This is a genomic window from Sphingopyxis sp. GC21 (assembly GCF_025727575.1).
GTDB lineage: Bacteria > Pseudomonadota > Alphaproteobacteria > Sphingomonadales > Sphingomonadaceae > Sphingopyxis > Sphingopyxis terrae_A.
The window spans coordinates 1,136,355-1,248,758 of record NZ_CP095845.1; the positions used below are offsets into that span (position 1 = coordinate 1,136,355).

Sequence of the window (112,404 nt, forward strand, 5' to 3'; positions counted from 1 at the left end):
CGTCATAGGCGGCCATATCGGCGCGCATGATCCGCGCGGTGTAGCGGGCGATGTCGAGGCCGGTGCGGAACTTGTTCTGGGCGCGCATGCGCGCGACGCTCTCGCCGCTGATGCCGTCCCAGGTGCCATCATAGTCGCGGATGAGGCGGCCAGCCTGTGCCATGTCTTCCTGATAACCCATCGTCATATCCTTGTGAGAGGTGATGGGTGGATGGTGGCGAAAGTGCCGCCGAAAGTGAAAAGCTTTGTCAATAATATTTGTGAAATATGGCCATCAGGTGTAAATCAGCATGTAAATCAGTAAAGAAAGTTACAATTATGGCGGAGCGGCGGGTGTTTGCAGGGCCGGCGGTGCGCAAGGTCCGGCGCGAAGCGGCGATGACGCAGGCGGCGATGGCCGAGGCGCTCGATATTTCGCCGAGCTATCTCAACCTGATCGAGCATGGTCAGCGGCCGTTGTCGGCGACGGTGATCGTGCGCCTGGCCGAGCGTTTCGGCTTCGATGCCGCAAAATTGGGCGCCGAGGACGTGCTCGGCGGGCTTGCAGGCCTGCGGCGGCGGCTTGCCGATCCGCGTTTCGCCGATCTCGGCATCGGCGCGCAGGAGGTCGATGAATGGCTGCAGACTGCGCCCACGACCGCCGCGGCCTTTGCACGGCTGTTCGACGCGGCGCCAGAGGGGCGCGCGGACGTGGAGGGCGATGCCCCCGAAGTGGCCGCGGTGCGCCGCGCCATCGAGAAATGGCGCAACCATTTCCCCGACCTCGACGCTCGCGCCGAGGAACTGGCCGATGAATTGCGCCTTGCGGGCGGTGACCTTTACGGCACGATTTCGGAGCGGCTGCGTACGCGCCACCAGCTCGGCATCCGCATCCTGCCCGCCGATGTCATGCCCGACCGGCTCCGCTGGCTCGACTGGCATGCGCGGCAATTGATGCTGAACGAACTGCTGCGCCCGGCAAGCCGGACCTTTCAGGCGGCGGCGACGCTGGCGCAGATCGAGGCGAAGGACGAGATCGATGCGCTGATTGCCGGCGCGGAATTTGCCGAAGCGGCAGCGGCGCGGCTGTTCGAGCGGCACCTGATCCAATATTTCGCGAGCGCGCTGATGATGCCCTATGGCCGCTTCCTGCGCGCCTGTGATGCGACGGGTTACGATCTGCTGTTGCTGCAGCGCCGCTTCGGGGCGAGCTTCGAGCAGGTGGCGCATCGGTTGACGACGCTGCAGCGCGTGGGTGCGCGCGGGCTGCCCTTCTTCATGCTGCGCATCGACCGCGCGGGGCAGGGGAGCAAGCGCTATGCCGGCGCGAGCCAGTCGCCGCTCGTCGACGGCGATGCGCGCTGTCCCTTGTGGGGCGTCCACGAAGCGTTCGCGCGCCCCGGCGAAGTGGTCGCCGATCTCGTCGAACTGGAAGACGGATCGCGCTGGTTCACGCAGAGCCGCAACGTGGCGGCGCCCGGCGCGACGGGGGGCGGGACGCCGGCGCGGTTCGCGGTGTGCGTCGGCGTCGATGCCAAGGTTGCGGCGCCGCTGATCGCCGCGCGCGGTCTGGACCTGATGCGCAGCGCCGCGACGCCGATCGGCCTTGGTTGTCGTCGCTGCACGCGGACCGGCTGCGTCCAGCGATCGGCGCCGCCGATCGGTCGCCCGCTGCGCTTTCGCGATGGCGAACGCGGCGTGAGCGCCTTCGATTTCGCGGGCGATTGAGTTTCCGTCCCAAAACGGGGCAGCGCATATACCCGCTTTTAAGAAAGTCTATGTAGCGCCGGAGGTTGGCATCGGGGGGATGCCAAGGACCTGTTGGGACCGCGCGTTATGTTGGTTCGGATAAAGCCCGAAGAGGCTCAGATCGGGATGTTCGTCCACGGCTTTGAAGGCTCGTGGTTCGATCACCCATTTTGGCGTCGGCATTTTCGCGTCGAAACGATGGAACAATTGCTGCGTATCCGCGCCTCCGCAATCGACGCGCTGATCATCGACAAGAGCCGCAGCGACATCGATGAAGCGACAGACGCGCCGTGGCCCGAGTCGGTCGCGGCGAAACTTCCTGCGCGTCCCCAGCCATCGCGCGCCGCGGCACGGCCGATCGCCTGGCCCGAGCCCATGGTGCCCCCGCCTCCGCCGCCGCGCGACGAACCGCGCCAGCGCAAGGGCTATGCCGCCGAATGTCGCCGCGCGCGCCGCGCCATCGAACGGTCGCGCGAAGCGGTCAGCGAAATGTTCGAGACGGCTCGGCTGGGCCGCGCGGTCGAGGCCCGGCGGATGGTGCCGCTCGCCAAATCGATCGGCGCGTCGATCGAACGCGATCCCAAGGCGCTGATCAATCTCGTCCGCCTGAAGGAAAAGGACCAATATACCTATCTCCATTCGGTGGCGGTGTGCGCGCTGATGATGAATTTCGCGCGGCATCTGGAACTCGATGAGCGCGTCGTGCAGGATCTGGGCGTCGCCGGACTGCTTCACGATGTCGGCAAGATTGCGATTTCGGACGACATTTTGACCAAGTCGGGGGCGCTGTCGGATCTTGAGCGCGATTCGGTGCGCGGGCATCCGGCGGCTGGCCACCAATTGCTCGCCAATTCGAAGGATGTTCCCGAGGCGGCGCTCGAAGTCTGCCTGCGGCACCATGAGAAGGTCGATGGCGCCGGCTATCCCGATGGCCTGTCGGGCGAGGCATTGTCGCTGTTCGCGCGGATGGGTGCCATCTGCGACGTCTATGACGCGGTGACGTCGGAGCGTCCCTACAAGGATCCGTGGACGCCGTGCGAGGCGCTGACCGAAATGCAGCAATGGCACGGGCATTTCGATAGCCGTCTGCTCGAACAATTCGCCGACAGCCTGGGCATTTATCCGGTCGGGACGCTGGTGCGGCTGTCGTGCGGCGAACTGGGCGTCGTGACGGGCAGCGCGGGCGACTATGCTGAGGATGTCATGGTGCGCATCTTCTTCGACTGCGAGACGCTGACCGAGATCGCGTTCCACGACCGCGCCATCGGGCCATCGGCAGATAATCCGCGTATTGTCGGACGCGACAGCCCGACCTTCTGGCGCTTCGCCGACTGGGACGCGATGCGCCAGCGGATATTGGCAGCGCAGGTCGATTTCCTGCCCGCGGAGGAGAATGGCGCGCGCCTCGCGCCCTAACCGCGTGCCTTGGCCGCGGCACGGACGTCCTGCGAGCGGTCGAGCGGCATGACGAGAATGTCGTCGCCGTCGACGATGACCGCGACGCCTTCCATCCCGACGAGCGACACGCGCTTGCCGCCGGCACGGACAAGATTGCCGTGACTGTCGTGCAGGAACGCGTCGCCGCTGACCGCATTGCCGTCGGCATCCTTGCCGCCAGCCAGAGCGTGGACGGCCTGCCAACTTCCGAGATCCGACCAGCCCATCGCCACGGGAACGACGGCGACGCGGTCGTCCTTTTCCATCACCGCATAGTCGATCGAATCGGAGGGCGCGGCGGCAAAGGCGTCGGCGTCGGCATAGAGCGCGTCGCCGTCATATCGGCCCGCGGCGACGGCGCGGTCGGCGGCTTCGAAGATCGCGCGGCAATGGGTGAGCATCGCATCGCGCATGCGGCCAGCGCGAAACAGGAAAATGCCCGCGTTCCAGCTATAACCGCCTGCAGCCAGCATATGTTCGGCCTCGGCCAGGGGCGGCTTTTCCACGAAGCGGGCGACCGCGAAACCATCGTCGCCGAGCGCGGCGCCGCTGGCGATATAGCCGAAGCCGGTTTCGGGGCGGTCGGGGGCGATGCCGAAGGTGACGAGCCAGTCCTGCTGCGCCAGATGCGCGCCCTTGGCGATGGCGGCGTGGAAGGCGGAAACGTCGGCGATGATATGGTCGCTGGGCATGACGAGCAGCAAGCTGTCGGCGTCGGCGCGCGCCACCGCAAGCGCGATGGCGGCGGCGGTGTTGCGCGGCATCGGTTCGACGAGCAGCGCGGCCTCATGATCGCCCATCTGGTCGCGCACGGTCGCGACATGGCCTGTCCCGCACAGGATCACGGGCGGCGTGAAATGCGCCCCGGCTGGGGTGCGGGCGACGGTCTGCCGGAACAGGCTTTCGGAGCCGGTCAGCGGCAGGAATTGCTTGGCGCGATCACCGCGCGATTCGGGCCAGAGACGGGTACCCGCGCCGCCGCACAGGATGATCGGTTGAATTTCGGTACTCATCCCCTGGCTCTATCCTCTGTCAGTCGCGCGGTCATCCCCGAATAGGGTCCGGCGCGAGTGTAAAATTAACCGACACTTCACGCCTCGACCTTAGGATGTCAGCCCGAAAGGGCCAGGCGCAACATGTTCCGTTTGTTCAAACATTATGTCCCGCACGCGGTCGTCTGGCTCGCGCTGCTGGAATTTGCGGCGCTGTTTGCGTCTGCCAATGCGGCGTGGGCGCTTTATGCGCATATCGCCGGCTTCGATGCCGGTGACTTCAGCGATCGCTGGTTGCCGCTCACCACCTTTGCCGTCGCCAATTCGCTCGCGATGATGGCGACCGGCATGTATGGCGCCGAAGCGCTGCGATCGATGAAATTCGCGACGGCGCGCCTGCTCGCCGCAGTGTCGCTGGGCGTCATTTTCCTTTCGGTGGTCGGCTTTCTTCTGCCGACCGCGACGCTGTGGCGCGTCAACAGCTTTTACGCGATGGGATTGGCGATCGCGGCGCTGTTTCTCATCCGGCTGGCACTGACGCAAAGTGCGGGCGCCGATGCGTTCAAGCGGCGCATCCTCGTGCTGGGCGCCGGCGCGCGCGCGGCGCGGCTGCGCGCGCTGGCCGAGGCGCCGGGAAGCGGCATCGACGTCGTCGGCTTCGTTGCGATGACCGGGAACGAGCGCACGATTGCCGAGGCGGTCCCACGCGAAGCGATCGCCAACCTGTCCGACCATGTCGTTGCGCTGCGCGCGGGCGAGGTCGTGCTCGCGATGGAGGAGCGGCGCAATGCGCTGCCGCTCGCCGATCTGCTGCGCGTCAAGACCACCGGCGTGCATGTCAACGACATCGCCAGCTTCATCGAACGCGAAACGGGCCGCGTCGATCTGGCGACGACAAACCCCAGCGTTCTGATCTTTTCCGACGGTTTTTCGGCGGGGCAACGCATCTCCAAGGTCGGCAAACGGCTGTTCGATATCGTTGCCAGCCTGATCGTGCTGGTGATCGGCCTGCCGCTCGCGCTGATCGCGGCGCTTGCCGTGAAACTCGATAGCAAGGGGCCGGTCCTCTATCGCCAGCCGCGCGTCGGTTTGTTCGGCGAACCTTATAATATCTTGAAGATCCGTTCGATGCGCACCGATGCCGAAGCGGCGGGCAAGGCGGTGTGGGCGGCGGAAAACGACCCCCGCATCACGCGCGTCGGCCACATCATCCGCAAGCTGCGCATCGACGAACTGCCGCAGCTCTGGTGCGTGCTGAAAGGCGAGATGAGCTTCGTTGGCCCGCGCCCCGAACGGCCGAGCTTCGTCGACGAACTCGAACGCCAGCTGCCCTATTATGCCGAACGCCATATGGTGAAGCCCGGCCTGACCGGCTGGGCGCAGATCAACTATCCCTATGGCGCGTCGGTCGAGGATGCGCGGGTGAAGCTGGAATATGATCTTTATTATGCAAAGAATTATTCGCCCTTCCTCGATCTTCTGATCCTGCTCCAGACGGTGCGCGTCGTGCTGTGGCCGGAGGGCGCGCGCTGACGATGACGCTTCTCGCCGGCCTTACGCATTTGCTCGCCGGGCTTGGAACCTTGGGCTTTTCGGGCGCCGCGATCTGGCTGCTCGTGCGGCCGCGCGCGCGCATGGCGGCCTTGCTCACCGCACCGCGCGCCACGATTGCGGCGGCGGCGGCGATGGCCGTGTGGTGCGGCGCCTTGTGGCTCGCGGGGCCGGACAGTGCGGCCGCGCTCGTCGTGCAACCGCTGCGCGATGCGGCGATCCTGCTATGGCTCGGCGCCAGTTTCTGGAGTGCGGCGGCGCCGATGGGGCGGCCGTTGCGGCTGGTTCAGCGACTGCTGCTGACCATCTGTTTCCTGATGTTCGGTATCGGCGCGCTGTCGATCTGGCAGGGCGGCGATGCGGCTGAATCCTGGGCGGCGCCGACGCTTGCGATTTCGGCGATGATCGTCGCGACGGGCGGGTTGATCGTCGTCGATGGCGGCGTGCGCCGCGCGAGCGCCGCGATCCGCACCCCGGTGCTGGCAATCGCCGGCGGCTTCGCGATGCTGTGGACCTATGAGCTCAATATCCAATTCATCGGGGCGCTGACCGGCACCCGCGCGACGACGCTGATCGCGCTGCTTCCCGCGGTCGCGCTGTTGATCCTGCCGCTGTTCGTGCTCGCCGCGATGGACGTCGGGCGCGAGCGTATCCGCCTGTCGCGCAGCGTCGCGGCACGGGGGATGCTGCTGCTTGCGGCGGCCGCCTATCTGGTGCTGATCGGCGTCGTCGGGGCGGTCACGCGGCTGATCGGCGGCGATTATGGAGAGGCGGCGCAGGGGATCTTCCTGATCGCGGCGCTGGGTATCGGCGGGCTGCTGCTGCTGTCGGCGCCGACGCGTGCCTGGCTGTCGGTGATGATCTCCAAGCATTTCTTCGAGCACCGCTATGATTACCGCGCCGAATGGCTGCGCTTCACCGCGACGCTGGGCCAGTTCGGTGAACGCGCGGGCGATGGCGTGGAGGGGGGCGAGGATGGGGGCGATCTCCACCGCCGTGTCGCCAAGGCGCTCGCCGAGCTGACCGGCAGTCCTGGCGCGCTGCTGCTGGTACCCGACGGGCAGGGCGGCTTTCGGGCCGCCGACCGGTGGCGCTGGACCGACGCGGGCGAGGGCGAGGGGCAGGGCGATGCGTCGCTGTCGCCGCGATCGGCCTATATGCTTCAGGAAACGCGGCACATCGTCGATCTCGACGCCGAACGCGCGGGCAAGCGGCAGGGGGCTGAGGATCTGGCGATTCCCGACTGGCTGCTCTCCGACCCGCGGGCGTGGGTGGTGGTGCCCGTGCTGCATTTCCAGCGAATGATTGCGGTCGTGGTGCTCCACCGCCCGCCGGTGTCGCGCGCGCTCGACTGGGAGGATCTCGACGTGCTGCGCATCGCGGGCCAGCAGGCGGCGAGCTATCTGGCCGAAGCGCAGGGGCAGCAGGCGCTGTCGGAAGCCAAGCGCTTCGACGAATTCAACCGCCGCTTCGCCTTCATCATGCACGACATCAAGAATCTGGCGAGCCAATTGTCGCTGCTCGCGCGCAATGCCGAGCGCCATGCCGACAAGCCGGAGTTTCGTGCCGACATGATCGAGACGCTGCGCATTTCGGCGGGGCGCCTGTCCGATCTGCTCGAACGACTGTCGCCGCGCGGCCGCGGACCCGCGGGCGAGCGCGGACGCGTCCTGATCGAGCCGGTGCTAAACGACGTCGCAGCCGAAGTGCGCGCGCGCCGCGCGCTGTTCGTCGGGTGTCAGGCGGGGCTGACGGCGTGGGGCGATGCGGCGTCGATCCGGCAGATCGTCCAGCATCTCGTCACCAATGCCATCGACGCCTCGCCGTCCGATACGTCAGTGCAACTGATCGCAGTCGCCGAACAGGGCCGGGTGCGGATCGATGTCATCGACCAGGGCAGCGGCATGACGCGCGCCTTCATCCGCGACGAACTGTTCAAACCCTTTGTGTCGACCAAGGATGGCGGCTTCGGGCTGGGGGCGTTCGAGGCGATGGGGCTGGCGCAGGCGATGGGCGGGCGGATCGAGGTGACGAGCGAGCCGGGCAAGGGCAGCGATTTTTCGCTGTGGCTGCCGCTCGCCGACGGGCGCGACGCGGTGAATGACGATCAGGACGACAGGAAAGCAGTAAATCAATGAGCGACACCGGCGCGCCCCGCCCGAAACTGCTGGTCGTCGAGGACGATCCGGGGCTGCAGACGCAGCTCAAATGGGCCTATGAAGATTATGAGGTGCTGGTCGCGGGCGACCACGACAGCGCGATCGACCTGCTGCGCGCGGAAGAACCTTCGGTGGTCACGCTCGACCTCGGCCTGCCGCCCGATCCCGACGGAACGCGCGAGGGCTTCCGCATCCTGCAGGCGATCCTCGAGCTGAAGCCCGATACCAAGGTGATCGTCGTTTCGGGGCATGGCGAGCGCTCCAGCGCCCTTGCCGCTATCGCAAGCGGGGCTTGGGATTTTTATCAGAAACCGATCGACATCGACGAACTGGGCCTGATCGTCCGCCGCGCCTTTCACGTCCGCGCGCTCGAGGTCGAAAATGCGCGGCTTGCCGAGGCAGGGACGGGCGACAACCGCGTCCTCGGCGGCATGATTACCGGCGCCCCCGAAATGCAGAAGGTTGCGCGCACGATCGAGCGCGTCGCCAACCTCGACGTGTCGGTGATGCTACTCGGCGCCAGCGGCACGGGCAAGGAATTGCTCGCGCGCGGGCTGCACGAGGCGAGCGGGCGGCGGGACGGCGCTTTCGTCGCGATCAACTGCGCCGCCATCCCCGAAAATCTGCTCGAAAGCGAATTGTTCGGGCATGAAAAGGGCGCGTTCACCGGCGCGGTCAAGACCACCGAGGGCAAGATCGAGCTGGCGCACGGCGGCACGCTGTTCCTCGACGAAGTCGGCGACATTCCGCTCCCGCTGCAGGTGAAGCTGCTGCGTTTCCTGCAGGAACGCACGATCGAGCGCATCGGCGGCCGCAAGCCGATCGCGGTTGATACGCGCATCGTCTGTGCAACGCACCGCGACCTCGACGCGATGATCGCCCAAGGTGCCTTCCGCGATGACCTTTATTACCGGCTCGCCGAAATGGTGGTGAAGATCCCCGCGCTCGCCGAACGGCCGGGCGACGCGGTGCTGCTCGCACGGCATTTCCTGCATAAATATGCGCCCGAAATGAACCCGGCGGTGCGCGGCTTTGCACCCGATGCGTTGCAGGCGATCGATGCGGCCCGCTGGCCGGGCAATGTGCGCGAGCTGGAAAACCGGATCAAGCGCGCGGTCATCATGGCCGACGGCAAGCTGGTGACGAAGGACGATCTCGACATTGCGGGGCGCGGCGACGAGCCCGGGGAAAGCCACCTCAATCTGCGCAGCGCGCGCGAAGCCGCCGACCGCGTGGCGATCCGCCGCGCGATGACGCAAAGCGAGGGGAATATCTCGCTTGCCTCCAAATTGCTCGGGATCAGTCGCCCCACGCTTTACGACCTGCTCAAGCAATATCGGATTCAGGCCTGAATGGCATGGCGCGGGCCTTGGCTGGCCGTGCTGGTCGCGGCGTCGGCGCTCGCCGGCTGCGCCGCGCCGCAGCCGCCGGGTTCGCGCACCGACCTGCAGGAGCGCCGCGCCGAACTGCAACGGGCGGTCGCTGACGATCCGCAATCGTTCGAACCGCGCATCCGGCTGATCCGCATATTGTTCCGGCTCGGCGACGGAGTGGCGGCCGAGGCCGCGGTCAAGGCGACGATCGATGCGGGCGGCAATCGCGCCGTGCTGCGCCCGCTGCTCGCGCGCGCCTATGCGATGCAGGGCGACGGCCGCCGCGCCTTCGAGGAACTCGACGGCGGTCCGATCGCACCCGAAATGATGGGCGAGGCGGCGTGGGTCGCGGGCAACGTCCATCTGGACAATGGCGACCTTGCGTCGGCGCGCGACGCCTATGACCGCGCGGTGCGCGAACTGCCCCGCGATTCAATGCTGTGGGTCGATGTCGCGCGCTTCCGCAATGCCAATGCCGATATCAAGGGCGCCCGCGATGCGGCCGACTATGCGATCGAACTCGATGGAACGAACAGCGCAGCGCTGGCACTCAAGGCCAATCTCGTCCGCACCGAGGAGGGGCTGCGCGCATCGCTGCGCTGGTACGACGCGGCGCTCGCCGCCGATCCCGACAATGCCGGGGCGCTGATCGATCAGGCCGCGACGCTCGGCGATATCGGCCGCTATCGCGACATGCTGGTCGCGTTGCGCCACGCCGCGACGCTGATCCCCGGCGATCCGCGGATCTATTATCTGCAGGCAGTGCTCGCGGCGCGCGCCGACGATTATCAGCTCGCGCGCAGCCTGCTCCAGCGCACACGCGGGCAGATGGACGACGAACCGGGCTTCATGCTGCTAAGCGCCATCGTTGAGCTGCAACTGGGCGGCGAGGCAGTCGGCGCGAGCTGGGCCGAGCGGCTGCTTGCCGAACAGCCCGACAATTTCACCGCGCGGCGCGTGCTGGCCGCGGCGAACTGGGCCGATGGCGACGACGACGGCGCGATGGCGGCGCTGCAACCGATCGTCGATCGCGGCGATGCCGATAGCTGGTCGCTGCTGCTTGCTGCACGCGTCGCTGCCGAAGAAGGCCGAGGCGGCGTATCTGCGGATTATCAGGCGCGCGCCGCCAGCCTGGCGCGCGGCGAGGCTGGACCCTTTGCGGTCGATAACGACTATGGCCTGGTCGCGATGGCGGCCGATGCCGCCCCGCTCGATCCGGCAAAGGCGATCCCGGCGATCGCGGCCGACATGGCAAGCGGCCAATATGCCCGGGCCATCGCGCGCGCGACGCGGCTGCGCGACGCCAATCGCGGCGTCGCCGACGCGCATATCCTGCTCGGCGACGCGGCGCTGGCGGGCGAGCGCTATGATCTTGCCATCGCCGCCTATCGTGCCGCGCGCGACCTCGACGCGGGGGAGCGCACGACGCTGCGGCTCGCCAACGCGCTCTATCGCTCGGGCGATCCGGCGGGATCGGGCGCGGCGATCCTCGCGCTGCGCAATCGCCAGCCATCGAGCCTCGCCGCCGAACGGCTGGCGGGGCATCTGGCGATGGACTTGCGGCATTGGGATCAGGCGATCGCCCATTTTGACCGGGTGCGGCAACGGATCGGCAACCGCGACGTGGTCATCCTGCGCGAACTGGCGCGCGCCTGGGCCGCAAAGGGCGACGACGCCCGCGCACTGCCGATGATCGCGCTCGCCTATCGCCTGCAGCCGCTGAACGCCGACATCATGCGGCTCTATGCCGATCTTCTCGAACGGCGGGGGAAGGATCAGGCGGCAGCCGACCTGCGCGACAAGGCCGATCAGATCGGGCGGTGATGCAGGGGAAGTTGGAGCGGGTAGCGGGAATCGAACCCGCCTAGCTAGCTTGGAAGGCTAGAGCATTACCACTATGCTATACCCGCTTCGCCAAGGTGCGCGCGATTGCCAGTTTGGGGCGGGGTCGTCAAGCGGAACGCGCAGCGGTGATTGAGAACATCGTGGCAACATGCTAGGAATCGGCGTGTGAGCGAGACCGGCGACAGTGAAGCGGACGGCGGCGAGGCGCCGGTTCGCAAAATCATCCATGTCGACATGGACGCCTTTTACGCCTCGGTCGAGCAGCGCGATGATCCGGCGCTGCGCGGCAAGCCCGTCGCGGTCGGCGGATCTTCGCGGCGCGGGGTGGTCGCCGCCGCATCCTATGAAGCGCGCAAATTCGGCGTCCGGTCGGCGATGCCGAGCATCACCGCGAAGCGCCAGTGTCCCGAGCTGATTTTCGTGCCGCCGCGGTTCGACGCCTATCGCGCAATATCGCATCAGATCCGCGCAATCTTTCACGACTACGCCGACGATGTCGAACCGTTGTCGCTCGACGAAGCCTATCTCGACGTGACGCGCGACAAGGCGGAACTGGGCAGCGCGACGGCGACCGCGCGGCTGATCCGGGAACGCATCCGCGCCGAAACCGGCCTGACCGCGTCGGCCGGCGTGTCGTACAACAAGTTCATCGCCAAGCTGGCATCGGATCAGAACAAGCCCGGCGGGATGACGGTGATTCCGCCGGGGAAAGGCGCGACGTTCGTCCAGACGCTGTCGATCCGGCGGTTTCATGGCATCGGCCCCGTGACCGCCGCGAAGATGGAGGGGCTCGGCATCTTTTCGGGCGCCGATCTGGCGGCGCAGGACCGCGCGTGGCTGGCGGCGCATTTCGGCAATAGCGCCGAATGGCTCTATAACCTGGCGCGCGGGGTGGACCATCGCCGCGTCCGGTCGAACCGGCCGCTCAAGTCCCTCGGCGGCGAGCGGACCTTCTTCAACGATCTGGTCAGCGACACCGAAATTCGCGAGGCGCTCGCCCATGTCTGCACCGTGGTATGGGACCGGGCGGCGAAGAAGCGCGCGCGCGGGCGGACGGTGACGCTGAAGCTGCGCTATGCCGACTTCCGCACGATCACGCGCGCAAAGTCGGTGGCAGCGCCGATCGCCGACGGGGCGGCGTTGCTCGCGGCGGGGGAGGCGATCCTTGCCCCCTTGCTGCCGGTCGAGCAGGGGATCCGGCTGCTCGGCGTGACGCTGAGCAAGTTCGAGGGCGAGGAAGAGGAGAGCGACGCGGCCGCTGCGCCCGCAGATTTGCTGAGCCTGCTCTGATGTAGGTCGCCCCAGCCTTCGCGGGGGCGGCGAGATTATTGGGCCGGTGCGAACACCCGTTCCTTGGTCGCGGTGAAGCGGATTGACGGGTTGCGCTGCGTCACATAGCCGACTTCCCACGCATCCTTGGCCATGAAGACCGGCGCGCCGTCACGGTCGGTGGCGGCGGCGCCGCGATTGTCGGCCTGGAACTGCTTGAGCGCGGCGGCGTCATCGCTGGCGATCCAGCGCGCGGTATCCCACGGGCTGGCCTCGAGCTTTGCCTCGACCTTATATTCGGCCTCGAGCCGACTGATCAGCACGTCGAGCTGGAGCTGGCCGACGACGCCCACGATCATGTTGGCCCCGATCGCCGGATAGAAGACCTGGATGATCCCTTCTTCGGCCATGTCGTCGAGCGCCTTGCGGAGCTGTTTGGTCTTGGTCGGATCGACGAGCGCGACGCGGCGTAGGATTTCGGGGGCGAAGTTCGGCAGGCCGGTGATCATCACGTCGCTGCGTTCGGAGAGGGTGTCGCCGACGCGCAGCGTTCCGTGGTTGGGGATGCCGATGATGTCGCCGGGCCAGGCTTCTTCGGCCATTTCGCGGTCCTGCGCGAGGAAAAGCATCGGGCGGCTGATCGCGATCGCCTTGCCGGTGCCGCCCTGCGTCAGTCGCATCCCGCGCTCGAACTTGCCCGAACACAGGCGCATGAAGGCGATGCGGTCGCGGTGCGCGGGGTTCATATTCGCCTGTACCTTGAAGACGAAGCCGGTGACGGCATCGTCGTCGGGGCGTACCGGCGCGGGTTCGGCAGGCTGCGGCTGCGGTCCCGGCGCATGCGCCGCGAGCCCGGCGAGCAGATCGACGACGCCGAATTCCTTGAGCGCGGAGCCGAAATAGACGGGGGTGAGGTCGCCGTTCCGATAGGCGTCAACGTCGAAGGACGCATAGCCCGCGGAGGCGAGCTCGATTTCTTCGTTGAACTGATCGAGCGCACGCGAATCGACCGCCGCCGCCAGCTTCGGATCGTCATGGCCGGTGAGCGCGATCCGTTCGCCCTCGAACGCCCGCGAGGCTTCCTTACCGGGGACCGCGAGCGACGGTTCGACCAGATCATAGAGGCCCGAGAAGGTGCCGCCCATCCCGACCGGCCAGTTCATCGGACAGACGTCGAGCGCCAGCCGGTCGGCGACCTCGTCGAGCAGTTCGAAGGGCGACTGGCCTTCGCGGTCGACCTTGTTGATGAAGGTGATGATCGGCACCGAGCGCAGGCGGCACACCTCGAACAGCTTGAGCGTCTGCGGTTCGATCCCCTTGGCGGCGTCGATCACCATCACCGCGCTATCGACCGCGGTGAGCGTGCGATAGGTGTCCTCGCTGAAATCCTCGTGCCCCGGCGTGTCGAGCAGGTTGAAGACAAGGCCCTGATGTTCGAAGGTCATCACCGACGAGGTCACCGAAATGCCGCGCTGCTGTTCGATCTTCATCCAGTCGGAGCGGGCGCGCCGCGCCTGTCCGCGTGCCTTGACCTCGCCCGCCATATGGATGGCGCCGCCCGCAACGAGCAGCTTTTCGGTCAGCGTCGTCTTGCCCGCGTCGGGGTGCGAGATGATGGCGAAGGTGCGGCGGTCTGGGTGGTTCTGGGACATGGCGCCGGGCGCCTAGCAGGTGGCGGCGTCAGTGGAAAGGGCTGACGCAGCATCGTGTCTTCCCGCAGCAGCGGCGCAGCGGCCCCGCTCGTCGCGTTCGGGAATGACGATCAGGCGTCGGTGAGGTCGAGCAGCGTCCGCGCGTCGAGGCCGATGCGGCGCATCTGCTCGGCGACCGGCGGCCAGACGTTGGTCAGGAAATCTTCGCGCATCAGCGTGCGCAGGCGATCGGTTGCACCCTCGGCGACGAACATGCCGACCCCGCGCTTTACCGTGACCAGACCTTCGTCCTGAAAGGTCTGATAGGCTTTGGCGACGGTCAGCGGGTTGGCGCCTTCCTCGGCAGCGAGCGACCGGACCGACGGGAGCATGTCGCCGTCGCGAAAGGTGCCGTCGAGAATCGCATTGGCGATCACGTCACGAAGCCGTTGATAAACGGGTTTGGTCTGATCGAGCATGCCGCCTTAATGCCATAAGACAGCAGCACAGTCAATTGAAGAAAATTAGTTTCTGCTGATATTAGGCGACACTAAATGTCCCAGGCGCTGACGATTTCGTCATAATCTGGACGCGGGCGTTCCGACAGGTCGGCGCAGGGGGTGCCGATAAAGAAATAGCCGACGATCGCGTCGCCTTCGCGCAGCCCGAATGCGGCGCCGACGTTCGGGCTGAACGCCGCCCAGCCGGTGAGCCAGCTGCCGACATAGCCGTGGGCGTGCGCGGCGTGGAGCAGGTTCATGCCGACTGCTCCCGCCGACATCTGCTGTTCCCACAGCGGGATCTTGCTGCCCGCGACGGGCGCCGAGACGAGGAGCAGCAGCGTCGGCGCCTGATGCGCAAACTGGTCGAGCGCAGAGAGATCCATGCCGGCCGCGCCGGGATTTTCGGCAACCCATGCCTGCTTGAGCAGCGCGGCAAAGGCATCGCGCTGTTCGGGCGCGATCGTGATGATGCGCCAGGGGGCGAGCTTGCCATGATCGGGCGTGCGCAGCGCGAGTTCGATGATCGCGCGCAATTCGTCCGCGTCGGGCCCAGGGGCGACCATGTCGCGCGCCTTGCCCGAGCGGCGCGTGGCGAGGTGGCTTTTCAGCGAAGAGGTGTCGTTGAACATCGCGCGCCATGTGGCGTCTCGCCCGCATCCGCGCAACCCCGCCGCGTCGGGCGCTTTGGTTTCATGCGCAATTAGATTCTTCCCATACGCAATTTTCGCGCTAGGTTGCCCCATTCGCGCGGCAGAAGTCCGCGGCAAAACCATCCGGGAAAAGGGACGCATATAGATGAAAAATATGGCCTTATGGGACGAGGGGGACTGGATCGCGGTTATCGCGCTGGTCATCCTGGGGGTCTTTTTGAGCATCGGCGCTTTGGTCGCCGCCAGCAAGAAACCTGAATTCGCCGGCCATCCCAAGGGCCTCTACATGCTGTTCTTTGCCGAGATGTGGGAACGCTTCTCCTACTACGGCATGCGCGCGCTGCTGATCTTCTACCTGACGCAGCATTGGCTGTTTTCGGACGGCAAATCGAACCTGATCTACGGCGCCTATACCGCGCTCGTCTATATCACCCCCGTGCTCGGCGGATATCTTGCGGATCGCTATCTGGGGCAGCGCAAGGCGGTGCTGTTCGGCGGTGTGCTCCTCGCCTTCGGCCATTTGTTCATGGCCTTCGAGGGCGATCACGGCATCACCGATGCCGCGACGAAGCAGGCCGATCCCGCGATCAACATCTTCTGGCTCGCGCTCGCGCTCATCATCGTCGGCTCGGGTTTCCTCAAGGCCAATATCTCGGTGATGGTCGGCCAGCTCTATCGCCTGACCGACATGCGCCGCGATGCGGCCTACACCATCTTCTACATGGGGATTAACGTCGGCGCGGCGCTCGGCACGATCCTCGTCGGCTATCTCGGCCAGAAGATCGGCTGGGCCTATGGCTTCGGTCTTGCCGGCATCGGCATGGTCGCCGGCCTGATCGTCTTCGTGCTCGGCAAGAATGTCCTGCTCGGCGCCGGCGAGGCACCCGCACCGCTCGCGAAATCCAAGGAGTGGAGCATCTATGGCGTCGGCCTTGTCGCCGTCGGCGTGATGTGGGCGCTCGTCCAGTATCAGGACGTGATCCAGACGTTGCTCGTCATTTCGGGCCTCGGCCTGCTCGGCTGGGTGCTGTTCCAGGCCTTCAAGCTCGAGAAGGAACCGCGCGAACGCATTTTCGCCATTCTGTTCCTGATCGCGCTCAACCCGCTGTTCTGGGGTCTGTTCGAACAGGCCGGCGGCAGCTTCAACCTCTACACCGACCGCTATGTCGACAAGGGCGGCGTTCCCGCTTCGGTGTTCCAGTCGATCAACCCCATCTACATCATCCTCTTCGCGCCGGTCTTTGCGGCGCTGTGGCAGTGGCTGGGCAAGCGCGGGCTCGAACCCTCGGCGCCGGCGAAATTCGCGCTGGCGCTCGCGCAGGTCGGGGCGGGCTTCCTCGTCTTCGTGTGGGGCGCGAGCAGCGTCGGACCCGAAGTCGCGACGCCCGTCCTGTTCGTCTTCCTGCTCTATCTTCTCCACACGACCGGCGAGCTGTGCCTGTCGCCGGTGGGGCTGAGCGCGATGAATCGCCTCGCGCCGTCGTTCATGGCCTCGCTCATCATGGGCGCCTGGTTCTACATGACCGCGGTCGGCAATTTCGTCGCGGGCAAGATCGGGGAAGCGACCGGCGGAGAAAGCGGCAACATGACCAAGGAGGCGACGCTCGCCATCTATCAGGAAATCGGCATCATCACGATCGGCGTCAGCGTCGTCGTGCTGGCGCTGTCGCCTATCGTGAAGAAGTGGATGCACCTCGACACGCTGCGCGACCGCGACGACAGCGTTGCCGGAGCTGGCGAACTTGCCGAACCGCAAGCGGCGGGGACGCATCCCGAACCGAAGGGGGCATAAGCACATGATCAGGGGCGTGAAGGGCAGTCTGCTGGCTGCCGTTTCGCTGGCGTTCGCGGGTTGCGCGGCGTCGGGCACCTCGGCGCAGTCGGCGGGCGACAAGCCCGCCGCGAGCGCCGAAAAGCCGGTGAAGTTCAACAAGGATCCCTATCCGTCGACCTATCACGCCTATGCAGGCCGCCCCACGGCGGTGCGCGGCGTGACGATCTTCGACGGCGAAGGCGGCCGCATCGACAATGGCGTCGCGCTGTTTGCCGACGGCAAGGTGGTGAGCATCGGCGGCCCTGATACGGCGACCCCCGCGGGTTATGACGTCGTCGACGGCAGTGGCAAATATCTCACCCCCGGCGTGATCGATATCCACAGCCACCTCGGCGTCTATCCGAGCCCGTCGGTCGATGCGCATTCGGACGGGAATGAGGCGACCAGCCCGACGACGCCCGAAGTCTGGGCCGAGCATAGCGTCTGGCCGCAGGATCCGGGCTTCAGCCGTGCGCTCGCCAATGGCGGGGTGACGAGCCTCCAGATTCTGCCGGGCAGCGCCAATCTGATCGGCGGCCGCTCGGTCGTGCTCAAAAATGTTCCGGCGCGCACGGTGCAGGGGATGAAATTCCCCGGTGCCCCCTATGGTATGAAGATGGCGTGCGGCGAGAATCCGAAGCGCGTCTATGGCAGCAAGGGGCGCATGCCCTCGACCCGCATGGGCAATTTCGCGGTCGATCGTGCGACCTGGGCCAAGGCCGCAGCCTATAAGAAGAAGCTCGACGAAGGAAAGCCGGTCGATCGCGATCTGGCGATGGAAACGCTCGCCGGCGTGCTGTCGGGCGAAATCCTGGTTCAGAACCATTGCTACCGCGCCGACGAAATGGCGCAGGTCATCGATATGAGCCACGAGTTCGGATATAAGGTGTCGGCGTTCCACCATGCGGTCGAAGCCTACAAGATCGCCGACGTGCTGGCGAAGGAAGGCATTTGTGCCGCCATCTGGGCCGACTGGTGGGGCTTCAAGATGGAAGCCTATGACTCGGTGCCCGAAAATATTGCGCTTGTTTACAAGGCGGGCGCCTGCACGATCGTCCATTCGGACGACGAAAACCAGATTCAGCGCCTGAACCAGGAAGCGGCGAAGGGACTTGCCGCCGGGCGGCGCATGGGGATGCAGATCAGCGACGAACAGGCGTGGACCTGGCTGTCGTACAATCCCGCCAAGGCGCTGGGCATCGCCGACAAGACCGGCAGTCTGAAGCCGGGCAAGATGGCCGACGTCGTGCTGTGGAACGGCAACCCGTTCAGCGTCTATACGCGGCCCGAAAAGGTCTGGATCGACGGCGCGCTGATGTTTGACGCGACCGATCCCAAGCGGCGACCGGTGAGCGATTTCGAGCTGGGGCAGCCCGGCGAGGGAGATGTGAAATGATGCGCGCGCTTCTGCTTTCCGCCGCCGCGCTGATCGCGGCCCCGGTCGCGGCACAGGATGTTGCGATCACCAACGCGCGGCTCGTCATCGGCGACGGCAGCGCCCCGATCGAGGGCGGCACAGTCGTCGTGCGCGGCGGCAAGATCGTCGCCGCCGGCGCGGGCGTTGCGGTCCCCGCAGGGATCGAGCGCGTTGACGCCGGCGGCCATTGGGTAACGCCCGGCATCGTCGCGGCGTTCAGCCGCGTCGGACTGGTCGAGGTCGATGCCGTGCAGGGCAGCAACGACCGCTCGGCGCGTCGTTCGCGCTTTTCGGCGGGTATCGACATCGCGCCCGCGCTCAACCCGATGGGCTCGCCCGTCGCGGTCAACCGCGCCGCCGGCGTCACCCGCGCGATCGTTGCGCCGGGCGACAGCAGCGGGCTGTTCGCGGGCCAAGGGGCGGTCGTCGATCTGGGCGACGACAATGACATGGTGACGCGCCCGCGCGCGCTGCAGTTCATCGAATTCGGCGAGGGCGGATCGTCGAACGCGGGGGGAAGCCGCGCGGCGACCTTCCTGATGTTCCGCGAACAATTGCTGGCGGCGCGCAGCTATGCCCGCAATCCCGCGACGCTTGCCGAATGGGGCAGCGACGCGCTGATCCAGCGCGCCGACGCCGACGCACTGGTCCGCGTGATCAACGGCACGACCCCGCTGTTCGTGCGCGTCGATCGCGCCGCCGACATATTGAACGTGCTGAAACTGAAGGTCGAATTTCCGGTGCTGAAGCTCGTGCTCGTCGGCGCGACCGAGGGCTGGCTCGTCGCCCGGGACATCGCTGCGGCGAAGGTGCCGGTGCTGGTCTCGCCGCTGAGCGACCTCCCCGCGAGCTTCGAACGGCTGGGCGCGACGCAATCGAATGCCGGGCGGCTCGAAGCCGCCGGCGTCGATGTTTCGGTTGGCGTGTTCGACGACGATGACGCGCACAAGATGGGTTATACCACGCAATATGCCGGCAACCTGGTTGCCCTGACGAAGCTGCCGGGCGCCAGCGGGCTGAGCTGGGATCAGGCGTTCGCCGCCATCACCAGCGCCCCTGCGCGGGCGGTCGGCATGGACGGCACGATCGGATCGCTGCGCGCCGGGCGCGTCGGCGACGTCGTGATCTGGGACAATGATCCGCTCGAACTCGGCAGCCGGCCGACCGCGGTGTGGATCGACGGCAAGCGCCAATCGCTCGTGACGCGACAAGACCGCTTGCGCGATCGCTATGCGACGCCGCAAGAAGGCGCATTGCCCAAGGCCTATGACCGGTAAGCGCCAGAGAGGCTGAGCGCGCCGCGAGATGAAGGAGGCGAGCCGATGAACCCCATGTCGCTGTTGATCGCAACCGCGGTGCTGTTTGTCGGCTCGCACCTCCTCCTGTCGCACCCGCTGCGCGACGGGCTGGCCAGCCGGCTCGGCGAGCGAGGGTTCCAAATCGTCTATTCGATCGTGGCCTTCGCCACGTTCATTCCGCTCGTTCAGGCGTGGCGCGCGATGCCGCCCGAACCGCCGCTGTGGATGGTCGACGATCCGCTATGGGCGTTCGCGACCTTGATCGTCCTCTTTGCGAGCATCCTGGTCATGGGGTCATTGATCGGCAATCCGGCGCTGCCGTCGCCGAAGGCGGCGTTCGCCGCCCAGGGGGCGCCGCGCGGGGTTTTCGCGATTACCCGTCATCCGATGATGTGGGGCTTTGCGCTGTGGGCGTTCGCCCACGCGCTCGTCATGCCGACGGGCGCGCAGTTGCTGCTGTCGGCGACGATCGCCTTCCTCGCGCTTGTCGGATCGGCGGGGCAGGATGCGAAGAAGGCGCGGTTGATGGGTGATGCGTGGCGCCACTGGGCGGCGCGGACGAGCTTCGTGCCGTTCGGGCGCCAGGTTGCGGGGGCGGCGCCGTGGGGCGATGCGATCCCGCGCGGCCATGCGCTGTTCGGCGGCATCCTGCTGTGGCTCGCGGCGACCTGGGGGCATGGCGCGCTCGGCTATATGGCGGCGGGCATCTGGCGCTGGATCGGCTGACCGTCATGAATGACGAAGCCCGGATCGCGGACATGGCGCTGCGCCTGCTCGGGCGCGCGTTCAACGAACTCGACGAACAGGAGCAGCGCGTCATCTGCGCCATCGCCGAACGCGCACCGACCAGCCGCAACGCGGGCGAGATCGACGATGAGGAAGCGAGCTTCGGTGACCGGCTGGCCGACCGGGTGGCGGCGGTCGGCGGTTCGTGGGGTTTCATCATCGCCTTCGGCGTCGTGCTCGTCGCGTGGATGCTGCTCAATTCGAGCGTCCTCGCGCGTGCGGGGCTCGTCTTCGATCCCTATCCCTATATCTTCCTCAACCTGATGCTCTCGATGCTCGCGGCGATCCAGGCGCCGGTGATCATGATGAGCCAGAACCGGCAGGCGGCGAAGGACCGGCTGTCGGCCCGGCTCGATTATGAAATCAACCTGCGCGCCGAACTGGAAATCATGCGCCTGCACGAAAAGATCGACCGCATGCGCATCGCCGACCTGGTCGAGAAGGTCGAAGACTTGAGCAAACGGCTCGATCGGAACGGGTAGGGGACGGTGGCGTTGGGGTGATGAGCCAGAACCGGCAGGCGGCGAAGGACCGGCTGTCGGCCCGGCTCGATTATGAAATCAACCTGCGCGCCGAACTGGAAATCATGCGCCTGCACGAAAAGATCGACCGCATGCGCATCGCCGACCTGGTCGAGAAGGTCGAAGACTTGAGCAAACGGCTCGATCGGAACGGGTAGGGGACGGTGGCGTTGGGGTGATGAGCCAGAACCGGCAGGCGGCGAAGGACCGGCTGTCGGCCCGGCTCGATTATGAAATCAACCTGCGCGCCGAACTGGAAATCATGCGCCTGCACGAAAAGATCGACCGCATGCGCATCGCCGACCTGGTCGAGAAGGTCGAAGACTTGAGCAAACGGCTCGATCGGAACGGGTAGGGGACGGTGGCGTTGGGGTGATGGGGTGGACGCCCCCCGGCGGCATCGATGTGCCATAGTGGAGGTGTTATCACACCACTAGAGGAGGCGTCCGTGTTGGAAGTTAGCATAATCGGATTGGATATCGCGAAGAATGTTTTTCATGCGCACGGCGCGGATGCGAGCGGGCGAGCACTGTTCAGCCGCAAGATCGGCCGAGGGAAGTGCTGGAGTTCTTTGCTGGGCACCAGCGTTGTACGGTCGCGCTGGAAGCCTGTGGGGGCGCGCACCATTGGGGGGCGGGAGCTCACACGGTTGGGATACAAGGTGAAGCTGATCCCGCCGGCGTATGTGAAGCCGTTCGTGAAGCGGAACAAGAATGATGCGGCGGATGCGGAGGCGATCTGCGAGGCCGCCCAGCGCCCGAGCATGCGGTTCGTGGCGATCAAGAGCGAAGAGCAGCAGGCGTCAGGCCTGGTGTTCCGGACCCGTGACCTGCTGGTGCGGCAGCGCACCCAGCTGATCAATGCCATCCGAGGTCATCTTACCGAATATGGCTGGGTAGCGCCCAAGGGTCCCTCGCATGTCGCGATGCTCGGCGATCTGCTTGAGGACGAGATGGCCTCGTCGCTACCCGAGGCAGCCAGGGCGATGTTCCGCACGATGCTCGACCTGCTGGAGGAGCTCAACGAGAAGATCGGCGATCTCGACAAGGAGATTGCGCGGCGGGCTCGTGAGGATGCCGTCGCGAGGCGGCTGATGACGATCCCTGGGGTTGGACCGATTACGGCCACTGCATTGGCGGCTCTGGCACCGCCGGCAGAAAGCTTCACCAAGGGCCGGGACTTTGCGGCGTGGCTAGGGCTGGCGCCAAGGCAGATGTCGACGGGCGGCAAGCAGAAGTTGGGCTCGATATCCAAAATGGGCGAGCGCACACTGCGGCGATTGCTCATCATCGGTTGCAGTGCGGTGGTCCTGCAGGCCAGCAAGCGAGGCGCGCCTCAAGGCTCCTGGCTCGAGCAGATGATGGCGAGGAAACCGCGTATGCTGGTCACGGTTGCCCTTGCCAACAAGACAGCGCGGATCATCTGGGCCGTGCTTGTAAAGGGAGAGGATTACAGAGCTCCGGTCGCAGCCGCGGCGTAAGCCAAGGCGGACCAGAGGTCGCCGGAAGGCGTAGTCGGTCGAAGGAGAGTATGGCACAACAGTCGGCGAGACGGGGCCGGAAGAACCAGGGCTTTCCACTGTGCCGCGAGCACGCTGTGGGTGATGTGGTTCCGGTCCGCGAACTCCCATACGGGCCCGCAGCCTCCGATGCTGCATTGCAAGGCCGGACAGATGGCCGCATCCGACTACGTGCACTACCTCCAAAAATCGCTTGCGTCTTTTGGGGCGTCCACAGATGGAAAGCGCCACCCTCCATTTTCGTCATCCCGGCGAAGGCCGGGATCTTTCTGGTGCGCTACCGCGATAGGGTGAGATCCCGGCCTTCGCCGGGATGACGGAGTGTGATCGAAATCCGTTTTTTCCCGTTCGTGTCGAGCGAAGTCGAGACACCCGTCGACACGGCGCCTAGTCCGAGGGGCATCTCGACTTCGCTCGATGCGAACGGGTTGGGGGAAGCATGAGTGTCCGCTTCAGGGTCGTTAGCGGACGTTGCTTCAGAACGTCGCCCCCGCGCAGGCGGGGGCCGCAATCGGCCTTTTTTGCGGCGCTGCGTAAACCGACAGCGGCCCCGCCTTCGCGGGGGGCGACGGGACTTGTTCCGGCCGAAACCCGAAACCCTACAGCCGCACCATCCGCATTCCCTGTTCGCCATAGCGCGGGCCGCTGGTGCCGCCCTTCGGCGCTGCTGCGTCGATCGCCGCAATATCGTCGGCGCTGAGGGTCAGGTCGGCGGCGGCCATGCTGTCTTCCATCGTGGCGCGGCGCTTGGTGCCGGGAATGGGGACGATGTCGTCGCCCTGCGCGAGCAGCCACGCGAGTCCGACCTGCGCCTTAGACACGCGGTGCCGGTCGGCGACTGCGCCGATCGCATCGACGATGCGCAGGTTGGCGGGCAGATTTTCCTCCGAATAGCGCGGGTCGTTGCGGCGCCAGTCATGCTCGGGCAGCTCGTCGCGGCTGCGCACCGCGCCCGCAAGGAACCCGCGGCCGAGCGGCGAATAGGGGACGAAGCCGATGCCGAACTCGCGGCAGACCGGCAGGATTTCATCCTCCACGTCGCGCTCCCAGATCGAATATTCGCTCTGCAAGGCGGTGATCGGTGCGGCCTTGGCGGCGCGGCGCAGCGTCTCGGGGCCGGCTTCGGATAGCGCGATGTGGCGCACCTTGCCTTCCTTGACCAGTTCCATCATCCCGCCGACGGTTTCCTCGATCGGTACCGAGGGGTCGACGCGGTGCTGGTAGAAGAGATCGATCGTGTCGATGCCAAGGCGCTGGAGCGAGCCTTCGCAGGCGCGCCGCGCGTTGTCGGGGCTGCCGTCCACGCCGACGATCTGCTTGCCGTCGAAGCGGAAGCCGAACTTGGTCGCGATGACAAGACCGTCGCGCTTGCCCTTGATGGCTTCGCCGAGCAGTTCTTCATTGGTGAACGGGCCATAGATTTGCGCGGTGTCGAAGAAGGTGACGCCCATGTCGATCGCGCGGTGGATCGTCCGCGTCGCCTCATCCATGTCGGCGGCTTCGCCATAGAGGATATTGCCGCCCTTGATCATCGGCATACAGCCGACGCCGATCGCCGAGACTTCGAGGCCGTGGCCGAGCTTGCGATATTTCATGCTGCTTCTCCTTCTGGTTCGTCGCGAACGCCGTCGGCGGCATATTTGGTCGCGGCGACGTCGGCGATAACATTGCCCAATGTCCGGAATATGTCGGGAAAGGTCTCGACCGCGACGAGCAGCCCCAGCGGCGCGACGGGCACCCCCATCGATACGGCAATCGGCGCGATCGATGTGACATAGCTGATCGATCCGGGCAGGCTGACCGAACTCAGCGCCGCGGCCATCGCGACGGCAAGGCCGACCGCCATCGTCCACGGCGACAGCGTCAGGCCGAACAGCCAGGCAATATAGACGACCACCGCCAGGTTCATCGCCGGGCTGGTAAAGCGGAAGAGCGCCACCGCGAGCGGCAGGACGATATCGGCCTTTTTGGGATCGACGCCCAGATCCTCGGTCGCGCGGAGCATCGCGGGCAGGCTGGCGAGCGAGCTTTGCGTTGACAGCGCGACGGCGAGCGTGGGCACCATCGCCCGGACGAAACGCGCCGGCGCGACGCCGACGACCAGCCAGGCGAGCGCGAGGCCGAGGAGAATACAGCAGACGCCAACGCCGGAGACGATCAGCACATAGTGGAGAAGGCCGCCGAACGCCGCGAGCCCGGCCTTGATTGCCAGCGCATAGCCGAGTGCGAACACCCCGATCGGGGCGAGCGCAAGCACCCAGCCGATGACGACGAGCATCGTGTCGCCCAATGCCTTGAACAGGCCCGACAGGCTGGCGCGCGCGTCGGGGGCGATGCGCGTCATCGCGAAGGCGAAGATGGTGGTGAAGACGATCAGCGGCAGGACAGTCGTCTCCGCCGCCGCGGCGATCGGGTTGGCGGGGATCAGGCCGAGGATGAAATCCGAAAAGGTCGGCGAGGGCGGCGCTTCGGTCGCGCCGCCGAGCCCGCCGCGCAGCGCCGCCGCGGCGCCCTGCGACAGCGGAAACAGGCGGAGCAACAGCGGCGTGACGAGCAGCGACATCAGGCCGGTGAGAAAAATCGATACCATGAAGATGCCGACCGACCGCGCCGCGAGCGTTCCCGCGCGCGCGGCGTCTGCGGTCGCAGTGATGCCGGTGATCAGCAGCGCGACGATTAGCGGGATGATCGTCATCGTCAGCGCCTTCAGCCACAACAGGCCGACGGTTTCGACATAGGGAAGCGACGCCGTGCCCGCTGTCGGGGCGGCCATGTCGAGCAGGATGCCGAGCAGCATGCCTGCAATCAGCGATGACAGGATGATCCATGCCGATTTCAAGTTCAAAACCTCCGGCCTGCTTGCCAAGCAAATATGGGTGACTTAGTGCCGTCCGGACTGCCGGGGTGGGCGAGCGTGAACCCCGAGGATTAGGAAGCGGAGACGGCATGCGCAAGTTTTTCGGAACCGACGGGATCCGGGGCCTGACCAACAAGGTGCCGATGACCGCCGAAGTGGCGATGCGCGTCGGCATGGCGGCGGGCGCGCATTTCCTGCGCGGCGGGCACAAACATCGCGTCGTGATCGGCAAGGATACGCGCTTGTCGGGCTATATGCTCGAAAATGCGCTGGTCGCGGGGTTCACCAGCGTCGGCATGGACGTGGTGCAGGTCGGCCCGATGCCGACGCCTGCAGTGGCGATGCTGACGCAGTCGATGCGCGCCGATCTGGGCGTGATGATCTCTGCCAGCCACAATCCCTTCCACGACAATGGCATCAAACTGTTCGGGCCCGATGGCTACAAGCTGTCCGATGCCGATGAAATGCAGATCGAGGCATTGCTCGAAGCGGCGCCGGCGCTTGCCGAACCCGCGCATATCGGCCGCGCCAAACGGATCGAGGACGCGCGCGGGCGCTATATTCACGCGGTAAAGCAGAGCCTGCCCGGCTCGGTGCGCCTCGACGGGCTGAAGCTGGTGCTCGATTGCGCCAATGGTGCCGCCTACAACAGCGCGCCGACCGTATTCTGGGAACTGGGCGCCGACGTGATCGCGATCGGCGTCGAACCCAACGGCACCAACATCAACGACCGCTGCGGATCGACCGCGCCGGCGCTGCTTCAGGAAACGGTGGTGGCGAGCGGCGCCGACATCGGGGTCGCGCTCGACGGCGACGCCGACCGGTTGATCGTCGTCGACGAAAAGGGCAACATCGTCGACGGCGACCAGATCATGGCGCTGATCGGGGCGAGCTGGGCGCGGCAGGGACGGCTCAAAGGCGGCGGCGTCGTCGCGACGGTGATGTCGAACCTTGGCCTCGAACGCTTTCTCGAGAGCGAGGGGCTGCGGCTCGAGCGGACCAAGGTCGGCGACCGTTATGTCCTCGAACGGATGAAGGCGGGCGGTTTCAACGTCGGCGGCGAACAATCGGGGCACATGATCCTGTCGGACCATGCGACGACGGGCGACGGGACGCTCGCCGCGCTTCAATTGCTTGCCGAACTCGTCCGCGCCGGACGACCGGCGAGCGAGTTGCTCCACCAATTCGACCCGGTCCCGCAGCTTTTGAAGAATGTGCGCTTCGCCGGCGGCAAACCGCTCGACGCGCCGACGGTGCAGGCGGCGATCGCCGAGGGTGAAACCATGCTCGACGGCCGCGGCCGCCTTGTCATCCGGGCCTCGGGCACCGAACCCGTCATCCGCGTCATGGCCGAAGGCGACGATGCGGGTGAGGTTGAACAGGTGGTCGACATGATCTGCGACGCGGTGCGCGCGGCGGCGGCGAATTGACAACCGAATAGTCTCATCCCGTTCGTGCTGAGCTTGTCGAAGCACCATTCTCTTCTCTATGAACCGAGCAGGAAGAACGGCCCCCCTTCGACAAGAGCAGGGCGAACGGCTTTTAAGGAATTTGTACATGCTTGAAATGCGACCCGATTGCGAACGCTGCGGCCGTGATTTGCCCGCGGACATTCACGGCGCCTTCATCTGCTCGTTCGAATGCACCTTTTGCGCGACCTGCGCCGACAAGCTCGACGAACGCTGCCCCAATTGCGGCGGCGACCTGCTCGACCGTCCGCTGCGCGAAGGCGCTGCGCTGGCGAAATTCCCCGCTTCGACGGAGCGAAAGTTCAAGCGTTGACCGCACGCGTTCTGATTATCGCCGGCTCCGATAGCGGCGGCGGTGCGGGCATTCAGGCGGATATCAAGACCGTCACCATGCTCGGCGGCCACGCGATGACCGCGATCACCGCGATCACCGCGCAGAATACGATGGGCGTGCAGGGCGTCCACGCGATCCCGGCCGAGATGGTGCTGATGCAGATCGACAGCGTCGTCGCCGACATCGGCGTCGACGCGGTGAAGATCGGCATGATCGGCAGCGCGGCAACCGCGGCGGCGGTCGCCGAACGGCTTCGCCGGCCCGACATGGCCGGGGCCGCGGTGGTGTTCGACCCGGTCATGGTCGCCACCAGCGGATCGGTGCTTGCCGACGCCGACACAATCCGCGCGTTCGAGGCGCTGCTGGACCGGGCGGCGGTGGCGACGCCCAATCTCGGCGAACTGGCGGCGCTCGGCGGCGAGGCGGCGGTGCTGGCGCATGGCTGCGCGCTGCTCGCCAAGGGCGGGCATGGCGAAGGCGACACCGTGGTCGACCGGCTGATCGAGGCCGATGTGGGCGAAGTGGCGCGCTGGGAAGCCCCGCGTATCGCGACGATGAACACCCACGGTACCGGCTGCACGCTTGCCAGCGCAATCGCGACCGGGCTGGCGCAGGGTATGCCGCTCGAGCCCGCGGTGGCGCGCGCGCGCGACTTCGTGCGGTTGGCGCTGATGGATGCGCCCGGATTGGGCGAGGGGCATGGTCCGATGGGGCAACAGGGGGTGCGGAACGACGGGCTGTTTACCGGCCCTGCACTCAACCAGATCACCCTGCCGGCGACCGATTATGCGGCTTCGGTGGCCTTCTACAAACAAATGGGGCTGACCCAGATCGTCGATAGCAACGCAAAGGGCTATGCCCGCTTCGAGGCTGCGAACGGCGTCACCCTCTCGATTCATGTCGGCGACGGCGACGCGGGCGGGACGACCACCTATCTGGAAAGCGGCGCGCTCGACGCCTGGGTCGCCTATCTCGCGCGGCGCGGGGCGCGCTTCGACCAGATGCCGCGCGACGAGGAATGGGGCTGGCGCGAGGCGCGGTTGACCGATCCCGCGGGCAATCGTCTGTGCCTCTATCAGGCGGGCGAATATCGGCGTTATCCGCCGTGGCGGATATGATCGTCGTCGGCGTCGACGAGGCGGGGCGCGGACCGCTCGCGGGTCCGGTGGTCGCGGCCGCGGTGATCCTGTGCGACGACGGGATCGACGGTCTCGACGACAGCAAGAAATTGAGCGCGAAGCGCCGTGCCGCGCTGGAGATCGAAATCAAGGCGCGTTGCCGCTGGGGCGTCGGCGAAGCGAGCGTGACCGAGATCGACAGCATCAACATTTTGCAGGCGACTTTCCTTGCGATGACGCGCGCGGTCGAGGCACTGGGGGTCGAGCCCGGCGAGGTGCTGGTCGACGGCAATCGCCTGCCCAGATGGCGCTGGCGCGCGCAGGCGATCGTCGACGGCGATGCGCTGCACCCTTGTATTTCGGCGGCGAGCATCATCGCCAAGGAGCATCGCGACCGCTTCATGGCCGACGCGGCGCGCCGCTTTCCCGGTTTTGGCTGGGAGACGAATATGGGCTATGGCACCGCGCAGCATCTGGCGGCGCTGCGGCAATTGGGGCCGACGCCGCTCCACCGCGCGAGCTTTGCGCCGGTCGCACAGCTGACGCTGATCTGACGGACGGGAGAGGGCGATGAGCGGATTTACGGCAGAGCATGTATCCGCGCAGACCGGTCGCCGCTTCCTCGTCACCGGCGCCAATGCCGGCATCGGTTTCGAAGTTGCGCGCATCCTGGCGGCGCGCGGGGCGGCGGTGGTGCTTGCCTGCCGCGACGCAGCGCGCGCCGAGGCGGCAATGGCGCGCATCGCGGACGATGTTCCCGGCGCCGACCTGTCCTTCGTGCGGCTCGATCTCGCCGATCTCGATCAGGTTCGCGAGGCGGCGGCCGTGGTACGCGCCGGGCCGCGCATCGATGTCCTCGTCAACAATGCGGGCGTCATGATCCCGCCGCGGTCGCTGACCGCGCAGGGCTTCGAATTGCAGTTCGGGGTCAATCACCTCGGCACCTTTGCCTTTACCGGCTTGATACATGGTCATGTCGACGACCGGATCGTCGTCACCGCCAGCCTGGCGCACAAGAGCGGAACGATCGACTTCAGCGATCTCGATGCCCGGCGCGGCTATCATGGCTGGTCGCGCTATCAGGCGAGCAAGCTCGCCAATCTGTCCTATATGTTCGAGCTCGATCGCCGGCTGGGCGCGGCGAGGCGGGCGACGCAGGCGATCGGTGCGCATCCGGGTGTCGCGCTCACCGAGCTGACACGCCATCTGCCGTGGCCGCTGCGGTCGATGACGCCGCTGGCCACGCCCTTCTTCAACAGCGCGGCGCAGGGCGCCTGGCCGACCTTGCAGGCGGCAACCGGCGCCCATGTGCAGGGCGGCGACTATCTGGGACCGCAGGGGCTGGGCGAGATCAGCGGCGCGTCGGGACCCGCGCGCGCGACCAAGGCGGCGCGCGACCCGAAGCTGGGGCGCGAATTGTGGGAGCGTTCGGTCGACCTCACCGGGGTCGATCCGGGAATTTGAACACGAATGGCGCTTGGTTGGGCGCCAAATCGAAAAAAATCTGCCGCTGAGTCCTGACGGCCACACCACCAGTGGTTGAGTCCCCGAGTCGCGCGAGACTCCATATGTCGTGGCAGACTCCTTTCGTTCTCGGCGCGTTAACCATTTCGAGAGGCGGAATCCCTAGAATCCTGCGCTTGACGGCGGACTCCGCCGGACTCATCAGGGGCTTCTTTCGGACAAGGACAGGGGCGAAACATGGGTGTTATGGAACGGGTCAAGGCGCCGGCCGCAAAACAGCGGACGCCGAAAGCGGCCCCGCTCGATCTGCCACTGGACAGCATCCTGCAAGGCGACTGCATCGCCATGATGCGCAGCCTGCCGGCGGCATCGGTCGACATGATCTTCGCCGACCCGCCCTATAACCTCCAGCTCGGCGGGGATCTGCATCGTCCCGACGGCAGCCAGGTCGACGCCGTCGACGATGATTGGGACAAGTTCGACAGTCTCGCGGCCTATGACCGTTTCACCCATGCGTGGCTCAAGGAAGCGAAGCGCATCCTGAAACCCAATGGCAGCATCTGGGTGATCGGCAGCTATCACAACATCTTCCGCGTCGGCACCGCGCTTCAGGACAATGGCTATTGGATCCTGAACGATATCGTGTGGCGCAAGGCGAACCCGATGCCCAATTTCAAGGGCACGCGCTTCACCAATGCGCACGAGACGCTGATCTGGGCCTCGATGGGCGAAAAGTCGCGCTACACCTTCAATTATCGCGCGATGAAGACGCTCAACGACGAGCTTCAGATGCGCTCCGACTGGCTCATCCCGATCTGCGGCGGTCAGGAACGGCTCAAGAAGGGCGGCACGAAAGTACACCCGACCCAGAAGCCCGAGGCGCTGTTGTATCGCATCCTGCTCGCCTGCTCGAACCCCGGCGACGTGATCCTCGACCCGTTTTTCGGCACCGGAACCACCGGCGCGGTCGCGAAGCGCCTCGGCCGCCGCTTCATCGGCATCGAACGCGAGGACGGCTATATCGAAGCGGCAAAGGAGCGCATCGAAATGGCGCTGCCGCTCGACGAAAGCACGGTGCGGACAATGATGGCGCCTAAGGCCGCAACGCGCGTCGCCTTCGGCACGCTGGTCGAATGCGGCATGATTGCACCGGGAACGACGCTCACCGATACGAAGCGCCGCTGGAAGGCGGTGGTGCGTGTCGACGGCAGTCTGGAATGCGAGGGGCAACCCGCGGGGTCGATCCACAAGGTCGGCGCGGGCGTGCAGGGCACGCCGAGCTGCAACGGCTGGACATTCTGGCACGTCGATACGGGCAAGGAATTGCGCGTGATCGACACGGTGCGGCAGGACTGGTTGCTCGCGAACGAGGCATAAGCCTCGCCGCCCCCGCGAAGGCGGGGGCCGTGGGCTAGATCGCACTGCCGCGCCGCGGAAGGCCGACTACGGTTCCCGCCTCCGCGGGGGCGACGGGAAAGGGATTGCATGTTCGTTCCACTCACCAAGCCGGACTTCGGTACGACATGGGAGGATGCGCGTGTCTACCTCCGCCCGACCTGCTTCGTCGATCGGCCGCATGAACTTGACAAGCATTGCCTGCGGCTTGCCGACGCGATGATCTGGTTTGCGGCCTGGCATGTCAGCCTGCGCGATAATGACATGATCCGCTCGGCGGTGGTGCCGGTGGCCGAACTCGACGACTGGATTGCCGCGATGCCCAGCCGGCTCGCCGATGCAGCGCGCGCGCAGCGGGCCGCGACGGCACGACCGCGCGGCGCGCTGACGCTGGGCGCGCGGACAGTTCGGCTCGGCGAGCCGCAGATCATGGGCATCCTCAACGTCACGCCCGACAGTTTTTCCGACGGTGGCAAGACAATCGACGAGGCGGCGGCGATCGAGGCCGGTTTCGCCATGGCCTCGGCAGGGGCGGCGATCGTCGATGTCGGCGGGGAATCGACCCGGCCCGGCGCGCCGCCGGTCTGGGAAGGCGACGAGGTCAAGCGCGTGGAAAATGTCGTCGCGGCGCTCGCGCGCGGCGGAACCGCGGTGTCGATCGACACGCGCAAGGCGGCGGTCATGGAGGCGGCGCTCGCCGCCGGGGCGACGATCGTCAACGATATTTCGGCGCTGCGCTACGACGACCGCGCGACGGAGGTCGTGGCGCGCGCAGGCTGCGCCGTCGTGCTGATGCACGCGCCGTCGGCAAAGAGCGATCCGCACGAAGGCGGCACCTACGCGCATGTCCTGTTCGACGTTTACGACATGCTCGCCGAGCGTGTCGCGGACTGCATCGCGGCGGGCATCGACCCCGCAAAGATCATCGTCGATCCGGGCATCGGCTTCGGCAAGGGGGTCGCCGACAATCTGGCGCTGATCAATGGCCTTGCGCTCTTCCACACCCTCGGCTGCCCGCTGCTCTTCGGGGCGAGCCGCAAGCGCCTGATCGGGGCACTGGACAACGAAGCCCCTGCAGACCAGCGCCTTGGCGGCACAGTCGCGCTTCATTATCAGGCTGCGACGCAGGGCGCACAGTTGCTGCGGGTGCATGATGTGGCCGAAAACCGGCAGGCGCTGCGGGTGTGGCGCGGGCTGCGGGATGCGGCGCTGACCGCCTGAGTTCCTCCATCGGTCGCGGGAGAGGAAACCCTGCAGCACTGTCATGCGTCCCCTTCTTGAAGGCCCGCTCCGATTGCGGGCTCCGAAGGAGACTTCCATGCAGCTTCCCCATGGCACCCATGTCGCCGTCGCCGACGGCAACCGCTTCGTTCTGTTTCGCAACGATGGCGATGCAGACCTTATCAACCTTGTCGATGCGGCCAGCCCGGAGGTCGACGCCGGAAACCGTGGCGGCGCGAAGCCCGAACCCCGCGACCTTGACGAGCGTGGACACGCCGCGGGCGTCGCGGCGCTTCTTAACAAGCGCATCCTCGACAACGAAATCGAAAAGCTGCTCGTGATTGCCGATCCGCACACGCTCGGCGTGATGCGCGGGCATTATCACCGCGAACTTGAAAAGCGGCTGGTCGGCGAACTCGCCAAGACGCTGACCAATGCCGATACGGCGCAGATCGAGCAGGCGATCGGCGCGGCTTAGGCCGCGGTGTCGATCCCCAGATCGCTGAGCTTGCGATACAGCGTCGAGCGCCCGATCCCGAGCCGGCGGGCGACTTCGCTCATGCGGCCGCGGTAATGGCCGATGGCGAGGCGGATGACATCGGCTTCGATATCCTCTAGCGGACGAAGATTGCCGTCCGGGAGGTAGAGGGTGATGCCGATCGCCTCGCCGTTGATCGCGACATTGGCGTCTCCGCTCACGCTGCCACCGAGCGCAGCTTCGATCGCCTTGAAGTCGGCACTCGTCAGCACGTCGGTCTTGCTTTCGACCGCCGCGCGGAACAGCACGTCCTGCAACTGACGGACATTGCCCGGCCAGGCATAGGCGGCGAGCAGGCGTAGGGCATCGTCGGTGATGCCGATCGGCCCCATGCCGGGCAGGCCGCCGATGCGCGTGAGCAGATGGCGGGCGAGCGGCCCAACATCGCCGCGCCGTTCGGAAAGCGAGGGCAGGGTGAATTGCGCGGTCGACAGCGCGTAGAACAGGTCTTCGCGGAAGTGTCCTGCCTCGATCAGCTTGTCGAGCGGGCTGGCGCTGGTCGCGATGATGCGGACGTCGACGGTCTGGCGGATCGAGCCACCGATCATCTGCACTTCGCCGCTGTTCAGAAATTCGACGAGTTTTGCCTGCGTGTCGAGCGGGATACATTCGACATGGTCGATGATGATGCTGCCGCCGTCGGCCTGCACCAGCCGGCCGACCTGCCGGTCGAAGGCGCCGGGAAAGGCACCGCGTTCGTGGCCGAACAGTCCCGATCCGATAAGCCCCGGCGATACCGCCGAACAATCGACCATCACCAGCGGGCCGCGCGCACGCGGACTGGCGCTGTGGATCGCGCGGGCAAAGACTTCCTTGCCGGTGCCCGGCTTGCCGTTGATCATCACCGGCACGCGGGCGCGCGCGGCCTTGGCGGCGATCGCCAGCGCGCTACGGAAATTGGGCGACGAACCGATGATTTCTTCGAAGGCGAGCGGCGCGCGCAGCTTTTCGGTGAGCGGGCGCAATTCGCCCTGCGGGCCGGTCTGCGAGACGATGCGGTCGAGCGCGCCGAGCAGCCGGTCGGGCGCGATGGGCTTTTGCACGAAATCGCTCGCGCCAGCGCGCATCGCGGCAACCGCGACTTCGACGCCGTTGCGCATGGTGATGACGATAAGCGGCAGCGCCGGGCGCCAGCGGCGCAGTTCGGCGATGAATTCGGGGATCGGCACGCCCGGCGCGCCCTGATCGACGAGCACGGCGTCGAGCGCCATGCCTTCCTGGGTGCCGAGCTTCGCGAGCGCGGTGTCGGTGTCGGCGGCGACGATGCTGCGCCAGCCGCCCCGCGACACCAGCGCCGAAAGGAATCGCTGCTGCGCCGGTTCGCTGTCGACGATCATCACCATTCGCGTGTCGCGCGCGTTCGCCATCGCTTCCCAATTGCCCCTTTTGTCGGCACGCAGGGTGCCGGTGTCCGCGGTAGCCGCCATGTGTAACCGGGATGGGTAAAGGCCGGATTAAGGCCACCAGGCTTTTGCCCGCCGTGCGCCGCGGCGCAAAACGGGCTATTGAGCATCGGGGGGCGCATGGCTAAGACCGGCGCGATATCCGATTCTGGCGGGCGCCCGGCGCAGCGCCGGCGGGCAGGAAACAAGCGGATACAAGGCAAAGGGGAATGGCCATGGCGGAACAGGATATGAAAACGGCGAACCAGACCTATGAAGGCTTTCTGGGCCTTTTGAAGGTCGGCACGATCGCAACCGTGATCGTCGCCGTCGTCGTCGTCCTTCTGATCTCTTCCTAAGCGGCGCCAGTCATGCGCATCGCCGTGCTGAAAGACCTCGCCGCGGGCGAGACCCGTGTCGCTGCGACCCCGGAAACGGTGAAGAAATTCATCGGCCTGGGCGCTGAAGTCGCCGTCGAGAGCGGAGCAGGGGTTACGGCCTCGATCGCCGACGCCGATTACACCGCTGCGGGGGCGAGCCTGGGCAGCCGCGCCGATGTGCTGAAGGGTGCGAACATCATCCTCGGCATTCAGGGCCCCGATCCCAAGAGCCTGTCGGGCTTTGCCGACGGGGCGTGGCTGGCGGCGGGGCTCAACCCGTTCGGCGAGCGCGCCCGCGTTGACGACTATGCCAAGCTTGGCATCGAGGCGCTGGCGATGGAATTCATGCCGCGCATCACGCGCGCGCAGTCGATGGATATCCTGTCCAGCCAGGCAAATCTCGCGGGCTACAAGGCGGTGCTGATGGCGGCAAACGCCTATGGCCGCGCCTTTCCGATGATGATGACCGCCGCCGGCACCGTCAGCGCGGCCAAGGCGTTCATCATGGGCGTCGGCGTCGCGGGGCTCCAGGCGATCGCGACCGCGCGGCGCCTGGGGGCGCAGGTCAGCGCGACCGACGTGCGCTCCGCGACCAAGGAACAGATCCTCAGCCTCGGCGCCAAGCCGATCTTCGTCGAAAGCGTCGCGGGGATCGAGGGCGAAGGTGCGGGCGGCTATGCCACCGAAATGTCGGACGAATATCAGAAGGCGCAGGCCGAGCTGGTGTCGGGACATATCGCCAAGCAGGATATTGTCATCACCACCGCGCTGATCCCGGGGCGCCCCGCGCCGCGGCTGATTTCGGACGCGCAACTCGCGACGATGCGCACGGGCAGCGTGATCGTCGACATGGCGGCCGAAAGCGGCGGCAATGTCGAAGGCTCGGTGGCCGGCGAAACGAAGCAGATCCACGGTGTCACCGTGATCGGCGCAAAGAATATCGCCGCGCTGATGCCCGCCGACACGAGCGCGCTGTTCAGCCGCAACCTGTTCAATTTCCTGTCGGCCTTCTGGGACAAGGAAGCCGGCAAGCCCGTGCTCGACGAGGAAATCGGCAATGCCGTGCGGCTGACGCAGGGCGGCAAGGTCGTGAACGAGCGGCTGCTGGGGTAGGCGTTTCGCTGGACGCGTCCGGCTGACTTTCTTCTGAAACTTTCGCGCGCCAATGGCGTTGCGAATCGGGGTGCGGCGCGATGTGGCACGGGGCCGTTCGGGCCGTTTCAGCAAGGAGATCAGAGGTGACGAAATCCGGCTTGTTCATGAGTGCCATGGTAGCGGCGTTGGCGCTCGGCGGCTGCAACAAGACTCCCGAGCCGCCCAAGGCCGAAATCGAAAGCGGCGCGATGAACGATGTCGTAACCGCGAGCGCCAATCCGCAGGTCGGCGGTGCCGCGATGGCGCCTGACAAGACGATCCTCGCCAATGCCGCTGCCTCGCCGATACTGAGCCAGTTGACCGCGGCGGTGAATCAGGCTGGGCTGGCCGATACGCTCTCGGGGCCGGGGCCTTTCACGCTGTTTGCGCCCAATGACGCCGCCTTTGCGCAGGTTCCCGCGGTCACGCGCGACGGCTGGGCGCGTCCGGCGCAGACGGTGGTGCTTGCCGGCGTGCTCAAATATCATGTCGTGCCGGGCAAGCTGACCGCCGCCGATCTCGCCGCGAAGATCGATGCGGGCGGCGGCAAGGCGGTGCTCAAGACGCTCGACGGGCAGGATCTGACCGCGACCAAATCGGGCGAGGCGATCATCCTGACGAGTGCGAGCGGCAACAAGGCCGCGGTAACGCAGGCGGACGTTGGACAGGCGAACGGTATCGTCCATGTCATCGACGCAGTGCTGCTGCCAAAGATGTAAATTGTCCTGACGCGTAATTATATTTCACAAAGCGCCCGCCATTTCCGGCCTGGAGATGCGCGGGCGTGACTTTTTGACAGCTTTGGAGTCGACAGGCCTTCGCTCCCACGGCAAGAGGTGCCGACGCGGAATCAGCAGGGGAGCGCGCCGTGGATTTCATTTCCATCTTTTCGATTTTCGTCCTGGCCTGTTTCGTCGGCTATTTCGTCGTCTGGTCGGTGACGCCGGCGCTGCACACGCCGCTGATGAGCGTGACCAACGCGATTTCGTCGGTCATCATCGTCGGCGCGCTGATCGCCAGCGCGGCGGCGGGCTCGGCAAGCTCTAAATGGCTCGGCCTTGCCGCGGTCGTGATGGCGAGCATCAATATTTTCGGCGGCTTTGCGGTCACCGGGCGCATGCTCGCAATGTACAAGAAAAAAGAGCGTTAAGGCGCTGCGAACCAAGGATTTGACGGGCCATGGACGGATGGCCCGACGGGGGAATTAGCATGCACGAAGTAGCACCGATCAATCCCTGGGTGGCGCTGGCCTATCTCGCCTCGGGCATCCTGTTCATCCTCGCGCTGCGCGGCCTGTCGAGCCCGGCATCGTCACGGCGCGGCAACCGTTTCGGCATGATCGGCATGACGATTGCGGTCGTCACGACGCTGATTACCCACGCGCCGTGGAAAAGCGGCGACGCCGCGAACAGTTATGTCGGGATCAATGTCACGGCGATGGCGGAGATATTGGGCGCGATCGCGATCGGCGCCATCATCGGCATCGTCATGGCGCGCCGGATCGCGATGACCGCGATGCCGCAGCTTGTCGCGGCCTTTCACAGCCTCGTCGGGCTTGCCGCAGTCGCGGTGGCCGCGGCCGCCTACCTCAATCCCGGCGCCTTTCATATCGCCGACGAAATGGGTCAGATTTTCGCGGTCAGCCGGATCGAAATGGGGCTCGGCATCGCCATCGGCGCGATCACCTTTTCGGGCTCGGTCATCGCCTTTCTGAAGCTCAACGGCAATATGTCGGGCGCCCCGATCATGCTGCCCGCGCGGCACGTCATCAACCTCGGCACGCTCGCCGCGATCATCGGCCTTGTCGCCTATTTCCTGACCGACCAGTCGCCGTGGGTTTTCTGGACGATCACCGCATTGAGCTTCCTGATCGGTTTCCTGCTGATCATCCCGATTGGCGGCGCCGACATGCCGGTCGTCGTGTCGATGCTCAACAGCTATTCGGGCTGGGCCGCTGCGGCGATGGGCTTCACGCTCGGCAACACCGCGATGATCATCACCGGCGCGCTCGTCGGTTCGTCGGGCGCGATCCTGTCGTACATCATGTGCCGCGCGATGAACCGCAGCTTCATCAGCGTCATTGCCGGCGGCTTCGGCGCCGACGATTCGGGCGGCGGTGCGGGCGGTTCGAAGGAACAGCGCCCGTGGAAGCCTGGCAGCGCCGAAGACGCGGCCTTCCTGATGAGCCAGGCGGAAAATGTCATCATCGTTCCCGGCTACGGCATGGCAGTGGCGCAGGCGCAGCACGCGCTGCGCGAAATGTCGGACATGCTCAAGAAAGAGGGCGTGAACGTCAAATATGCGATCCATCCGGTCGCGGGCCGCATGCCCGGCCATATGAACGTGCTGCTCGCCGAAGCGAATGTTCCCTATGACGAAGTGTTCGAGCTTGAGGACATCAACGGCGAATTCGCGCAATGCGACGTCGCCTTTGTGATCGGCGCCAACGACGTGACCAACCCGGCGGCCAAGACCGACAAGTCGTCGCCGATCTATGGCATGCCGGTGCTCGACGTCGAAAAGGCGAAGACCGTGCTGTTCGTGAAGCGGTCGATGGGCGGGGTCGGCTATGCCGGCGTCGACAACGACGTCTTCTACATGGACCAGACGATGATGCTGCTCGGCGACGCCAAGAAGATGGCCGACGACATCGTCAAGGCGCTGAGCGGCAGCGGGCACTAAGGCCGAACGCGGCAAGCCGGCGCGCGACGGTACCGATCGTCGCGATGCCATAGCCGTCGGGATCGGGTGCGGCCGCGCGAAAGCGGTTCGCGACGCCGTCGAGATCGGCGAGCAAGCGGCTCAGATAGATGTGCGCATCTTCATCGTCGGGGCGCGGGTCGAGCGCGATAGTTTTCATCGCGGCGATCGCCTGCAGCTCGTCCAGCCCGACGTTGCGCCCGGTGCGGCCGTTGGTCCAATAGCCGTCGCCAAGGTGCCGGGCCGCTTCGGCCTCCTGCTCGGCGAGCTGCGCCAGAAAATAGTGCCGGATCGCGTCCATCGCGCCGGTCTGCCGCGTGCGGCGGGCCGCGTCAAAGAAAAGCAGGTGCGATGCCGCGGCGCGCCCGCCGCCTCCAGCCCTGCGGGGCATTGACCCGAATCGTCATCCCGGCGAAGGCCTGGATCTCAACCTCGCGTCGGAAATGGACGGCGAGACCCCGGCCTTCGCCGGGGTAACGATGAAGGGATAGACGTCATCCATGCGCAAAATCGGTTTGATCGGAGGAATGAGCTGGGCATCGACCGAGCTATATTATCGGCACCTCAACAAGGGGCTGCAAAAGCGGGTCGGCACCGGCTGTTCGGCGCCGATCCTGATGGAAAGCCTGAATTATTGCGATCTGTCGCGGCTCTCGACACCCGAGCAATGGGATCATGCGAAGGAGGTGCTGATCGCGTCGGCGCGGCAGCTCGAGGCGGCGGGAGCGACGGCGCTGATGATTGCGGCCAATTCGATGCACAAGGTGGCGGGCGACGTCGCCACGGCGATTTCGATCCCGCTGCTCCATATCGTCGACGAAACGGGCGAAAAGATGCGCGCCGACGGCGTGAAGGCGGCGGCGGTGATCGGCACCCGCAACGTCATGACCGAGCCCTGGTTCCGCCAGCGGCTCGTGCGCCACGGCCTGACGCTCGCCCCCTATGACGCGAGCCGCGCCGAGGAGATCGACCGCATCATCTATGACGAGTTGATGCAGGGCAAGGTGACCGAGGATTCGCGCCGGACGATGCGCACCTTCATCACCGACATCGCCAAGCAGGATATTCAGGCGCTCGTCCTGGCCTGCACCGAGCTGGTGATGCTTGTCGATCCCGACGCGAACCTGCTGCCGGTGTATGATACGGCGCGCATCCATGTCGCCGCAGGTGTCGACTGGATATTGGGCGACGCACCCTGATTGCCGGAGGCGCGCGCCGTTACGCGGCGACGCCGTCCGCCACTTTCATCCACTCGGCCAGCGCCGCGCCCGCGCGCTGCGTGTAGGCGAGCTTGCGGTCCTTCTTGCGGACATCCTCCGCAACCGGCGGGAACAGCCCGAAATTGACGTTCATCGGCTGATAGGATGCGGCGTCGGCGCCGCCGGTGATATGGCCGAGCAGCGCACCGAGCGCCGTTTCGGGCGGCGGCGGCGGTAGCGAACGACCGCCGAGCTCGGCGATCGCAAAGCGCGCGGCGACAAGGCCGATCGCGGCGCTTTCGACATAGCCTTCGCAGCCGGTAATCTGGCCTGCAAAGCGGATATGCGGCGCCGACTTCAGGCGGAGCTGGCCGTCGAGCAGTTCGGGCGAACGGATGAAGCTGTTGCGGTGAAGACCGCCCAGCCGCGCGAACTCGGCCTTTTCGAGCCCCGGAATGGTGCGGAACAGCTCGACCTGCGCGCCATGCTTCAGCTTGGTCTGAAAGCCGACCATATTCCACAAGGTGCCGAGCGCATTGTCCTGGCGGAGCTGGACGACGGCATAGGGCCAGCGCCCGGTGCGCGGATTGTCCAGCCCGACGCCCTTCATCGGTCCGAAGCGTAGCGTTTCGATGCCGCGTTCGGCCATCACCTCAATGGGCATACAGCCCTCGAAATAGGGCGTGTCCTTTTCCCAGTCCTTGAATTCAGTCTTGTCGCCGTCGATCAGCCCCTGGACGAAGGCATAATATTGATCCTTGTCCATCGGGCAGTTGATATAATCCTTGCCGTCGCCGATCGGCCCGACCTTGTCCCAGCGGCTCGCCATCCAAGCGATGTCCATGTCGATACTGTCGCGGTAAACGATGGGCGCGATCGCGTCGAAAAAGGCAAGCGCGTCCTTCCCCGTTGCGACGCCGATGCTCTCCGCGAGGCTGGCGGCGGTGAGCGGTCCCGTCGCGACGATCGTCAGGCCCTCGGTCGGCAGCGTGTCGATGCGTTCGCGCACGATCGTGACATTGGGATGCTCGGCAAGCGCTTTGGTGACGCCGCCCGAAAAGAGATCGCGGTCGACCGCGAGCGCCGATCCGGCGGGAACTTTTGTGGCATCGGCTTCGCGCATGATGATCGAGCCCAGGCTGCGCATCTCGCGGTGGAGCAGGCCGACGGCGTTGCTGTCGCCGTCATCGCTGCGAAAGCTGTTGGAACACACCATTTCGGCGAGCGTGTCGCCCTGATGCGCCGGGGTCATGTCGCCGCCCCCGCGCATTTCGGACAGGCGCACGCGATAGCCCGCTTCGGCAAGCTGCCATGCCGCCTCCGATCCTGCGAGGCCGCCGCCGATGATATGAATGTCGTGAGCCACTATACGCTATCCGTTGACTTGTACCCGATCCGCCGCGCAGTAGGCGCCTTGTGAGGAAGATGCAAAGGGGTGGGCGATGAGCGATGAACGGGGGCGGGATCGCGCGCGGTGGATTTGGTGGCTCGCGCTGGTCGGCGGTGTCAGCTTTTTTGTCGCGGTTCATCAGCATTGGCACGGCCCCGCGATCTGGGCGTGGAAGACGAGCGGGGTTGCGCTGCTCGCCTTGTGGGCCGCCGCGAATGCGCGCGGCACCGACGGCCGCCTGATCGCGCTGGCGCTCGGTTTCGGGGCGCTCGGCGACTATCTGCTCGACGCCAGGGGGTTGATCGTCGGCGCGCTGGCCTTTGCCGCGGGGCATGTCACCGCGATCATCCTATATTGGCGGAACCGGCGCCCGGCACTGTCGGCCCCGCAGCGCTGGCTCGGCTGGCTGACCGTTCCAGCGGCGCTCGTCATCGCCTGGGGGCTGACGCGCGGTGCGCCCGACGGCGCGGCGGCGGTCGGCTATACCGCGCTCGTCGCCGCGATGGCGGCTTCGGCGTGGACGAGCCGTTTTCCGCGCTATCGCACCGGGATCGGCGCGATGCTGTTCCTCGCGAGCGACCTGTTCATCTTTGCCGGGGAGGGCGGTGCGCTTTCGAAGGACGTCACCCTGTGGCTCGTCTGGCCGCTCTACTTTGCGGGACAGGCGCTGATCGCCTGGGGCGCCGTATGGACGCTGGTCAAGGAATAGACGCGGTCACGAGGGCGGCGCCCCATCGCCGATAAGCAGCGCCTCGATATCCGACACCGGACGGTCGGTCATTTCCTTGACATGCTCACCCACGAGGCGGCGCTGCACTTCCTTGTGCCACAGCGGTCGCAACTCGCCCATCGTGCGCGCGGGCGCGACGATGACGAGATCGTCGAATTCGCCCGCGAGCGCCATCGCGTTGACCTTTTCGCTAAGATCGCGCGCAAAGCGATCTTCCTCCTGCTGGTGGAAATCCGTTTCGTGCATCGTGTCCTGAAACGCCCCAGTAGCCGGAGCGCGGCCCGAGCGGCCCGCGGCGTCGGTCTTGATGTCGCTGTCCTTACGATCCTCGCGTTCGCGATGCGATGCGGTGCGCAGGTCGATCTGATGCTCATCGCCGCGATTGCGCAAAAATAATGCCTTGCGACCGTCTGCGACGAGGACGAGCGTGTCGTGGGGAATAGTCATACCATGGCTCCCTTCTCGGAAAAGCCAACGCATGGGTCTGCGGCGAAGTTTCGCCAATCGGGGATATTCCCTAGGCGCGCGAACGGTGCGCGCCGGGCTCATCGCCGTCCCACGCTGCGATCGTGGTGCGGTGGAGCAGGCGGTCGTGACCGTCATAGCCGCCGGTCGCACGGTGGAGTACCGAGCGATTGTCCCACATCAGCAGCATTCCCGCGTCCCATTTGTGGCTGTAGCGAAATTCCTCGCGCCCCTGCCAGTGCAGCAGTTCGACGATCAGCGGCAGTGCTTCGGCGTCGTCCATATCCTCGATCCCGATGATATAGCCCGCGCAGCCGAACAGGCCCTCGCGGCCCGTTTCGGGGTGCCTGCGGATGATCGGGTGCGCCTGCGTCGCCATCGCCGCTTCGCCGGGGCGGATGTCCATGCTGCGGCCCTTGTCGTTCGCGCCATACATGCCGGAGGGGGCGTAGCCGCCGCGCGCGCTGTGGATCGCGCGGCGCCCCTCGATCCGGGCGCGCAGCGCGTCCGGCATCGCGGCGAGAGCCGCATGCTGGTTCGCGAATTCGGTGTTGCCGCCAATCGGCGGGATGGTGATGCCGTAAAGACAGGTTCCGGCTGGCGGCCTTGCCTGAAAGCTCCAATCGCTGTGCCAGTTTTCGGCGAACAGCGGCGCGGTTTCGTCGGCGCGGCGCTTGACCGCGATGACGTGCCGTCGCCCCGGAACCGGCGCGATGAAGGGATCGTCGCCGAAGCCACCGAAATATTGGGTGAACCGCTCCAGATCGTCGTCACCCAGCGACTGGCCGGGAAAGGCGAGGACATGATGGTCGAGCCACGCCGCGCGGATGTCGGCCACGACGCCGGCCGAAAGCGGCTGCGTCAGGTCGATGCCGGTGATCGCGGCGCCGCACGCCTGGCCGCTGGGGGTGATCGTGAAAGCCATGGCGCGATGCTGCGCCGTTCGCCCGCCGCCGTCAATCGGTGTGCGAAACCGGTGCGCCATCGATCAGCGCGACGGCGCGGATCCAGCCGGCGCTCGCGCGCTCGATCTTCACCGGGAAACAGGAAAGCGTCCAGCCGGTCGGGGGCAGGGCGGCAAGGCCCATCAGCTTCTCGATCTGGTAATAGGGCCGGATCCGCCCTGCCTTATGGCCTTCCCAGATGATCGACGGATCGCGCGTTTCGGCCCACCGTTTCGCGGTGTGGCTGAACGGTGCGTCCCAACTCCACGCGTCGGTGCCGACGACCTTCACGCCGCGCTCGGTGAGATACAGCGTCGCCTCGGCACCCATGCCGCAGCCCTGATCGGTGAAATTGTCGGTGCCATAGATCGCGCCCGACTGGACGAGCACGATGTCGAACGGCTGAAGGGTGTGGCCGATCCGCGCCAACTCGGCCTCCACTTCGGCCGCGCTGACGACATGACCGGCGGGACGATCCGAAAAGTCGAGTTTGACGCCGGGCCGGAAAAAGAGGTCGAGCGGCGCCTCGTCGATGCTGGGCGCAGGCGTGGCGCCCGCATCGGTCGTCGAATGGAAATGCCACGGCGCGTCCATATGCGTGCCGTTGTGCGTGCTCAAAGTCAGGCTTTCGACCGCCCAGCCTTCGCCATCGGGAAGGTCCTCCTTCGCGAGTCCCGGAAAGAACATCGCAATCTGCTCCCACGTCGTCTCGTGGGTCATGTAGCTGATTTGCGGGCGCATCACCGGCGGGTCGGAGACGACGTCGTTGGTGATCGGGATCGAAAGGTCGATGAACTGCATGGCCCGCAATCTGCCACCAATAGCCCGCGGCGCCAAGCGAAGGCTTGCGCGCCGTCGGGCGCCCGCTAGAAACGGGGGCAAGCCCGAACCGGGGCAGGGGAGAGTATATGACCGACGCAGCCGCCGTCGCCGATCATGGTGCGGTCTATGAGCCGACCGCGAAGGATATTCGCATGGTCATCGCCGCATCATCGGCGGGCACCATCTTCGAATGGTATGATTTCTTCATCTACGGCACGCTCGCGGCGATCATCGGCAAGGCCTTTTTTCCCAGCGACAACGCCACGCTGGAGGTGCTGCTGGTGTGGGCCGGCTTTGCCGTCGGCTTCGGCTTCCGGCCGCTCGGTGCGGTGCTGTTCGGCTTTCTTGGCGACCGGCTGGGGCGCAAATACACCTTCCTCGTCACCGTCACCCTGATGGGGATCGCCACCGCCGGGGTCGGCATGATCCCCTCGGCCGCAACGATCGGCATCGCGGCGCCGATCATCGTCATTCTGCTGCGCATATTGCAGGGATTGGCGCTCGGCGGGGAATATGGCGGCGCGGCGGTCTATGTCGCCGAACATTCGCCGCCCGAACGGCGCGGTTTCTATACCAGCTTCATCCAGGCGAGCGTCGTCGGGGGTTTCGTGCTCAGCCTGATCGTCGTGCTATCGTGCAAGGCGGCGATGCCCGCCGATGTCTGGGAAAGCTGGGGCTGGCGCGTGCCATTCCTGCTGTCGCTGCTGCTGCTCGCGATTTCGCTGTGGATGCGGCTCAAACTCTCCGAAAGCCCGGTGTTCCAGGCGATGAAGGAAGAGGGGGAGATCGCCAAGAATCCGCTGAAGGAAAGCTTCACCTATCCCGGCAACCCCAAGCGCATCTTCGTTGCGCTGTTCGGGATTGCGGCGGGGCTGACCGTCATCTGGTACACTGCGATGTTCTCCGGCCTCGCTTTCCTGAAAGGCCCGATGAAGGTCGACGATACCGCGGCCGAGGTCATCGTTGGCTTAGCCGCCGCGCTCGGTATGGGATTTTTCATCTGGGCGGGCAAATTGTCGGACCGGATCGGGCGCAAGAAGCCGATCGTCTGGGGCTATGCGGTGACGCTGTTCGTGCTTTTCCCGCTCTTCTGGATGATGGGCTCAGTTGCCAATCCTGCGCTCAAGGAGGCGGCGGCAATGGCGCCAGTCGCCGTGACCGGCAGCCAATGTTCCTACAATCCCTTCGAACAGAAGCAGCAGACGACGGCTTGCGGCCGCACGATTGCCGAACTCACCAAGCTGGGCGTGCCCTATAAGGTGCAGCCGTCGGGAAGCGGCTTCGACAGCGTGAAAATCCATATCGGCGGCCGCGAGGTCGCCAGCGAAGATCCGGCGCTGCTGCGGCCAGCGCTCGAGGCGATGGGCTATGGCTTCGACAAGCAGGTACCGGGGGTCGGCAGCCTCGCGGTGATCCTGCTCGCGCTGCTCGGCCTCAGCGCGCTGTCGGGCTTTACCTATGGCCCCGTCGCCGCCCTGCTCGCCGAGATGTTTCCGCCGCACGTACGCTATTCCTCGCTGTCGATCCCCTATCATATCGGCACCGGCTATTTCGGGGGCTTCCTGCCGTTCATCGCCAGCCTGATCGCCGCGGTGACGGGCAATGCCTATGCGGGCTTGTGGTACACATGGGGCGTCGTGCTCGTCGCGTTCCTGGTCGCCGCCTTCATGCTCAAGGAGCCCGTGCCCGGCGAGTGGGACAAGCGCGCCGCCGACGCCTGAACGGCCATTGGCGGCGGGTTCGTTCCCGGCTAGGGCGAAGCGATGATCGACATTGCTTCGCCGCTCCGGCTCCGTCTCGATTCCGCCGCGCTCGTCCATAACTGGCGCTGGCTGGCCGAACGCAGCGGCCCCGCGGCGTGCGGCGCGGCGGTGAAGGCCGACGGCTATGGCCTCGGCGCTGGCGCCATCGTGCGCCATCTTGCGGCGGCGGGATGCCGGCATTTCTTCGTCGCCACCTGGGCCGAAGCGGCGGCGCTGATGCCCTTGCCTGCGGGCGTGTCGCTATCGGTGCTGCACGGCGTGGGCGTGACCGACATGGTCGCCGCGCGCACGCTGCCCGCGCGTCCTGTGCTCGCGAGCGTCGAACAGGTGGCGCGCTGGCGCGCGGCAGGCGAAGGCCGTCCGTGCGACGTGATGGTCGACACGGGCATGAACCGGCTCGGCCTGCGTGTCGAAGAGGCGCTGGGCGGGGCGCTCGGCGGGCTCGGCATCGTCAATCTGCTCAGCCATCTGGCTTCGGCGGATGAGGACAGCGCGCAAAATGCGCAGCAGCTTGCTGCTTTCCGCGCGGTGCGCAGCGAGATCCCGGCGCAGCGTTACAGCCTCGCGAACAGCGCCGGCATCTGCCTCGGCCCCGACTATGCCTTCGACCTGACCCGTCCCGGGCTTGCGCTCTATGGCGGCTTACCGCGCGGCGAGGCGGCGGGGCAAATCCGGCAGGTCGCTTATCCCGAAACGCGCGTGCTGCAGGTGCGGACTGTCCCGGCGGGCGAAACGGTGGGCTATGGCGCCACCTGGACCGCCCCGCGGTCCACGCGGGTGGCGGTGGCGAACCTCGGCTATGCCGACGGCTATCTGCGCTGCCACGCCGGTACCGGCGGCGCGACATGGGAGGGCCGCGCCCTGCCACTGATCGGCCGCGTCTCGATGGATCTCACCGCCTTCGACGCAAGCGCCGCCGAAGGCATAGGCGAGGGCGACTGGCTGGCGCTTGACTATGACCTGCCGGCAACCGCCGCCGCGAGCGGACTGTCGCAATATGAACTGCTGACGGGGCTGGGCGCGCGGTTTGCGCGCGCGAATGATCATTTTGCCAGGTGCTAGGTGTTGCCGTAAAAAAAGGACGCTCTCACAAAAGAGCGCCCTCAGATTTAGTAAACTTTGGGGTGTTTGGCACGGACTGCGGCCTTGCATTTCATGCAAGGCCGCTGCCGCATCAAATGACTACTACAATCATCAAAATACCTTAGCGGTGAAATTCATGAAGTAGGTGCGGCCGACGAAGTCATATCCGCTGTAAAGCGGAGAATTCCCCAAGCGGTTGAAGACATAAGCCGAAATCTGCGGCGGTTCCTTATCCGTGAAGTTTTTCACGCCTGCCGTTAGAGTGAACTTTTCCAGCTTCCAGCGGATCGACGCCGAATGGGTGAAGTAGTTCGGCGTAGCAAACTGGTAGATGCTGTCGTTGCGATCTTCTCCGACCGCCGCGAAGCTGTCCATTTTACCGACCCAGTTGAGACCGTAATAGAAGCTGACTTTGCCGATGTCATACGTAACATCAAGATCGCCAGTCCACTTCGGATAGTAAATCTCACCATTGTCATCGTCGAGCGGATCGTTAGGATTGATATTACTCGCCTGCTCAAGGTATCGCGTTGCGCTCGCATTCAAACGCAGAGTAGTTTCGCCGATCGGTACGACATAACGCAGGTTGAAGTCGAGGCCCCGAACCTTATTGGTCGCAATGTTGATGAAGGCATTGGTCACCGTGGCGCGGTAGGGATTGGTTCCGGTCGCCGCTTCACGCGTCACCAGCGAGCAGAGCTCACCGCCGTTGGTCCCGGCTGCGAACTGCGGATCATTGTAGCACGACGAGATGATATTGCCCCCGCCGAATTGGGCGACACCATTGTTCACTTCGATATTGAAGTAATCGACCGCCAGCTCGAATTTCCCGACCGAAGCGGGAAGCGGGGGTTGAATAACGGTACCGACGGTCCAGCTCTTCGATGTTTCCGCTTTGATGCCGCTGCCCGCGCCACCCGTCGTCAAAACGCGGACATTTTGGCCAAGAGGCGATCCCGCATTGCCGTCACCATAGTTGCTAGGAAGACCCGCCGCCTGACAGTTCTTGTAAATCGTCGTCGATGGATCGCGGTTGCCATATTGGTAACAGGGATCGACGGTATTCGACAGGAAGCCTGCCGTCGGCGATTGAAATTGTTCTGACAAAGCGGGCGCGCGATACGAGGTGCCGTATGTGCCGCGGAACGACAATGCCGGCAAAGGCGACCAGACTGCGCCGAGCTTGTATGTCCAGCCATCGCCATAGCTGTCATAATCGGTGTAACGCACAGATCCGTTGAGCGACAGCACGTTGAAAAATGGTCGATCAGCGAGAAGAGGAAGGTCGATTTCTCCGAAGACTTCCTTCACGGCGTCTTTGCCCTGCGTGATGCCAGCGGTCGAGAAAGAGTAAAGTTGACCGGTCTGTTGCTCGATGGGCGGCTGGTCGTCGATTTTCTGCCTGCGATATTCGGCACCAAGTGCGATGCCGACATCGCCGCCCGGAAGGGTGAAGAGGCTACCACTTACCTGACCCGAAACCGTCGTTTCCCAGAATTTCGTGGTCCCACCTACCTCCGGAGCAACGAAATCCAGATAACTCTGAGGAATGTCGCCATTGACTACGGCGCCGGTGAGAGCGGGCGCTGCGACGCAGCCGTTGGAGGCGTCACGGCAAACATAACCACCAGCACCGTCCGATACGACATCCATAGCTTGGATCATGCGCGACGTGACGAGCTGTTGGAAAAAATACTGACCCTTGTTGTACGAGGTGCCGAAGTACAGGTCGTATGTCCAGTCTTTGAACGGCAGATTGCCGCGGATGCCGCCGCCGAAGCGGGTGTAATCGACGCGCTGACGGCCACGATAATTACGACTGCTGAACACGCGAACCCCTACGGCACGACCGCCCGACTGGTCGGTTGCACCGATATTGGAAAATTGAAGTTCAGCGGGGATCAGGGGACTTCCGCGCCAATAGTCGATAATGGCCTGAAAGAACGTTGGCTGCGTCGACTCGCGACGAGTAAAAAGACCATCGAAGTAGATTTCGGCGTCACCCAGTGCGTGCAGCTGGAGCGCACCTTCCAGATAGCCGCTGTAGTTGGTAGTCGGCGAAACTAGCGAACGATTAAAATATTTGTCATTGATCGTGTCGCGATTTCCAAGGCCCGAAGATCCACCGCCATTGACGCCTTCCCACCCAGGAACGCTGCCGCCTGCCGCTGGGTTGAAGCGGAAACGGTTGAACGTTCCTAGCGCCGGGTTGCCCGGACCGCCCGCTGCTCCCGCGATGGCGCTGGTACCGATCGTGTTGACTGTCACGCCGTCAACACCGGTGAATCCGGTCGGATAGCACTTGGGTTTGCCCGTACGTGCATCGATATAGTCGCCCGAACCAAAGGGCTGCCCTGGGGCAGAAGCCACATATTCGGTCTGGCAACGTAAATAGTCGTGCGCATCAAATCTGAGAATGTCCCGGTCATAGATTTCGAACGAGCCCGAGATATGAAAGCGATCGCTATTATAGCCACCGATCACGGCCAGACGACGGGTCGTGCCTTGGCCGACTTCTGGAATCGAGACGCCACCATCGAGCGTGAGACCTTTTACCTTGCGGTCGGTGATGATGTTGACCACGCCCGAGATTGCGTCGGAGCCATAAATAGACGACGCGCCGTCCTTCAGGATTTCGATGCGCTCCACAATGGCGTTGGGCAAGACGTTAAGGTCTGCCGAAGCGACGCTGCCGCTGGTGCCGGACGGGGCGAGGCGGCGACCGTTGAGCAGGATCAGCGTGCGAGCCGGGCCGAGGCTGCGGAGTGAAAGGGTGTTGGCGCCCGGGCCGCCGCCGGTGATGAAGCCGGTGAAGGTGTTGTCGATCTGGCGCGCGCCAGCCGTTACCGACGTGCTCTGCAGTACTTCCGAGGTCGAATTGAAGCCTGCCACGGTCGAATCGTCACGGGTCAATACCGTAATCGGCGACGGTGAGTTGAAGCTGTCCCGACGGATGCGCGACCCGGTGACGACGATACCCGAATCCGCTTCGGCGCTCGTTTCATCCGAATCGCAGATACCATTGCTGTTGGCGTCGACGCATTCGGCAGCAGTGTCCTGCGCAAAGGCAGGCTGGCTCACGGAAATTGCTACTGCAAATGCAGCAGCACCCACAAGCAGGTGCGACTTAGTCATAGATAACTCCCCGGTTGCCCGTTCAAAATGCCAAATGAACGGATTGGGCACTAGAAAGACGGAAAGCTGGGCGGGCACAAGCCCCTCAAGGCAATTTTCTTACAGGTTGAAGACGGACGATTGAATCTGTGTCTTTGGCGCAACAGTGGCGCCATGGCGGTCCCTCATCGTGATACTAATTTGCTTATCTTCTTGCGAAAGTTTTGTCTGCATGGGGCTATTTTAAGGGAAAATGATGACGAAATAGAGGTTTCTCTTGAAACTATATTGCGTAACCGCATTTGCGGGTCGCGCGGTCGTCCTTGCGCTACTGCAGCGGGGCGTGCCGAAATCTGCCGTTGATAAATGAAGCAGTCCACGCCGCTGTGGCGGAATCCGTTGCGGCGCCTAGCCGAATCATCACCGCTGACTGCACTTATGTTGCGGCACTTATGTTGCGGCGCGTCATGGATTGATGCTAATGCCGGGCTTTGTCACATCGGCGCCGCGGCAAGCGATCGCGCGCCGCGCCGGAAGAGGAGCCGCCGCAGCATGGCCAAGTCCAAGACGACCGCCGAGGGCGACGTCGTTACGATCAAGAAATATGCGAACCGGCGGCTCTATGACACCGAACGCAGCTGTTACATCACGCTCGACGATCTGGGCGCCATGGTGCGCGAGGGGCGCGAATTTCGGGTCGTCGATGCCAAAAGCGGCGACGATATCACGCACAATGTGCTCACCCAGATCATCATGGACACCGAAACGCGCGGCGAAACGCTGCTGCCGGTCAATTTTCTGCGCCACCTGATCGGCATGTACGGCGACAAGATGCAGTCGATGGTGCCCCAATATCTGGAAGCGTCGATGACCGCGTTCCGCAAGAACCAGCAGGATGTGCGTGCCGCGTTCGAGGGCGCGCTGGGATCGAACCCGCTCGCCGAACTGACGCGCCGCAACATGGAAATGTTCCAGCAGGCGGCGGGCGCCTTGATCCCGGGTGTCGGCGGCGGCAAGGCCAGGGATGCCGAAATTGCCGCGCTCAAGGCCGAAATCGCCGACCTCAAGGCCGAGCTCGCCAAAAAGAAGTGACACATCGGGGCCTCTCCCGCCCCCAGCACAGAAAACAGGACAGATGATCAAGCATGCGCTCAGCGTAACCCGTCAGGCCGACTTCGCGGCCTGGTATCAGGATGTCATTGCCGAAGCCGATCTTGCCGAGGAATCGGGCGTACGCGGCTGCATGGTCATCAAGCCGTGGGGCTATGGCATCTGGGAACGGATTCAAACGGTAATGGACGCCGCGATCAAGGATGCGGGGGTGCAGAACTGCTATTTCCCGCTTTTCATTCCCTTGAGCTTCTTTGAGAAGGAAGCCGACCATGTCGATGGTTTCGCGAAGGAAATGGCGGTCGTCACGCATCACCGACTGATCGGTGACGGCAAGGGCAAGCTGGTCCCCGACCCCGAGGCGAAGCTCGAGGAGCCGCTGATCGTTCGCCCGACCTCGGAAACCGTGATCGGCGCCGCGATGAGCCGCTGGGTGCAGAGCTGGCGCGATCTGCCGCTCAAAGTCAATCAGTGGGCGAACGTCGTGCGCTGGGAAATGCGCACGCGCATGTTCCTGCGCACCAGCGAATTTCTGTGGCAGGAAGGCCATACGGCGCACGCCGACGAGGGCGATGCGACGACCGAGACGCTGCGCGCGCTCGAAATGTACCGCAGTTTTGCCGAGGACGTCCTCGCCATGCCGGTGGTCGCCGGTGAAAAGCCCGAAAACGAGCGTTTTCCGGGCGCCGTCGCGACCTATTCTATCGAGGCGATGATGCAGGACGGCAAGGCGCTGCAGGCCGGCACCTCGCACTATCTCGGCACCGGCTTCGCCGAGGCGGCAAATATCCGCTATCAGGACAAGGATGGCGGCCACAGCCTTTGCCACACGACGAGCTGGGGCGTGTCGACGCGCATGATCGGCGGGGTCATCATGACGCATGGCGACGACGATGGCCTCCGCTGTCCGCCGCGCATCGCGCCGCACCAGATCGTCATCGTGCCGATGCTGCGCGACAATGAAGAGGATGCCGCGATCCTTGATTATTGCCGCGACCTCGAGATGAAGCTGAAGGCGCTCGACGCGTTCCGCGAACCGGTGCGCGTGCTGCTCGACACCGGCGCGAACAAGGCGCAGACCAAGCGCTGGGGCTGGGTCAAGAAGGGCGCGCCGATCATCGTCGAGGTCGGCCCGCGCGACGTCGCGGGCGGCAATGTCGCGGTCATCCGCCGCGACCGATTGTATCAGGAGAGCGGCAAGCTCGACACCGCCTTCGTCGCGAAAGACGCCTTCGTCGCCGACGCCGCGGCCATGCTTCAGGACATCCAGCAGGGGCTTTATGCCGACGCGAAGGCGCGCCTCGACGCCAACATCCGCCGGGACGTCACCGACCTTGCGGCGCATTTCGGCGGTGACGACAAATTCGTCGGCTGGGCCGAGGTGCAATGGTCGCGTCCGACGGGTGCCGCGCTCGAAGGGATCGTTGAGCAGTTGAAAGCGTTGAAGCTGACGATGCGTAACACCCCCCTCGACGCCGCGCCCGCCGACGGCGCCTGCTTCTTCACCGGCGAGCCCGCGGTCGAACGCGTGCTCATCGGGCGGACCTATTAATTGGCAAAGGCGCCGAAGCGGCCGCAGCCGGCGGGTCTGCCCCCGCGCGAGCAGATATTGCGTTTCATCGAGGACAGCCCCGGTGCGGTGGGCAAGCGTGAGATTGCCAAGCATTTCGCGCTGCGCGGTGCCGACAAGATCGCGCTGAAGGCGCTGCTCAAGGACATGACCGACGAAGGCGTCGTCGACATGGCCCCGGGGCGGGCGTTCCACAAGCATGGCGGCCTTCCCAAGGTCACCGTGCTGCGCGTCGCAGCGGTCGAGGGCGATACGGTCTGGGCGGTACCCGACCGCTGGGAAGGGAGCGGCCCGGCGCCGCGCCTTCGCGTGATGGAAAAGGGCCGCAAGAGTGCGCTCGGCGTCGGCGACCGTATCCTTGCCCGCACCGAGGAGCGCGGCACCGGCCATGTCGCGCATCCCATGAAAAAGCTCCAGTCGGGCGGTGAAAGCGTGATCGGCGTGCTCGTTGCCGATACCGGCCCCGGCGGCAAGCCGATGACCTGGCTGCGCCCCGCCGACAAGCGCGCGCGGTTCGACTTCGCCGTGGCGGACATGGGAGATGCGGCAATCGGCGACCTCGTCCGGGCCGAACTGTCGGGACGCGGTCCGGCGACCAAGGCGCGCGTGATCGACCGCATCGGCGACCCTTTCGCGCCGCGCTCGCTCAGCATGATCGCGATTGCGAAGCACGATATCCCGCATGTGTTCGGCGACGAGACGCTCGCCGAGGCCGAGCGCGCAGCGACGCTGCCGCTGACGCCCGAGGGGCGCGAGGATCTGCGCGATCTGCCGATCGTCGCGATCGACCCCGCCGATGCGCGCGACCATGACGACGCGGTGTGGGCGATCCCTGACGAGGATCCCGGCAACAAGGGTGGGTGGAAGGCGATCGTCGCGATCGCCGACGTCAGCTATTATGTCCGCCCCGACGGTGCGCTCGACCGCGAGGCGCGGCGCCGCGGCAACAGCGTCTATTTCCCTGACCGCGTCGTTCCGATGCTGCCCGAAACACTGTCGGCGGGCGTCTGCTCGCTGAAAGCAGGGCAGGACCGCGCGGCGATGGCGTGCCACCTGACCGTCGACAAGCATGGCAAGGTGACGTCATGGCGTTTCACCCGCGCGCTGGTGCGGCTGCGCGCCAACATCGCCTATGAACGCGCGCAGGCGGCCTATGATGCGGACGCGCCCGACGAAGGCTGGGACGCCGACGTGCTGCCGGCGCTCCGCCACCTCTGGGGCTGCTGGACCTTGCTCGCCAAGGCGCGCGCGGCGCGCTCGCCGCTCGACCTCGATCTGCCCGAACGGCAGGTGATTCTCGACGCGCAGGGCAATATCGCCGAAATACGCGTGCGCGAACGGCTCGACGCGCACCGGTTGATCGAGGATTATATGATCGCGGCCAATGTCGCGGCGGCGAAGGCGCTCGAGGCGAAGAAATCGCCGGTGATGTATCGCATCCACGAACCGCCGAGCCGCGAAAAGCTGGTCAGCCTGAAGGAATATCTCGAAAGCTTCGAACAAAGCTTCGCGCTGGGACAGGTGATCACGCCGGCGGTGTTCAACCGCCTGATCGACGGCTTTTCGGGCGACGACCGATTGCCGGAAATCATGGAGGCGATCCTGCGCAGTCAGACACAGGCCTATTATGGCCCCGCCAATGCGGGCCATTTCGGCCTCGCGCTTGGCAGCTACGCGCATTTCACCTCACCGATCCGCCGCTATGCCGATCTGCTCGTCCACCGGGCGCTGGTCGACAGCTATCGTCTCGAAGTGCCCGGCAAGCCCAAGGGCCTGCCCGAGCGCAGCGGGCTCGGCGAGGCCGACCAAAAGGGTTTTTCGCGCATCGGCGAGGCGATCAGCGAGCTCGAACGCCGCGCGATGGAGGCCGAGCGCGAGACCGTCGACCGCTATGTCGCCGCTTATCTCGCCGGCAAGGTCGGCGAAATCGTCCCGGCGCGGATCACGGGGGTGCAGCCGTTCGGCTTCTTCGCGACCGTCGATGGCCTCGGCGGCGACGGGCTGGTGCCGGTCTCCATGCTCGGCAGCGAGCGGTTTTTCTACGACGAAGCCGCGCGGACGCTCGACAGCGAGCATGGCCGGGTCAGCTACAGCGTCGGCCAGCGGCTCGAGCTCAGGCTGATGGAGGCGAACCCGGTCAGCGGCGCGCTGCGTTTCGAGTTGCCCGACACGCCCGAAGGCGGCTTCCGCAATCGACCGCCGCGCCGTGACGGCGTGAAGAAGGCGGGCAAGCATATGGTCGGTAAACGCGGACGGCCGGGCAATATCCGCCATCAAGGCAAGCGCCGGTAATCGTCCCTCGTCACTGCGAGGAGCGCGGCGACGAAGCAATCTCCAGCCTGAAACCTTCCGCAACGCGGAAAGCCGGAGATTGCCTCCTTGCTTTCGGCTCCTTGCGCCGACGAAGCTTATGGCACCGTTGCCAGCCGCTGCAGCAACGCCGCGCTCTCGGCATCGGCAGGAAAAAAGGCCTCGATCGCGAGTTCGGACAGGGTGATGTCGACGGGCGTCCCAAAGATCGTCACGGTCGAGACGAAGCCGATCCGCCCGGCGGCAGTGTCGACGATCAGCGGGACCGCGATGCTGCTCGCGGGCGGGGCGGGCTGATCGCCCGGCCGCGCGGGATAGCCGGCGATTTCGTCGCGCAGCGCGGCGAGCCCGGAATCGGCGCTCGCCTCGATCTGCTGATCCAGCCGGTGCAGGATATGCGCGCGCCATTCGGCATGGTTGACGATCTGCGGCGCCAGCCCTTCCGGATGGAGCGCGATGCGCAGCACGTTGACCGGCGGCTCGAGCAGGGCAGGGGACACGGCCGCGGTCAGGATCGCGATGGCATCGTTTGCGGCGACCATGTTCCAGTGCCGGTCGACTGCAAGCGCTGGATAGGGCGCGTGCCCTTTCAACACATGGTCGACGATGGCCTTCATCCCGGCCATTTCGGGGCTGTCGAGCGGGCGCTCGCGATAGTCGGGGGCGTATCCGGCGGCGAGCAGCATCGCGTTGCGCGCTCGGTGCGGTACCTCCAGGCAATCGGCGATGCGCTGGATCATCGCGGCGCTCGGCTTCGAGCGTCCGGTTTCGATGATACTCAGGTGGCGGGTCGAAATCTCGCTGTCGAGGGCGAGGTCCATCTGACTCATCCGGCGCCGCGCGCGCCATTCGCGAAGCTGCTCGCCGAGCGGCACCATCTGCATCGCCTGTCTCCTTTTGCCTCTGGGTAGCGATGGCGGCGCGCGATTTCCATTACCTGCCGCGTAATCGACGCGATGACGTCGCGGCGCCATTCAAGACGGGTTCGAAAGGAGAATCCGTCATGTCCTATTTCAATCTCAAGAACAGCCTCGTCATCGATGCGATTACCTGCAGCATCCTGTTCCTGGCGTGCGTGTTCGCGACCGCGCCGGTCGCGGCGCTGCTCGGTCTGCCGACCGGGCTTGTCGCGGCCGCAGGCTGGATCGGGTTGCCGTCGGCGGCGCTGATGCTGTTCGTTGCCGGGCAGAAGAACCCGAGCCGCACGCTCGCCAATCTGATCGCCATCGGCAATCTCGGCTGGGTCGCGGCGAGTTTTGCGATGCTGGCGATGTTCGCGGGCCAGATGAGCTGGACCGGTATCGCAATCCTGATCGTGCAGGCGATTGTCGTTCTCGAACTCGCGCTGTTCGAAGGGAAGGGCGCAGCAGCGCTCCCGCGCGCTGCGGCGGCCTAACTAAGCGCGTCGAGCCGGGCGAGGTCGATTGCGCCCGGAACCAGCATCACCGGGCATGGCAGCGTTCCCGCGTCGTGCCCGGTGAAATGCGCCACCAGCGGTCCCGGCGCTCCGCTCGCGGCGGTGGCAAGGACGAGCGCCGCTATCTCGTCGTTCGCGCCGATCACGTCGCGCACGATCTCGGCGGGCTTGCCCGATTTGACCATGATCTGCGGCGTCACATTCGCTTCCTGCGCGATCGCATCGGCGGCGGCGGCGACCAGTTCCTCGGCATGCTCGCGCGCTTCGGCCTCGATCGTCGCCTGGACACCGCCGAAAGCTACGAAATCCTGCGGCGGCACGATCGCCAGCACCATCACGCCGCCGCCCGTGCGCGCCGCGCGCCGCGCCGCAAAGCGTAGCGCCAGCGTCGCCTCCGGACTGTCGTCGATAACCACCAGATAGGTGCGCATGCCCCGGCCCCCGCTATGCCTTTTGCGGGCGGACAGTGCGTCACATTCGTATGAAAGGCAAGTTCCGCCCGATAGACCTTGACCCGCGATGCGCTTATGACGAGGACGAATCCGTAGCGGCAGGCCTGCGCCTGCGAGACTGACAGGGACAATAGCGACGATGCCGATTGAACTGAAGATGCCCGCCCTTTCGCCGACGATGGAGGAAGGGACCCTCGCCAAATGGCTGGTGAAGGAGGGGGACAGCGTCCAGTCAGGTGACCTTTTGGCCGAAATCGAAACCGACAAGGCGACGATGGAATTCGAAGCGGTCGATGAAGGCACGATCGCACAAATCCTGATCCCCGAAGGCACCGACAATGTGAAGGTCGGCACCGTGATCGCCGTTATCGCCGGCGAGGACGAGGATGCGGGCAGCACCAAGGTTGCGCCTACGCCTGCACCTGCACCGGCGCCTGCCGCCAAGGCCGACCCCGCGCCTGCTCCCGCGGCTGCACCCGCTCCGGCGCCGACCGCCGCCCCGGCCCCTGCCGCGCAGGGCGAGCGGATCAAGGCGAGCCCGCTCGCCAAGCGCATCGCCGCCGACAAGGGCATCGATCTCACCGCGCTGACCGGCAGCGGACCCGGCGGCCGCATCGTCAAGGCCGACCTCGAAGGCGCTGCTGCGTCGACCGCCGCCCCGGCAAGCGCGGCCGCGCCCAGCCCCGCGCCCGCCGCTGCGCCCGCCCCCGCGCAGCCGTTCGAAACCGACATTCCGCACAGCGCGGAAAAGCTCAGCAATATGCGCAAGACGATCGCGCGCCGCCTGACCCAGTCGAAGCAGGAGGTGCCGCACATCTATCTGACGGTCGATGTCCAGCTCGACAAATTGCTCAAGCTGCGCGGCGAACTCAACGCGGCACTCGAGCCGCAGGGCGTCAAGCTCAGCGTCAACGACCTGCTGATCAAGGCGCTGGCAAAGGCGCTGATCCAGGTGCCGAAATGCAATGTCAGCTTCGCCGGCGATCAGCTCATCAGCTACGAACGCGCCGACATTTCGGTCGCGGTCAGCGTGCCGGCTGGCCTGATCACCCCGATTATCGTCGGCGCCGACGACAAGTCGGTCAGCAAGATTTCGACCGAGATGAAGGAACTTGCGGGCCGCGCCAAGGAAGGCAAGCTCCAGCCGCACGAATATCAGGGCGGCACCGCCAGCCTGTCGAACATGGGCATGTTCGGCATCAAGCAGTTCGAGGCGGTCATCAACCCGCCGCAGGGCATGATCATGGCGATCGGCGCGGGCGAGAAGCGGCCTTATGTGGTCGACGACGCGCTCGCCATCGCGACCGTGATGTCGGCCACGGGCAGCTTCGACCACCGCGCCATCGACGGCGCAGACGGCGCGCAGTTGATGCAGGCGTTCAAGCAGATCGTCGAAAACCCGCTCGGACTGGTGGCGTAACATGGCTGAAAATTACGACCTCATCGTCCTCGGCTCCGGCCCCGGTGGTTATGTCGCGGCGATCCGCGCGGCGCAGCTTGGGTTGAAGACCGCGATCGTCGAGCGCGAGAATCTGGGCGGCATCTGCCTCAACTGGGGCTGCATCCCGACCAAGGCGCTGCTGCGCTCGGCCGAGATCTTTCACTATATGAGCCACGCCAAGGATTATGGCCTCGCCGCCGCGAGCATCAGCGCCGATCTCGATGCGGTGGTCAAGCGGTCGCGCGGCGTCGCGAAGCAGCTCAATCAGGGCGTCACGCACCTGATGAAGAAGAACAAGATCGCGGTCCATATGGGCGACGGCCAGCTCGCCGGTGCGGGCAAGGTCGAGGTGAAGGGCGACAAGGGCAGCGAGACGCTGACCGCCAAGCATATCATCGTCGCGACCGGCGCCCGCGCGCGCGACCTGCATTTCGCGCCCGCCGACGGCAAGCGCATCTGGACCTATCGCCATGCGATGACCCCGGCCGAAATGCCCAAGAAGCTGCTCGTCATCGGATCGGGCGCGATCGGGATCGAATTCGCGAGCTTCTACAACGATATGGGCGCCGAGGTGACGGTCGTCGAAATGCTCGACCGCATCGTCCCTGTCGAGGATGCCGACGTGTCGAGCTTCCTCGAAAAATCGCTCAAGAAACAGGGAATGACGATCCTGACCGGCGCCGGTGTCGAGGAGTTGAAAGCAACCGCGAGCGGCGTTTCGGCGAAGATCAAGACGAAGGACGGCAAGGTTCAGGCGGGCGACTACAGCCATGCGATCGTCGCCATCGGCATCGTTCCCAACACCGAAAATATCGGCCTCGAAGCGCTCGGCGTCAAAACGACGAAGGGGCATATCGACACCGATCCCTATTGCCGCACCAATGTGAAGGGCCTGTGGGCGATCGGCGATGTCACCGCGCCGCCGTGGCTCGCGCACAAGGCCAGCCACGAAGGCGTGATCGCGGCCGAGGCGATTGCGAAGGAACTGGGCAACAAGGACGCGCACCCGCATCCGATGGATGCGAAGAACATCCCCGGCTGCACCTATTGCCACCCGCAGATCGCGAGCGTCGGGCTGACCGAGGCGAAGGCCAGGGAAGCGGGCTATGACGTCAAGGTCGGCAATTTCCCCTTCATCGGCAACGGCAAGGCGATCGCGCTTGGCGAGGTCGAAGGGTTCGTGAAGACCGTGTTCGACGCCAAGACCGGCGAACTGCTCGGCGCGCATATGGTCGGCGCCGAAGTGACCGAGATGATCCAGGGCTATACCGTCGGCAAGACCGCCGAACTGGTCGAACAGGATTTCATGCACACCGTCTATCCGCACCCGACGATCAGCGAGACGATGCACGAAGCGGTGCTCGGCGCCTATGGGCGGGCGCTGCATATCTGATCGCGCTTGAACCCGTCGATCCTTCACTATTCGCGCGGCGGCAATAGCGGGAAGGCCTTGCTCTTCCTTGCCTTTGCGGTCGTGGCTTTCGTTGTGGCCGGGTTGATGTACGACGACGCCCACGCCCCGCCGCCGCCGCCAGTGCCTCTCGCCGGCGGCTTGTGGCCCGCGCCGGCGCCACGGCGCGATCCGCTGGCACCGTTGCATATGATCGTGCTGATCGGGGCCGGATGCGGCTGCCTCTTCTATGCGGCGTTGCGGCCAGGATCGAGAACGGGCGCCTCTATTCCGATCTGCTGCACGATGCGGGTATCGGGTCGCTCGATGCGCGCGACATCACGCAGCTTCTCGTCGACCGCGCCGATCGCCTTCCGGGCGACCTCTCCGTATCGGTTGGATTGGGGGCGCGTTTCCGGCACGGACTCTATCTCGCCTATCGCACCGATCAGGGACCGGGCGTGCTGCGGTTGATGGACAATGATGTCGACGGCGGCACCGAACAATTGCGCCGCTTCGCCACCTATCTTGAGGCATGGCGAAAGCCCGCCGACGATCGGGCGAGGCAAGCCTGATCGTGGCGCAACCACCGGCGCGTTTGCGGAACAGGGCGGTCATCGTCGTGATGCTTGCTGTCGCGGTGCTGGCGCTCGGCCTGTTGACTCGCGCCGATCATGTCACGGCCCTTGACGCCGCGATCGCGCGGCATCTTACCTGGCCCGATGGCGCCGGTCCGCCGCCGCTGATTGCCTTCATGCAGGCGATAAGCTGGATCGGCGGCGGTACGCCGCGCTGGGTGCTGGTCGGCCTGATCGCGGCGGCGGTGCGCTATTGGGGCGGGCGGCGTCCGGCGCTGGCGATCGTGGCTGCGGTGTTGTTCGCCAACATCGCATCGAGCCTGCTCAAGGCCGCCTTCGATCGCCCGCGCCCCGACCTGATCGCGCATCTCGATCATGTCAGCAGCGCCTCCTACCCCAGCGGCCACGCCACCAGCGCGGCGGCGCTCTACCTGACGCTGGCACTGCTCGTGCCGCCGCGATGGCGGCGACAAGCATGGACCCTCGCGGTGCTGATGATCGGCCTCACCGGCCTCTCGCGCATCATGCTCGGCGTGCATTGGCCGAGCGATATCGTCGGCGGCACGCTGCTCGGCGCGGCTTTCGCGCTGGCGGCCGCGTGGTGGGCGCGTTCGGAGCCCGCCGGGCCGGCATGACCGCTCGACAGCGCCGTCCAAGCGGCTAGGTTGGAATGATGGCACAAGGCACGCACGACTTCGTCCCCGATCCGCGCAACGACGCGATCCTCATCAACGTCAACGGCGCGCTCGTTCCGCGCGCCGAAGCCAGCGTGTCGGTGTTCGACAGCGGCTTCATGCTTGGCGACGGAGTGTGGGAGGGGATCCGCGTTCACCGCGGCCGCATGGCGTTTCTCGACCAGCATCTCGATCGGTTGTGGGAGGGCGCAAAGGCGATCGCGATGGACATCGGGATTTCGCGCGAAGCGCTCGAACGGCGGCTCTACGACACGATCGATGCCAACCGGATGGACGCGTGCCATATCCGCCTGATGGTGACGCGGGGGATCCGCTCGACCCCCTATCAGGATCCGCGCGTGATCGTTTCGCCCGCGACGATCGTCATCATTGCCGAACATAAGGACCCACTGCCCGCGACGGTCGAAAAGGGGCTGTCGCTCTTTACCGTCCATGTCCGCCGCGGCGATCCCGCGGTGCAGGACCCGAAGCTCAATTCGCATTCCAAGCTCAACTGCATCACCGCCTGCATCCAGGCGGCGCAGGCCGGCGCCGACGAGGGGCTGATGCTCGATCCGCACGGCTTCGTCGCGACCTGCAATTCGACCCATTTCTTCATCGTCCGCAAGGGCGAGGTGTGGACGTCGACCGGCGATTATTGCCTGGGCGGGATCACGCGCGGCAACGTCATCCGCATCTGCCGCGACAACGAAATAGCGGTCCATGAACGGAATTTTTCGCTGACCGATGTCTATGGCGCCGACGAGGCGTTCGTGACCGGCACCTTTGCGGGCGTCGTTCCCGCGCACACGATCGACGGGCGCAAGCTGACCGATGGGCGCGGGCCGATGGTCGAACGCCTGCAGGGCCTCTATCGCGCGCTGATCGAGGCCGATATCGCGGCGCGGGGACGACCGTGACCGATTGCGTCCGCATCGCCATGTGGTCGGGGCCGCGAAACCTGTCGACCGCGATGATGCGCAGTTTCGGCAGCCGAGCCGACAGCTTCGTCACCGACGAACCCTTTTACGGCGCCTATCTGCGGCAAACCGGCGACCCGCAGCCGATGATGGAGCAGGTCATGGCGTCGATGGACTGCGACTGGTACAGCGTGGCGCGCACCCTGACGGGGCCGAATCCCGCCGCCACGCCGATCTGGTATCAGAAGCATATGGCGCACCATATGGTCGGCCCGATCGCGCATCACGATCTGCCCGGGCTTCGCCACGCCTTCCTGATCCGCGACCCGGCGCGCGTCGTCGCGAGCTATGCGGCCAAGCGCGTGATGGTCCGCCCCGACCATCTCGGCACTGCGCGCCAAGTCGAGTTTTTCGACCGCGAGGCCGACCGGCTCGGCCATGCGCCGCCGGTGATCGACAGCGCCGACATATTGCGCGACCCGCCGGCGATGCTGCAGAAATTGTGCGCAGCGCTCGGCATCAGATGGGACCCCGCCATGTTGCAGTGGCAACCCGGAATCCACGCCACCGACGGCATATGGGCGTCGCACTGGTATGATGCGGTTGCGGCCAGCACGGGCTTCGGTGCGCCCGACAAGGCTGCAGTGCCGCTATCGCCCGAGGCGCAGGCCGTCGCGGATGCGTGCCGCACCGACTATGCCTATCTTGCGCACCATAAAATCGCCGCCTGACACAAATTTCGCTGTCCTACAGGGGCGCCTTTTGCCATCAAGTCTGCGGGCAGCAACAGAGGGTGGACGCGCGATGCAATCCAGTGTGAAGTTCGGCAGTTTTCTGCGAGGAATCGCGATCGGTGCGGCGGCGATTTTTGCCGTTGGGACAGCATCGGCGCAGGACGTGGCGGCGCCGCAGAAGACGGTGATCACCGCGGCACGCTATCTCGACGTGCTGACCGGCAAGACCGTCGAGCATCCCGCTATCTTCGTCGGGCCAGACGGGCGCATCACTGGCATCGCCGATGCGCGCACCGTGCGCTGGGGCTCCGACGTCCGGCAGATCGACCTCGGCGACCGCACGCTGTTGCCGGGCTTCATCGACATGCACGTCCACCTGACGTCGCTCGCCGAAGTCGGCGGCTATCAGGGGCTGCGCTACACCGACAGCTTCTGGACCGTCGTCGGCGTCGCCAATGCGAAGAAGGTACTCGACGCGGGCTTTACCACCGTGCGCAATGTCGGGTCGGCCGATTTTGAGGATGTCGGGCTGAAGCAGGCGATCGAGGGCGGTTTCATTCAGGGACCGCGCATCATTCCGGCGGGGTGGGCGATCGGCGCGACCGGCGGCCATTGCGACAGCGGCGGGCTGCCGCCGTCTATGGACCGCAAGGAGGCGTCGGTGATCGACAGCCCCGAAGAGGCGCGCGCGAAGGTACGCTGGCTGCACAAATATGGCGCGCGCGTCATCAAGATCTGCGCGACCGGCGGCGTCTTTTCGCTCGGCGACAGCGTCGGCGCGCAGCAACTGACCTTCGACGAGATGAAGGCGATTGCCGACGAGGCGCATATGCTGGGGCTGAAGGTCGCGGCGCACGCGCATGGCGACGACGGGATCAAGACGGCGATCCTTGCCGGCATCGATACGATCGAACATGCCAGCCTTGCGAGCGATGCGGCGATCAAGCTCGCCATCGAACACAAGACCTGGTTCGACATGGATATCTATAACGACGATTATATCCTCGCGACCGGGACCGCCAACGGCACCGAACAGGAAAGCCTCGACAAGGAAAAGGCGATCGGCCTTGCCCAGCGCCAGACCTTCCAGCGCGCTGTGAAGGCGGGGGTGCGGATGCTGTTCGGCACCGACGCCGGCGTCTATCCGCACGGCGATAATGGCAAGCAGTTCGCAAAGATGGTCGAGTGGGGGATGACCCCGCTCCAGGCGATCCGCGCCGCGACGGTCAGCGGCGCCGAAGCGCTCGACATGACGAACGACCTCGGCGCGATCGCGGTCGGTCGCTACGCCGACATCATCGCGGTCGATGGCGACCCGCTCACCGATGTGACTCGGCTTGAGCATGTGGCCGCGGTCGTGAAGGGCGGCGTGCTGGTGAAGGGCGAATAATCCGCCCTTGGGGAAAGGGACTATACGACCAGCTTGTCGATCAGGGCTTCGCGCATCGCGGGGGTGAAATTCAGCACCGCCTCGGCATAGCTCGGAATATCGCCATGATCGCGGCGCACCGTCGCCAGCGCGGCGTCGAGATAGGCGGGATTGACCGACATCAGCGCGCGCACCGCCTCGTCCTTGATCTCGGCGCCATAGCGGGCACGGATGTGTGCGGCACCCTGCGCGATGCGTTCCTCGATCTTACCCGCCGTGTTGGTAAGCAGATAGTCGTGCATCAGGTCATCCTCGTGCACACCGACGAGCCGGTGGACGATCGCGACTGCAAAGCCGGTGCGGTCCTTGCCGGCGACGCAGTGCACCAGGCTGGGCGCGTCATATTCGGCGAGCGCCGCCAGATAGAGGCGCAGCGTCGCGACGAGCGCCGAGCGATAGGGCATGCCGGCATAGGTGTCGATCATTCGCGCCCGTGCCGTCTCGACATCGATCGCGCCGCCCGCCGCCTGAAGATGCGGTGCCAGGCCGGCGGTGACGCCGCCCGCAAACAGGACGCGCGCCGAAAAATTGTCGGAGCGGCGACAGGGATGCATTTCGCGCTCGTCGTCGCCGCGCAGGTCGATCACGGTTTCGAGGCCCAGCGCATCGACTGCGCCCAGATCCTCGTCGGTCGCCTGTTCATGGTGCGCCGAACGCCAGAGCAGGCCCTGCCGCAGCCGCCCGCCATCCTCGACCGCATAGCCGCCATAGTCACGGAAATTATGGATGCCCGAAAGCGGCAGGACGCGGTCGGCGATCATGGCTATTCTCCGGTAAAGACGGGTGCGCGCTTTTCGACGAAGGCGTTGATCGCCTCGCGGTTGTCGGCTGTTTCGTGGACGATCGCCTGATAGGCGGCGCTGAGTTCGAGGATGTCGCTCATCCGGCTGTGTTGCGCCTCGCGGAGCAGCCGCTTGGTGAGCCGCAGCGCGCGCGGCGGGTTGCACACGATGCGCTCGGCGATCGCCACCGCACGGTCGAGCAGTTCGGCATCGGGGACGACTTCGGTGACAAGCCCATAGTCCTTCGCCGTCTGCGCGTCGAAGCGGTCGCCGGTCAGGAAGAGTTCGGCCGCGCGCGGATAGCCGAGGACGCGCTGAAGCAGCCAGGCGCCGCCGTCGCCGGGAACGATGCCGACCTTGATGAAGCTGCAGGCGAACTTGGCGCTCTCCGCCGCGATACGGATGTCGCAAGTGCAGGCAAGGTCACAGCCGAGGCCGACAGCATGGCCGTTGACCGCAGCGATCATCGGGATTTCGCAATCCATCAGCGCGCGGATCACCGCCTGCACGCCGCGGCGATAATTGGCGCGGGTCGAATCAGGCTGATCGAGCACGCCGATCCCCTTGCGATCCTGCATCGACTTGAGATTGCCGCCCGCGCTGAACGCCTTGCCGCTGCCCGTAAGGATGATCGCGCTGACGCTGCGATCCTCGCCCAGCGCGCGGAGCGTGTCGACGATATCGTCGCAGTCGGCATGGGTGCCGATGGCGTTCATGCTCTCGGGCTTGATCATCGTCAGGATGGCGATCTTTCCCCGCCGCTCGACACTCAGAAATTCGCCCATCATCACGTCTCCTGTACCGCGCACAGGCTACGCCCCGCGGTCTGTTCTGGCAAGTTGCAGATGGCGTCGCCGGGCGCGGATCGGCGCCCGGTCGCCGCATCGGTTCAGCGGACCGCGCCTCCGCTGCGCAGCGCGGCGATCCGCTCGGCATCATAGCCGAGTGCGGCAAGCACCGCGTCGCCGTCGGCGCCCACCGCCGGGGCGGGACGCGGCGTGTCGGCCTTCGTCGCCGAATAGCGCGGGGCAGGGGCGGGCTGGGTGGCGCCGCCGACCGAGAGGAAGGTTTCGCGCTCGACATTGTGCGGATGCTGCGGCGCCTCTGCGAGCGAGAGGACGGGAGCAAAGCACACGTCGGTCATTTCCATCAGCGCGCACCATTCGTCGCGCGTCTTGGTCGCGAACAGCGCTGTCAGCTTGTCCTTGAGCGGTTCCCACTGCGACGGGTCCATCTGCGCATCGAAGGCGGGATCGGCGTCGAGCCCGGTCTTTTCGCGCAGCAAGGCATAGAATTGCGGCTCGATCGAGCCGATCGAGATGAACTTGCCGTCGGCGCACGCATAGGTGTCGTAGAAATGGGCGCCGGTATCGAGCATGTTGACCCCCGGCTCGTCGCGCAGCCGGCCCATGGCATAGAAGCCCCAACTCATCCCCGCCAGCAGCGCCGACCCGTCGGTCATCGCGCAGTCGATGACCTGACCTTCGCCGCTCTTCGCGGCGTGGAGCAGCGCGCTTGCCATGCCGAAGGCCAGCATCATGCCGCCGCCGCCGAAATCGCCGACGTAGTTGACCGGCGGCACCGGCTTTTCCCCCGCGCGCCCAACGGTGTGGAGGACGCCCGACAGTGCGATATAGTTGATGTCGTGTCCCGCCGCCTGCGAATAGGGGCCATATTGGCCCCAGCCGGTCATGCGTCCGTAGACGAGCCTGGGATTGTCGGCGAGCAGCACATCGGGGCCGAGCCCCAGCCGCTCCATGACGCCGGGACGATAGCCTTCGATGATGCCGTCGGCGCTCTTGCACAGATCGCGCGCGATCGCGACCGCCTCGGGATTTTTCATGTCGAGCGCGATCGAGGTGCGGTTGCGCGACAGCGGATCGCGCGGGTCCATGAAACCGCCGGGACGATCGATGCGGATCACCTCCGCACCATGGTCGGCGAGCATCATCCCGCAATAGGGGCCGGGACCGATCCCCGCAAATTCGATGATCCTGATGCCCTTGAGGGGTCCGGCCATGTCGTGTCTCCCATGCCTGCATCGTCATTGCGAGGATCCCGGACTTGATCCGGGGGACGCTGCAATCCAGGGGGGCGTAAACTCCCTGGGTTGCTTCCCCCGGCTTTCGCTGGGGGATCGCATTGACGATGATTGTCTTAGATGCGTTCGATGATGATGGCCGGTGCCATGCCGCCCGCGGCGCACATGGTGACGAGGCCATAGCGACCGCCCGAGCGTTCGAGTTCGTCGAGGGCGGTGCCGATCAGGATCGAACCGGTCGCGCCGATCGGGTGGCCGAGCGCCATCGCGCCGCCGTTGATGTTCACCTTTTCGCGATCGAGGTCGAGGTCGCGGATGAACTTTTCGGCGACCACCGAAAAGGCTTCGTTGATTTCCCAGACGTCGATGTCGTCCTTGGTCAGCCCGGCCTTTTCCAGAACCTTCTTGGCCGCCGGAACGGGGGCGTTGAGCATCAGCGTGGGATCGTCGCCAATATTGGCATAGGCGACGACGCGGGCGCGGGGCTTCAGGCCATGCTTGTCGGCATAGTCCTTGGACGTCAGCAAGATCGCGGCGGCGCCGTCGACCACGCCCGACGAGTTGCCGGCATGATGGAAATGCTGGATTTCAAGGTCGGGATAGCGGCGGTTGATCTGCTTGCGGAAGGTGAAGCCGCCGCCCATGTCAAAATCGGCGAGCGCGGCAAAGCTGGGCTTGAGCGACGCAAGGCCCTCCGCGGTGGTTTCGGGGCGCGGGAACTCTTCATGGTCCAGCGCAACGCTGCCGTCCGGGTTCAGGACGGGCACGACCGACTTGTTGAAGCGGCCTTCCTTGATCGCCCTGTCGGCGCGCTGTTGGCTGACGAGCGCGAGCGCATCGAGCGCTTCGCGGCTGATGCCTTCGATCGTCGCGATCGCGTCGCCGCAGATGCCCTGGTGCGACTGCGGGTGGATGTCGTCGAGCGCTTCGTGGCCCGATCCCATCAGGCGCGGCGGCAGTCCCGCGTTCGCCTGCTCGGCGGCAAAGGCGGTGGTGTAGCTCATCATTTCGGTGCCGCCGGCGATGACGCAGTCTTCCATTCCGCTCATCACGCTCGCCGCGGCGAAATTGACCGAGCTGATGCCGCCGCCGCAGAAGCGGTCGAGCGTCGTTCCGCTGGCCTTGGTGTCGTATCCCGCCGACAGCGCCGCCATGCGGCCAAGGTCGCCGCCCTGCTTGCCGTTCTGCGACGAGGTCGACCAGACGATATCGTCGACCGTTGCGGTGTCGAGATGATTGCGGTCGCGGATCGCGGCGAGGACGGTCGCGGCGAGATGCTGTGGGTGAAGATGCGACAGCGCGCCCTTGCCGGGCTTGCCGATCCCGCGCGGGGTGCGGACGGCGTCGATGATATAGGCTTCGGCCATGATGATGTTCCTTCCTTGAAAGTCTTGACGAGGGGCCATGCGGCCATCCCGAGGTTTACCGGGGCGCCATGCGGATGGCGCCGTCGAGGCGGACGGCCTGGCCGTTGAAATAGGTGTTGCGGATCATTTCCGTCGCCAGGCTGGCATATTCCTCGGCCTTGCCGAGCCGCTTGGGGAAGGGGACCGACGCTTCGAGGCTTTCCTTGACCTTGGGGTTCATATTGCCGAGCAACGGCGTACCGAACACGCCGGGCATGATCGAATTGACCCGGATGCCGAGGTCCATCAGATCGCGCGCCATCGGCAGGACGAGGCCGTTTACCCCGGCCTTGGCCGACCCGTAGATGACCTGACCGATCTGCGCGTCCTGCGCCGCGACCGAGGCGGTGAAGATGATTGCGCCACGTTCGCCGTCTTCCAGTTCGGGCAATGTCGCCATGCCTTCGGCCGCGATCGATCCGATCCGGTAGCTGGCGGTCAATATGCCCGCGACGCCATATTCATAATCGGCGGTCGGGGTCCGGCGAAATTTGCCCGTTTCCTTGTCATAGGCGAGCGTCTTGCCGCGGCGCGACGTCATCGCGCAGTGGACCGCGATGCGTTCCTGACCATGAGCGGCGCGCGCCTTGGCAAAGCCGTCGAGAACCGACTGTTCGTCGGTGATATCGACATGGACGAACAGGCAGCCGATCGAATGCGCCACCTCTTCGCCCAGCGCGTCGTTGATATCGAAGATCGCGACCTTCACGCCTGCGGCGGCAAGCGCTTCGGCGGTTGCGCGGCCAAGACCGGACGCGCCGCCCGTGACGACGGCCGCGGTCGAGGAATCGAGTTTCATGGGGAGGCTCCTCAGGCTGGAATCTGGTTGAAGGGGACGCCCTTGTCGGGGCGATGGTCTTGCGGCAGGCCGAGGATGCGCTCGGCGATGGTGTTGAGCAGCGTTTCGTCCGATCCGCCGGCGATGCGGCCGGTCGGCGCGTTGATCCAGCTCGATGCCCAATCGTCCTTGGGCGAGGCATGCTCGTCGAAGTGGAAGCCGCCGACGCCCTGCAGGTCGATCGCGAGTTCGGACAGCTTCTGGCGCGAGCGAACCGCAACCAGCTTGTTGAGCGAGCCTTCGGGCCCCGGCGTCATACCCGCCTGCATCATCAATCGTGCGCGGACATTGATCGAATCGAGTCCCGAACGCATCGCATAGTTGCGGGCGATCTGCTGCCGGATGCGGCCATCCTCGATCGCCGGTCGGCCATTGATCATCAGGTCTTTCGCCAGATCGACGAACAGGTCGAGGTGCGGGCCGAATCCGGCGCTGTCGGTCGCGACATAGCGTTCGATCATCAGGGTCGCGAGCGCGACCGAGAAGCCGCCGCCGACCGGAGACATGCGGTGGTCGTCGCTGATCTTCACATCATCGAAGAAGACTTCGTTGACGTGACTGTCGCCGCCGGCGAGTTTGATCGGGCGCACGGTGACGCCGGGCGCCTTCATGTCGACCCAGAAATAGGTAAGGCCCTTGTGCTTGGCGACGGTCGGGTCGGTGCGCACGACGATGACGCCATAGTCGCTATATTGCGCCCAGCTCGTCCAGACTTTCTGGCCGTTAATCTTCCATCCGTTGCCATCGGTTTCGGCGCGCGTGCGCAGGCCGGCAAGATCGGTGCCGCCCGATGGTTCGGAGAAGAGCTGGCACCAGATTTCTTCGCCCTGCAGCGCCTTGAGCACGCGCTCCTTCACGAAATCGCGGTCAGAGCCGAACTGCATCAGCACCGGCACCGGCATGCCGAGCGAGATGCCGAAATAGACGTTCGGGAAGCCGTGCTTCATCTCCTCGGCTTCGAAGGTGATCTTCTCGATATGGCCAAGGCCCTGTCCGCCGAGGTCGGTAGGCCAGTTGATGCCCGCGAAGCCCGCATCGAATTTCGCCTTTTGATAGCGGCGTCCGAGCGCGAGATCCTCTTCGACGCTCAGGCCCTTGCGGGCCGCCTTGCCGAACGTGGGCGCGACGGATTCGCACCAGGCTGCGGCCTTCGCGCGATAGGCTTCGAGATCGCTCATGCTGCTTCTCCTGCCAGGCGGTCGACCAATATATCTTCCCAGAACAGGCTGCTTCCCTGTTCAAGCGCCAGCGTGCGGGCGCGGCGCATATGAAGGTGCAGGCCGATTTCCCAGGTCACGCCGATGCCGCCGTGGATCTGCACGCAATCGCGCGCCGCGGTGTCATAGGCTTCGGTCGCCGAAAGCCGCGCCGCGGCGGCCGCCGTCACGAAGTCGCTCTGCCCCTCGCGCGAGGCCGCGTGGATGCAATTGGCGCGCGCGAGTTCGACGAGGCCGTAGAGTTCGGCGATGCGGTGCTTGATCGACTGGAAGGCGCCGATCGGTTGCCCGAACGCCTTGCGCGTCACGGCATAGTCGCGCGCGATTTCCATCAGCGCCTCGGCTCCGCCCGTCTGTTCGTGCGCGGTGATGACGGCCTGCAATGCCAGAATGTGCAGCGCCGCCGCGCGCGCGGCGCTTCCGCTGACGAGCGTCTCGGCGGGCGTATCGGCAAAATGCAGGTCGGCGAGGCAGCGGCTGTTGTCGAAGCTGTCGATCGCCGTCTTTTCGACCTTGGCAAGATCGACCAACGCGAGGACCGGCATACCCGGGCCATTGGCGAAGACAATGGCGACGTCGGCATGTAATGCGCCCGAAACGCCGTCCTTCACCCCATCGAGGCGATCATTGGTCAGCGTGACCTTGGGATGGGCGGGCAGGGCGTCAGGCCCCGATGCAATCGCGACCGCCCCGATGACGTCACCGCTTGCCAGTCCAGGTAGCCAGCGCTGTTTCTGATCATCGCTGCCGTTTAGCTCGATCGCTTTTGCCGCACCGAAATTCGAGGTCAGAAAGGGTGCGCCGCTGAGCGTGCGACCCGCCTGGTGCGCAATCAGCCCGAGTTCGACGAGGCCCAGCGCCAGGCCGCCATAGGCTTCCGGCAAGGCCAGCGCGGTCCAGCCTTGTTCTTTCGCGGTGGCCCAGAAGGCTTCGTGATAGCGCCCGCTTGTCTGGAGCAGCGGGAGCAGATCGTCCTTGTGCACGCGCGCTTCCAATATGCGGCGCGATTCGGTGGCGATCGCCTGTTGTCCTTCGTCGTGCAAAATCGACATCGGTCCGAGTCCTCTACCCTTTATGTTTTCACCCATCATCCGGACGTTAACGTAAACGTCAAGTCGTTTTGACGCTACGGCTGGAGGATCGGGCGGCAAAGCGCAACTGACAGGGGCATCAGGTGCGTCCGGCCTTCCAGTCGCGGCGGATCTTCTTGGCAAGGCTCCATTTGTGGACCTCGGTCGGACCGTCGTAGATGCGGAAGGCGCGCACCTCGCGGAACACCTGTTCGACGATCGTGCGATCGGTGACGCCGGTCCCGCCCATCACCTGAACGCAGCGGTCGGCGATCCGCATCAGCGCTTCGGAGACCGCAACCTTTGCCATCGAGCTTTCGACCGTGCCGAGCGATCCGGTGTCGAGAACGCCGGCGCACCAGTCGATCATCAGTTCGGCCTGCTTCAGATCGATCATATTCTCGGCGAGCATGAAGCCGACGCCTTCATGCTCGATCAGCGGCTTGCCAAAGGCTTCACGCCGGTTGGCATAGTCGGTCGCGATTTCGTGCGCGCGAATGCAGCAGCCGAGCCAACGCATGCAGTGTGACAGCCGGGCGGGGGACAGGCGGACCTGCGCGTAGCGAAAGCCTTCGCCGGCCTCACCCAGCATCTGGTCGGCGGGGATACGCAGATTGTCGATGGTCAGCGTCGCGTGCCCGCCAGGCATCGAACTGTCGATCGTGTTCGGAATCTCGTCGATGCGGATCGCCGGATCGGGCAGGTCGACGAGGAACATGCATGCGCCTTCTTCGGCCTTCGCCATGACGATGCCGACGCGCGCGCCCTCCGCGCCGGTGATGAAGGTCTTGCGGCCGTTCACGACCCAATGATTGCCGTCGGGGCGGCAGGTCGTTTTCATCATCGACGGATCGGACCCCGCACCGCCGTCTTCGGCGGGTTCGGTCATGAAAAAGGCCGATCGGACGCGGCCCTCGACCATCGGCTTGAGGAACCGTTCCTTGAGCTCGGGGCTGCCTTCCTTGCCGAGCAGATACATATTGCCTTCGTCGGGCGCCATCGTGTTGCAGGCGAGCGGACCGAGCGGCGACAGACCTGACTTTATGAGGACGACCGCCGTCTCGCGCTGATTGAGGTGGCTGCCGTCGGACAGGATGTGCGGCGTCAGCACGCCCGCCGCGCGGGCATGGTCGCGCATTTCCATCACCAGCTCGTCGGTCGGTGCGCCATGATGGTCGCGGCGCGGGTCTTTCTCATAGGGGACCACCGTCTCGCGGACGAAGGCCTCGACCTTGGCTGCGATCGCCAGCGCCCGATCCGATATGCCTTGGTGCGTCGCCGCCATTCCGATTCCCTTCGCTGTCTAACTATATCGTCTCTCAACCCGACGTTGACGTAAGCGTCAAGTTAATTCAAGGGAGAAGCAACGGTGCCGTAACGGCAGAGACAGAAGGGAAGGATGGACCATGGCTTTCAAGACGCGCATCACCGAAATGCTGGGTATCGAGCATCCGATCGTGCAGGGCGGCATGCAGAGCGTCGGCTATGCCGAACTGGCGAGCGCTGTGTCGAACGCCGGCGGCCTTGGTATCATAACCGCGCTGACCCAGCCGAGCCCCGATGCACTGCGTGAGGAAATCGAACGCTGCCGGTCGATGACCGCCAAACCCTTTGGCGTGAACATGACCGTGTTCCCGACGATCAACGCGCCCGATTACAAGGCCTATGCGCAGGCGATCATCGACGGCGGCGTCAAGATCGTCGAAACGGCGGGCACCCAAGCGGTGCGCGAGATTTGGGAAATGCTCAAGCCCCATGGCGTCACCATCCTGCACAAATGCACCGCCGTGCGTCATGCGCTGTCGGCCGAAAAGGCGGGCTGCGATATCATTTCGATCGACGGCTTCGAATGTGCAGGCCATCCCGGCGAGGACGATATTCCGGGGCTGATCCTGATCCCGGCCGCCGCCGACAAGGTGAAGATCCCGATGCTGGCCTCGGGCGGCTTCGGCGACGGTCGCGGGCTGGTCGCAGCGCTGTCGCTCGGTGCCGAAGGCATCAACATGGGGACGCGCTTCTGCGCGACCAAGGAAGCGCCGATCCACGACAATGTGAAGCAGGCCTATGTCGATAATGACGAGCGCGGCAGCTTCCTGATCTTCCGCAGCCTCAAGAACACCGCGCGCGTCGGCAAGAGCGCAGTGTCGGAGGAGGTGGTGCGCCGCCTTGCGCAGCCCGATGCGACCTTTGCCGACGTCGCCGAACTGGTCAACGGCAAGGCCGGCCGCGAACTCCTCGAAACGGGAGATCTGACGAAGGGGGTATTCTGGGCCGGGATGGTCCAGGGCCTTATCCATGATATTCCGAGCTGCCAGGAATTGATCGACCGCATCATAGCCGAGGCGGAGGCTGTCCTCGATCAGCGACTGGCCGGGTTTCGCGCCTGAACGGCCTTCCCAAAGAAATGCCCCGCCGGTGGGACGCCGGCAGGGCAGTTGGGGGAGGTGATCTGGGTGGCAACTGGTGCAGGGTTGCCGTGAACGCAGGTTCGATCACCGGAACCTGCCATCCGCTTTTGGCAAGGGTGCGGTTCCCCGACTTTGACTTGCATCAACAAGCGAAAATAATCATGCCCGACCGGTCGCCGCCGCGGCACCGGACGAAAGAGATTTTCACGGCATGAGCATCGTTCATTATCAGGGCTTCGCAGGAACCCGCCTCGAAGCGGACGTCATCGGATCGGATAATGACCCGGCGGTGCTGCTGCTTCACGGTGCGGGCCAGACGCGCGCGATCTGGTCGAATGTCGCCGACGCGCTCGAACAGGCCGGCCGCCGCGTCATCAGCCTCGACCTTCGGGGACATGGCGGAAGCGAGTGGCCCGAGGATGGGCGCTATGACTTCGATGCGTTGGTCGGCGATCTGCGCGCGGTGCTGGCACAGCTCGGCACGCGGCCGGTCGTCGTCGCCTCGACCCTCGGAGGATGGATCGCCGCTGCCGCGCTCGAACGCGACGCGGCGGTGCTCGCCTCGGGGCTGGTGCTCGTCGACCTGCCGGTCAGTGACGATGTAACGATGGCGCAGCGCATCGGTGACCGCCTGCGCGAAGCGGCCAACCGGGCGCCTGGTCAGGCGGCATGGGACGCCCGGCTGTTCGAAGCCTTCGACGCCGCTACCGTGACCGAGCGGCTTTCGGGGATCGCCCCCAATATAGCCTTGCCGACGCTCTATGTCCGCGGCGCGATGAGCGAACTTGTCTCGCGCGCCTCGGCGGCGGCGTTCGTCGGCCAGCTCCCCGATGGCGAACTGGTCGAGGTGGAGGACGCCGCGCTGGTCGTCACCGAAGACCGGATCGATGCGCTCGGCGCGCATCTGATCGACTTTCTCGAGCGCCGCGCACCGCGCGGCTGGCCCGAATATCGCGCTGGGTCCGATGCGCGGACCTTTCGCGACGCACTCGGCTGTTTCGCGACCGGCGTCACCGTCGTCACAGCCATCGATGCGGCGGGCCAGCCGATCGGCCTCACCGCCAACAGCTTCACCTCGGTATCGCTCGACCCGCCGCTCCTCCTCGTTTGCATCGCCAACAATGCCGGCAGCGCGGCGGTGCTGCGCGAAGCGGAGCATTTCGCGGTCAATGTGCTCCAGATCGGCCAGCAGCCGACGTCGAATCGCTTTGCGGGCAAGGGCGAGGACCGCTTCGCGGCAACCGGGTGGGAGATCGGCGAGTTCGGTACGCCGGTGCTGTCGGGATCGCTCAGCAGTTTCGAATGCGCGCGCGAGGCAGTGCATCCGGGCGGCGATCATTTCATTCTTGTCGGCCGCGTCCTGAAAGCGATCTTCGAACCGCGCCGCGATCCCTTGCTCTACTTCCGCGGCAAATATCGCAAGCTGCACTTCGCCTGAGGTAAGGCGCCAATTTCGGCGGTTATGGTGAGCCCTGCTGGGTTCGAACCAGCGACCTACTGATTAAAAGTCAGTTGCTCTACCGACTGAGCTAAGGGCCCATCGCGGACCGCGCGGGGGCGGTGTGCGAAAGCGAGCCGTCGCCCTAGTGCGCCGAAGCGCCGTGGTCAACCGGCTTTGCCCGCGAAAGACGCGCGGCGAGTTGGCGGACGCTTTGGCCGCTGAGCGGATGGCGCCAGGCGGGTGCGATCATGCGGAGCGGGCCGAGCACGAAATCGCGCACGGTCATTGCCGCGTGCGGCACGGTGAGCGCCGCATCGCTCCATGCGCCCTCCGACCACAGCAATATGTCGAGGTCGAGCGTGCGTGCGCCCCAGCGCTGGCCGCGCCGCCGTCCGAAAGCAGCTTCGATGGCTTTCAGCCGATCGAGCATCTCGGGCGGGCTGAGCGGCGAGGCGACGAGCGCGACGGCATTGGCGTAGCGGCGGCGCGAAGGGCCGATCGGCGCACTCGCGACGATCGGGCTCGCATCGACGGGTTCGATATCGTCGCTTTCGAGCGCGGCGAGTGCTGCGAGCAACACGCGCCGCGGATCACCGAAACGGACGTGGCGGCGGTTCGAACCAAGGCCGATGGCATAGAGGGGGAGGGGCGTTGCGCTGGTCATGCCCATGCGCCTATCGCAGCGGGGTGAAGATTGACAGCCCCTTGCCCGGTACCGAGCCGCCGCGCGATTGCCGACGTTGCCCGCGCCTTGTCGGGTTGCGTGCCGCCTGTCGCGTTGAGCATCCCGATTGGTGGAATGCCCCCGTCTATGCTTTCGGCGACCCCGATGCGTGGCTTGCCATCGCCGGGCTCGCGCCGGGAAAGCACGGCGCCAACCGCACCGGGCGGCCGTTTACCGGAGATTATGCGGGCGACCTGTTGTTCGAAACGCTCGCCGCCTTCGGGCTCAGCCGCGGCGTCTATGACGGGCAGATCGACGACGGGCTGCGCCTGGACGGAACGATCATCGTCAACAGCGTCAAATGCCTGCCGCCGCAGAACAAGCCGACGCCCGCCGAAATCGCCGCCTGCCGACCCTATTTCGAGGGACAGCTCGCGGCGCTGCCACAGGTCAGGGTGCTGATCGCACTCGGCCGAATTGCGCATGACGCGGCGGTTCGCGCTGCGGGCGGACGGCTCGCCGCCTATCGGTTTGCGCATGGCGCGGTGCATCGCCTGCCCGACGGGCGCCATCTGGTCGATAGCTATCACTGCTCGCGCTACAACACGAACACCGGGCGACTGACGCCGGCGATGTTCGCCGACGTCTTTCGCACCGCCGTCGCATTGCGCGATCAGACCAGTGGGCGGAATTCGTCGACGACGGCGCGGTAAAGCTGGCGCTTGAACGGGACGATCAGCCGTTCGAGCTCGTCGAGTTCGGCCCAGCGCCAGGCGCGAAATTCCTGATGCTGGGTCGCGATATCGACATCGCTATCCTCGCCCATGAAGCGCATCAGGAACCACGACTGGCGCTGACCGCGATATTTCCCGCCCCACATCTTGCCCATCAGATGGTCGGGCAGGTCGTAGAAATGCTCGGTCTTGCTGCGCGCGATGATATCGACCAGTCCGGCATGGACGCCGGTTTCCTCGCTGAGTTCGCGGATTGCGGCATCTTCGGCATCCTCGCCGGGATCGATGCCACCTTGCGGCATCTGCCACGCGTCCTCGGCCGAATCGAGTCGCTGGCCGACAAAGACACGGCCATGACGATTGGCGAGCATCACCCCGGCGCAGGGGCGATAGGGAAGGGCGCTGGCGTCGATCATGCGGTCGCTTCGGCGACGATCGCCTTGAGGACGGTCAGATTGCCGCGGATGTCGTCCTTGGCACTCGGGATGCCCTGCGCCAGACAGATATAGCCGTGGATGGTGCCCGCGGCCTCGCGGTAGGTCGTCGGCACCCCGGCGGCGATCAGCTTGCCGGCATAAGCGCGGCCCTGATCGCGCAGGGGATCGAGCCCCGCGGTCACAAGCAGGGTCGGCGGCAGGCCGGCGGCGTCGAAATCGATCGGCGATGCGCGGCGATCGGCGGGATCGGCGGCATAATGATCGCCGAACCAGGTCATGCCGCCTTCGGTGAGCAGATAGCCATCCTTGAAATCGCGATAGCTTTGCCAGTCCTGATGCGTCGTGACCGCCGGATAGATCGGATGGATCGCGACCACCGGCTTCGCGGCTGGCGTATCGCGCAGCGCGAGCGCGGTCGCGATGGTCAGATTGCCGCCCGCGCTGTCGCCCGACAGGACCAGCCCGGTGCAAGGAATATTGTCGGCGACCCAGCGCGTCGCCGCTTCGCAATCCTCGGGCGCCGCAGGGAAGGGGTGTTCGGGTGCGAGGCGATAGTCGACGGCGATCACCGGCATGTCGAGCTGACGCGCCGCTTCGGCGCAATAGGGATCGTGCGTGTCGAGATCGCCGATCACCCAGCCGCCGCCATGGTAGAAGACCATGACCGGGCCGGGCTCGCGATCGGGACGGTTGTCATAGATGCGGATCGGAATCTCACCGGCGGGTCCGGGAATGGTGCGATCCTCGACCTTCGCGATCGCGCCGCGCGGCACGTCGGCCATCTGGCCCATCACGCGCATCATCTCGCGCCCCGCCTCGGGCGGCATCTCTTCCATCTTGGGGCCTTCCTGGGCGTTGAGGAAGGCAAGAAAGGCCGCCACATCGGGGCGAACATAAGGAGTCGTGCCGTCGGTCATCCGTCATATCCCTTTGCTATGTTGTTGCCGCTGCTATTCGCCATCGGGTGGCATAATTCAATGGCAATTGGAAACTGATTGCGGCAGGCGCGCGCCGATCCGCTTTGCAGCGCACAAATTTTTCTGAATTGCGGGCGGCGTAAGACGGGCCTAGGCCCATTCCGGTAATTCGCAGGACTCTAAAGGCAGAACAGAAAATGGCGACAGTGGTCGAGGACCGGGCCGAAGATCGGCAGTCCCCCCTTTCCGACGCAGTGGTGGTTCGTTTCGCGGGCGACAGCGGCGACGGGATGCAGCTGACCGGTGGTCAGTTCACGCTTTCGACGGCGCTCGCGGGCAATGACCTGGCGACTTTCCCTGATTTTCCGGCCGAAATCCGCGCGCCGCAGGGCACGCTGTTCGGTGTTTCGGCGTTCCAGATCAATTTCGGGTCGAGCGAGATCACGACCGCGGGCGACGCCCCCGACGTGCTCGTCGCGATGAACCCCGCGGCGCTCAAGACCAATGTCGGCGTACTCAAGCTGGGCGGCCTGATCATCGCCGACGAAGGCGAATTCAACGACCGCAATCTCGCCAAGGCGAAATATGACGCCAACCCGCTCGAGGATGGCAGCCTTGCGAAATGGCAGCTTCTGAAGCTCAACATCAGTCAGGCGACGATGGATGCGGTCAAGCCGTTCGGGCTCGGCAACAAGGAAGCGCTGCGCTGCAAGAATATGTGGACGCTCGGCCTTGCGCTGTGGATGTTCGACCGCGACCGCCAGCCGCTGATCGAGTGGCTGAAGGCGAAATTCGCCAAGGATCCCAATCTTGCCGAAGCGAATATCGCGGCGCTCAATGCGGGCCATGCCTATGGCGAAACCGCCGAACTCGCGGGACCGCTCAAGCAGCATCATGTCGCGCCGGCGCCCGCCGAACCCGGCCTCTATCGTACGCTGACCGGCGCCGAGGGCATCGCGCTCGGCCTTGTCGCCGGGGCGCAGCTTGCGCATCTGCCGATGTTCTTCGGCGGCTATCCGATCACGCCCGCATCGGCAATCCTCCACCATCTGTCGCGGCTCAAGGAATATGACGTCACGACCTTTCAGGCCGAGGATGAAATCGCCGCCATCTGTTCGGCAATCGGTGCGAGCTACGCAGGGTCGCTGGGCGTCACCAGCTCGTCGGGACCGGGTATCGCGCTGAAGGGCGAGGCAATGGGCCTCGCGATCATGACCGAACTGCCGCTCGTCATCGTCAATTCGCAGCGTGGCGGCCCGTCGACGGGCCTGCCGACCAAGACCGAACAGTCGGATCTCTATCAGGCTGTCTATGGCCGCAACGGCGATGCGCCGATGCCGGTGATCGCCGCGCGCTCGCCTGGTGACGCGTTCGAATGCGCGATCGAGGCGTGCCGGATCGCGGTCCAATATATGACGCCGGTGATGTTGCTGACCGACGGCTATATCGCCAACGCGGCCGAGCCGTGGAAAGTCCCCGACCTGACCGCCTATGAAGCCTTCCCGGTCGAATTTCTGACCCAGGTACCGGAAGGCGGCTTCAAACCCTATGGCCGCGACGAAAAGCTCGCGCGCCCGTGGGTGAAGCCGGGTACGCCCGACCTGTTGCACCGGATCGGCGGGATCGAGAAAGAGATCGACACCGGTCACATCAATTATGCGCCCGAAAATCACCAGGCGATGACCGACATTCGCAAGGCGAAGATCGACGGGGTCAAGGTTCCCGACCAGATCGTCGAACTCGGCGCCGAGGGCGGCAAGCTTGCGATCGTCGGCTGGGGATCGACCTATGGCCCGATCCATCAGGCGGTGCGCCGCAAGCGCGCCGAAGGGAAGGACGTCAGCCAGATTCACCTACGCCATATCTGGCCGCTCCCCGCCAATCTGGGCGAATTGCTCAAAAGCTATGACAAGGTGATCGTGCCCGAAATGAACACGGGCCAGCTCAAGACGGTGCTGCGCGACCAGTATCTGGTCGATGCCAAGCCGCTCAACAAGGTGTCGGGCCAGCCCTTCCGGATTGCCGAAATCGAAGCTGCCATCGAGGAGGCGCTCCAGTGAACGAGATGACGACCATCGCCCGCACGACGACGCTCAAGGATTGGGAAACCGATCAGGAAGTGCGCTGGTGCCCCGGCTGCGGCGACTATGCGATCCTGAAGGCGGTGCAGCGCACCCTGCCCGAAATTGGCGCAGTGCCCGAAAGCACCGTGTTCATCAGCGGGATCGGCTGCTCGTCGCGCTTTCCCTATTATGTCGAAAGCTACGGCTTCCATACGATCCATGGCCGTGCGCCGGCGTTCGCGACGGGGCTGAAGCTTGCCAATCCCGAACTCGACGTGTGGATCGTCACCGGCGACGGCGATGGTCTGTCGATCGGCGGCAATCACACGATGCACCTCATCCGGCGGAACCTCGATTGCCAGATCATGCTGTTCAACAACGAGATTTACGGGCTGACCAAGGGCCAATATTCGCCCACCAGCCGCGTCGGCACCAACAGCCCGTCGACCCCGTTCGGCTCGGTCGACCGCCCGGCGCAGCCCTGCGCCTTCGCACTCGGCGCGGGCGCCCGCTTCGTTGCGCGCGGCTTCGATGTGTCGAAGGAACTGCCGAATGTTCTGAAAGCGGCCCATGCGCACAAGGGCGCGGCCTTTATCGAAATCTTCCAGAACTGCATCGTCTATAACAAGGACGTGTTCCAGGATTTCGCCGCGCCGAAGGGCGCTGAAGACCGCCAGCTCTGGCTCCAGAACGGGGAACCGATGCTGTTTGCCAAGGGCGCGAAGGGCATCGCGCTCGATCAGGAGGCGCTGACGCTCAAGGTCGTCGATGTCGTCGATGGCGACTGGCAGGCAGCGGGCGTGATCGTCCACGACGTCACCAACCGCAGCGTCGCGCACATGCTCGTGGAAATGCGCTTCGGCGAATTCCCGATGGCGCTCGGTGTCCTCTACGACGATCCGCGTCCGACTTTCGAAGCCGACGTATGGCGCCAGAACAAGGCGGCGGCTGAGGGCAAGAAGGCCGATCTGCAGAGCCTGCTCAAGAAAGGGCAGACCTGGACGGTCAGCGAAGGCGGGCCCGATCTCTGATCGCTTGCGGTCGATGCGCGCGTCGGCTTTATAGGGGCGCATGGACAATCTGACCCACAGCCTCGTCGGCGCGGTTCTTGGGCAAATGGGGCTCAAGAAAAAGACCGCGCTGGCGATGCCGACGCTGATCCTCGCCGCGAACCTGCCCGACATCGATGCAAGCTGCGCCTTTTATGGCGTCGAATCGCTCGCGATGCGCCGCGGGATCACCCATGGGCCGATCGCGCTGCTTTTGCTGCCGGTCCTGCTCTGGGCGGCGATGATCGCCTTCGACCGCTGGCAGACGCGGCGGGGAACGCGGCCCGCTACAAGGCCGCCCTTGCATCGCGGCTGGTTGCTCGCGCTCGCCTATATCGGGTGCCTCAGCCACCCGGCGCTCGACTGGCTCAACAACTATGGCGTGCGGCTGCTCGAACCGTTCAGCCACCGTTGGTTCTATGGCGATACGCTGTTCATCATCGACCTGTGGATATGGCTGGCGCTCGGCCTGTCGGTCTGGCTGTCGCTGCGACGCGAACGGCGCGGGGCGCCTGACTGGCGACGTCCGGCTTGGATCGGTTTCACTGCCGTTTGCGCTTATATCTTCGCCAACGGTGTCATGACGGGGCAGGCCGAGGCGCAGGCGGCCGACCTGCTGCGCCGGAGCGGACAAGGCGGCGCGCTGGTCGTCGCGAGCCCGCCGCCGATCGCCTTCTGGCGGCGCGATATCTTTTGGCGCGGGGGCGGGCGCTATGGCAGCGGCGCCTATGCGCTGGGGCAGGGGAGCACGGTGGAGCCGGGGGTTCCGTCGGGCATGGACGACATGCGCCTCCGCGCGTGGTTGAAGTCCGATCCGCCCGCGCGCGCCTTCCTTTTCTGGGCACGGATGCCGGTCGCGACGCGCGACGGCGATGCGATCGTCCTGCACGATCAGCGCTATATGCAGCCGCTGGCGCGCGACCAGTTCACGGTGCGCGTGACCGCACCCGATACCGCCAGCTATCCCTGATGGCGCCGCCGACGATCCTGTGGTTTCGCCGCGATCTGCGGCTCGCCGATCAGGCGGCGCTTGTCGCTGCGGCGACGTCGGGTCCGGTCATTCCCGTCTATATTCTCGACGACGAAACGCCGCGGCACCGCGCGATGGGCGGCGCGTCGCGTTGGTGGCTGCATCACAGCCTCGCGCGACTCGACGAAAGCCTGCGCGCGCGCGGTTCGCGGTTGATCCTGCGGCGCGGCAAGTGCGAGGACGAACTGGCGAAGATTGCCGAGGAGAGCGGGGCCGGCGCCGTGCATTGCCTCCGTCATTACGAGCCGTGGTGGCGCAATGCCGAGCGCGCGGTCGCGAAGCGCCTCGATCTCGTTTGTCACGACGGCAATTACCTCGCGCCGCCGGGATCGGTGAAGACTGGCAGCGGCGGCCTCTATAAAATCTACACCCCCTTCTGGCGCGCGCTGCGCGATCATATGCCGCCGCCTGCGCCCGTGGATGCCCCCGAAGGCCTCGATGCGCCCGACCGCTGGCCGGCGTCGGACCGACTCGACGATTGGGAACTGCTGCCGTCACGCCCCAATTGGGCGACGGGGTTCGAAGGCGAATGGACGCCGGGCGAACCGGGCGCGCACGCGCGGCTCGGCGCGTTCGCGGGCATCGCGGCACGCTATGATGAGCAGCGGAACCTGCCCGCGATCGAAGGCAGTTCGCGCCTGTCGCCGCATCTTCACTTCGGCGAGATTTCGCCCACCGCGATCTGGCATGCCGTTGCAGACGCAGGGGGATCGGTCGATGTGTTCTTGGCCGAGATCGGGTGGCGCGACTATGCGCAGACGGTGATCTTGCAATATCCCGATTACGGCGCCCGCAGTGCCCGCGAAGCCTTCGATACCGCGCTGTCCTGGCGGAGCGGCGAGGAGGCCGACGCCGATTTCGCCGCCTGGCAACAGGGACGCACGGGCTATCCGATCGTCGATGCCGGCATACGGCAGCTCTGGGCAACCGGCTGGATGCACAATCGCGTCCGCATGATCGCCGCGAGTTTCCTCATCAAGCATCTGCTCATCGACTGGCGGCGCGGCGAACAATGGTTTTGGGATACGCTGGTCGATGCCGATTACGCGTCCAATGCGGTGAATTGGCAGTGGGTCGCGGGGTCGGGTGTCGACTCGAACATGTTTCCGCGCATCATGGCACCGCTTACCCAGTCGGAGAAATTCGATGCCGCCGCCTATATCCGCCAATGGGTGCCCGAACTGGCCGATATCGGCGATGCCGCAATCCACGATCCCGATGAATTCGGTCGCCGTCCGCGAAGCTATCCCCCGAAAATCATTGGGCATCGCGAAGCCCGCGCGCGGGCGCTGGCGGCTTATGACGTCATGAAGGCCGACGACAACTGATTGTCATGGCGCAGGTTTTGCGGCAGGGAATGCTAATGAACACCCATGTCAGCCCCCGTCGCGGCAAAGCGCTTCTTCGCGCCGACAGGGCTTTTCGGTCGGGTGGTTTCATCGCGCGCCTCGTCGGCCGCGCCCCGTCGGCGCTGTTTCATCGCCTGCTCGACCGCATCGATGCGGGGCTGGGCAAGGGGACGCTGGAGGGACATCTGCCCGACGGCAGCGTGCGCATCCTGGGCGGACGGGGCAAGGGGCCGACCGCGATCGTTCATCTGAAAAGCTGGTCGGCGCTGGTGCGGCTCGCGATGTCGGGATCGGTCGGTTGGTACCGGGCCTGGGATCTGGGCGAATGGAGTTCGCCCGATCCGGTCCCGCTGTTCGATCTGTTCATGCGCAATGGCGAAACGCTGGGCAATGTCGCGCGCTCGCGCGGGCCGCTGCACTGGATCAATCGCGCCGCCCATATCGTCAATCGCAACAGCCGCCGCGGTTCGAAGCGCAATATTCTGGCGCATTATGATCTGGGCAATGATTTCTACCGGCTGTGGCTCGACAGCGGACTTAATTATTCGAGTGCCTTGTTCACCGACCTTAGCATGACGCTGGAAGAGGCGCAGGAGGTCAAGGTCGATGCGATCCTCGACAGGCTCGACCTGCGGTCGGGGACGCGGCTGCTCGAAATCGGCTGCGGCTGGGGCGCACTCGCCGAACGCGCGGTCGAGCGCCACGATGTTCTCTACACCGGTATCACCCTGTCGCCGTCGCAGGCGGAGGTGGCCGAGGCGCGATTGCAGGCGGTTGATCTTTCGGGGCGTTCGCGTGTCGAAATCTGCGATTATCGGGACGCCAAGGGCCCCTATGACGCGATTGCGAGCGTCGAAATGGTCGAGGCGGTGGGGCAGGCCTATTGGCCGGCCTATCTCGACGCGATCGCGCGGCTGCTCCGCCCCGGCGGCAAGGCGGCGATCCAGTATATCGCGATCAACGACGCGCTGTTCGAACGCTATGCGGCGAGCAGCGACTTCATTCAGGCCTATATTTTCCCCGGCGGTTGCCTGATTTCCGAAAGTCGCTTCCGGGCCTTGGCCGAAGCGCGCGGGCTGGCATGGGGCAATGTGCGCCACTTCGGCGGCGGCTATGCCGAGACGCTGCGCCAGTGGCGCGAACGTTTCGACGAGGCGGTGTCGGCGGGGCAACTCCCGTCGGGCTTTGACGAACGCTTCATCCGTCTGTGGCGCTATTATCTGCAATATTGCGAAGGCGGCTTTCGCGGCGGCGGGATCGACGTCGCGCAGGTCACGCTGGAAAAGATCGACGGATAGTCGACTGTAATCGAGAAGAGGGAGAGGGGAATGCGACGACGATTGGCCGCCTTGCTATTGCCCGTGGCGCTGGCCGGCCTTGCCGGAACAGCCGCGACACAGACCACCGACGCCATGCCAAAGGATCAGAATGTGCTGTTTTGGAGCCAGGATCAACGCGACGCCGCTTTCCGTACGATGGAATCGGTGCCCAAGGTCGTCGTGCACACCATTGCGGCGGGCGGCCCGGTCTATCCGCTGCCCGAAGGACAGCCGCTCGATGTCGGGGTCGACATCGACGCGCATATGGCGCGCCAGCGCAATGCGGGGCTGATCATCGTTCAGGACGGCAAGATCCGGCTCGAAAAATATGCGCTCGGCTATGGCCCTGCAGGGCGCTGGACGAGCTTTTCGGTCGCGAAGAGCTTTACCTCGACGCTCGTCGGCGCGGCGGTGAAGGACGGCTATATCAAGAGCCTCGACGACAAGGTGACGCAATATATCCCTGGACTTCGCGGTTCGGCCTATGACGACGTCAGCGTGCGCCAGCTTCTCACGATGACCTCGGGCGTGCGCTGGAATGAGGATTATACCGATCCCAAATCGGACGTGGCGCAGTTCAATCTGCAAAAGCCCATCGCGGGCGAGGATATTACCGTCAGCTATATGAAGACCTTGCCGCGCGAGGCGCCCGCGGGGTCGAAATGGGTCTACAAGACCGGCGAGACCAATTTGATCGGCGTCCTCGTGTCGAGTGCGACGGGCAAGACGCTGTCGGCCTATCTGTCCGAAAAGATATGGAAGCCGTTCGGCATGGATCAGGACGCCGTCTGGATGCTCGGCCCGACGGGGCACGAGATCAGCGGTTGCTGCGTATCGGCCAGCCTGCGCGATTATGCCCGTTTCGGTCTGTTCATTCTCGGCGGCGGCGTGGCTGGTGGGGAGAAAGTTCTGCCCGATGACTGGCTCGCCGCCGCGACGACCAAGCAGGCCGCGATCGATCAGCCGGGACGTGGCTATGGTTATCAATGGTGGACCAACGACGACGGCAGCTTCGCCGCGCAGGGCATCTTCGGGCAGGGCATCTTCATCGACCCCAAACGACGGCTGGTCATCGCATCGAACGGCAACTGGCCGACCGCGACCGACCCCGAAGGCGTGGGCGCGGCGCGCGAGGCCTTTTACAAGGCGGTGCAGGCTGCGGTCGACCGGGAAAGCAGCCGCTGATTTTTTGATGCGTCTAGCGCCACAGTGCCGTTCAGACGACCGGCGTAGCGGTAGCGCGCTGAGCGAGCCAGGCGGCTACAACCGGGATCAGGACGCCCAGCGCCATCACCCACCAGGCATCAGCCAAGGTGATCGAACGATAGATGGCTGCGCCCAGAATCGCTCCGGCAACAACCCAGCCGGCGCCCGTGCCGTCCGAAATGCGCATCGCGAGCCAGCTTCCGGCGAAGGTGCCGACGAACCAGCCGACGAGCAACGCAATTGTCGCGCCGAGCGGGATCAGGATTTCGCCGGTGTCGAGGTCATAGACTTCGGGAGCGAATTCGCCGCCCGCATATTGGGCGATCCACAACAGGCCGAAGGCAACCGCAATGCCGATAACCGCCGCGACCGCGGAACGTAGAATATTGCCGCCCATTTTCATGCCCTTGCTTCTCGAAACGCTTGAGAGCGCGTGATAGCCCGGGAAAGCAAATATCGCGTTAAGCCTCTGCCATCACCTTCGGCAGCGCGTGATAGGCGGTGCTGTCGAAGCCATCGACCATCATCCGGGCGACGAATTCGCCGACGACTGCCGGATCCTTGATGCTCTGCGGGTCTTCGCCGGGATAGGCGCGTGCGCGCATCTGGGTGCGCGTGCCGCCGGGGTCGAGAATTGCGGTGCGGACGTTCGAGATATTGCGCATTTCGGCGCCATAGCTCGACACCAGCACCTCAAACGCCGCCTTCGACGCGGCGTAGGCGCCCCAATAGGCGCGCGGCGTTCGTGCAACGCCGGTCGATAGCGCGACGAGGCGCCCTGCGGGCGCGCGGCGCAGCAGCGGATCGAAATTGGCGATCAGCGCCTGCTGCGCGACAAGATTGAGCGTCAGCAGCTTGTTGAATTCCTTGCTGTCGATCGCGCCAACCGGGGTCAGCGTGCCGAGCATCGCGGCATTGAGCACGAGCATGTCGAGTTGCTGCCACCGTTCGGCGATCGCGCTCGCCAGCCGGGCGATGCTGTCGCCGTCGGTCAGGTCGAGCGGCGCAATGGTCGCGCTGCCGCCCGCATCGTGGACGCGGTCTTCCAGTTCCTCGAGCCCGCCCGCGGTGCGGGCGGTGATCACGACATGCGCGCCGCGCCGGGCGAGCGATTCGGCGATCGCAGCGCCGATGCCGCGGCTCGCGCCGGTGACGAGCGCCGTCTGTCCCGCCAGTTCTTCAGAATTCATCGTCATTTCGTCAGACAACCCGTTCGGCAAGCAGCGAAAACTGATCTTCCAGGCTGTTCTCGTCGAAATCGGTCAGCGTGGTCGGATAATCGCCCGTGAAGCAGGCGTCGCAATATTGCGGACAATCATCGGTGCGCCGCGCCTCGCCCAGCGCGCGGTACAGGCCGTCGATGGTCAGGAAGGACAGGCTGTCGGCATTAATGAAATTGGCCATCTGGCCGACCGTCATCTGCGCCGCGAGCAGCTTGGCGCGTTCGGGCGTATCGACGCCGTAGAAGCAGCTATGCGACGTCGGCGGGCTGGCGATGCGCATATGCACTTCGGCGGCCCCCGCGTCGCGCATCATCTGCACGATCTTGAGGCTGGTCGTGCCGCGCACGATCGAATCGTCGATCAGCACGATCCGCTTGCCGGCGATCAGCGCGCGATTGGCATTGTGCTTCAGCTTGACGCCGAGATGGCGAACCTTGTCGCCCGGCTGAATGAAGGTACGGCCGACATAGTGCGAACGGATGATACCGAGCTCGAAGGGAATGCCCGATTCCTGCGCATAGCCGATCGCCGCGGGGGTTCCCGAATCGGGGACCGGGATGACGAGATCGGCATCGACCGGATTTTCGCGCGCCAGTTCGGCGCCGATCGCCTTGCGCACCGAATAGACGCTGGTGCCGTCGACGATCGAATCGGGGCGCGAGAAATAGACATATTCGAAGATGCACGGCCGCGCCGCACGATCGGCGAAGGGGCGGTGCGACGAAAGCTGGCCGTCGCGGATGATGACGAGTTCGCCGGGATCGACCGAGCGGACGAATTCGGCCCCGACGACGTCGAGCGCTACAGTTTCGGACGCGAGGATGTACGCATCGCCCAGCTTGCCGATGACCAGCGGACGAATGCCGAGCGGATCGCGGCAGCCGATCATGCCTTCCGCGGTCAGGCAGATCAGCGAATAGGCGCCCTCGACCTGTTTCAGCGCGTCGATGAAGCGATCGAGCAGGGTGCGATAGTTGGACGTGGCGACGAGGTGGATGATGACCTCGGTATCGCTCGTCGACTGAAAGATCGATCCGCGGCGCACCAATATCTTGCGCAGCGCCATCGCGTTGGAAATATTGCCGTTATGCGCGACTGCAAAGCCGCCGGTGGCCAGGTCGGCGAACAGCGGCTGGACATTGCGCAGCGCCGTCTCGCCGGTGGTTGAGTAGCGGACATGGCCGATCGCCGACGCGCCCGCGAGCTGGCGGATGATGTCGTCGCGGTCGAAATTGCCCGCAACATGCCCCATCGCGCGGTGGGTATGGAAATCCTTGCCATCGAAGGCGGTGATGCCCGCGGCTTCCTGACCGCGGTGCTGCAGGGCGTGAAGCCCCAGCGCCGCGACCGCAGCGGCACTTTCGGCGCCGTGAATACCAAAGACGCCGCACTCCTCGCGGAGCTTGTCGTCGTCAAAAGGATGGGTCGTCAGCATGTCAATCCAGGGGCAGGGGGCTGGGACTGCCGCGCATATAGGAGTGCCGAACCCAAATGTCGCCCCCCATATTTGACCTTTTGATGTCAACCGGACCCGCGCGGGGGGTGACAGCCGCTCTCGACCTGCTCTAAGGCGCGGACCATGGATGCTTCGCGCGACACCACCGACCGTTTCCTGCCGCGTTTCGACGCCGCCGGGCTGGTGACCGCCATCGTGACCGACGTCGACAGCGGCGTGCTGCTGATGGTCGCGCATATGAATGCCGACGCGATCGCGCTGACGCAGGAGACGGGGCAGGCGCATTTCTGGTCGCGGTCGCGGGCCGCGCTGTGGCGCAAAGGCGAAACCTCGGGCAACGGACTGGCGGTCGTCGAAATGCGCGTCGATTGTGATCAGGATGCGCTGCTCTTGCGCGTGAAGCCCGCCGGTCCGGCCTGTCACACAGGTCGCCGATCCTGCTTTTATCGCCGGATCGAGCGGGACGGCAGCCTGACCTTCCTCGATACCGATGCCTAGCCCACGCGTCGCGGGCCTACTCGTCGCGGTTCTGCTGCTCGTCGGCGGCTGCGACCGGGCGAAGCGCGAGGGCGCCGATGCTGCGATCGATACACGCAATCCGTTGGAAATCGCCGCGCGCGAACGCGGAGTGGTACGCGCCGATGCAAGCGATCCGACCGGCCTGTTCGAACGCACGCACGAGCTTGGCCGCGATGCGATGTGCGTTGTCCCCGATGGCGCCGGGCAGTGGCGCTTTGCGGTGAGCGCGTCGTTCGGTCCCGGCCTGTCGTGCAATGCGCGCGGCACCATCGTCCGCGACGGGGATGACTGGCGGATGCGCTTCGCCGGGGTCGAGGGATGCGAGGCACTTGTCCACGAAGAGGAAGACGAACTGCGCCTGCCCGGACGCCTGCCGTCGCAATGCGACAGCCTGTGCCCGTCGCGCGCGTCGCTCTCGGGCCTGCGCCTGCCGCGCGCGAGCTGGTCGGCGGACGATGCAAAGGGCTTGCAGTTGCGCGATGGACGCGGCAATATGGTCCGGCCTTGCGGATCGCCGTAAGCGGCGCTTTTCCTTATCTCCGACGGCCTTGACGTTCACGTCAACGGAAACTAGTCTTTCGGGATGACCGAAGAATACGGCCACGCCCATATCGACACGCCCGATCATCTGGGGCGCGAGCAATATAGCATCACCGATCTGTCGACCGAATTCGGCGTCACCGCGCGCGCGCTTCGGTTCTACGAGGACGAAGGGCTGATCAGCCCCTCGCGCAAGGGGCTGTCGCGTATCTATTCGAAACGCGACCGCGCCCGGCTGGCCTGGATTCTGCGTGCCAAGCGCACCGGATTTAGCCTGGCCGACATTCGCGAGATGATCGACCTTTACGACGTCGGCGATGGCCGCAAGCTCCAGCGCCAGGTCACGGTCGAAAAATGCGAGGAGCGCATCGCGCTGCTCCAGCGTCAGCGCGATGACATCGACAGCGCCGTCGAGGAACTGACACGTTTCATCGATATGGTGAAAAAGGTCGACGCTGGCGAAAAAGTCGGCTGAGCTTCGGCAACCAGAACCTCCCCGGGCAAGTTTGATTGCCAACACCTGATTTATCGGAAAGATTTCGCATGCCTGTCTACCGCGCCCCGATCCAAGATACGCTGTTCCAGCTCAACGATGTCCTCGGCATCGATCGCTACGCCGACCTGCCGGGCTTCGCCAATGCGTCGCCCGATATGGTCGAGGCGGTGCTAACCGAGGCCGGCAAATTCTGCGAAGAGGTGCTGTTCCCGATCAACCGATCGGGCGACCTCGAAGGCTGCACGCGTCATGAAGACGGTTCGGTCACCACGCCCGAGGGGTTCAAGGAAGCGTATAAGGCCTATTGCGAGGCGGGCTGGACGCTGCTCAACCAGCCCGAAGAATTCGGCGGCCAGGGATTGCCCCATGTCCTAGGCTTTCCGGTCGAGGAATATCGCATGGCGGCGAACCAGGCCTTTGCCATGTATCCGGGGCTGACGCAGGCGGCGGTCTCGGCGTTGCTGGTCAAGGGGTCGGACGAGCAGAAGAGGCTCTATGTCCCCAAGATGGTGTCGGGCGAATGGGGCGGCACGATGAACCTGACCGAACCGCAGTGCGGCACCGATCTTGGCCTGATCCGTACCCGCGCGGTGCCGAACGGCGACGGCAGCTATTCGATCACGGGGACGAAGATTTTCATCTCGTCGGGTGAGCATGACCTCACCGACAATATTATCCATCTCGTGCTGGCAAAGACCCCTGACGCACCCGACAGCGTCAAGGGAATTTCGCTGTTCATCGTCCCCAAATATCTGGTGAACGACGACGGTTCGCTCGGTGAGCGCAACACGCTGTCGTGCGGGTCGATCGAGCACAAGATGGGCATCCACGCCAATGCGACCTGCGTCATGAACTATGACGGCGCAAAAGGCTGGATGGTTGGCGAGGAGAACAAGGGCCTTGCCGCGATGTTCGTGATGATGAACGCCGCGCGGCTCGGCGTCGGCATACAGGGGTTGGGTCAGGCCGACATAGCCTATCAGAATGCCGTCCAATATGCGCAGGACCGCCGGCAGGGCCGGGCGCTGACCGGGCCGCAGGATCCCGCCCAGAAGGCCGACCCGCTGTTCGTCCATCCAGACGTGCGCCGCATGCTGATGGATGCCAAGGCGGTGGTTGAGGGGCTGCGCGGCCTGTGTCTCTGGGGCGCGCTGCAGGTCGATCTGGCGCATGGCGCCGCGTCCGAAGAGGAGCGGCAGCAGGCCGACGATCTCGTCAGCCTGCTGACCCCGGTGATCAAGGGCTATGGCACCGACAAGGGCTATGACGTCGCGACCAACGCGCAGCAGGTGTTCGGCGGCCACGGTTACATCGAAGAGCAGGGCATGAGCCAATATGTCCGCGATGCCCGCATCACGATGATCTACGAAGGCGCCAACGGCATACAGGCGATGGACCTCGTCGGCCGCAAGCTCGCGCAGAATGGCGGCCGTGCCATCCAGGCCTTTTTCGCGATCGTCGACGCCGAATGTGCGGCGGCGAAGGACAAGCCGGCCTTCGCCGATTTTGCGGGGCAACTCGAAAAGGCCAATGGCGAACTCAAGGCCGCGACGATGTGGTTCATGGCCAATGGCATGACCAACCCCAATAATGTCGGCGCGGGCGCGCATCATTACATGCACATCATGGGTATCGTCGCGCTGGGCCTCATGTGGCTGCGCATGGCCGAAGCGGCACAGAAGGCGCTCGACGAAGGGCGCGGGAACAAGGCGTTCCTCGAAGCCAAGCTTGTTACCGCGCGTCATTTCGGCGAACGCTTCATCCCCGATGCGGGCGCGTTGCGCCGCAAGATCGAGGCCGGCAGCGAAGCGATGATGGCGCTGACGCCCGATCAATTCTTCGCCGCCTGACGTGCAGGCTCGCAACCATCGCCGCCGCCCGTGCGTGTAGGCGGCGATGAGCGAGGATGCGCTGACCCCGATCGTTGAGGAAGGCCGCAATTGCTGGCGGATCGAACGCGCCAACAAGGCGCGGATGATCGTCGATGCGGCCGACTATTACGCGCTGCTCGTCCGGCTGATGGAGCGCGCGAAAGAGCGCATCCTGCTGATCGGCTGGGATTTCGACCCGCGGATTGCCCTGACGCCCGACGATGCGGGCAAGGGCGAATCGCTGGGGCATTTTCTGCTGCGTCTGGCCCATGCGAAACCCGACCGCGATATCGACATTCTTCGCTGGAATTTCGGCGGTCTGAAACAGTTTCTCATGCCGCGCATCGTCTCGATGGTGCTGCGCTGGAAGGTGACGCGCTCGATCAGCTTCCGGCTCGACAGCGCGCACCCCACTGGATGCAGCCACCACCAGAAGGTCGCGGTGTTCGACGATCATCTGGCGGTGTGCGGCGGTATCGACGTGTCCTCGTCGCGCTGGGATACGCGGGGCCACCGCGACGGTGATCCGCGGCGCACCAATCCCGACGGCCAGCCCTATATGCCGTGGCACGATTCGACGATGATCCTGGCCGGGCCGGTGGGCGAAGCGCTTGCCGATCTGGGCAACGAACGCTGGCAGCGCGCAACGAACAAGCAATTGCGCGACGTAAAGGGCGACGGCGAAAACTGGCCCGAAAATCTCGAACCCGATTTTACGAACGTCGATGTCGCAATATCGCGCACGCGCGCCGAATATGACGGCTATCCCGAAATTCGCGAGATTGAGCAGCTCTATCTCGACATGATCGCCGCGGCGAAGCGCTTCATCTATTTCGAAAATCAATATTTTACCTCGGCCAAGATCGCAGCGGCGATTGCTGAGCGGCTGGACGAGGACGATCCGCCCGAAGTCGTCATGGTGATGCCGCGTACCGCCGACGGTTGGCTCGAACAGATGGCGATGGACGCGGCGCGCGTGAAGCTGGTGCGCGCGATCGCCAAGGCGCGGCACGGCGACCGCCTGCGCGTATATGTCCCGCACACCGCGGGCGGCGATCCGATCTATGTTCATGCAAAGACTGCGGTCGTCGACGATCGCCTGCTGCGTATCGGATCGTCGAACATGAACAATCGATCGCTGGGGCTCGACAGCGAATGCGATGTGACGATCGATGCCGCTTTGCCCGCGAACCGCGGCGTGGAGCCGACGATCCGGGCGCTGCGCGAATCGCTGATTGGCGAGCATCTGGACGTCGATCCGGCCGATGTCGGCCGCCTTTATGAAACAACGGGGTCGCTCATCGATGCCATCGAGGCGCTGCGCGGGCCGGGCCGCTCGCTCGCGTTGCTCGACCTCGTCGAGCCCGGACCGTTCGACGATTATATCGCCGAGCATGAACTGCTCGATCCCGAAAATCCCGACGCGATGTTCGAAGGGATCGCCGAGCGCGGGCTGCGCCGCAACTGGCACCGCGGCAAAGCCTGGATGAAGCGTCACCGCCCGTTCCGGCGGAGATGATAGCGCGGCGTCAGTCCGCCAGCGACAGGATATGCCGCGCCTGTTTGAGGTGCGGGGCATCGACCATTTTGCCGTCCACCTGAAGCACCCCCGAGCCCGGATTGGCGGCGAAGGCATCGACGATCGCCTGCGCACGCTGAACCTCGTCAGCCGACGGCGTGAAGGCGGCGTTGATCGGCGCGACCTGCGATGGGTGGATCGCCATCATGCCGGTAAAGCCATCGCGCCGCGCGCGCGCCGCATAGGCGGCAAGGCCCGCCTCGTCCTTGATCGCAGGAAACACCGTATCGATCGCAGCGACGCCCGCACCATGCGCGGCGAACAATGTCAGCGCGCGGGCGATCTGATAGGGTTCGGTGTAGCGCCCGTCGGCCTCGCGGCTCGTCGCCGCGCCGATGGCGGCGGGCAGATCCTCGGCGCCCCAAGTGAGGCCGACCAGCCGGGCCTTCGCCTCGCGATAGCCACCCAGCGTGAAGATCGCTGCCGGGGTTTCGGTCGCGATCGGGAGCACCGGCGGCAGCGACGCATCGGCGGCCCCCTCGCTACGAAGGATCGTATCGAGCTGAGCGATGCTCGGCGCGCCTTCGGCCTTGGGCAGCATGATCGCATCGGGGCGCCCGCCGACAATGGCAGCAACGTCGGCGGCGGTCATATGCCCGTCGAGCGGATTGACACGGACCAGCGTGAACACCTCGCGCGTTCCGGCGAGATAGGCGGCAACCGCTTCGCGCGCAGCCTCCTTGTTGGCGGGCGACACCGAATCTTCGAGGTCGAGGATGATCGCATCGGCGCCCGACGCCGCTGCTTTCGCAAAGCGTTCGGCACGGTCGCCGGGGACAAAGAGAAGGGATCGGAGGCGCATCAGACGTTCTTCCTGTTGATCAGCGCTGACCGTTCGCACTGGCAGACGATTTCGTCGCGCTGGTTGATGCAGCGATGGAGGAATGTCACGATACCCGCATTCGGTCGCGATTTCGATTCCTTGAGGCCGATCACCTCGCTCGTCGCGCGCAGCGTGTCGCCGATGAAGACCGGCTTGGGCATCACCAATTTATCATAGCCGAGGTTGGCGACGAGCGTGCCGAGCGTCGTGTCGCCGACCGACAGCCCGACCATCAGGCTGAAGGTGAAGGTGCCGTTGACGAGGATCTGCCCGAATTCCGATGCTTTTGCAGCCTCGATGTCGAGATGCAGCGGCTGCGGATTGTGCGTCATCGTCGTGAACAGCAGATTGTCCGTCTCGGTCACGGTGCGGCGGATCTCGTGCACGATCGCATCGCCGATCTGCCATTCGTCGAAAAACTTGCCTGCCATCGTCAGTCCCTCAAATGCAATTTCATGCCGACATGACTCTGCACGAAGCCGAGCCGGGCGTAGAAGCGGTGCGCGGCAGTCCGTGTCGCCGACGATGTGAGTTGGACGAGTTTGCAATCGCGCGCGCGGCACTGTTCCACCGCCCACAAGATCATCTGCTCGCCCAGCCTTTGGCCGCGCAGGTCGGCGGCAATGCGCACCGCCTCGATCAAGCCGCGCCAGCTTCCGATAAAGGAAAGCCCCGGGAGGAAACTGAGTTGCATCGTCCCGATAACGCGGCCATCGAGTTCCGCTGCAATCAGCCGCTGGTTCGGGTCGGCGTCGATTGCATCGAACGCGGCAAGGTAACGCGGGTCCGAGGGATCGGCCTCACGCGCCGGCGGAATCGTGTCCTCCGCAAGCATGCCGAGGATGGCAGGAAGATCCGCCGCCGTCGCATCGCGAAGGATCAGGCCGCTCACTCGGCGGCCTCGATCTTCGCGAGCAGTGCCTCGACCTGCACCTGCGCCCCGGCCGCAGCGTTGAGTTCGGCAACGATGCCGTCGAACGGCGCGGTCAGGCTATGCTCCATCTTCATCGCTTCGAGCGTCAGCAGCTTCTGACCCTTGGTCACCTTGTCGCCCGCGGCGACGTCGACCGCTATGATCTTGCCGGGCATCGGCGACAGGATCGCCCCGTCGCCCGCTGCGCCGCCGGCACCGCCCGCGGCGCGCCAAGGCGTAAGCTGCCACACCGCGCCGCTTTCGGCGACGAGCATGGCGGGGGCGGGCTCCTCGGCGCCGGGGCCGTGCAGCGTCACATCGACGCGCTTGCCGTCGAGCAGAAAGGGCGCGATGCGCACATCGGGCGCGTTGAGACGGAAACCCGACTGCAGCGAGCGGGGAACCATCGCCATCGCGGCATTGGTCAGCGCCTGATCCGAGGGCATCGGCTCGGCCGTCATGCTGTCGCCATCGCGGCCGATCAGCCCGGTATCGACCGTGCCTGCGACGAAATCGGGGTGATTGAGGGCGGCAATCAGGAAGGCCGAATTGGTCTTCACCGGCCAGATCGCGCTGTCCTCCAGCATTTCGGCCAGCATTTCACGGGCTTCGCTACGATCGTCGCCGTAAGCGATGACTTTGGCGATCATCGGATCGTAGAAGGGCGACACCTCCGCACCTTCGTAGACGCCGGTGTCGATGCGGCCGAGATGTTCGGGAAGCTGGAACAGTTCGAGCGTGCCGATGCTGGGCAGGAAACCCCTGGCCGGGTCTTCGGCATAGAGCCGTGCTTCCATCGCCCAACCGTTGATCGCGAGCTTGTCCTGTGCCAGCGGGATCGGTTCGCCCGACGCGACACGGAGCTGCCATTCGACCAGATCGACCCCGGTAATCTCTTCGGTTACCGGATGCTCGACCTGCAGGCGCGTGTTCATTTCCATGAACCAGATGCGGTCGGCGCGCAGGCCTTCGCTGGCGTCCGCGATGAATTCGATCGTCCCCGCACCGACGTAGTCGACGGCCTTTGCGGCGCGCACTGCGGCGGCGCACAGCTCGGCGCGCGTCGCTTCGTCCATGCCCGGGGCCGGGGCTTCCTCGATCACCTTCTGGTGGCGGCGCTGGAGCGAGCAGTCGCGCTCGAACAGATGGACGACATTGCCGTGCGTATCGCCGAACACCTGCACCTCGATATGGCGCGGGGTGAGGATATATTTCTCGATCAGCACATGATCATTGCCGAACGACGCCGCCGCCTCGCGCTGGCACGAGGCGAGCGCATCGGCGAAGTCCGCCGCAGCATCGACCTTGCGCATCCCCTTGCCGCCGCCGCCGGCGACGGCCTTGATCAGGACGGGATAGCCGATCTGCGCGGCCTGTTCGGCGAGGAAGGTCGGATCCTGATTTTCGCCCATATAGCCCGGCGTCACGGGCACGCCCGCCTCGGCCATCAGCTTCTTGGCGGCGTCTTTCAGGCCCATCGCGGTAATCGACGAAGGCTTCGGCCCTACCCAGACGAGTCCGGCATCGGCGACCGCCTGTGCGAACTCGGCGTTCTCCGAGAGGAAGCCGTAACCGGGATGGATCGCCTCGGCGCCGGTCGCTTTCGCGGCGGCGATGATCTTCTCGCCTATCAGATAGGATTCGCGCGCCGGCGACGGCCCGATATGCACGGCCTCGTCGGCCTCGCGTACATGCAAAGCCTTGGCGTCAGCGTCCGAATAGACCGCAACGGTCCGGATGCCCATTTCGCGCGCGGTGCGGATGATACGGCAGGCGATTTCGCCGCGATTGGCGATGAGGAGGGATTTGATCAAAGCCGGTCCTCCCCGAAACGGGGAGGGGGACCATCCGCGGGATGGTGGAGGGGCACAGGCGATTTGCCTTGCCGTTCTTTGATCTTCATCGCCCGTTCCTTGCAAACGTCTACTATCCGCGCCATCGCGCTCTCCAGACTCGTCATGATCACCGTTGCCGGCACGCGCAGCGTAGCGACATGCTGCGACTTCAGGAAATCCGATCGGGCGGCGTCACTCCGCGCCGCCTTCTCGCCGTCATGGGCCCGCCCATCAACCTCGATCGCCAGGCGCACCGCCGGACAATAGAAGTCCAGAATATAAATACCCGCTGGATGCTGGCGCCGAAACTTGAAGCCACCGGGTCGTTCCCGCAAAACCCGCCAGAGCATCCGTTCGGGAAGGCTCATCTCGCTGCGCAGTTTGCGGGCACGTTTCAGCGTGTCTCGGGGGCCAGTGATCACCGGGAGTGCCCCTCCACCATCCTGCGGATGGTCCCCCTCCCCGTGTCGGGGAGGATCACTATGATCCGTCGGCCCATCATCACATCCTGAACACGCCGAAGCCGCGGTCTTCAACCGGGGCGTTCAGCGTTGCAGCAAAGGCCAGCCCCAGCACATCGCGCGTCTGCGCGGGGTCGATGATGCCATCGTCCCACAGGCGCGCGGTGGCGTGATAGGGATTGCCTTCGTCCTCATATTTCTGGCGGATCGGTGCCTTGAAGGCTTCGGCCTCTTCGGGCGTCCATTTGTCGGCGTCGCGGTGGACCGTCGCCAGCACCGACGCCGCCTGTTCGCCGCCCATCACGCTGATCCGACTGTTGGGCCAGCTAAACAGGAAGCGCGGGCTATAGGCCCGCCCGCACATGCCGTAATTGCCCGCACCGAAGCTGCCGCCGATCAGCACCGTGATCTTGGGTACGGTCGCGGTCGCGACGGCCGTCACCAGCTTCGCGCCATGCTTGGCGATCCCCTCGGCCTCGTACTTCCCACCGACCATGAAGCCCGAGATATTCTGGAGGAAGAGCAGGGGGATGCGCCGCTGCTGCGCCAGCTCGATGAAATGCGCGCCCTTGACTGCGCTCTCGCTGAATAGCACGCCATTGTTGGCGAGGATCGCGACCGGAATGCCCCAGATATGCGCGAAGCCGCAGACGAGCGTGGTGCCGTAATTCGCCTTGAACTCGTGGAACTCGCTGGCATCGACGATGCGCGCAATTACCTCGTGCACATCATAGGGCGCGCGGACATCCTCGGGGATGATGCCGTAGAGCTCTTCGGCATCATATTTGGGCGGACGCGGGTCTTTCATCGCGACGTCGAAGCCATCGTCGGCCCCGAAGGTCGACACGATATCGCGCACGATGGTCAGCGCATGTTCGTCATTCTCGGCCAGATGATCGACCACGCCCGACTTCTTCGCGTGCAGGTCGCCGCCGCCCAGATCCTCGGCGCTGATCTCTTCGCCCGTCGCGGCCTTCACCAGCGGCGGGCCGGCGAGGAAGATCGTACCCTGGTTGCGCACGATCACCGTCTCGTCGGACATCGCGGGAACATAAGCACCGCCCGCGGTGCAGCTGCCCATCACGCAGGCGATCTGTGGGATGCGTTTCGCCGACATATTCGCCTGGTTGAAGAAGATGCGCCCGAAATGGTCGCGGTCGGGAAAGACCTGATCCTGATGCGGCAGGTTCGCGCCGCCGCTGTCGACAAGGTAGATGCAGGGCAGGCGGTTCGCCTCGGCAATCTCCTGCGCGCGAAGATGTTTCTTCACCGTCATCGGATAGTAGGTGCCGCCCTTCACCGTGGCGTCGTTGCACACGATCATCGTCTGCTTGCCCGACACACGGCCGATGCCGGCGATCATCCCGGCGCCCGGAACCTCGCCCTCATACATATCGCCCGCCGCGAGCTGGCCGATCTCGAGGAAGGGCGAACCCGGATCGAGCAGCCGCTCGACGCGCTCGCGCGGCAGCAGCTTGCCGCGGCTGGTATGCCGCTCGCGCGACTTTTCGTTGCCGCCGAGCGCCGCTTCGGCGACGCGGGCATAGAGCGCGTCGCGCAGGCCGCGGTTGTGCGCGGCGCGTGCCTGGGTCTGCGGATCGTCGGGATTATATTGCGTCGAAAGGACGGGGGCGCTCACGGTTCACTCTCTCCCTGAAACTGTCTGCGCCCTAGCCGGTCGCTCGTCGATTGGAAAGCACCGCAGGCCGAAAATGGTTGGTATTGAAACGGGATTGTCACAGGCGTATCGCCGTCCGACACCCCCCAGAAAGCAAGGCAACGCCATGAAAAAGACCGTCCTCGCCATCCTCCTGTCCACCGCGACGATCGTCGCCGGGCCGATCGCCTGCACCAGCGCCAACGGCGACAAGGCTGCTTACACGCTCGGCACCGACCTTGGCATCAGCAAGGAAGCGATGGACACCAGCGTCAAGCCGGGCGACGATTTTTACGCCTATGCGAACGGCAATTGGCAAAAGGCGACCCAGATCCCCGCCGACCGCTCGTCGATCGGCGCCTTCTACACCGCCTTCCTTGAAACAGAGAAGCGGACACGCGAACTCGTCGATGCGATCGTCAAGAGCGGCGGCGATGCGGGCACTGACGACGGCCGCATTGCTGCCTTCTACAACGCCTATATGAACACCAAGGCGATCGACGCCGCCGGGATGAAACCGGTCGAGGCCGATCTGGCGCGCTTCGACACCATTGCCGACAAGGCGGCGCTGTCGACCATCCTGGGCGAACAGACGCGCGCCGACGTCGATCCGCTCAACGCCACCGACTTCAACACCGAGAATCTCTTCGGCATCTTCGTTTCGCAGGGACTGGCGACGCCGGGCGAGGTTATTCCCTATATGCTGCAGGGCGGGCTCGGTCTTCCCGAGCGCGAATATTATCTGTCGGCCGACCCGAAGATGGCGAGCATCCGTGACGCCTACAAAGCCTATATCGCCAAGCTGCTGACTCAGGCGGGGATCGCCGATGCCGATGCAAAGGCGCAGCGTATCTTCGATCTCGAAACGAAGATCGCCCGCGCGCATGCGACGCGCGAGGAGAGTGAGGATTTCACCAAATCGGCCGATGTCTGGACCAAGGCCGACTTTGCCAAAAAGGCACCCGGGATCGACTGGGACGCCTATTTTGCCGCTGCCGGGCTCGACAAGGCGGCGAAGTTCGGCGCCTATCATGCGCGGGCGATCACGGGCCTGTCGGCGCTCGTCGCATCGCAGCCGCTCGAGGCGTGGAAGGACTGGCTCGTCTTCCATCAGATCAACAGTCATACCGATGTGCTGCCCACCGCGCTCGATGACGCGCATTTCGCCTTTTACGGCACCACCCTCTCGGGCACGCCGCAGCAGCGCAGCCGAGACAAGCGCGCGCTCGACGCGCTCAACACCAATCTCGGCGATGCGGTCGGCCGCGTCTATGCCGAGAAATATTTCCCGGCGTCGGCCAAGGCCGAAGTCGGTGACATGGTGAAGGGGATCAAGGCCGCCTTTGCGAAGCGCGTCAATACGATCGACTGGATGGCGCCCGAAACGAAGAAGGAAGCGATCAAGAAGGTCGAAACCATCGTCGTCGGCGTCGGCTATCCCGAAAACTGGCGCGACTATGGCAGCTACACGATCAGCGCCGACGACGCCTATGCGAACGAAGTCGCCGGCGAGAAGGCCGAATATGCGCACCAGCTCGCCAAGATCGGCAAGCCCTTCGACAAGGGCGAATGGTGGATGACCCCGCAGACGGTCAACGCCGTCAATCTGCCGGTGCAGAATGCGCTGAATTTCCCCGCCGCGATCCTGCAGCCGCCCTTCTTCGACGCCAAGGCCGATCCCGCCTATAATTATGGGGCGATCGGCGCCGTCATCGGCCACGAAATCAGCCACAGCTTCGACAATAATGGCGCCGCCTTCGATTCGACCGGCGCGCTGCGCAACTGGTGGACGGCCGAGGATCTCAAGAAGTTCGAGGCGGCGGGGGCGGCGCTGGCCGCGCAATATGACAGCTACAAGCCGTTCCCCGATCTTGCGGTCAACGGCAAGCTGACGCTGGGAGAGAATATCGCCGACGTCGCGGGCCTGCAGGCGGCTTATGACGCCTATCGCGCTTCGCTGAACGGCAAGGAAGCGCCGGTGATCGACGGCTTCACGGGCGATCAGCGTTTCTTCATCGCCTATGCGCAGACCTGGGCCACCAAGATGCGTGACGAGGCGCTGCGCGCGCGGATCGCGACCGACGGCCATGCGCCGGGTAACTACCGCGCACTCACCGTCCGCAACCTCGACGCGTGGTACAAGGCGTTCAACGTTCAGCCGACCGACAAGCTGTATCTCGCCCCCGATCAGCGCGTCCGCGTCTGGGGGTGATGTCCGCTTCTCCTCGTCGCGAGGAGCGGAGCGACGAAGCAATCTCCAGTCATCGGCCCGAGGTTAACTCGGGACGCTGGAGATTGCTTCGCTGCGCTCGCGAAGACGCTATTTTTCTGATGCCTGCGGCGCCCCCGGCTTTTCCTTGAGGATCAAGTACCGGTAAACGCCGACGCAGTTGATGCACAGCAGCGCGATATTCTGCCAGCCGATGCCTTCGCTGTCGCTTTGCAGAAAGCCCCACGCGACGAGCGCGATGCTGCTGGTCACGAAAATGACGAAGGCCCAGCCGGTCGGGCGCCGCCCGAGATTGAGCGATACGATCAGCGCCGCGAGCGTTCCGGCCCCGGCGCCATAATATTGCAGCGCGTCGAGCAGCGTATCGCTCATCCGCCGGTCGCCCCGAACACGAACTCGAGCTTCAACCCGTCAGGGTCGGCAAAGAAGAGCGCATAATAGGTCGGTCCGTAGCGCGGATAATCGGCGGGGGCATCGAGGATCGTCGCGCCTATGCTGCGCAGCAAATCATGCAGCGCATCGACGTCGGCGCGGCTTTCGGCAGTCCAGGCAAGATGATGCAGTCCGGGCGAAAAGCGGTCGTGGCTCCGTAATGCGCCGGCCCCCTGCGCTTCGACGATCCCGATCGAATGGAACGGTTCGCCGTCGCGGTCCCAATCGCTGCCATGATCATAATCGGCGGCGCGCCGGTAGCCGAGAAAGCCCAGCACCGCATCATAGAAAATCCGCGACCGCGCCGCGTCGCGAACCGTCAGGTCGATATGATGGACAAGGCCGCGCGCGCTCATAAGGCCCCGGCAATCGCGAGCAGTCCGGATGCAGTCAAAAACGGCCAGCCGATGTGTCGGCCGCGCGTATATACGGCATCGAACAGACCGGTCGCCGTCCACGAGGCCCCGATCAGCAGGATCAGACCGCGCGGCGTTCCGGGCCACAGGACCGACGCGGCGGACACCAGCATCAGGAGCGAGAGCGCATGCCATGCCAGACGAAACACCCGGCGCGCCAAGTCGATCCCCATGATTCCGCTGTCGAGCGACATCAACGGCCTGACAAGTCGTCTTTCGCCCAGCAAGCCGTGCACCAGGGCGGTCGCCACCATGAAGGTGGCCGACAGCCCCAGCCAGATCACGCGCCTGCGCCAATCAGTTCGCGGCCGATCAGCATGCGGCGGATTTCGTTGGTGCCCGCCCCGATGTCGAGCAGTTTGGCATCGCGCCAATAGCGCTCCACCGGCCAGTCCTTGGTGTAGCCCGCGCCGCCAAGCGCCTGGATCGCTTCGCCCGCGACCCTCACCGCGCTTTCGCTGGCCAGCAGGATGGCGCCCGCGGCGTCGAACCGCGTCGTCAGCCCGGCGTCGCATGCCTTGGCGACATTATAGACATAGGAGCGCGCCGACTGGAGCGCGACATACATATCGGCGACCTTGGCCTGCATAAGCTGGAACGAGCCGATCGGCTTGCCGAACTGCTTGCGCTCGCGAAGATAGGGGATGACCGTGTCGAGGCAGCCCTGCATGATGCCGAGCTGGAGCCCGGCGAGCACGACGCGCTCATAGTCGAGGCCCGACATCAGCACGCCGACGCCGCCGTTGACCGGCCCCATCACCTGGTCCTCGCTAACCTCGCAGTCGGTGAAGACGAGTTCGGCGGTCGGGGATCCGCGCATGCCGACCTTGTCGATCTTCTGACCGATGCTGAAGCCCGGCATATCCTTTTCGATCAGGAAGGCGGTGATGCCGCGTGACCCCGCTTCGGGCGTCGTCTTGGCATAGACGACCAGCGTGTCCGCACAGGTGGCGTTGGTGATCCAGAATTTGGTCCCGTTGAGGACATAGCCGCCCTGAACCGGCTCGGCCTTCAGTTTCATCGAGACGACGTCGCTCCCGGCGCCGGCTTCCGACATCGCAAGGCTGCCGACATGCTCGCCCGAGATCAGCTTCGGCAGATATTTCGCCTTCTGCTCTTCATTGCCCCAGCGGCGGATCTGGTTGACGCACAGATTCGAATGGGCGCCATAGGACAGGCCGATCGCGCCGCTCGCGCGGCTGACTTCCTCGACCGCGAGAACATGTTCGAGGTAGCCGAGACCGAGGCCGCCCCATTCCTCCTCGACCGTGATGCCGTGCAGGCCCAGCGCGCCCATCTGCGTCCACAGCTCGTCGCGAGGGAACCAATCCTCGCGGTCGGCCCTGTCGGCCAGCGGCGCAATCTGCTCGTCGGCGAAGCGGGCCGTGGTGTCGCGGATCATCTCGGCGGTCTCGCCAAGGGCAAAATCGAAATCGGGTGTGGCGCGCATATCGTCCTCTGTTTCTGGTTTCGGATGCGACTAGCAGGAAGCGGGCGCGGTTTGAAGCGCAGCGGACAAGTCTGGCTTGCAAGGCGAAAAGGCCATACAGCTTGCGTGCCGCCATGGGGGTCGGCAAGGGCGGGGCATGATCGACACGCTTACCCATCTGGACCGTCTCGAGGCCGAGAGCATCCACATCATGCGCGAAGTGATGGCCGACGCCGTCAACCCCGTGATGCTCTATTCGGTCGGCAAGGACAGCGCGGTGATGCTGCATCTCGCGCGCAAGGCTTTCTATCCCTCGCCGCCGCCCTTTCCGCTGCTCCACGTCGATACCACGTGGAAGTTCCGCGCGATGTACGAACTGCGCGACCGCATGGCCGCGGAATCGGGCATGGACCTGATCGTCCATCAGAACCCCGAGGCGAAGGCGCGCGGGATCAATCCGTTCGACCATGGGCCGCTGCATACCGACATGTGGAAGACCGAAGGGCTCAAGCAGGCGCTCGACCTTCACGGATTCGACGTGGCCTTCGGCGGTGCGCGGCGCGACGAGGAAAAGAGCCGCGCGAAGGAGCGCATCTTTTCCTTCCGCACGGCGAGTCACGGCTGGGATCCCAAGCAGCAGCGCCCCGAGCTGTGGAATCTCTACAATGCGCGCAAGGCGAAGGGGGAAAGCATCCGGGTCTTTCCGATCTCCAACTGGACCGAACTCGACATCTGGCAATATATCGCGCGCGAGAATATCCCGATCGTGCCGCTCTATTTCGCCGCGCCCCGACCGACGGTGATACGCGACGGGCTGTTGCTGATGGTCGATGACGACCGCTTCCCGCTACGCGACGGTGAAGAGCCGGTGATGCGCTCGGTGCGTTTCCGCACCCTCGGCTGCTATCCGCTCACCGGGGCGGTCGAAAGCGAGGCGACGACGCTCAGCCAAGTCATCCAGGAAATGCTGTTGGCGACGACCAGCGAACGGCAGGGACGCATCATCGACAAGGATGGCGGCGATGCGTCGATGGAGAAGAAGAAGCAGGAGGGGTATTTTTGACCCGCCGCGTCAATCTTCAGATTGACGAAGGGTCAACCCCCGCGAAGGCGGGGGCCTCTTTCTGTATCAACGGACGAAGCGGGATTCCCGCTGTCGCGGGAATGACGAAGTAAGAATATGACCGACCCCATCTATGTCACCGACGCTCTGATCGCCGAGGATATCGACGCCTATCTCGCGAGTCACGAGCGGAAGTCGCTGCTCCGCTTCATCACCTGCGGCAGCGTCGATGACGGCAAATCGACGCTGATCGGACGCCTGCTCTACGACAGCAAGATGATCTTCGAGGATCAACTCGCCGCGCTCGAGGCCGACAGCAAGCGCGTCGGTACGCAGGGCGGTGAGATCGATTTCGCGCTGCTCGTCGATGGGCTTGCCGCCGAGCGCGAGCAGGGCATCACGATCGACGTCGCCTATCGTTTTTTCACGACCGAAAAGCGCAAGTTCATCGTCGCCGACACGCCGGGGCACGAGCAATATACGCGCAACATGGTCACCGGCGCGTCGACCGCCGACCTTGCCGTGATCCTCGTCGATGCGCGCAAGGGCGTGCTGACGCAGACGCGCCGCCACAGCTTCCTCGCGCACCTGCTCGGCATCCGGCATATCGTGCTTGCGGTGAACAAGATGGACCTTGTCGGCTATGACAAGGCGGTCTTCGATCGCATCACGCTCGCCTATCGTGCCTTTGCGAGCGAGATCGGTATCACCAATTTCACCGCCATTCCCATCTCGGGCTTTAAGGGCGACAATATCACCGCGCTATCGGCGAACACGCCCTGGTTCAAGGGGCCGGCGCTGGTCGACCATCTTGAAACGGTCGAGATCGGCGGCACCGCCGACCAAGCCAAGCCTTTCCGGATGCCCGTTCAATGGGTCAACCGCCCGAATCTGGATTTCCGGGGCTTTTCGGGCCAGCTTGCAAGCGGCAAGGTCAAGCCGGGCGACGCCGTCCGTATCCTGCCGAGCGGGAAGACGACGACGATCGACCGGATCGTTACGCTTGATGGCGATCTGAATGAAGCAGTCGCGGGCCAGTCGGTGACGCTGACGCTGGCGGACGACGTCGATTGTTCGCGCGGCGATGTCATCGCGGCCGCAGATGCGCCCCCCGAAACCGCCGACCAGTTCGAAGCGACGCTCGTCTGGATGGCCGACGAGGCGATGATACCCGGCCGCGCCTATTGGCTGAAGCTCGCGACGCAGAGCGTTTCGGCGACCGTCCAGGCGCCGAAGTACGAGATCAACGTCAACACGCTCGACCGGCTGGCGGCAAAGACGCTCGACTTGAACGGGATCGGGGTGGTCGAGGTGTCGACCGACAAGCCCATCACCTTCGAAGCCTATGCCGACAACAAGACGCTCGGCGGCTTCATCCTGATCGACAAGCTGACCAACGCGACGGTGGCCGCCGGGATGCTGCACTTCAGCTTGCGCCGGGCACAGAATGTCCATTGGCAGGCCGGCGACATCGATCGCGACATGCGCGCGAACCTCAAGAACCAGCGGCCGGCGCTGCTGTGGTTTACCGGCCTGTCGGGGTCGGGCAAATCGACGATCGCGAACCTTGTCGAGAAGAAGCTGCACCGGATGAACCGGCACAGCTTCCTGCTCGACGGCGACAACGTCCGCCACGGGCTCAACAAGGATCTGGGCTTCACCGAAGCCGACCGGATCGAGAATATCCGCCGCGTCGGCGAGGTTGCCAAGCTGATGACCGACGCCGGGCTGATCGTCATCACCGCCTTCATCTCGCCCTTCCGCGCCGAGCGCGAAATGGTGCGCGCGATGCTGCCCGAGGGCGAGTTTCTTGAAATATTCATCGACACCCCGCTGGCCGAGGCGGAACGGCGCGACGTCAAGGGCCTCTACAAGAAGGCACGGGCGGGTCAGCTCAAGAATTTCACCGGCATCGACAGCCCTTACGAGGCGCCCGAGGCGCCGGAGGTTCGCATCGACACGACCGCGATGACGGCAGAGGAGGCCGCCGACCTCATCGTCGAACGGCTGCTGGGCTAACCGGTGCTGCTGTTCCGGGGCCGCGAGGCGCACAGCCGATCTTTCGCCAAGGCGGTCAGCTGGCGCGCTCTGGGCAGCATCGACACCTTCATCCTCAGCTACATCTTCACCGCCAATGTGAAGGCCGCCGGCGCAATTGCGAGCACCGAAGTGCTGACCAAGATGCTGCTCTATTATGTCCACGAACGCGCGTGGAGCCGGGTAACCTGGGGCATGGACAAGACGCCGCGCGATACGGGAACCGAAGGGCTTGACGAACGCGGCGGCGAGGGCTCTGGCACGCAGCCATGACCGAGAATGACGAACAATTGGCGACGCGGCTCGCCGATGCCGCCGGCCGCATCCTGCTCGACCTGCGCGCAGCGGGCGACCTCACGGGCAAGGCGCTGGGGCAGGCGGGTGACGAGGCTGCGAACGCGATGCTCTGCCGCGAGCTTCGCGCGGCGCGTCCCGACGACGCGCTTTTGTCCGAAGAGGAAAAGGACAATCCGGTGCGCCTCGCCAGCCGCCGGGTTTGGATCGTCGATCCGCTCGACGGCACGCGCGAATATGGCGAGGGCCGGTCCGACTGGGCGGTGCACGTCGCGCTTGCGGTCGATGGCGTCGCCAGCGTCGGCGCGGTCGCGTTGCCAGGGCTCGGGCTGACGCTGACCTCGGGCGTACCCGCCGAATTGGCGCCTGCCAACGAGCCGCTGCGGATGCTTGTCAGCCGCACCCGCCCTGCTGCGGAGGCGGTTCAGGTCGCCGAACGGATGGGCGCGGAACTGCTTGCGATGGGCTCGGCCGGAGCGAAGGCCATGGCCGTGGTGCGCGGCGAGGCCGATATCTATCTGCACACCGGCGGCCAATATGAATGGGACAATTGCGCGCCCGTTGCGGTTGCGCAGGCTGCGGGGCTGCACGTCAGCCGCGTCGATGGCTCGCCGCTGCGCTACAACAATGCCGATACCTATCTGCCCGACCTGCTCATCTGCCGCCGCGAACTGGCAGACGAGGTGCTGCGCCTCGCGTCGGAATATTCGTCCGGCTGATCCGGGCGGCATTGCCAGCGGGCGCCCTTCGCCCTAACCCGTTGCATCGAGAAACCAAATTACGCCAAGGGAGACGTGCGATGACCGATTTGCCCGAAACCAATCTGACGATGCTGACGCTCGCCAAGCCGGAGGGCGAACTCGAAGTCTATTTCGAACGCCGCCCGATGCCCGAGCCCAAGCCGCACGAGGTGCTGGTGAAGGTTCTCACCACCCCGATCAATCCGTCCGATCTCGGCCTGCTGTTCGGCGGTGCCGACATGAGCAGCGCGCGCGCCGGCACCCGCAACGACTTGCCGATGATCACGGCCGATATTCCGCCGCCCGGCATGCGCGCGATGGCGAGCCGGATCGGCGATGCGCTCCCGATCGGCAACGAAGGGTGCGGCGTCGTCGTCAAGGCGGGGTCCTCGCCCGAGGCGCAGGCGCTGATGGGCAAGACCGTCGCGCTGCTTGGCGGCGAGATGTATGCCGAATATCGCTGCCTTCCAATTCAGATGACGATGCCGCTGCCCGACGGCACCGATCCGGTCGATGGGGCCTCCTGCTTCGTCAATCCGCTCACCAGCCTTGCTTTCACCGAAACGATGCGGATGGAGGGGCATAGCGCGATCGTCCACACCGCCGCGGCGTCGAACCTCGGCCAGATGCTCGTCAAGATCTGCGCCAAGGACAATATCCCGCTGGTCAATATCGTGCGCAGCGCGGCGCAGGTCGAATTGCTGAAGGGCATCGGTGCGACGCATATCGTGAATAGCAGCGACGATGATTTCGTCGACCAACTCGTCGCCGCGATCACCGAAACCGGCGCCACGATCGGCTTCGATGCGATCGGCGGCGGCAAGCTTGCGGGCCAGATTCTCGCCGCGATGGAAGCGGCGGCGGTCAAGCGCATGACGAGCTACAGCCGCTATGGCTCGGACACTTTCAAACAGGTCTATATCTACGGCGCGCTCGACCTCGGCCCGACGCTGCTCAACCGCAGCTTCGGCTTCAGCTGGTCGCTCTCGGGCTTCCTGCTCACGCCCTTCCTGCAAAAGGCGGGGATGGAGACGGCGATGCGAATGCGTCAGCGTGTCGTCGACGAGCTGACGACGACCTTCAAGAGCCATTACAGCCACCAGATTTCGCTGGCCGATGCGCTCAACCTCGACGTCGCGAACGCCTATAATGCCAAGCGCACGGGCGAGAAATATCTGATCCGCCCGCATGGTTGAGCGCTGGGGCCTTCAAACGGGCTGCAGCACTGCGAGCGAAGTGATCCGGGGTTGATTGAAGCAGGCTGGATCGCTTCGCTCAACGCTTCATGCACTGCCGCGTGTCGTCGCGCGCATATTCGCTGCAGTTCCACAGCGCCTTTTCAAAGCCCGATTTTTCGTCGCGCAGATAGGAAAAGCTCATCGCCGCGCGCTGCATATCGTTCATCGCATCGCTGTCGGGCTTCATTACCGGGTTGGTCCAGCCCATGAACTTGCAATAGGGGCGTTCGCCGCAAAGACGCAGCGCGAGCGTGACGAAACTTTCGGGTGTCGCGCGGCGGTCGAGCTGGACATAGATGGTATCGCGCCCGACCGCGTCTCCGGCGCCCGTTACCAACTTGACCGGGCCAATGCTGGCGGCGGCGTCGGCAAGATCGCTTGGCGGCGCGAGGGCAAGCGCATGGGCGGGGGACAGGCCCGCCATCTTCGCAATCGGCGCGTCGTTCGCCGACACCGCGCCGCGGAACGCGCCGGGCGTTCCCCAGAAACCGGGCCAGCGGAAAAAGAGGTGCGTGCCTTCGCTCGCGATCTTTTCCAGACTGTCGCTCCAATAGGGGCGCACCCAGTCGGTGTGATAATGCGTCGCCAGCCCGACTTTCGGATCGATCAGTCCGGCGAGCATGCGATCGGCATTGCTGCGTGCGCGCGCCCATGCGGCATCCGGATAGCGGCGATTGAGCGCGCCGTCGCAGGTGAAGGTGAACTGACAGCCCGTGGTGCGCTCCGATCCCTGGAATACGACGCCGCAGATCGTCTTGGGGAATGCGGGATGGCGGACGCGGTTGATGACAACCTGACCGACCGCAAGCTGTCCCTTGCTATCGTCGCCGGCCTCGTAAAGCATCGCCGCTGCCATGCAGTCGCGGGCGCGGTCGCGTGCCTTGCTCGCGCCGGGATAGACGAATGGGCGCGCTGCAACGAAGCCCTTGGTCACAAATGCTATGCGCGCATTTTCGGCACGCGCGTCCTGCTCGGTAACCGGGGCGAACTCCATCGGCTGGACGTCGGGCACGACGTTGGCGGGCGGCGCAACGGGGTGCGGCATCACCGGCAGCGGGCGGCTCGTCTGTCCGCTGAAATGCAGCACCGCCGCAATCGCCGCAAAGCTCAAAAGCGCGAACAGCCAGCCGCGCCATTCGCGCGGGTTCTGCGTCGTATCCGGATGCTCCATTGGGAGCATGGCTGCTGCTCAGATCTCCGGCAGGAAGTCGGGCACCGACAGATAGCGCTCGCCGGTGTCATAGTTGAAGCCGAGGACGCGGCTGCCCGCCGGAAGCTCGGCGAGCTTCTGCTTGATCGCCGCCAGCGTCGCGCCCGACGAGATGCCGACGAGCATCCCTTCCTCGGTCGCCGAGCGCCGCGCCATCTCCTTCGCATCGGCGGCATCGACCTGGATCACGCCGTCGAGCAGATCGGTATGCAGGTTACGCGGGATGAAGCCGGCACCGATGCCCTGGATCGGATGCGGAGCAGGCTGGCCGCCCGAGATGACCGGCGAAGCAACGGGTTCGACGGCATAGACCTTCAGATTGGGCCAATGCTGTTTCAAGAATTGCGCAACGCCGGTAATGTGTCCGCCGGTGCCGACGCCGGTAATCAGCGCGTCGATCGGCGTGTCCTTGAAATCGTTCAGGATTTCGGGTCCGGTGGTCCGGACATGGACGTCGATGTTCGCCTCGTTCTCAAACTGCTGCGGCATCCAGGCACCGGGGGTGGTCTCGACCAGTTCGATCGCCCGCTCGATGGCGCCCTTCATGCCCTTTTCGCGCGGCGTCAGATCGAAGGTCGCGCCATAGGCCAGCATGAGGCGCCGGCGTTCGAGCGACATGCTTTCGGGCATGACGAGGATCAGCTTGTACCCCTTGACCGCGGCGGCCATCGCCAGGCCGATGCCGGTGTTGCCCGATGTCGGCTCGACGATGACGCCGCCCGGTTTCAGGCTGCCGTCGCGCTCGGCCGCTTCGATCATCGCCAGCCCGATGCGATCCTTGATCGACCCGCCCGGATTGGCGCGTTCGGACTTCACCCAGACTTCGGCGTCGGGAAACAGCTTCGCGACGCGAATGTGCGGCGTGTTGCCGATGGTTTCGAGGATAGAATTGGCTTTCATCGTCTCTATGCACTTTCCTTGAAGTCGAAGCGCGGATCGCGGCGCACCCGGTTCGGCCAGTCTCCGGCGCGGACCCACAGCCTTTCGTCGGCCAGGGCGGGCGTCGGAGCGGGTTGTAACGACGCCAGCAGATACTGTCCATAAGGCCAGTCGCCGATCGCCGAGTCGGCGTTGATATGCCCGAAGGGGCCGGCATTGACGAAGCGCGCGTCCCACTTGCGCGACAGGCGCCAGACATGCGCGGATTTGGCGTAGGGATCATTGTCGCTTGCAACCACGATCATCGGAGTTCGAGCCGAAAAGGCCGGGGTATCATCGAATCCGATGATGCGATTGCTACGGCGCAGCAAAGCGAGGTCGGGCGGCGCAACGAGCAGCGCGCCGACAATCCGCGTCCGCGCGAAAGCGCTGGCGCCGGCGAACCAGTGGGCGAAGGCATGGCATCCCAGGCTATGCGCCGCGACAAGCACGGGGGCGTCCTCGGTCGCGATCGTGTCGGCGATGCGGCGGACCCATTCGCCGTTGGTCGGCGCGTTCCAATTGCCAAGGTCGATGCGTTCGCAATCGGGGAATTTCTGTTCCCACAGGCTTTGCCAGTGACCCGGCCCGCTGTTGTCGAGGCCCGGGATGGTCAGAATTTTGTGGCGGATTGTCGAGCTGTGCATGGCGGTCGTTCCATCGAGAGAGGGAAGGGAAGCCGCGGTGACGGGTGCGTCCGTTTTAACTCAATTAAATACATTGACAATAGGTGCTGGACAAAGCGGGGCGATTTTGCGCCGAAACGCCATCAACAGCGCTCAATCATTCGCCGGATCGAACCGCGCCTCGAAAGTCCGGGCGTGCCTCAGTTCGGGGAATATCCTGGCCCACAGCGCAGTAACACCGATCGCCGCGACGCCGCCTACGACCACCGCACTCACCGGGCCAAGCACCGCCGCCATTGCGCCGGCGCGCATTTCGCCCAATTCGTTCGACGCGGAGATGGCGAGCCCCGACGCCGCGCTGACGCGGCCGCGCATATGGTCGGGCGTGTTGAGCTGAATCAGCGTCCC

General features: G+C 65.1%; 106 protein-coding genes, 2 tRNA genes and 1 pseudogene (2 of these 109 running past the window's edge). 63 read left to right on the top strand and 46 right to left on the bottom strand.

Annotation, left to right across the window (positions count from 1 at the left end):
• Nucleotides 1-181, bottom strand: partial view of an isocitrate lyase gene (locus tag MU856_RS05410; protein ID WP_062902306.1) — the beginning only. 1,412 nt of this gene lie to the left of the window's left edge; the window shows 181 of its 1,593 coding nt (coding positions 1-181); the start codon lies at nt 179-181; its stop codon lies off the left edge, out of view.
• A gap of 137 nt (nt 182-318) precedes the next feature.
• On the opposite strand from MU856_RS05410, the gene MU856_RS05415 reads away from it, so the two are divergent.
• Nucleotides 319-1,707 carry a helix-turn-helix domain-containing protein gene (locus tag MU856_RS05415; protein ID WP_062902307.1) on the top strand — a complete coding sequence of 463 codons (1,389 nt, stop codon included), beginning with the start codon at nt 319-321 and terminating at the stop codon, nt 1,705-1,707.
• 108 nt (nt 1,708-1,815) lie between these two features.
• Nucleotides 1,816-3,144 (top strand): HD-GYP domain-containing protein, encoded by a 1,329-nt coding sequence (locus tag MU856_RS05420; RefSeq protein ID WP_217373352.1) that lies wholly within the window; start codon nt 1,816-1,818, stop codon nt 3,142-3,144.
• On the opposite strand, the gene MU856_RS05425 is transcribed toward MU856_RS05420, so the two are convergent.
• Entirely contained in the window at nt 3,141-4,178 is a 1,038-nt protein-coding gene (locus MU856_RS05425) for a mannose-1-phosphate guanylyltransferase (RefSeq protein WP_217373353.1), read from the bottom strand. The genes MU856_RS05420 and MU856_RS05425 overlap by 4 nt on opposite strands.
• A gap of 123 nt (nt 4,179-4,301) precedes the next feature.
• On the opposite strand from MU856_RS05425, the gene MU856_RS05430 reads away from it, so the two are divergent.
• The 4 genes from MU856_RS05430 to MU856_RS05445 are packed head-to-tail and all read left to right on the top strand — an operon-like array spanning nt 4,302 to nt 11,064.
• Nucleotides 4,302-5,690, top strand: a complete 1,389-nt coding sequence (locus tag MU856_RS05430) for a TIGR03013 family XrtA/PEP-CTERM system glycosyltransferase (RefSeq protein WP_062902310.1) — start codon at nt 4,302-4,304, stop codon at nt 5,688-5,690.
• Nucleotides 5,691-5,692: 2 nt separating this feature from the next.
• Nucleotides 5,693-7,846 (top strand): XrtA/PEP-CTERM system histidine kinase PrsK, encoded by a 2,154-nt coding sequence (gene prsK, locus MU856_RS05435; protein WP_254535898.1) that lies wholly within the window; start codon nt 5,693-5,695, stop codon nt 7,844-7,846.
• Entirely contained in the window at nt 7,843-9,219 is a 1,377-nt protein-coding gene (gene prsR / locus MU856_RS05440) for a PEP-CTERM-box response regulator transcription factor (RefSeq protein WP_217373355.1), read from the top strand. Before prsK ends, prsR begins: the two co-directional genes overlap by 4 nt.
• Nucleotides 9,220-11,064 carry a tetratricopeptide repeat protein gene (locus MU856_RS05445; RefSeq protein ID WP_263588536.1) on the top strand — a complete coding sequence of 615 codons (1,845 nt, stop codon included), beginning with the start codon at nt 9,220-9,222 and terminating at the stop codon, nt 11,062-11,064.
• Nucleotides 11,065-11,076: 12 nt separating this feature from the next.
• Here the strand turns inward: MU856_RS05445 and MU856_RS05450 are convergent.
• A tRNA-Gly gene (locus MU856_RS05450) sits at nt 11,077-11,150 on the bottom strand.
• A 100-nt stretch (nt 11,151-11,250) separates the two neighbouring features.
• On the opposite strand from MU856_RS05450, the gene dinB reads away from it, so the two are divergent.
• Nucleotides 11,251-12,375 (top strand): DNA polymerase IV, encoded by a 1,125-nt coding sequence (gene dinB / locus MU856_RS05455; RefSeq protein WP_263588537.1) that lies wholly within the window; start codon nt 11,251-11,253, stop codon nt 12,373-12,375.
• A 35-nt stretch (nt 12,376-12,410) separates the two neighbouring features.
• Here the strand turns inward: dinB and MU856_RS05460 are convergent, their stop codons facing one another.
• The 3 genes from MU856_RS05460 to MU856_RS05470 all read right to left on the bottom strand — a co-directional run bounded on the left by MU856_RS05460 (nt 12,411) and on the right by MU856_RS05470 (nt 15,117).
• Entirely contained in the window at nt 12,411-14,006 is a 1,596-nt protein-coding gene (locus MU856_RS05460; protein WP_263588538.1) for a peptide chain release factor 3, read from the bottom strand.
• A 110-nt stretch (nt 14,007-14,116) separates the two neighbouring features.
• Nucleotides 14,117-14,464, bottom strand: coding sequence for a GntR family transcriptional regulator (locus tag MU856_RS05465; protein WP_003043532.1), 348 nt, complete (start codon nt 14,462-14,464; stop codon nt 14,117-14,119).
• A 71-nt stretch (nt 14,465-14,535) separates the two neighbouring features.
• The gene (locus tag MU856_RS05470) at nt 14,536-15,117 is read right to left on the bottom strand and encodes a nitroreductase (protein WP_062902314.1); all 582 of its coding nucleotides are present in this window, start codon (nt 15,115-15,117) and stop codon (nt 14,536-14,538) included.
• A 166-nt stretch (nt 15,118-15,283) separates the two neighbouring features.
• Here MU856_RS05470 and MU856_RS05475 point away from each other — a divergent pair, with 166 nt between their 5' ends.
• The 8 genes and pseudogenes from MU856_RS05475 to MU856_RS05510 all read left to right on the top strand — a co-directional run bounded on the left by MU856_RS05475 (nt 15,284) and on the right by MU856_RS05510 (nt 22,453).
• On the top strand, nt 15,284-16,930 hold the full coding sequence (locus MU856_RS05475) for a peptide MFS transporter (protein ID WP_062902315.1): 1,647 nt from the start codon (nt 15,284-15,286) through the stop codon (nt 16,928-16,930).
• Between the two features lie 4 nt (nt 16,931-16,934).
• Nucleotides 16,935-18,347 (top strand): amidohydrolase, encoded by a 1,413-nt coding sequence (locus MU856_RS05480; protein WP_202988275.1) that lies wholly within the window; start codon nt 16,935-16,937, stop codon nt 18,345-18,347.
• Nucleotides 18,344-19,645 carry an amidohydrolase family protein gene (locus MU856_RS05485; RefSeq protein WP_263588539.1) on the top strand — a complete coding sequence of 434 codons (1,302 nt, stop codon included), beginning with the start codon at nt 18,344-18,346 and terminating at the stop codon, nt 19,643-19,645. Before MU856_RS05480 ends, MU856_RS05485 begins: the two co-directional genes overlap by 4 nt.
• Nucleotides 19,646-19,690: 45 nt before the next feature.
• Nucleotides 19,691-20,392, top strand: a complete 702-nt coding sequence (locus tag MU856_RS05490; protein WP_263588540.1) for an NnrU family protein — start codon at nt 19,691-19,693, stop codon at nt 20,390-20,392.
• A gap of 5 nt (nt 20,393-20,397) precedes the next feature.
• The gene (locus MU856_RS05495; protein ID WP_062902317.1) at nt 20,398-20,934 is read left to right on the top strand and encodes a DUF1003 domain-containing protein; all 537 of its coding nucleotides are present in this window, start codon (nt 20,398-20,400) and stop codon (nt 20,932-20,934) included.
• A 17-nt stretch (nt 20,935-20,951) separates the two neighbouring features.
• Nucleotides 20,952-21,131 (top strand): annotated as a pseudogene (locus tag MU856_RS05500) (DUF1003 domain-containing protein); the annotation flags it as partial.
• A 20-nt stretch (nt 21,132-21,151) separates the two neighbouring features.
• Entirely contained in the window at nt 21,152-21,328 is a 177-nt protein-coding gene (locus MU856_RS05505) for a DUF1003 domain-containing protein (RefSeq protein ID WP_412072818.1), read from the top strand.
• A 117-nt stretch (nt 21,329-21,445) separates the two neighbouring features.
• Nucleotides 21,446-22,453: an IS110 family transposase gene (locus MU856_RS05510; RefSeq protein ID WP_263588541.1), complete on the top strand. Its 1,008-nt coding sequence runs from the start codon at nt 21,446-21,448 to the stop codon at nt 22,451-22,453.
• 638 nt (nt 22,454-23,091) lie between these two features.
• Here the strand turns inward: MU856_RS05510 and MU856_RS05515 are convergent.
• Together MU856_RS05515 and MU856_RS05520 are read right to left on the bottom strand one after the other, a co-directional pair.
• A complete protein-coding gene (locus MU856_RS05515; protein WP_062902318.1) occupies nt 23,092-24,087 on the bottom strand; it encodes an aldo/keto reductase in 996 nt (331 codons plus the stop codon).
• Nucleotides 24,084-25,331: a dicarboxylate/amino acid:cation symporter gene (locus MU856_RS05520; protein ID WP_234179124.1), complete on the bottom strand. Its 1,248-nt coding sequence runs from the start codon at nt 25,329-25,331 to the stop codon at nt 24,084-24,086. Before MU856_RS05520 ends, MU856_RS05515 begins: the two co-directional genes overlap by 4 nt.
• A 107-nt stretch (nt 25,332-25,438) precedes the next feature.
• On the opposite strand from MU856_RS05520, the gene glmM reads away from it, so the two are divergent.
• From glmM to MU856_RS05560, 8 genes are all read left to right on the top strand, one after another.
• On the top strand, nt 25,439-26,779 hold the full coding sequence (gene glmM, locus MU856_RS05525; protein WP_062902319.1) for a phosphoglucosamine mutase: 1,341 nt from the start codon (nt 25,439-25,441) through the stop codon (nt 26,777-26,779).
• 127 nt (nt 26,780-26,906) lie between these two features.
• Entirely contained in the window at nt 26,907-27,131 is a 225-nt protein-coding gene (locus MU856_RS05530; RefSeq protein WP_003051183.1) for a DUF1272 domain-containing protein, read from the top strand.
• Nucleotides 27,128-28,270, top strand: a complete 1,143-nt coding sequence (thiD, locus tag MU856_RS05535) for a bifunctional hydroxymethylpyrimidine kinase/phosphomethylpyrimidine kinase (protein ID WP_263588542.1) — start codon at nt 27,128-27,130, stop codon at nt 28,268-28,270. The genes MU856_RS05530 and thiD overlap by 4 nt, the downstream gene beginning before the upstream one ends.
• Nucleotides 28,267-28,824 (top strand): ribonuclease HII, encoded by a 558-nt coding sequence (locus MU856_RS05540; RefSeq protein ID WP_058811756.1) that lies wholly within the window; start codon nt 28,267-28,269, stop codon nt 28,822-28,824. Before thiD ends, MU856_RS05540 begins: the two co-directional genes overlap by 4 nt.
• 16 nt (nt 28,825-28,840) lie before the next feature.
• On the top strand, nt 28,841-29,734 hold the full coding sequence (locus tag MU856_RS05545) for an oxidoreductase (RefSeq protein WP_062902322.1): 894 nt from the start codon (nt 28,841-28,843) through the stop codon (nt 29,732-29,734).
• Nucleotides 29,735-29,971: 237 nt separating this feature from the next.
• The gene (locus MU856_RS05550; protein ID WP_062902323.1) at nt 29,972-31,111 is read left to right on the top strand and encodes a site-specific DNA-methyltransferase; all 1,140 of its coding nucleotides are present in this window, start codon (nt 29,972-29,974) and stop codon (nt 31,109-31,111) included.
• Between the two features lie 108 nt (nt 31,112-31,219).
• Nucleotides 31,220-32,350: a dihydropteroate synthase gene (gene folP / locus MU856_RS05555; protein WP_263588543.1), complete on the top strand. Its 1,131-nt coding sequence runs from the start codon at nt 31,220-31,222 to the stop codon at nt 32,348-32,350.
• A 97-nt stretch (nt 32,351-32,447) separates the two neighbouring features.
• Complete coding sequence (locus MU856_RS05560; protein WP_217373362.1) at nt 32,448-32,828, top strand: host attachment protein; 381 nt, start codon at nt 32,448-32,450, stop codon at nt 32,826-32,828.
• On the opposite strand, the gene MU856_RS05565 is transcribed toward MU856_RS05560, so the two are convergent.
• Nucleotides 32,825-34,255, bottom strand: coding sequence for a sigma-54-dependent transcriptional regulator (locus MU856_RS05565; protein WP_062902326.1), 1,431 nt, complete (start codon nt 34,253-34,255; stop codon nt 32,825-32,827). The two genes, MU856_RS05560 and MU856_RS05565, sit on opposite strands and share 4 nt — an antisense overlap.
• A 251-nt stretch (nt 34,256-34,506) precedes the next feature.
• Between MU856_RS05565 and MU856_RS05570 the strand changes: the two genes are divergently transcribed.
• From MU856_RS05570 to MU856_RS05590, 5 genes are all read left to right on the top strand, one after another.
• Nucleotides 34,507-34,629 carry an aa3-type cytochrome c oxidase subunit IV gene (locus MU856_RS05570; RefSeq protein ID WP_003051210.1) on the top strand — a complete coding sequence of 41 codons (123 nt, stop codon included), beginning with the start codon at nt 34,507-34,509 and terminating at the stop codon, nt 34,627-34,629.
• A 12-nt stretch (nt 34,630-34,641) separates the two neighbouring features.
• Entirely contained in the window at nt 34,642-35,763 is a 1,122-nt protein-coding gene (locus MU856_RS05575; RefSeq protein ID WP_062902327.1) for an NAD(P) transhydrogenase subunit alpha, read from the top strand.
• Nucleotides 35,764-35,888: 125 nt separating this feature from the next.
• Complete coding sequence (locus MU856_RS05580; protein ID WP_263588544.1) at nt 35,889-36,503, top strand: fasciclin domain-containing protein; 615 nt, start codon at nt 35,889-35,891, stop codon at nt 36,501-36,503.
• 149 nt (nt 36,504-36,652) lie between these two features.
• Nucleotides 36,653-36,934, top strand: a complete 282-nt coding sequence (locus MU856_RS05585) for a proton-translocating transhydrogenase family protein (protein WP_003051219.1) — start codon at nt 36,653-36,655, stop codon at nt 36,932-36,934.
• Between the two features lie 59 nt (nt 36,935-36,993).
• Nucleotides 36,994-38,466, top strand: a complete 1,473-nt coding sequence (locus MU856_RS05590) for an NAD(P)(+) transhydrogenase (Re/Si-specific) subunit beta (protein WP_217373364.1) — start codon at nt 36,994-36,996, stop codon at nt 38,464-38,466.
• Here MU856_RS05590 and MU856_RS05595 read toward each other — a convergent pair.
• Nucleotides 38,438-38,875 carry a hypothetical protein gene (locus MU856_RS05595; protein ID WP_263588545.1) on the bottom strand — a complete coding sequence of 146 codons (438 nt, stop codon included), beginning with the start codon at nt 38,873-38,875 and terminating at the stop codon, nt 38,438-38,440. The two genes, MU856_RS05590 and MU856_RS05595, sit on opposite strands and share 29 nt — an antisense overlap.
• Before the next feature lie 109 nt (nt 38,876-38,984).
• Here MU856_RS05595 and MU856_RS05600 point away from each other — a divergent pair, with 109 nt between their 5' ends.
• Nucleotides 38,985-39,683, top strand: a complete 699-nt coding sequence (locus MU856_RS05600) for an aspartate/glutamate racemase family protein (protein ID WP_263588546.1) — start codon at nt 38,985-38,987, stop codon at nt 39,681-39,683.
• A 19-nt stretch (nt 39,684-39,702) separates the two neighbouring features.
• On the opposite strand, the gene trmFO is transcribed toward MU856_RS05600, so the two are convergent.
• Nucleotides 39,703-41,052, bottom strand: coding sequence for a methylenetetrahydrofolate--tRNA-(uracil(54)-C(5))-methyltransferase (FADH(2)-oxidizing) TrmFO (gene trmFO / locus MU856_RS05605; protein WP_202988490.1), 1,350 nt, complete (start codon nt 41,050-41,052; stop codon nt 39,703-39,705).
• A 73-nt stretch (nt 41,053-41,125) separates the two neighbouring features.
• Between trmFO and MU856_RS05610 the strand changes: the two genes are divergently transcribed.
• A complete protein-coding gene (locus MU856_RS05610) occupies nt 41,126-41,782 on the top strand; it encodes a lysoplasmalogenase (RefSeq protein ID WP_263588547.1) in 657 nt (218 codons plus the stop codon).
• A gap of 6 nt (nt 41,783-41,788) precedes the next feature.
• Here the strand turns inward: MU856_RS05610 and MU856_RS05615 are convergent, their stop codons facing one another.
• The 3 genes from MU856_RS05615 to MU856_RS05625 all read right to left on the bottom strand — a co-directional run bounded on the left by MU856_RS05615 (nt 41,789) and on the right by MU856_RS05625 (nt 44,013).
• Nucleotides 41,789-42,250, bottom strand: coding sequence for a host attachment family protein (locus MU856_RS05615; protein WP_062902334.1), 462 nt, complete (start codon nt 42,248-42,250; stop codon nt 41,789-41,791).
• A gap of 70 nt (nt 42,251-42,320) precedes the next feature.
• Nucleotides 42,321-43,193 (bottom strand): TauD/TfdA dioxygenase family protein, encoded by an 873-nt coding sequence (locus MU856_RS05620; protein WP_263588548.1) that lies wholly within the window; start codon nt 43,191-43,193, stop codon nt 42,321-42,323.
• A 31-nt stretch (nt 43,194-43,224) separates the two neighbouring features.
• Nucleotides 43,225-44,013 carry a cyclase family protein gene (locus tag MU856_RS05625; protein ID WP_263588549.1) on the bottom strand — a complete coding sequence of 263 codons (789 nt, stop codon included), beginning with the start codon at nt 44,011-44,013 and terminating at the stop codon, nt 43,225-43,227.
• A gap of 107 nt (nt 44,014-44,120) precedes the next feature.
• Between MU856_RS05625 and MU856_RS05630 the strand changes: the two genes are divergently transcribed.
• Nucleotides 44,121-45,755, top strand: coding sequence for an MFS transporter (locus MU856_RS05630; RefSeq protein WP_062902337.1), 1,635 nt, complete (start codon nt 44,121-44,123; stop codon nt 45,753-45,755).
• Between the two features lie 42 nt (nt 45,756-45,797).
• Nucleotides 45,798-46,859 (top strand): alanine racemase, encoded by a 1,062-nt coding sequence (gene alr, locus MU856_RS05635; RefSeq protein ID WP_263588550.1) that lies wholly within the window; start codon nt 45,798-45,800, stop codon nt 46,857-46,859.
• A 132-nt stretch (nt 46,860-46,991) separates the two neighbouring features.
• Here alr and MU856_RS05640 read toward each other — a convergent pair whose 3' ends face one another.
• Nucleotides 46,992-50,015: a TonB-dependent receptor domain-containing protein gene (locus tag MU856_RS05640; RefSeq protein ID WP_263588551.1), complete on the bottom strand. Its 3,024-nt coding sequence runs from the start codon at nt 50,013-50,015 to the stop codon at nt 46,992-46,994.
• 531 nt (nt 50,016-50,546) lie between these two features.
• On the opposite strand from MU856_RS05640, the gene phaR reads away from it, so the two are divergent.
• Genes phaR through MU856_RS05655 form a run of 3 tightly spaced genes read left to right on the top strand, consistent with a single transcriptional unit; the run spans nt 50,547 to nt 54,966 of the window.
• Complete coding sequence (phaR, locus tag MU856_RS05645; RefSeq protein ID WP_263588552.1) at nt 50,547-51,086, top strand: polyhydroxyalkanoate synthesis repressor PhaR; 540 nt, start codon at nt 50,547-50,549, stop codon at nt 51,084-51,086.
• A gap of 43 nt (nt 51,087-51,129) precedes the next feature.
• Complete coding sequence (gene proS, locus MU856_RS05650) at nt 51,130-52,656, top strand: proline--tRNA ligase (RefSeq protein WP_263588553.1); 1,527 nt, start codon at nt 51,130-51,132, stop codon at nt 52,654-52,656.
• A complete protein-coding gene (locus MU856_RS05655; RefSeq protein WP_263588554.1) occupies nt 52,657-54,966 on the top strand; it encodes a ribonuclease R family protein in 2,310 nt (769 codons plus the stop codon).
• A 116-nt stretch (nt 54,967-55,082) separates the two neighbouring features.
• Here the strand turns inward: MU856_RS05655 and MU856_RS05660 are convergent, their stop codons facing one another.
• Complete coding sequence (locus MU856_RS05660; protein ID WP_263588555.1) at nt 55,083-55,868, bottom strand: helix-turn-helix domain-containing protein; 786 nt, start codon at nt 55,866-55,868, stop codon at nt 55,083-55,085.
• Between the two features lie 119 nt (nt 55,869-55,987).
• Between MU856_RS05660 and MU856_RS05665 the strand changes: the two genes are divergently transcribed.
• Entirely contained in the window at nt 55,988-56,380 is a 393-nt protein-coding gene (locus MU856_RS05665; RefSeq protein WP_263588556.1) for a hypothetical protein, read from the top strand.
• Here MU856_RS05665 and MU856_RS05670 read toward each other — a convergent pair.
• On the bottom strand, nt 56,377-56,832 hold the full coding sequence (locus MU856_RS05670) for a universal stress protein (protein ID WP_003051267.1): 456 nt from the start codon (nt 56,830-56,832) through the stop codon (nt 56,377-56,379). The genes MU856_RS05665 and MU856_RS05670 overlap by 4 nt on opposite strands.
• A gap of 160 nt (nt 56,833-56,992) precedes the next feature.
• On the opposite strand from MU856_RS05670, the gene MU856_RS05675 reads away from it, so the two are divergent.
• The 7 genes from MU856_RS05675 (at nt 56,993) to MU856_RS05705 (ending at nt 63,980) form a co-directional block, all read left to right on the top strand.
• Nucleotides 56,993-58,273: a pyruvate dehydrogenase complex dihydrolipoamide acetyltransferase gene (locus tag MU856_RS05675; protein ID WP_062902345.1), complete on the top strand. Its 1,281-nt coding sequence runs from the start codon at nt 56,993-56,995 to the stop codon at nt 58,271-58,273.
• A 1-nt stretch (nt 58,274) separates the two neighbouring features.
• Nucleotides 58,275-59,687, top strand: a complete 1,413-nt coding sequence (gene lpdA / locus MU856_RS05680; protein WP_263588557.1) for a dihydrolipoyl dehydrogenase — start codon at nt 58,275-58,277, stop codon at nt 59,685-59,687.
• 230 nt (nt 59,688-59,917) lie between these two features.
• A complete protein-coding gene (locus MU856_RS05685; protein ID WP_062902347.1) occupies nt 59,918-60,259 on the top strand; it encodes a hypothetical protein in 342 nt (113 codons plus the stop codon).
• The gene (locus MU856_RS05690) at nt 60,220-60,897 is read left to right on the top strand and encodes a phosphatase PAP2 family protein (RefSeq protein WP_263588558.1); all 678 of its coding nucleotides are present in this window, start codon (nt 60,220-60,222) and stop codon (nt 60,895-60,897) included. The genes MU856_RS05685 and MU856_RS05690 overlap by 40 nt, the downstream gene beginning before the upstream one ends.
• Before the next feature lie 35 nt (nt 60,898-60,932).
• Complete coding sequence (locus MU856_RS05695; RefSeq protein ID WP_202988277.1) at nt 60,933-61,856, top strand: aminotransferase class IV; 924 nt, start codon at nt 60,933-60,935, stop codon at nt 61,854-61,856.
• Nucleotides 61,853-62,587 (top strand): sulfotransferase family protein, encoded by a 735-nt coding sequence (locus MU856_RS05700; RefSeq protein ID WP_082819948.1) that lies wholly within the window; start codon nt 61,853-61,855, stop codon nt 62,585-62,587. Before MU856_RS05695 ends, MU856_RS05700 begins: the two co-directional genes overlap by 4 nt.
• Nucleotides 62,588-62,660: 73 nt before the next feature.
• Nucleotides 62,661-63,980, top strand: a complete 1,320-nt coding sequence (locus MU856_RS05705) for a metal-dependent hydrolase family protein (protein WP_082819949.1) — start codon at nt 62,661-62,663, stop codon at nt 63,978-63,980.
• 20 nt (nt 63,981-64,000) lie between these two features.
• Here the strand turns inward: MU856_RS05705 and MU856_RS05710 are convergent, their stop codons facing one another.
• The 8 genes from MU856_RS05710 to MU856_RS05745 form a co-directional block, all read right to left on the bottom strand.
• Nucleotides 64,001-64,780: a tyrosine-protein phosphatase gene (locus MU856_RS05710; protein ID WP_062902350.1), complete on the bottom strand. Its 780-nt coding sequence runs from the start codon at nt 64,778-64,780 to the stop codon at nt 64,001-64,003.
• Between the two features lie 2 nt (nt 64,781-64,782).
• Nucleotides 64,783-65,586: a crotonase/enoyl-CoA hydratase family protein gene (locus MU856_RS05715; protein WP_062903196.1), complete on the bottom strand. Its 804-nt coding sequence runs from the start codon at nt 65,584-65,586 to the stop codon at nt 64,783-64,785.
• A gap of 104 nt (nt 65,587-65,690) precedes the next feature.
• Entirely contained in the window at nt 65,691-66,821 is a 1,131-nt protein-coding gene (locus tag MU856_RS05720; RefSeq protein ID WP_062902351.1) for a CaiB/BaiF CoA transferase family protein, read from the bottom strand.
• 137 nt (nt 66,822-66,958) lie between these two features.
• Nucleotides 66,959-68,209 (bottom strand): acetyl-CoA C-acetyltransferase, encoded by a 1,251-nt coding sequence (locus MU856_RS05725; protein WP_062902352.1) that lies wholly within the window; start codon nt 68,207-68,209, stop codon nt 66,959-66,961.
• Nucleotides 68,210-68,264: 55 nt separating this feature from the next.
• Nucleotides 68,265-69,047, bottom strand: a complete 783-nt coding sequence (locus tag MU856_RS05730; protein ID WP_263588559.1) for an SDR family NAD(P)-dependent oxidoreductase — start codon at nt 69,045-69,047, stop codon at nt 68,265-68,267.
• Nucleotides 69,048-69,058: 11 nt separating this feature from the next.
• A complete protein-coding gene (locus tag MU856_RS05735) occupies nt 69,059-70,264 on the bottom strand; it encodes an acyl-CoA dehydrogenase family protein (RefSeq protein WP_003051302.1) in 1,206 nt (401 codons plus the stop codon).
• A complete protein-coding gene (locus MU856_RS05740; protein WP_062902354.1) occupies nt 70,261-71,355 on the bottom strand; it encodes an acyl-CoA dehydrogenase family protein in 1,095 nt (364 codons plus the stop codon). The genes MU856_RS05735 and MU856_RS05740 overlap by 4 nt, the downstream gene beginning before the upstream one ends.
• 118 nt (nt 71,356-71,473) lie before the next feature.
• The gene (locus tag MU856_RS05745) at nt 71,474-72,658 is read right to left on the bottom strand and encodes an acyl-CoA dehydrogenase family protein (protein WP_062902355.1); all 1,185 of its coding nucleotides are present in this window, start codon (nt 72,656-72,658) and stop codon (nt 71,474-71,476) included.
• Between the two features lie 121 nt (nt 72,659-72,779).
• On the opposite strand from MU856_RS05745, the gene MU856_RS05750 reads away from it, so the two are divergent.
• Together MU856_RS05750 and MU856_RS05755 are read left to right on the top strand one after the other, a co-directional pair.
• On the top strand, nt 72,780-73,760 hold the full coding sequence (locus MU856_RS05750) for an NAD(P)H-dependent flavin oxidoreductase (RefSeq protein WP_062902356.1): 981 nt from the start codon (nt 72,780-72,782) through the stop codon (nt 73,758-73,760).
• A gap of 232 nt (nt 73,761-73,992) precedes the next feature.
• A complete protein-coding gene (locus MU856_RS05755) occupies nt 73,993-75,219 on the top strand; it encodes an alpha/beta fold hydrolase (RefSeq protein ID WP_062902357.1) in 1,227 nt (408 codons plus the stop codon).
• Between the two features lie 25 nt (nt 75,220-75,244).
• Here MU856_RS05755 and MU856_RS05760 read toward each other — a convergent pair.
• Together MU856_RS05760 and folK are read right to left on the bottom strand one after the other, a co-directional pair.
• A tRNA-Lys gene (locus MU856_RS05760) sits at nt 75,245-75,320 on the bottom strand.
• 44 nt (nt 75,321-75,364) lie between these two features.
• Nucleotides 75,365-75,892 carry a 2-amino-4-hydroxy-6-hydroxymethyldihydropteridine diphosphokinase gene (folK, locus tag MU856_RS05765; protein WP_407047218.1) on the bottom strand — a complete coding sequence of 176 codons (528 nt, stop codon included), beginning with the start codon at nt 75,890-75,892 and terminating at the stop codon, nt 75,365-75,367.
• Between the two features lie 17 nt (nt 75,893-75,909).
• Here folK and MU856_RS05770 point away from each other — a divergent pair, with 17 nt between their 5' ends.
• Entirely contained in the window at nt 75,910-76,599 is a 690-nt protein-coding gene (locus tag MU856_RS05770) for a uracil-DNA glycosylase (protein ID WP_062902358.1), read from the top strand.
• Here the strand turns inward: MU856_RS05770 and MU856_RS05775 are convergent.
• Entirely contained in the window at nt 76,560-77,036 is a 477-nt protein-coding gene (locus MU856_RS05775; RefSeq protein ID WP_062902359.1) for an RNA pyrophosphohydrolase, read from the bottom strand. The two genes, MU856_RS05770 and MU856_RS05775, sit on opposite strands and share 40 nt — an antisense overlap.
• Entirely contained in the window at nt 77,033-77,974 is a 942-nt protein-coding gene (locus tag MU856_RS05780; protein WP_263588560.1) for an alpha/beta hydrolase, read from the bottom strand. Before MU856_RS05780 ends, MU856_RS05775 begins: the two co-directional genes overlap by 4 nt.
• 197 nt (nt 77,975-78,171) lie before the next feature.
• On the opposite strand from MU856_RS05780, the gene MU856_RS05785 reads away from it, so the two are divergent.
• Genes MU856_RS05785 through MU856_RS05810 form a run of 6 tightly spaced genes read left to right on the top strand, consistent with a single transcriptional unit; the run spans nt 78,172 to nt 85,969 of the window.
• Entirely contained in the window at nt 78,172-80,034 is a 1,863-nt protein-coding gene (locus tag MU856_RS05785) for a 2-oxoacid:acceptor oxidoreductase subunit alpha (protein WP_003051329.1), read from the top strand.
• Nucleotides 80,031-81,068, top strand: coding sequence for a 2-oxoacid:ferredoxin oxidoreductase subunit beta (locus tag MU856_RS05790; RefSeq protein WP_003051331.1), 1,038 nt, complete (start codon nt 80,031-80,033; stop codon nt 81,066-81,068). Before MU856_RS05785 ends, MU856_RS05790 begins: the two co-directional genes overlap by 4 nt.
• A 40-nt stretch (nt 81,069-81,108) precedes the next feature.
• Entirely contained in the window at nt 81,109-82,056 is a 948-nt protein-coding gene (locus MU856_RS05795) for a metal-dependent hydrolase (protein ID WP_062902361.1), read from the top strand.
• Nucleotides 82,056-83,444 (top strand): cryptochrome/photolyase family protein, encoded by a 1,389-nt coding sequence (locus MU856_RS05800; RefSeq protein WP_263588561.1) that lies wholly within the window; start codon nt 82,056-82,058, stop codon nt 83,442-83,444. The genes MU856_RS05795 and MU856_RS05800 overlap by 1 nt, the downstream gene beginning before the upstream one ends.
• 35 nt (nt 83,445-83,479) lie before the next feature.
• Nucleotides 83,480-84,763, top strand: coding sequence for an SAM-dependent methyltransferase (locus MU856_RS05805; RefSeq protein WP_263588562.1), 1,284 nt, complete (start codon nt 83,480-83,482; stop codon nt 84,761-84,763).
• Nucleotides 84,764-84,793: 30 nt separating this feature from the next.
• Nucleotides 84,794-85,969 (top strand): serine hydrolase domain-containing protein, encoded by a 1,176-nt coding sequence (locus MU856_RS05810; RefSeq protein WP_263588563.1) that lies wholly within the window; start codon nt 84,794-84,796, stop codon nt 85,967-85,969.
• A 31-nt stretch (nt 85,970-86,000) separates the two neighbouring features.
• On the opposite strand, the gene MU856_RS05815 is transcribed toward MU856_RS05810, so the two are convergent.
• From MU856_RS05815 to purF, 3 genes are read right to left on the bottom strand one after another with little or no spacing between them, the layout of a single operon-like run.
• A complete protein-coding gene (locus MU856_RS05815; RefSeq protein WP_062764789.1) occupies nt 86,001-86,393 on the bottom strand; it encodes a hypothetical protein in 393 nt (130 codons plus the stop codon).
• Between the two features lie 58 nt (nt 86,394-86,451).
• Nucleotides 86,452-87,180 (bottom strand): SDR family NAD(P)-dependent oxidoreductase, encoded by a 729-nt coding sequence (locus MU856_RS05820; RefSeq protein WP_263588957.1) that lies wholly within the window; start codon nt 87,178-87,180, stop codon nt 86,452-86,454.
• Between the two features lie 10 nt (nt 87,181-87,190).
• Nucleotides 87,191-88,648 (bottom strand): amidophosphoribosyltransferase, encoded by a 1,458-nt coding sequence (gene purF / locus MU856_RS05825; RefSeq protein ID WP_062764792.1) that lies wholly within the window; start codon nt 88,646-88,648, stop codon nt 87,191-87,193.
• Nucleotides 88,649-88,792: 144 nt separating this feature from the next.
• Here purF and hisI point away from each other — a divergent pair, with 144 nt between their 5' ends.
• The 5 genes from hisI to MU856_RS05850 all read left to right on the top strand — a co-directional run bounded on the left by hisI (nt 88,793) and on the right by MU856_RS05850 (nt 93,614).
• A complete protein-coding gene (hisI, locus tag MU856_RS05830; protein WP_062902365.1) occupies nt 88,793-89,167 on the top strand; it encodes a phosphoribosyl-AMP cyclohydrolase in 375 nt (124 codons plus the stop codon).
• Complete coding sequence (locus MU856_RS05835; RefSeq protein ID WP_062902366.1) at nt 89,160-89,708, top strand: hypothetical protein; 549 nt, start codon at nt 89,160-89,162, stop codon at nt 89,706-89,708. Before hisI ends, MU856_RS05835 begins: the two co-directional genes overlap by 8 nt.
• 63 nt (nt 89,709-89,771) lie before the next feature.
• A complete protein-coding gene (locus tag MU856_RS05840) occupies nt 89,772-90,203 on the top strand; it encodes a MerR family transcriptional regulator (protein ID WP_003051357.1) in 432 nt (143 codons plus the stop codon).
• Between the two features lie 68 nt (nt 90,204-90,271).
• Nucleotides 90,272-92,074, top strand: coding sequence for an acyl-CoA dehydrogenase C-terminal domain-containing protein (locus tag MU856_RS05845; RefSeq protein ID WP_062902367.1), 1,803 nt, complete (start codon nt 90,272-90,274; stop codon nt 92,072-92,074).
• Nucleotides 92,075-92,120: 46 nt separating this feature from the next.
• Nucleotides 92,121-93,614: a phospholipase D-like domain-containing protein gene (locus MU856_RS05850; protein ID WP_062902368.1), complete on the top strand. Its 1,494-nt coding sequence runs from the start codon at nt 92,121-92,123 to the stop codon at nt 93,612-93,614.
• 10 nt (nt 93,615-93,624) lie between these two features.
• Here MU856_RS05850 and MU856_RS05855 read toward each other — a convergent pair whose 3' ends face one another.
• The 6 genes from MU856_RS05855 to MU856_RS05880 form a co-directional block, all read right to left on the bottom strand.
• Nucleotides 93,625-94,476 carry an HpcH/HpaI aldolase/citrate lyase family protein gene (locus tag MU856_RS05855; RefSeq protein WP_062902369.1) on the bottom strand — a complete coding sequence of 284 codons (852 nt, stop codon included), beginning with the start codon at nt 94,474-94,476 and terminating at the stop codon, nt 93,625-93,627.
• Nucleotides 94,476-94,928, bottom strand: a complete 453-nt coding sequence (locus MU856_RS05860; RefSeq protein WP_062902370.1) for a MaoC family dehydratase — start codon at nt 94,926-94,928, stop codon at nt 94,476-94,478. Before MU856_RS05860 ends, MU856_RS05855 begins: the two co-directional genes overlap by 1 nt.
• Before the next feature lie 2 nt (nt 94,929-94,930).
• Entirely contained in the window at nt 94,931-95,389 is a 459-nt protein-coding gene (locus MU856_RS05865) for a GNAT family N-acetyltransferase (RefSeq protein ID WP_202988278.1), read from the bottom strand.
• A complete protein-coding gene (locus tag MU856_RS05870) occupies nt 95,386-97,224 on the bottom strand; it encodes an acetyl/propionyl/methylcrotonyl-CoA carboxylase subunit alpha (RefSeq protein ID WP_263588564.1) in 1,839 nt (612 codons plus the stop codon). The genes MU856_RS05865 and MU856_RS05870 overlap by 4 nt, the downstream gene beginning before the upstream one ends.
• Nucleotides 97,221-97,667 (bottom strand): endonuclease domain-containing protein, encoded by a 447-nt coding sequence (locus MU856_RS05875; protein WP_263588565.1) that lies wholly within the window; start codon nt 97,665-97,667, stop codon nt 97,221-97,223. Before MU856_RS05875 ends, MU856_RS05870 begins: the two co-directional genes overlap by 4 nt.
• A 79-nt stretch (nt 97,668-97,746) precedes the next feature.
• Nucleotides 97,747-99,345 carry a carboxyl transferase domain-containing protein gene (locus tag MU856_RS05880; protein WP_062902373.1) on the bottom strand — a complete coding sequence of 533 codons (1,599 nt, stop codon included), beginning with the start codon at nt 99,343-99,345 and terminating at the stop codon, nt 97,747-97,749.
• Between the two features lie 145 nt (nt 99,346-99,490).
• Here MU856_RS05880 and MU856_RS05885 point away from each other — a divergent pair, with 145 nt between their 5' ends.
• Nucleotides 99,491-101,575 carry a M13 family metallopeptidase gene (locus MU856_RS05885; protein WP_062902374.1) on the top strand — a complete coding sequence of 695 codons (2,085 nt, stop codon included), beginning with the start codon at nt 99,491-99,493 and terminating at the stop codon, nt 101,573-101,575.
• A gap of 108 nt (nt 101,576-101,683) precedes the next feature.
• Here MU856_RS05885 and MU856_RS05890 read toward each other — a convergent pair whose 3' ends face one another.
• Genes MU856_RS05890 through MU856_RS05905 form a run of 4 tightly spaced genes read right to left on the bottom strand, consistent with a single transcriptional unit; the run spans nt 101,684 to nt 103,891 of the window.
• Entirely contained in the window at nt 101,684-101,965 is a 282-nt protein-coding gene (locus MU856_RS05890) for a hypothetical protein (RefSeq protein WP_062902375.1), read from the bottom strand.
• Entirely contained in the window at nt 101,962-102,381 is a 420-nt protein-coding gene (locus MU856_RS05895; RefSeq protein ID WP_062902376.1) for a VOC family protein, read from the bottom strand. Before MU856_RS05895 ends, MU856_RS05890 begins: the two co-directional genes overlap by 4 nt.
• Entirely contained in the window at nt 102,378-102,725 is a 348-nt protein-coding gene (locus MU856_RS05900) for a hypothetical protein (RefSeq protein ID WP_062902377.1), read from the bottom strand. Before MU856_RS05900 ends, MU856_RS05895 begins: the two co-directional genes overlap by 4 nt.
• Nucleotides 102,722-103,891 carry an isovaleryl-CoA dehydrogenase gene (locus MU856_RS05905; RefSeq protein ID WP_062902378.1) on the bottom strand — a complete coding sequence of 390 codons (1,170 nt, stop codon included), beginning with the start codon at nt 103,889-103,891 and terminating at the stop codon, nt 102,722-102,724. The genes MU856_RS05900 and MU856_RS05905 overlap by 4 nt, the downstream gene beginning before the upstream one ends.
• A 136-nt stretch (nt 103,892-104,027) precedes the next feature.
• On the opposite strand from MU856_RS05905, the gene cysD reads away from it, so the two are divergent.
• The 5 genes from cysD to MU856_RS05930 all read left to right on the top strand — a co-directional run bounded on the left by cysD (nt 104,028) and on the right by MU856_RS05930 (nt 109,200).
• Entirely contained in the window at nt 104,028-104,933 is a 906-nt protein-coding gene (cysD, locus tag MU856_RS05910) for a sulfate adenylyltransferase subunit CysD (protein ID WP_062902379.1), read from the top strand.
• A 117-nt stretch (nt 104,934-105,050) separates the two neighbouring features.
• Nucleotides 105,051-106,952, top strand: coding sequence for a sulfate adenylyltransferase subunit CysN (gene cysN, locus MU856_RS05915; protein WP_263588566.1), 1,902 nt, complete (start codon nt 105,051-105,053; stop codon nt 106,950-106,952).
• A 3-nt stretch (nt 106,953-106,955) separates the two neighbouring features.
• On the top strand, nt 106,956-107,243 hold the full coding sequence (locus MU856_RS05920) for a DUF2061 domain-containing protein (RefSeq protein WP_062902381.1): 288 nt from the start codon (nt 106,956-106,958) through the stop codon (nt 107,241-107,243).
• On the top strand, nt 107,240-107,983 hold the full coding sequence (locus MU856_RS05925) for a 3'(2'),5'-bisphosphate nucleotidase CysQ (RefSeq protein WP_062902382.1): 744 nt from the start codon (nt 107,240-107,242) through the stop codon (nt 107,981-107,983). The genes MU856_RS05920 and MU856_RS05925 overlap by 4 nt, the downstream gene beginning before the upstream one ends.
• Before the next feature lie 80 nt (nt 107,984-108,063).
• Nucleotides 108,064-109,200: a zinc-binding dehydrogenase gene (locus MU856_RS05930; protein WP_062902383.1), complete on the top strand. Its 1,137-nt coding sequence runs from the start codon at nt 108,064-108,066 to the stop codon at nt 109,198-109,200.
• A gap of 79 nt (nt 109,201-109,279) precedes the next feature.
• Here the strand turns inward: MU856_RS05930 and MU856_RS05935 are convergent, their stop codons facing one another.
• The 4 genes from MU856_RS05935 to MU856_RS05950 all read right to left on the bottom strand — a co-directional run.
• Nucleotides 109,280-110,413, bottom strand: coding sequence for a cell wall hydrolase (locus tag MU856_RS05935; RefSeq protein WP_062902384.1), 1,134 nt, complete (start codon nt 110,411-110,413; stop codon nt 109,280-109,282).
• 18 nt (nt 110,414-110,431) lie between these two features.
• Nucleotides 110,432-111,352: a cysteine synthase A gene (gene cysK / locus MU856_RS05940; protein WP_003051422.1), complete on the bottom strand. Its 921-nt coding sequence runs from the start codon at nt 111,350-111,352 to the stop codon at nt 110,432-110,434.
• Nucleotides 111,353-111,357: 5 nt separating this feature from the next.
• On the bottom strand, nt 111,358-112,017 hold the full coding sequence (locus MU856_RS05945; protein WP_062902385.1) for an RBBP9/YdeN family alpha/beta hydrolase: 660 nt from the start codon (nt 112,015-112,017) through the stop codon (nt 111,358-111,360).
• Nucleotides 112,018-112,149: 132 nt separating this feature from the next.
• On the bottom strand, nt 112,150-112,404 hold the final stretch of the coding sequence (locus MU856_RS05950; RefSeq protein WP_062902386.1) for an MFS transporter. 1,035 nt of this gene lie beyond the right edge of the window; the window shows 255 of its 1,290 coding nt (coding positions 1,036-1,290); its start codon lies beyond the right edge, outside the window; its stop codon occupies nt 112,150-112,152.

Excerpts from the sequence above, each read along its gene's own strand:
- MU856_RS05415 (WP_062902307.1), top strand. The coding sequence starts at position 319 with ATGGCGGAGCGGCGGGTGTTTGCAGGGCCGGCGGTGCGCAAGGTCCGG.
- MU856_RS05420 (WP_217373352.1), top strand. The coding sequence starts at position 1,816 with ATGTTGGTTCGGATAAAGCCCGAAGAGGCTCAGATCGGGATGTTCGTC.
- MU856_RS05425 (WP_217373353.1), bottom strand. The coding sequence starts at position 4,178 with ATGAGTACCGAAATTCAACCGATCATCCTGTGCGGCGGCGCGGGTACC.
- MU856_RS05430 (WP_062902310.1), top strand. The coding sequence starts at position 4,302 with ATGTTCCGTTTGTTCAAACATTATGTCCCGCACGCGGTCGTCTGGCTC.
- prsK (WP_254535898.1), top strand. The coding sequence starts at position 5,693 with ATGACGCTTCTCGCCGGCCTTACGCATTTGCTCGCCGGGCTTGGAACC.
- prsR (WP_217373355.1), top strand. The coding sequence starts at position 7,843 with ATGAGCGACACCGGCGCGCCCCGCCCGAAACTGCTGGTCGTCGAGGAC.
- MU856_RS05445 (WP_263588536.1), top strand. The coding sequence starts at position 9,220 with ATGGCATGGCGCGGGCCTTGGCTGGCCGTGCTGGTCGCGGCGTCGGCG.
- MU856_RS05460 (WP_263588538.1), bottom strand. The coding sequence starts at position 14,006 with ATGTCCCAGAACCACCCAGACCGCCGCACCTTCGCCATCATCTCGCAC.
- MU856_RS05465 (WP_003043532.1), bottom strand. The coding sequence starts at position 14,464 with ATGCTCGATCAGACCAAACCCGTTTATCAACGGCTTCGTGACGTGATC.
- MU856_RS05470 (WP_062902314.1), bottom strand. The coding sequence starts at position 15,117 with ATGTTCAACGACACCTCTTCGCTGAAAAGCCACCTCGCCACGCGCCGC.
- MU856_RS05475 (WP_062902315.1), top strand. The coding sequence starts at position 15,284 with ATGAAAAATATGGCCTTATGGGACGAGGGGGACTGGATCGCGGTTATC.
- MU856_RS05480 (WP_202988275.1), top strand. The coding sequence starts at position 16,935 with ATGATCAGGGGCGTGAAGGGCAGTCTGCTGGCTGCCGTTTCGCTGGCG.
- MU856_RS05485 (WP_263588539.1), top strand. The coding sequence starts at position 18,344 with ATGATGCGCGCGCTTCTGCTTTCCGCCGCCGCGCTGATCGCGGCCCCG.
- MU856_RS05490 (WP_263588540.1), top strand. The coding sequence starts at position 19,691 with ATGAACCCCATGTCGCTGTTGATCGCAACCGCGGTGCTGTTTGTCGGC.
- MU856_RS05495 (WP_062902317.1), top strand. The coding sequence starts at position 20,398 with ATGAATGACGAAGCCCGGATCGCGGACATGGCGCTGCGCCTGCTCGGG.
- MU856_RS05505 (WP_412072818.1), top strand. The coding sequence starts at position 21,152 with ATGAGCCAGAACCGGCAGGCGGCGAAGGACCGGCTGTCGGCCCGGCTC.
- MU856_RS05515 (WP_062902318.1), bottom strand. The coding sequence starts at position 24,087 with ATGAAATATCGCAAGCTCGGCCACGGCCTCGAAGTCTCGGCGATCGGC.
- glmM (WP_062902319.1), top strand. The coding sequence starts at position 25,439 with ATGCGCAAGTTTTTCGGAACCGACGGGATCCGGGGCCTGACCAACAAG.
- MU856_RS05530 (WP_003051183.1), top strand. The coding sequence starts at position 26,907 with ATGCTTGAAATGCGACCCGATTGCGAACGCTGCGGCCGTGATTTGCCC.
- MU856_RS05540 (WP_058811756.1), top strand. The coding sequence starts at position 28,267 with ATGATCGTCGTCGGCGTCGACGAGGCGGGGCGCGGACCGCTCGCGGGT.
- MU856_RS05545 (WP_062902322.1), top strand. The coding sequence starts at position 28,841 with ATGAGCGGATTTACGGCAGAGCATGTATCCGCGCAGACCGGTCGCCGC.
- MU856_RS05550 (WP_062902323.1), top strand. The coding sequence starts at position 29,972 with ATGGGTGTTATGGAACGGGTCAAGGCGCCGGCCGCAAAACAGCGGACG.
- folP (WP_263588543.1), top strand. The coding sequence starts at position 31,220 with ATGTTCGTTCCACTCACCAAGCCGGACTTCGGTACGACATGGGAGGAT.
- MU856_RS05560 (WP_217373362.1), top strand. The coding sequence starts at position 32,448 with ATGCAGCTTCCCCATGGCACCCATGTCGCCGTCGCCGACGGCAACCGC.
- MU856_RS05565 (WP_062902326.1), bottom strand. The coding sequence starts at position 34,255 with ATGGCGAACGCGCGCGACACGCGAATGGTGATGATCGTCGACAGCGAA.
- MU856_RS05570 (WP_003051210.1), top strand. The coding sequence starts at position 34,507 with ATGGCGGAACAGGATATGAAAACGGCGAACCAGACCTATGAAGGCTTT.
- MU856_RS05575 (WP_062902327.1), top strand. The coding sequence starts at position 34,642 with ATGCGCATCGCCGTGCTGAAAGACCTCGCCGCGGGCGAGACCCGTGTC.
- MU856_RS05590 (WP_217373364.1), top strand. The coding sequence starts at position 36,994 with ATGCACGAAGTAGCACCGATCAATCCCTGGGTGGCGCTGGCCTATCTC.
- MU856_RS05595 (WP_263588545.1), bottom strand. The coding sequence starts at position 38,875 with ATGCCCCGCAGGGCTGGAGGCGGCGGGCGCGCCGCGGCATCGCACCTG.
- MU856_RS05600 (WP_263588546.1), top strand. The coding sequence starts at position 38,985 with ATGCGCAAAATCGGTTTGATCGGAGGAATGAGCTGGGCATCGACCGAG.
- MU856_RS05610 (WP_263588547.1), top strand. The coding sequence starts at position 41,126 with ATGAGCGATGAACGGGGGCGGGATCGCGCGCGGTGGATTTGGTGGCTC.
- MU856_RS05615 (WP_062902334.1), bottom strand. The coding sequence starts at position 42,250 with ATGACTATTCCCCACGACACGCTCGTCCTCGTCGCAGACGGTCGCAAG.
- MU856_RS05620 (WP_263588548.1), bottom strand. The coding sequence starts at position 43,193 with ATGGCTTTCACGATCACCCCCAGCGGCCAGGCGTGCGGCGCCGCGATC.
- MU856_RS05625 (WP_263588549.1), bottom strand. The coding sequence starts at position 44,013 with ATGCAGTTCATCGACCTTTCGATCCCGATCACCAACGACGTCGTCTCC.
- MU856_RS05630 (WP_062902337.1), top strand. The coding sequence starts at position 44,121 with ATGACCGACGCAGCCGCCGTCGCCGATCATGGTGCGGTCTATGAGCCG.
- alr (WP_263588550.1), top strand. The coding sequence starts at position 45,798 with ATGATCGACATTGCTTCGCCGCTCCGGCTCCGTCTCGATTCCGCCGCG.
- MU856_RS05640 (WP_263588551.1), bottom strand. The coding sequence starts at position 50,015 with ATGACTAAGTCGCACCTGCTTGTGGGTGCTGCTGCATTTGCAGTAGCA.
- phaR (WP_263588552.1), top strand. The coding sequence starts at position 50,547 with ATGGCCAAGTCCAAGACGACCGCCGAGGGCGACGTCGTTACGATCAAG.
- proS (WP_263588553.1), top strand. The coding sequence starts at position 51,130 with ATGATCAAGCATGCGCTCAGCGTAACCCGTCAGGCCGACTTCGCGGCC.
- MU856_RS05660 (WP_263588555.1), bottom strand. The coding sequence starts at position 55,868 with ATGCAGATGGTGCCGCTCGGCGAGCAGCTTCGCGAATGGCGCGCGCGG.
- MU856_RS05665 (WP_263588556.1), top strand. The coding sequence starts at position 55,988 with ATGTCCTATTTCAATCTCAAGAACAGCCTCGTCATCGATGCGATTACC.
- MU856_RS05670 (WP_003051267.1), bottom strand. The coding sequence starts at position 56,832 with ATGCGCACCTATCTGGTGGTTATCGACGACAGTCCGGAGGCGACGCTG.
- MU856_RS05675 (WP_062902345.1), top strand. The coding sequence starts at position 56,993 with ATGCCGATTGAACTGAAGATGCCCGCCCTTTCGCCGACGATGGAGGAA.
- lpdA (WP_263588557.1), top strand. The coding sequence starts at position 58,275 with ATGGCTGAAAATTACGACCTCATCGTCCTCGGCTCCGGCCCCGGTGGT.
- MU856_RS05685 (WP_062902347.1), top strand. The coding sequence starts at position 59,918 with ATGCGGCTGCCTCTTCTATGCGGCGTTGCGGCCAGGATCGAGAACGGG.
- MU856_RS05690 (WP_263588558.1), top strand. The coding sequence starts at position 60,220 with ATGGCGAAAGCCCGCCGACGATCGGGCGAGGCAAGCCTGATCGTGGCG.
- MU856_RS05695 (WP_202988277.1), top strand. The coding sequence starts at position 60,933 with ATGATGGCACAAGGCACGCACGACTTCGTCCCCGATCCGCGCAACGAC.
- MU856_RS05705 (WP_082819949.1), top strand. The coding sequence starts at position 62,661 with ATGCAATCCAGTGTGAAGTTCGGCAGTTTTCTGCGAGGAATCGCGATC.
- MU856_RS05710 (WP_062902350.1), bottom strand. The coding sequence starts at position 64,780 with ATGATCGCCGACCGCGTCCTGCCGCTTTCGGGCATCCATAATTTCCGT.
- MU856_RS05715 (WP_062903196.1), bottom strand. The coding sequence starts at position 65,586 with ATGGGCGAATTTCTGAGTGTCGAGCGGCGGGGAAAGATCGCCATCCTG.
- MU856_RS05720 (WP_062902351.1), bottom strand. The coding sequence starts at position 66,821 with ATGGCCGGACCCCTCAAGGGCATCAGGATCATCGAATTTGCGGGGATC.
- MU856_RS05725 (WP_062902352.1), bottom strand. The coding sequence starts at position 68,209 with ATGGCCGAAGCCTATATCATCGACGCCGTCCGCACCCCGCGCGGGATC.
- MU856_RS05730 (WP_263588559.1), bottom strand. The coding sequence starts at position 69,047 with ATGAAACTCGATTCCTCGACCGCGGCCGTCGTCACGGGCGGCGCGTCC.
- MU856_RS05735 (WP_003051302.1), bottom strand. The coding sequence starts at position 70,264 with ATGAGCGATCTCGAAGCCTATCGCGCGAAGGCCGCAGCCTGGTGCGAA.
- MU856_RS05740 (WP_062902354.1), bottom strand. The coding sequence starts at position 71,355 with ATGTCGATTTTGCACGACGAAGGACAACAGGCGATCGCCACCGAATCG.
- MU856_RS05745 (WP_062902355.1), bottom strand. The coding sequence starts at position 72,658 with ATGGCGGCGACGCACCAAGGCATATCGGATCGGGCGCTGGCGATCGCA.
- MU856_RS05750 (WP_062902356.1), top strand. The coding sequence starts at position 72,780 with ATGGCTTTCAAGACGCGCATCACCGAAATGCTGGGTATCGAGCATCCG.
- MU856_RS05755 (WP_062902357.1), top strand. The coding sequence starts at position 73,993 with ATGAGCATCGTTCATTATCAGGGCTTCGCAGGAACCCGCCTCGAAGCG.
- folK (WP_407047218.1), bottom strand. The coding sequence starts at position 75,892 with ATGGGCATGACCAGCGCAACGCCCCTCCCCCTCTATGCCATCGGCCTT.
- MU856_RS05775 (WP_062902359.1), bottom strand. The coding sequence starts at position 77,036 with ATGATCGACGCCAGCGCCCTTCCCTATCGCCCCTGCGCCGGGGTGATG.
- MU856_RS05780 (WP_263588560.1), bottom strand. The coding sequence starts at position 77,974 with ATGACCGACGGCACGACTCCTTATGTTCGCCCCGATGTGGCGGCCTTT.
- MU856_RS05785 (WP_003051329.1), top strand. The coding sequence starts at position 78,172 with ATGGCGACAGTGGTCGAGGACCGGGCCGAAGATCGGCAGTCCCCCCTT.
- MU856_RS05795 (WP_062902361.1), top strand. The coding sequence starts at position 81,109 with ATGGACAATCTGACCCACAGCCTCGTCGGCGCGGTTCTTGGGCAAATG.
- MU856_RS05800 (WP_263588561.1), top strand. The coding sequence starts at position 82,056 with ATGGCGCCGCCGACGATCCTGTGGTTTCGCCGCGATCTGCGGCTCGCC.
- MU856_RS05805 (WP_263588562.1), top strand. The coding sequence starts at position 83,480 with ATGAACACCCATGTCAGCCCCCGTCGCGGCAAAGCGCTTCTTCGCGCC.
- MU856_RS05810 (WP_263588563.1), top strand. The coding sequence starts at position 84,794 with ATGCGACGACGATTGGCCGCCTTGCTATTGCCCGTGGCGCTGGCCGGC.
- MU856_RS05815 (WP_062764789.1), bottom strand. The coding sequence starts at position 86,393 with ATGAAAATGGGCGGCAATATTCTACGTTCCGCGGTCGCGGCGGTTATC.
- MU856_RS05820 (WP_263588957.1), bottom strand. The coding sequence starts at position 87,180 with ATGAATTCTGAAGAACTGGCGGGACAGACGGCGCTCGTCACCGGCGCG.
- purF (WP_062764792.1), bottom strand. The coding sequence starts at position 88,648 with ATGCTGACGACCCATCCTTTTGACGACGACAAGCTCCGCGAGGAGTGC.
- hisI (WP_062902365.1), top strand. The coding sequence starts at position 88,793 with ATGGATGCTTCGCGCGACACCACCGACCGTTTCCTGCCGCGTTTCGAC.
- MU856_RS05835 (WP_062902366.1), top strand. The coding sequence starts at position 89,160 with ATGCCTAGCCCACGCGTCGCGGGCCTACTCGTCGCGGTTCTGCTGCTC.
- MU856_RS05840 (WP_003051357.1), top strand. The coding sequence starts at position 89,772 with ATGACCGAAGAATACGGCCACGCCCATATCGACACGCCCGATCATCTG.
- MU856_RS05845 (WP_062902367.1), top strand. The coding sequence starts at position 90,272 with ATGCCTGTCTACCGCGCCCCGATCCAAGATACGCTGTTCCAGCTCAAC.
- MU856_RS05850 (WP_062902368.1), top strand. The coding sequence starts at position 92,121 with ATGAGCGAGGATGCGCTGACCCCGATCGTTGAGGAAGGCCGCAATTGC.
- MU856_RS05855 (WP_062902369.1), bottom strand. The coding sequence starts at position 94,476 with ATGCGCCTCCGATCCCTTCTCTTTGTCCCCGGCGACCGTGCCGAACGC.
- MU856_RS05860 (WP_062902370.1), bottom strand. The coding sequence starts at position 94,928 with ATGGCAGGCAAGTTTTTCGACGAATGGCAGATCGGCGATGCGATCGTG.
- MU856_RS05885 (WP_062902374.1), top strand. The coding sequence starts at position 99,491 with ATGAAAAAGACCGTCCTCGCCATCCTCCTGTCCACCGCGACGATCGTC.
- MU856_RS05890 (WP_062902375.1), bottom strand. The coding sequence starts at position 101,965 with ATGAGCGATACGCTGCTCGACGCGCTGCAATATTATGGCGCCGGGGCC.
- MU856_RS05895 (WP_062902376.1), bottom strand. The coding sequence starts at position 102,381 with ATGAGCGCGCGCGGCCTTGTCCATCATATCGACCTGACGGTTCGCGAC.
- MU856_RS05905 (WP_062902378.1), bottom strand. The coding sequence starts at position 103,891 with ATGCGCGCCACACCCGATTTCGATTTTGCCCTTGGCGAGACCGCCGAG.
- cysD (WP_062902379.1), top strand. The coding sequence starts at position 104,028 with ATGATCGACACGCTTACCCATCTGGACCGTCTCGAGGCCGAGAGCATC.
- cysN (WP_263588566.1), top strand. The coding sequence starts at position 105,051 with ATGACCGACCCCATCTATGTCACCGACGCTCTGATCGCCGAGGATATC.
- MU856_RS05925 (WP_062902382.1), top strand. The coding sequence starts at position 107,240 with ATGACCGAGAATGACGAACAATTGGCGACGCGGCTCGCCGATGCCGCC.
- MU856_RS05930 (WP_062902383.1), top strand. The coding sequence starts at position 108,064 with ATGACCGATTTGCCCGAAACCAATCTGACGATGCTGACGCTCGCCAAG.
- MU856_RS05935 (WP_062902384.1), bottom strand. The coding sequence starts at position 110,413 with ATGGAGCATCCGGATACGACGCAGAACCCGCGCGAATGGCGCGGCTGG.
- cysK (WP_003051422.1), bottom strand. The coding sequence starts at position 111,352 with ATGAAAGCCAATTCTATCCTCGAAACCATCGGCAACACGCCGCACATT.
- MU856_RS05945 (WP_062902385.1), bottom strand. The coding sequence starts at position 112,017 with ATGCACAGCTCGACAATCCGCCACAAAATTCTGACCATCCCGGGCCTC.